A 115343-nucleotide genomic window follows, 5' to 3' on the forward strand; every position below is an offset into this window, starting at 1 on the left:
AGGTTGGCGGTGCCGGCGATGAGCGCGCCATTGATCAGGACGTCGAGCAGGGCGCCCCGGCGGGTGGGCGCGCCGCTGCCCGCGAGCGCGGCGGCGGCCAGGCCGACGACGCCGATGCCGAGGATCTTCACCGCGCCGGTGGTGACCTCGCCGCGGGCGAGCGCCGACAGGTGGCCCTTGAAGCCCCGGGAATCACCGGACCCGGCGAGGTCGTCGTAGCCGCCGAGGGCGCCGGTGGCGCCGCCCGCGAGGATCGCGGCGGCGCGCATCCGCGCCGGCACGCCCGGTGCCACGGCCACCGCCGTCACCGCGCCCACCACGAACGCGGGCCCTTCGAGGAGGGTCACCGGCTCACCGCGGTGGTTGGTCCGCACCCAGAGCTTCTCGTCGCGGGGCGGACGGCGGGTCAGCGCGACGTACGCCGCCCGTGCCGCCGTCGCGCCCAGCACGGCCCCCGCCACTGCCTTACGCATGCCGCCTCACTTCTTCGTCTTCGTCATCGTCGGCGTGGGCGTCGGCACCGGGGTCGGGAGCGGTCCGTCCACCTTCGACCCGATGCCGTAGTCACCGGCCTTGCCCTGCTTGGCGGCGGCCAGGGCGAGCACCGCCGTCAGCCGGCCGGGACGTCCGCCGTGTCGACCGTCGAGACGTGCCCGTCGGCAGCGTCGTCGTCGCGGAGCGCCTTGATCATGCCGCCCTGGGTCGCCGAGTCCGGGTCGCCCACCGCGACGGTGCCGCCACCGTACGTGTAGAGCGCGATGGGCAACGCGCCGAGCGCCTTGTTCTGGGCGTCGGCGTTCTTGTCGTTGCTCGCGGCGGCGGGCGCGATCACGATGGCGAGTGTCGCACGGGTCGCGGGCTGCCCGCTGAAAGTCAGGAAACCCGCCTCCTTGAAACCGGAGAGCACCTGCCCGGCCGCCGGGTCCTCCTGGCCGTTGCGCGACGCCTGCTTGGTCACCAGCACCGACGCGAGTTCGCTCGCCGTGCGGTCGTACGACGTCGCGTCGGCCGGGAAGGTCAGGCCGGCGGGCTTCAGCTGGTCGGTGAGCTCGTTCAGCGTGGCCTGCTGGTTCGGGTCGAGGTACTTACTCTGCAGCGTGATGTAACCGCTGATCCGCGCCCCGGCCTTCTGCACCATGTCGGCGGTCTGCGCCCGCATCTGGTCGTCCGCGCCGGGAGCCTCGACGAACACCACGCTCTGGTCCTTGACGCCGGCGACGACCTGCGCCGCGACCGCGTCGGTGACCTGACTGCCGTAGTCACGCACTTGCGCGGCCGCGTCCTTCTCCTTACGGAGCACCTCGTTGCTGTTCTTCAGCCGATTCGAGTTGTCCTTCAGCTGGTCGACCAGCGGCCCACGCAGCGCGGAGGCGCCGACCACGAGGCCGAGCGCCAGCGCGAGGAAGACCGCGATGATGGAGACGAGGTGGTAACGGAAATCGATCACGTGAAGAGTCCGTTTAGCCAGTAGACGAATTGGTGCCACCAGTCGGCGACGATGGGCTCGAAGGCATCGCCGGCCGGTGAGGAAACGATTGCGGCGACCATCGCGACGAGTGTGGCGGCGATCAGCATGAGCAGCGACGACAGCTTGATACGGCTCCGGTAGAGCCGGCTCACGCCCTTGGCGTCGACGAGTTTGCTGCCCACCCGCAGCCGCGTCAGGAACGTGCTGGACATTCCGGCGCGGCCCTTGTCGAGGAACTCCACGAGCGTCGCGTGGGTGCCGACCGCGACGATCAGGGTGGCCCCCTTGTCGTCGGCGAGCAACATCGCGATGTCCTCACTTGTCCCGGCGGCGGGGAAGACGACGCCCTCCCGGCCGAGGTCGTGGACGCGGTTGAGGCCGGGCGCCCGGCCGTCGCGGTAGGCGTGCACGACCAGCTCGGCGCCTGACGTCAGCGCCTCGTCGGAGACCGAGTCCATGTCCCCGACGATCATGTCCGGCCGGTAGCCGGCCTCCATCAGCGCGTCGGCCCCGCCGTCCACGCCGATGAGCACGGGCCGGTATTCGCGGATGTAGGGCCGGAGGGTCGCGATGTCCTCGCGGTAGTGGTAGCCGCGCACGACGATGAGGACGTGACGGCCATCGAGGTCGGTCTTGATGTCCGGGACGCCGACGCCGTCGAGCAGGAGATCCCGCTCCCGCTTGAGGAACTCCATCGTGTTGGCGGCGAACGCCTCGAGCTGGGCGGGCAGCTCGGCCCGCGCCTCGGTCATCGCCGCCTCGACCGACTCCTCGGTCTGCCGGATGCCCTTGGTGGCGACCTGCTCACCGAGGTAGACCGTCTCGCCGTCGATGCGGACGACGTCGCCCTCGTGAACCTTGGTGAAGACGTCCGGCCCCACGTCGTCGACCAGCGGGATGCCCGCCTCGACGAGGATGCGCGGCCCGAGGTTCGGATAGCGCCCGGAGATGCTGCGCGCCACGTTGACCACCGCGGCGACCTGGCACGCGGCCAGCGCCTCCGCGCTGACCCGGTCGAGGTCGACGTGATCGATGATCGCGATGTCGCCGGGCTGGAGGCGCTTGGTCAGCTTCTTGGTCTTACCGTCGAGGCGGGCGACGCCGGATATACCCGTCTCCCCCTCGCGCCGGTCACGGCGCAGCCCACGCCGCAGCGGCGCCCGGAGGCGGACGCCGCTCTTGATTCTCGGGGAGACGTCGTTCATCGTGGTGCCAATCCTGCCAGAGCCCGGACAGTGCCACCGGTATCGACGACCGTTATGGCGTGTTCGTTCGCCCACGCACGGTGTCCGCGCGCCCGACGCCCCCTCATCTCACCACTCGATCGCCCCTGCGACGGCCCTCCGCCCGGGCGTACGATCGTGCCCGCGGACCGGCCGTCGCGATGCTCGGTCGCCAGGACGACCGGCCGCCGCGCCGGCGTACGGCCGCCTGCGCGGATCTGCCCGTCGCGGGGCCCGGCCGTCCGGCTCAGCGCTCGGTGGCGGCGATGGCCAGCAGTTCTTCGGCGTGCGCCCGGCCCAGCTCCGAATCCTCCATTCCCGCGAGCATGCGGGACAGCTCGCGGACCCGCCCGTCGGTGTCCAGCGTGGTCACGCCACTGCGGGTGACACGGCCGTCGTTCGACTTCTCCACGAGCAGGTGCTGGTCGGCGAAGGCCGCGACCTGTGGAAGGTGGGTGACCACGATCACCTGGGCCGACTTGGCCAGCCGGGCGAGTCGGCGGCCGACCTCGACGGCCGCCTTGCCGCCCACGCCCGCGTCGACCTCGTCGAACACGAACGTCGGCACCGGGTCGGCACCGGCGAAGACGACCTCGATCGCCAGCATCACGCGCGACAGCTCACCGCCCGACGCGCCCTTGTGCAGCGGCAGCGGCGGCGCGCCCGGGTGGGAGGCCAGCCGCAGCTCGACCTCGTCCACGCCGTACGGACCGAACTCCTCCTGCGGCGTCACCGCCACGACCACGCGCGCGTGCGGCATGGCCAGCGCCGTCAGCTCCGCGGTGACGGCCTCGGACAGGCGCTCGGCGGCGGCCGTGCGGACGGTGGTCAGCTCCACGGACAGCTCGGTCAGCTGCCGGGTCAGATCGTCGTGCTCGGCGCGCAGCTCCTCGATGCGGTCGTCGTCGGAGTCGAGCTCGGTCAGGCGCAGGGCGGACTGCTCCGCCCACTCCAGGACCTCGGCGATGGTCGTGCCGTACTTGCGGGTCAGCCCGGCCAGGGCCGCCCGCCGCTCCTGCACGCTCGCCAGCAGGGCCGGGTCGGCCTCCACCGACTCGGCGTAGCCTGCGAGCTCGGCGGCGACGTCCGACACGAGGTAGACGGCCTCCGACAGGCGGTCGGCCTGCCCGGCGAGCGCCTCGTCGTGGGAGCGCACGGCCTCCAGGGCCTGGCGGGCGGAGCTGAGCAGCCCGATGGCGTCGACGACGCCCGTGGTGGCGGTCGGGTCGCCCTGGAGCGCCTCGTGCGCCGTGGTGGCGGCCGTACGGAGCGCGTCGGCGTGCGCGAGCCGCTGCTCCTCCGTCGCCAGGAGCTCGTCCTCTCCCGGCTTGGGATCGGCCCTCTCGATCTCCTCGAGGCCGAATCGCAGCAGGTCGGCCTCCTGCGCCCGCTCCCGGGAGCGTGTGGTCAGCTCCTCGAGGAGCGCCGACACCTCCCGGTGCCGCCGGTAGGCGGCGGTGTAGGCGCGCAGCGGCTTGGCCACGTCGTCGCCGGCGAAGCGGTCCAGCGCCGCGCGCTGACGTCCGGCCTGCAGCAGCCGCTGCTGGTCGGACTGGCCGTGCACGGCGACGAGGTCGTCGGCCAGGTTAATGAGGACGGAGACCGGCGCCTGCCGGCCGCCGACGTGGGCCCGTGACCGGCCCTCCGCCGACACAGACCTGGTCATGATCAGGGCGCCGTCGTCGAGCTCGCCGCCGGCCTCCTCGACCCGCGCGGCGACCTTGCCGTCCTCGGCGAGGACGAGGCGGCCCTCCACGGTCGCCCGGTCGGCGCCGGGCCGGACCCGCTGCGGATCGGCTCGTCCCCCGAACAGCAGGCCGAGGCTCGTGACGACCATCGTCTTACCGGCACCGGTCTCGCCGGTGACCACGTTGAAACCCGGCGACAGCTCGAGGACAGCCTCCTCGATCACCCCGAGGTTCTGGATCCGTACTTCCTCGACCATGGGCCGTACCCGGCTCACCGGACCTCCCCGCCCGGCGACTCGGCACTCCTCGACCCGAGCCGTCCTGTTGAATCGCCCACCGGGCTGTTGCCCGACGGTCGCACTCGCTCCGCGGCCGGCCTCGTCGTCCCTCGACCGACCATTCCGCTCGCTCGGCACCTTGTGTTTCCTGCCTGGCGGCTCGTCACGTCGGTCACGAAGGCCCTCCTGTCGCAGACACCCGGCGCGCCCGAGGCTACTCCGTCATGATGGCCCTATAGGCCCCGATGTGCGGGACCGTGACCGGACCTCCCCAGGCGAACACGTGTTCGGCTCAGCGTAGACGGCACGCCGCCGCAGAGGGAACCTCCGGGCGTGTCGCCCCCATCGCCGCGGAGGCCCTCGTGGGGCGGAATGTCCAGCTCAACGCGGGTGCCGCGGCGGCGAGTCACACTTCGGGGAGGCATGTCACACCTCGCGAGGACATCGCCCTCGCGAGGGCGATGTCTCGCTAAGACGTCCCACTTCGCGGAGGTGGATCAATCCTCGCGGACGCGGCCGCGCCAGCCGGCGACCGGCAGGCCGAACTTCGTGACCAGCCGGTCCGTGAACGGGGTCTGATGCAGATGCGCGAGCCGGACCGGCCGCTCGCCCCGGCGGACCTCCACCCGAGCGCCCGGAGGCAGGTCGATCGGGCGGCTGCCGTCGCACCACAGCACGCCGCCGGAGGTGTTCGGGAGCAGCTCGACCGCGACGACGGACCGTGGCGAGACCACCATGGGCCTGGCGAACAGCGCGTGCGCGCTGATCGGCACGACCAGCATCGCCTCGACCTCGGGCCACACGACGGGACCGCCGGCGGAGAACGCGTAGGCCGTCGAGCCGGTCGGAGTGGCGCAGACCACACCGTCGCACCCCCAGCGCGACAGCGGCCGTCCGTCGATCTCGGCGACGACCTCGAGCATCCGCTGCCGGGAGGCCTTCTCGACGGCCGCCTCGTTCAGCGCCCAACTGGCGTTGGTGACGGTGCCGTTCTGCCGGACGACGACGTCGATCGTCATGCGCTCTTCGACGTCATAGCGGCGTGCGGCGACCTTGTCGACCGTGGCGGCCAGGTCCTCCCGCTCGGCCTCCGCGAGGAAGCCGACGTGGCCGAGGTTCACGCCGAGCAGGGGGATGCCGGAGCGCCGGGCCAGATCCGCGGCCCGCAGGATCGTACCGTCGCCGCCGAGGACGATGACCATCTCGGCGCCCTCGGTGGCCGCTGCGGAGACGGGCATGACGTCGGCGCCGGCGCAGTGCAGGTCCTCGGCCTCGCTGTCCAGCACTCGCACCGCGATGCCGGCGTCACTCAGCCGGCTGATCACCAACTGGGCGCTGCGCACCGCCGCGCTGCGGCCCGTGTGGGTGACGACCAGGACGGATCTCTTCTCAGTCATGCGGGCCCTTCTGCCACGGCCTTGTCCACCTGGGCCTCGTCGAGAGGCGGGGCGCCCGCTCGCAGCCACAGGAAGTATTCGACGTTTCCGGAGGGCCCGGGCAACGGGCTCGCCGTCACGCCACGGACTCCCAGGCCCAGTGTCCCGGCATGCAAGGCGACGTCGCGCACGGCCTCCGCCCGGAGCGCGGCGTCGCGGACGACGCCGCCCGCGCCGACGCGCTCCTTGCCCACTTCGAACTGCGGTTTGACCATCATCACGAAGTCGGCGTCGGGCGCGACGCACCGCTGGATGGGCGCGAGGACGAGGCGCAGGGAGATGAACGACAGGTCCCCGACGACCAGGTCGGGCGGCTCACCGTCGGAGATCACCTGGTCCGGCTCGAGGTCGCGGATGTTGACCCGCTCCAGGACCGTCACGCGGTCGTCGGTGCGCAGGGACCAGGCGATCTGGCCGTATCCGACGTCGACCGCCGCCACGTGCGCCGCACCGGCGCGCAGGAGCACGTCGGTGAAACCGCCGGTCGACGCGCCGGCGTCCAGGCAGCGGCGGCCCTCGACCCGCAGGTCGGCGAACGCCTTGAGCGCCCCGGCCAGCTTGTGCCCGCCACGCGAGACGTACTCCGGCCCCGACTCCGCGGGCCGTACGACGATGGCGGCGGAGGTCTCCACCTGGGTGGCGGGCTTGGCAGCGGTCTGGCCGGCGACCGTGACGCGTCCCTCGGTGACGAGGTCCACGGCGTGCTCGCGCGACCGGGCCAGGCCTCGCCGGACGAGCTCGCTGTCCAGCCGACGACGCGCGCTCACGGTACGGCCACCGACAGGCCGGCGGCGCCGACGGGCCGACCCACGGCGCGGACGGGCCGACCGAGAGCACGGATACGGATACACCGACCGACAGCACGGACGGGCCCACCGACAACACGGGCAGGCCCGCCGACGGCATGGGCAGGCCGGCCGACGGCACGGACGGATCGGCCAGATCGGCCGACAGTGCGATCGGGTCGGTCATGACGCGCTCTCGTCGAGGCCCGTGAGCGCCTCCTGCAGCCGCCGGTGGACGTCGTCGAACACCGCCGGGTGCTCGGTCAGGGGCACCTGCTCGAGCTCGGTCAGACGCGCCAGCGCGGCGTCGACGCGCTCGTCCCCTGTGGTGTCCACTTCGGTGCCGTTCACCTGTACCCTTCCCTTCGCCGCCGGTCGTGTCCGGCTCAAGAAGAACGCTACCGTCCGTTCACGACAGCGGTGTCGAGTACGACGACGGGGGAACGGACCTGACGATGGCCACCGCTCAGGAAGCACGCTCGGCGCTCGAGCGCATCGCCACCCGGCTCACCGAGGTGGATGCCGACGACCTCGCCAGGCACGTCGTGGAACGAACGATCAGCTGCCGCGTGCCCGATCTCGGGCTGATCTTCCTCACCCGCATCCACGAGGACGGCCTGGACGACTTCCGGCTCGTGGACGACGCCGACAGCGCCCAGGTCAGGCTCACCGTGAAAAGCGACGATCTGGTGGCGCTGGCCGACGACGAGCTCCACGTGGCCAAGGCCTGGGCGACGGGCCGGCTCAAGATCGAGGCCAGCCTGGGCGACCTGCTGCGGCTCCGGAAGATCCTCTGACGCCGGATCGGAGCGACACACCCCGGCGAACGGCCGGACGTCGGCCTCCTCGGGCTCGCCTACTCGGCCCCATGGCGGACGATCAGGGCATCTGCGAGGCTTCTCCAGTTTCGGGGCTCGTGCGCGGTCGGGCACCCGCGCACGAGCCCGCCACGTCACTTCAGGCGGGTCAGGGCCTCCTCCGCCTTCGCGGGTTCGCCCGACTCCCAGGCGGCGACGCACAGCGCGCGCAGGGCGTCGACGCGGTCGCCCGACCCGCTCACCGTGAAGTCCGGGCCGATCGTCCAGCCGCCGCAGTGGTAGGAGCCGTCCTCGTGCCGCACCTCGGGATGCGGCACGAGGAGACCGGACAGGTCTTCGGCGAGGTACGTCGGCCGATGGGGCGGGGGCGCGCCCAGCAGTGCTCGGGCGTCGGTCACCCCGGTCAGCACGAGCAGGCTGTCGGCGCCACCGTTGTTGGCGCCCTCGATGTCGGTGTCGAGGCGATCCCCCACGATCAACGGCCGCTCGGCGCCGGTGCGCAGGATCGTCTCACGGTGCAGGGGCAGCTCCGGCTTGCCGGTGACGATGGGGTCGACGCCGGTCGCGGTGCGGATCACCTGGACCAGCGCCCCGTTACCCGGCCTGGGCAGCCCGCCCGGGCTCGGAATCGTGGTGTCGGCGTTGGACGCGACGAACAGCGCGCCCCCGGCGACGGCCCGGCCCCCTTCCGCGATCAGGTCGTACGAGAGACCAGGCGTGAACCCCTGCACGACGGCGGCGGGCCGCTCGGCGGCGGTGGAGACCGGACGCAGCCCGGCGGCGCGAAGCGCGTGCCGGAGGCCGGTGCCGCCGACGACGAGGACCTTCGAGCCGGCCGGAAGCCGCTCCGCCAGGAGCCGGGCCGCGGCCTGCGCGGACGTCACGACGTCCTCCGCCGCCGCGGGCACTCCCACCTCGGTGATGAGCGCGGCCGTCGCGCTCGGCGTCCGTGAGGCGTTGTTGGTCGCGAACGCCAGGCGCATCCCGCCCGCCCGCGCTTTGGCCAGCGCGTCGGCCGCGCCCGGCACCGGGTCGTGGCCGATGTAGATCACGCCGTCGAGGTCGAGTACGGCGACGTCGTAGATCTCGGCGAGGGGCCGGTCGCTGCCTCGCATGTCACCCCTTCCGGGCTCGCGCGTGCCGCAGTGCGGTCGCGTAGTGCTTGTTGTCCGGGCACATCGCGCAGGCGAGCGCGAGGTGCTCGACCGCCTCGGCCACGTCACCGGTGCGGGTCAGGGCCATGCCCAAGCCGAACAGCGCGTAGTCCTCGGCCGGATCGGCCTCCACGATGATACGGAAGCTGGCTGCGGCATCGGCGTACCGCTTCGCGCCGAACTGGGCGCGGGCGAGGGCCTCCCGCACGCTCCGGCTCGACGGCTCGGCGGCCGCGGCGTGTTCAAGGAGCTGGATCGCGGCGGCCGGGCTGCCGCCGTTGAGCAGTTCTAGACCTCGCTGGTACCACTCGTAGACGCCGCCTGCCGGGACACCTTGGGAATCATGACCGTGGTCCGCACCTTGAACCATGTGTGCCTCCGTTCGTCGACTCCACTTGTGTCCCAACAATGACGCGGTATCTAACATGCCCGATGTGACCAGTGATCCCGGACTTGCGCTGCGGCCATTCCGAGCCGTGCGGTACGACACCGCGAGGGTGAGCTCCCTCGCCGCGGTGACGTCGCCGCCGTACGACCTCATCGACGAGGAGTCGCTGGGGCGGTTCAAGGCCGAGGAGCCGCACAACGTGGTCCGGCTGATCCTCCCGCAGGACGACTACCAGGAGGCCGCCGAGACGCTGCGGTCGTGGCTGGCGTCCGGCATCCTCACCGTGGACGACGAGCCCGCGCTGTACGTCTATGAGGAGGTCTCCGGCGCCGTCGTCCAGCGCGGGCTGATCGGGGCGGTCGGCGTGCACGACGAGGGCTCACGGGTGATCCTCCCGCACGAGCACGTCTATCCCGGCCCGGTCCGGGATCGGCTGGCCCTGATGTCGGCGATGGAGGCGAACCTGGAGCCGATCTTCCTGCTGTACGAAGGTGGCTCCGACTCGGCCGCCGCCCGGGTGGTCGACGACGTCGCCTCGTCCCTCCCCCCGGTGCTGGAGACCGCCACGGGCGATGACGTACGGCATCGGCTGTGGGCGATCCGGGACCCGGCCGCCCAGGCGATGATCGCCGAGGATCTGCGCGGCCGTCAGGCTCTCATCGCCGACGGGCACCACCGTTACGCGACCTACCAGGCGCTGCGCGGGCGGTATGACGGACCGGGCCCCTGGGACTACGGGCTGGCGCTGCTCGTCGACTCCGTCGCCTACCCGCCACGGCTGGGCGCCATCCACCGGGTGCTCCCCGGCCTGCCCCTCTCCGAAGCCGTACGGCACGCGAAGGCGGCCTTCCGCGTGGAGGCGATCGGAGCGGATCTGGCGGCCGGGCTCGAGCGGCTCGCCGCGCACACCGACACGGCGTTCCTGCTCGGCGGCGAGGCGGGGTTCTTCCTGCTCACCGAGCCCGACCCCACCCAGGTGGATCGCTCCATGCCGGAGGACGCCTCCGACCGGTGGCGCGGCCTGGACACCTCCGTACTGCACCGCCTGCTCATCCCCCGGTTGTGGGGGCTCGAGGACGACGAGCGGACCGTGCGCATCGTCCACCACGACGCGGCCCGCGCGGTCGACAAGGCCCGACGGGCGGGCGGCACCGCGGTGATCCTCAACCCGCTCAAGGTCCCGGACGTCCTGGCGGTCGCGGCCAACGGCGAGAAGGTGCCCCGCAAGTCGACGTCGTTCGGTCCAAAGCCGCGCACCGGCCTGGTCATGCGCACCTTCGCCGCCGGATGACGACCCCCGGGTCGCGCTCCGGCCGGAGCGGCGTGCCCACCGGTCCGTCCAGGAGCTCAGGCGACCCGCGGTTTCTCAAACTGAATCCCTAGGGACGGGAGATCCACAACCAGTCCTGAGAACGATCAGGAGAGGCAGCCATACGGTTCGGTCATGATGAACGTCTGGGTCAAGACGCGACGAGACGGACTGGTCCGAGCCGCCGACATCATCCGGATCCAAGGTGACGGAAGGTCCGTTCGGCTATGGCATCGTGCCGCCAGCGACACGACGGCGTCGTCCGTCGCCGTCTGTGAGGTGCCACGGCGGACACCCAAGCTCCCCGGTGACTTCGCCGAACAGCTGACGCTCGTGATCGCGCAGTACCAGAAGGACTTCGCCGTGATCGAGGCGGTCCGTCAGCCTTCCGGATGGGGCTGGATGATCACGGACGCGCTCGCCGTGAGACCGCAGTACTACTGCCCCACCCCGATCCCTCCGAGCACCGGCGAGCCGTTCGGGCCAGAGCCGTCGGCCGGGCCCGTGGAGACGTTCGACTCGAGACGGTACCTGTCCGACGACGAGCGCTGAGCCCTCCAGCGCACGTTCGCTTCTCACGAGGGCGGCCTCGTACGGCATGCGCGCACAGCACGTCGATGCGGATCCGCCCGCCGCTCCGGCAGCCGTCGGCATCCATCGCGTACGCCCCGGCCGGTCGCCCCGGCCGGTCGCCCCGGCCGGTCGCCCCGGCCGGTCGCCGTGGCCGGTCGCCGTGGCCGGTCGCCGTGGCCGGTCGCCGTGGGCTCGGCATGGCCGAGCCCACGGATGCTTCATCCCTGGACCCGCCGGCGGGCACGCCGGTCACCGGATACTCCGATCAAGCGATCCGACCGCCGTGATCACCGGGTCCCGACGTCGCACGATCACGTCGGACCGCGATCGCGGCCTCCACCTCGTACAGCCCTCGAGGGCCGTCCGGAGCGCGCCAGAAGCGATGCCGCAGCGAACCGCGGACCTCGACGAGGTCCCCGTGCCGCCAGCCGCGGATGCCCTCCTGGACCGCGGAGTCGTAGGTGACGCAGCGGATGGTGTCGATGGCGTCCTGCGGCGACCGCGCGTTCTGATGCTCCACGATGAGCCGCCAGACGGCCACCTGCCGGCCTTCCGGTAACGTCTTCCACTCCGGCGCGCCGGAAAGCCGTCCGACCAGGACGATCTCGTTGACGTGGGTCACGCCGGCTGCGGCATCGGGCGTCTCCGCGGTCCCTGCGACGGTGTCACGAGGGCGTGTGTCGCGGCCGTCCGGCGGCCGTCCGCCGCCATCCCTCTCGCCGTGCCGCGCCTCGATGCCCTGCGTCGCCATGCCCTGCGCCTCGACGCCTCCCGCGGCCTGGTGCGCCGTCTCCTCGATGTGATCCACGGTCTACTCCCCTCGCGTCCCTCGTGACCGCCGCCGTGTGGCCCGGCGACGTTGTCTCTACGATGGGGCGGTCGGCCTGGACCTCGTAACCCTGCCCGGCGCATCTGTGGAAACCGGAGCGACACATGGATTCGATCACCGACCTGGGCAACGACGTCTTCGAGATCGACACCCGTATGGCCGGGTACACCGGCATCACGGCCGGCTATCTGATCCGCTCCGACCGGCCCTGCCTGGTGGAGACCGGCGCCGGCAACTCCGCCCCGGTCGTACGCGACGCGCTGGCCGCCGCGGGCATCGGCCCCGCCGACCTGGCGACCGTCGTCGTCACGCACATCCATCTCGACCACGCGGGCGGCGTCGGCGACATCGCGGAGATGTTCCCCAACGCCGAGATCGTCGTCCACGAGAAGGGCGCCCGCCACCTCGCGGACCCGAGTCGGCTGATGCGCAGCGCCCGCATGGTCTGGGGAGAGGCCCTCGATTCCCTGTTCGGCGACCTCAAGCCCACGGACGCCGTACGGATCCGGGCGGTGGAGGACGTCGGTGAGGTCGACCTCGGCGGCGGGAGGCGGCTGGAGAGCCATCACTCGCCCGGCCACGCCAGGCACCACGTCGGACTGCTCGACTCGCTGACCGGCGATCTGTACGTCGGGGACGCCGCCGGTGTGTACATCCCGGAGACGGCCGACCTGCGCCCCGCCACGCCGCCGCCCGACTTCGATCTGGACACGGCCCTGGCGTCGCTGGACCGCTTCCGCGCCCTACGGCCGTCCCGGCTGCTGTTCAGCCACTTCGGGCCGGTGGACCTGGTCGACGAGACGCTCGACCGGTCCACGGAAGAGCTCCGGCTGTGGGTCGAACTGGTCGCCGAGGCCCACGATCAGCGCCTCGACCTGGATCACGCCGTGGCCATGGTCCGCGAGCGCACCGACGACCGGTATCGCGCGCTCGCCCCGGACGCCGATCCGGAGATCGCGCAAAAGATCGAAATCATCAGCGCCGCCCGCAACAACGTCGCGGGCATCATGCACGCGCTCGAAAAGCGCTGAGGCCCGCCTCCGCGCTGTCCTGAAGGACGACATGGAGGCGGGCCCCGTACGTCTCACTCGTCCTCGGCGTCCGTCCGCCGGACGCCGCCGGTCTCGCCGTCGGCGTCCCCCTCGGGCCCCGCGTCGGCATGCGCCTCAGTGCCCGTAGCGGTGCCGGCGCTCGGCCCGGTGGCGACGCCTTCGCTCGGCTTGGCGGTGCGATCTCCGCTCCGCTCTGCGTCGATGTCCGCCTCGGACTGCGCATCGGCCTGCGGCGCAGAGCCCGCCTCGGTCTGGGGCACGGCCTCCGTCACGACGCCCGAGCCTGGCTCGACGTCGGCGAACTCCGTGTCGATGATCTCCAAGCCCTCGAGCTCGGCGTACCGCTCGGCGGCGTCCGTCTCGCCGTCGCGGTCGGCCGCGGCCGCCCGGGCGAACCAGTCGGAGGCCTCCTCCTCCCGATCCGCGTCGATCAGCGCGTCGGCGTACGCGTAGAAGAGCCGCGCCGACCACGGCCGCCACCGCTCGTCCTTCAGCTCCGGAACCTGCAACGCCAGGACGGCCGCGCCCGGCTGACCGAGGTCGCGGCGGACGCCCGACTCGACGATCCGCATCTCGATCGCCTCGGCCTGCGGGAGGCGGCGGGCCTCATCCGACTTGGCGAGGTCCAGGGCGCGCTCGGGCCTGCCGAGTCCGCGTTCGGCGTCGGCCATGATGGCGAGGTAGGCCTCCTGGCCGGTCAGACGGCGCGCCGCACGAAGCTCCGACAGGGCGACCGACCACAGGCCTGCGTGGTACGCCGCGATTCCGCACGCCTCACGGACGATACCGACCCGGGCCGCGCGGCCACGGGCCGCGAGGGCGTGCTGGTAGGCCAGTTCGGGATCGTCGTCGATCAGGCGGCCGGCCATCACGAGATGGCGGGCGACATCGGTCGCGAGATCCTTCGGCAGGGTCTTGAGCTCGGCGCGCGCCGTGGCATCGAGTTCGGCGCCGGTGACGTCCTCGGGGACCGGCGGGCCGGGGTCACGCCGGGGCCGTGGCGCGTCCGACGGCCGACCGTCCCGGCCGGAAGGCCGGCGCGTGCCGCGCTCGGCCGGCCGGCGACCTCCCTTGGCGTCGTCCCGCCGCCAGCGATCGCTTCTCTGGCCCTCGGCGCCGTCTCGAGGTCCCCGCTGACCGCCTCGGAAGTCGCGTCGGCCGCCATCCCGGCTCCCCGGGCCGCCGGTACGCTCCTGAGGAGGCCGAGAACCCTCCCTGCCGCCCTGACGGGACCGGTTGCCCTCCTCGCCCTTCTCCGGGGCGCGGAAGCCGCCTCTGCCGCCGCCAGGACGGTCGTCACGACGGGACGAGCCTGCAGGGCCCGTACGCGGCCGCCCACTGTCGTCGCGGGTGAAGCCTCCTCGGCCGGCACTCCGGCCGTCGTCGCGCCGTCCCGAGAAGTTCCGCGCGCCACGAGGTCCGTTGTTGTCGCGCGGACGGTAGCCGCGATCGTCACGCCGCTCGGTACGTTCGTCGTCGTACCGAGAGGAGCGATCGCTCGGCCGCCGCGGGGAGCCCCCCTCCTGCTCGCCCCGGTCGGCAGGACGCCCTCCCGGGCGGGGACCGCCACGCTCGTTCCGCCACTTACCGCTGCCGGTGGGGCGTCCGCCTCCGCCGGCCGCCCCGCGGCCGCGCGTGTCGTCTCGCCGCGGCGAGCGGCTCAAGCCGCTCGTACCCTCGTTGCCGCTGTCGCGGATGGGCTTGGACCGACGTGCCTGGGAGATCCCGGCGCCCTGATCGTCGCGGGCGTTGCCGTAACGCTTGCCCTGATCGTCACGGGCGTTGCCGTAACGCTGGCCGCTACCGGACCGCTGGGGGTTGCCTGGCTTCTGGAACCCTCCGGGGCGGCCGGCACTCGACCGGCCTCCGGCCGAGCCGGCGCGCCCGCCGCCGGAACCCTCGGTGGAGTCGTCGCGTCGGGGCCGCCCACCGGCGCGGTTGGTGGAGCCCTTGGAGGACCACCGAGCCCCGCCCTGACGGTCACGAGATCCGCCGGAGGCGCTGCCCGGTCGGTCTTGGCGGGCCGGCCGTGGACGCCGGTCGGGTCCGTCGCCGTCGCGTTGATCTCGTTCCGCGCTCATCACATCAAACCGTTCCCCTTGGGAGCACTGTCGTCTCCATTGTGCCCGAACATACAAAAAGGGCCGCCTGAAAAGGCGGCCCTTCCTGTGTATGTGTCCGGCGGTGTCCTACTCTCCCACACCGTCTCCAGTGCAGTACCATCGGCGCTGAAGGGCTTAACTTCCGGGTTCGGAATGGGACCGGGTGTTTCCCCTTCGCCAAAACCACCGAAACGCCTTACGGGATTCCGGGGGATGTTCCCGGCCGTGTCCCGGGAACCGCATAGTGAACGCGAACATCTCTTGCTTAACGCAGCTCTTGAACGAAAGTGTGTGTCAAGCCACTCGGCCTATTAGTACCGGTCAACTCCACACCTTGCGGTGCTTCCATCTCCGGCCTATCAACCCAGTCGTCTAGCTGGGGGCCTTACAACCACAAAGGGTTGGGAGACCTCATCTAGAGGAAGGCTTCCCGCTTAGATGCTTTCAGCGGTTATCCCGACCGAACGTAGCCAACCAGCCATGCACCTGGCGGTACAACTGGCACACCAGAGGTTCGTCCGTCCCGGTCCTCTCGTACTAGGGACAGACCCTCGCAAGTCTCCTGCGCGCACAGCGGATAGGGACCGAACTGTCTCGCGACGTTCTAAACCCAGCTCGCGTGCCGCTTTAATGGGCGAACAGCCCAACCCTTGGGACCTACTCCAGCCCCAGGATGCGACGAGCCGACATCGAGGTGCCAAACCTTGCCGTCGATATGGACTCTTGGGCAAGATCAGCCTGTTATCCCCGGGGTACCTTTTAGCCGTTGAGCGACACCCCATCCACACGGTGGTGCCGGATCACTAGGCCCTGCTTTCGCACCTGCTCGACATGTCTGTCTCACAGTCAAGCTCCCTTGTGCCCTTGCACTCGACACCTGATTGCCAACCAGGCTGAGGGAACCTTTGGGCGCCTCCGTTACTCTTTGGGAGGCAACCGCCCCAGTTAAACTACCCACCAGGCACTGTCCCCCACCCGGATACACGGGCGCGGGTTAGACGCTCGAAACGACCAGAGTGGTATTTCACCAACGACTCCACCACCACTGGCGTGATGGCTTCACAGTCTCCCACCTATCCTACACAAGACGCTCCAAACGCCAATGCCAAGCTATAGTGAAGGTCCCGGGGTCTTTCCGTCCTGCTGCGCGTAACGAGCATCTTTACTCGTAGTGCAATTTCACCGGGCCTGTGGTTGAGACAGTGGGGAAGTCGTTACGCCATTCGTGCAGGTCGGAACTTACCCGACAAGGAATTTCGCTACCTTAGGATGGTTATAGTTACCACCGCCGTTTACCGGCGCTTAGGTTCTCAGCTTCGCCCCGAAGGACTAACCGGTCCCCTTAACGTTCCGGCACCGGGCAGGCGTCAGTCCGTATACAGCGTCTTACGACTTCGCACGGACCTGTGTTTTTAGTAAACAGTCGCTTCCCCCTGGTATCTGCGACCCCCACCAGCTCACGAAGCCAGTTCGGTCACCAGCAGGGGCCCCCCTTCTCCCAAAGTTACGGGGGCAATTTGCCGAGTTCCTTAACCACAGTTCACCCGATCGCCTCGGTATTCTCTACCTGACCACCTGAGTCGGTTTAGGGTACGGGCCGCCGACACACTCGCTAGAGGCTTTTCTCGACAGCATGGGATCACTCACTTCGCCTAAATCGGCTCGGCATCACATCTCAGGCACATGTGCCACGGATTTACCTATGACACGCCCTACATGTTTACCCCAGGAACAACCATCGCCTGGGCTGAGCTACCCTCCTGCGTCACCCCATCACTTGCCTACTACCACCTCAGGTCCCGGCCGCCCGTCACAAGGTCCCCGAAGGAACCAAGCAACGATTGGAACGGTTAGTGTCAGTGGGTTCAGCATGGGCGCGTGTCAGCGGGTACGGGAATATCAACCCGTTGTCCATCGACTACGCCTCGCGGCCTCGCCTTAGGTCCCGACTTACCCTGGGCGGATTAGCCTGCCCCAGGAACCCTTGGTCATCCGGCGGAGGGGTTTCTCACCCCTCATTCGCTACTCATGCCTGCATTCTCACTCGTGTGGTCTCCACGACTAGCTCACGCTGCCGCTTCACAGCCCACACGACGCTCCCCTACCCATCCCAACCCCTGGACACCTTACGGTGCCTGGGTATCGTTGAGATGCCACGGCTTCGGCGGTGTGCTTGAGCCCCGCTACATTGTCGGCGCGGAATCACTTGACCAGTGAGCTATTACGCACTCTTTCAAGGGTGGCTGCTTCTAAGCCAACCTCCTGGTTGTCACGGCAACTCCACATCCTTTACCACTTAGCACACGCTTAGGGGCCTTAGCCGGTGATCTGGGCTGTTTCCCTCTCGACTACGAACCTTATCGCCCGCAGTCTCACTGCCACGCTTCACTTACCGGCATTCGGAGTTTGGCTGACTTCAGTAAGCTTGTCGGCCCCCTAGGCCATCCAGTAGCTCTACCTCCGGCAAGAAACACGCAACGCTGCACCTAAATGCATTTCGGGGAGAACCAGCTATCACGGAGTTTGATTGGCCTTTCACCCCTACCCACAGGTCATCCCCCAGGTTTTCAACCCTGGTGGGTTCGGTCCTCCACACGGTCTTACCCGCGCTTCAACCTGCCCATGGGTAGATCACTCCGCTTCGGGTCTACAGCATGCGACTAAAAACGCCCTATTCAGACTCGCTTTCGCTACGGCTCCCCCACACGGGTTAACCTCGCCACACACCATAACTCGCAGGCTCATTCTTCAAAAGGCACGCCATCACACCACACCCCCAAAGAGATGCGGGAGCTCTGACGGCTTGTAAGCACACGGTTTCAGGTACTCTTTCACGACCCCTCACCGGGGCACTTTTCACCTTTCCCTCACGGTACTAGTCCGCTATCGGTCACCAGGGAGTATTCAGGCTTACCAGGTGGTCCTGGCAGATTCACACGAGATTTCACGGGCCCCGTGCTACTCGGGAAACACCTAATGAAGACAACAAGATTTCGCCTACCGGACTCTCACCGACTACGGTCGACCATCCCAGATCATTCGACTATCCTGTTGTTTTTTGACTCCACGTCCCAGCGGCGGCCGGAACAAAGGCACTCCCACAACCCCACACACGCAACACCCGCCGGCTATCACACGCGCATGGTTTAGCCTCATCCCCTTTCGCTCACCACTACTCAGGGAATCACTATTGTTTTCTCTTCCTGCGGGTACTGAGATGTTTCACTTCCCCGCGTTACCACCAACCGCCCTATCAATTCAGACGGAGGCAACACCCCATGACAGGTGCTAGGTTTCCCCATTCGGAAATCCCCGGATCAACGCTCGGTTGCCAACTCCCCGGGGCATATCGCAGGCTCCCACGTCCTTCATCGGCTCCTGGTACCAAGGCATCCACCGTGTGCCCTAAAAAACTTGAACACACTCGACAAGAACAAAGATGCTCGCGTCCACTATGCAGTTCTCAAAACACGGACAGAACCAACCCCCAGCCACCACCAAACCACCGCTACCCCCAACCCGAAGACCAGGGAAAACAGTGTGGTATGGCGACCAGATCAGCCTGTAACGCGGCGAACCCCCACAACGAGGGGTTCAGCCTGAGAAGCCCGAGCGTGAACGCCCGTTCCCTCAGGACCCAACAGTGTGCCCAAACCAGACGACCCCAACCAGCTCGCGTTCCCACTCCCAGGAAACCTGGGCGGTACTAGCAGGCGGCCGTGACCGGCCGGTCTGAATAGCCAGTGCTCCACTAGTGAGCAGGCCCACCCACGAGACATTCGCTCGTGATAGTGAAAGCCGCCTGGACCGACACCCCCACCACAGTGGTGGATGCGGCCAGTTACTGCTCCTTAGAAAGGAGGTGATCCAGCCGCACCTTCCGGTACGGCTACCTTGTTACGACTTCGTCCCAATCGCCGGCCCCACCTTCGACCGCTCCCCCCACAAGGGTTGGGCCACGGGCTTCGGGTGTTGCCGACTTTCGTGACGTGACGGGCGGTGTGTACAAGGCCCGGGAACGTATTCACCGCAGCGTTGCTGATCTGCGATTACTAGCGACTCCGACTTCATGGGGTCGAGTTGCAGACCCCAATCCGAACTGAGACCGGCTTTTAGGGATTCGCTCCACCTCACGGTTTCGCAGCCCTCTGTACCGGCCATTGTAGCATGTTTGCAGCCCAAGACATAAGGGGCATGATGACTTGACGTCATCCCCACCTTCCTCCGAGTTGACCCCGGCAGTCTCCCATGAGTCCCCAACCACCCGAAGGTGTTGCTGGCAACATGGAACGAGGGTTGCGCTCGTTGCGGGACTTAACCCAACATCTCACGACACGAGCTGACGACAGCCATGCACCACCTGTCACCGGCCCAAAAGGACCCCGCATCTCTGCGAGTTTTCCGGTGATGTCAAACCTTGGTAAGGTTCTTCGCGTTGCGTCGAATTAAGCAACATGCTCCGCCGCTTGTGCGGGCCCCCGTCAATTCCTTTGAGTTTTAGCCTTGCGGCCGTACTCCCCAGGCGGGGCGCTTAATGCGTTAGCTACGGCACGGAATCCGTGGAAGGACCCCACACCTAGCGCCCAACGTTTACGGCGTGGACTACCAGGGTATCTAATCCTGTTCGCTCCCCACGCTTTCGCTCCTCAGCGTCAGGTAAGGCCCAGAGAACCGCCTTCGCCACCGGTGTTCCTCCCGATATCTGCGCATTTCACCGCTACACCGGGAATTCCATTCTCCCCTACCTACCTCTAGTCTGCCCGTATCCACCGCAGGCCCGAGGTTAAGCCTCGGGTTTTCACGGCAGACGTGACAGACCGCCTACGAGCTCTTTACGCCCAATAATTCCGGACAACGCTTGCGCCCTACGTATTACCGCGGCTGCTGGCACGTAGTTAGCCGGCGCTTCTTCCCCACCTACCGTCACGTTAGCTTCGTCGGTGGTGAAAGAGGTTTACAACCCGAAGGCCTTCATCCCCCACGCGGCGTCGCTGCGTCAGGCTTCCGCCCATTGCGCAATATTCCCCACTGCTGCCTCCCGTAGGAGTCTGGGCCGTGTCTCAGTCCCAGTGTGGCCGGTCGCCCTCTCAGGCCGGCTACCCGTCGTCGCCTTGGTAGGCCATCACCCCACCAACAAGCTGATAGGCCGCGAGCCCATCCCCAGCCGAAAAACTTTCAACACACCATCATGCAAAAGTGTGTGATATCCGGTATTAGACCCAGTTTCCCGGGCTTATCCCAGAGCTAGGGGCAGGTTACTCACGTGTTACTCACCCGTTCGCCGCTCGAGTACCCCGAAGGGCCTTTCCGCTCGACTTGCATGTGTTAAGCACGCCGCCAGCGTTCGTCCTGAGCCAGGATCAAACTCTCCGTTAAGGCCAAACGACAACCACCCTCACGAGCAGTCGCCAAACCTTGAAGAAAATCCCGGCAAGAATCATACTTGCCAAAGGAATCCAAACCCGACCAGACCAACCCCGAAAGATCAGCCCAGCCAAGCGAGGACCAAAAGGCACTGGCTTTTAGCACACTGTTGAGTTCTCAAGAAACGGACACACACCGTCCGGAACCCGACTCTCGTCCGGACCCCGTCTGGGGCAACCCTTCTATCTTACCGTTCCCGCCCCGCTTGTCAACCCCCAGATCCGAAGATCTTGAAATCAACCAGCAGAACCAGCACGGCCCCTCCAGACAAGCCTCACCCCGACCGGCGGAAACCGGCCGCAGCAGACCACATCCAGAAGTTCCCCCACAGGCCGACCACCGCTCTCAGCGATGTTCCGCATCCCGTCTCGGGGCGACCACACCATGCTACCCCGCTCGAACCGTGGTCCGAACCAGAAGCACTCGGTGTGGGTTTCCCCCCGGGCCGGCCACCTTCCGGTGTCCCGCTCCCCTGGGGGCGAAGAGAACATTACGACCACCGGGAAACACCGTCAAATCGGCGGGCTCGATCGCGTACCCGCAGATCGCAATCCAGGTCGATCTCTTCGTCGTCGGCTCAGAGGATCCGACGATTCTCAAAATGCGGGTCCCGGCTTGAGCCCGATCGGGAGGTGGCGCCCAGATTCCCTGTCCGTGCGGGTCGCGGACAGCGGTGTGGGCGGCACCCGATCTACCCGGGTGCCGCCCACACGTGTTCGTTACGAGTCGACCGTCACTCCGCCGATGTTGCGCTTGCCGCGCCGCAGGACGAGGAAGCGGCCGTGGAGCAGGTCGCTCTGGTCGGGTACCGCCGCCTCGTCGGTGACCTTGACGTTGTTGACGTAGGCTCCGCCCTGCGCGACCGTACGGCGCGCTTCGGACTTGCTGCCCACGAGGCCCGTCGCCGCGAGGAGGTCCACGACCGGCGGCATTGGCCCGGAGGCCGTCGTGGACGGCACCTCGGCGAGCGCGCTGGCCAGCGTGCGCTCGTCCAGCTCGCCGAGGTCGCCCTGGCCGAACAGCGCACGGGACGCGGCGATCACCCGCTGCGTCTCCTCCGCCCCGTGGACGAGCGTGGTGAGCTCCTCGGCGATGGCCCGCTGTGCAGCCCGGGCGGCGGGGCGTTCGCTCGTCGCCTTCTCGAGCTCCTCGATCTCCTCGTGGCTTCGGAAGCTGAAGTACTTCAGGTACGTCACGACGTCACGGTCGTCGGCGTTCAGCCAGAACTGGTAGAAGGCGTACGGTGAGGTCAGCTCGGGATCGAGCCAGTAGGTCTCGCCTCCGGCCGTCTTACCGAACTTCGTGCCGTCGGCCCGCGTCACGAGCGGGGTCGTGAGTGCGTGGGCGCTTCCGCCCTCCACCCGGCGGATGAGGTCGACGCCGGCGGTGAGGTTGCCCCACTGGTCGCTGCCGCCGGTCTGCAGACGGCAGCCGTACCTGCGGTACAGCTCGAGGAAGTCCAGGGACTGCAGCAGCACGTAGCTGAACTCGGTGTAGCTCATGCCGGTGGTGTCCAGCCGCGACTTGACCGTCTCCCGCGCGAGCATGCGGTTGACGGGGAAGTGCTTGCCGATGTCGCGCAGGAACTCGATGGCCGACATGGGGCCGGTCCAGTCGAGGTTGCTGACGATGAGGCCGCGGTCGTCGGCCAGGTCGACGAACCGGGAGACCTGCTTCCGGATGCGCTCGACCCAGCCGGCGACGACCTCCTCGGAGTTGAGCGTGCGCTCCGCGCTCTTGCCGCTGGGGTCGCCGATGAGGCCCGTGGCACCGCCGACCAGCCCGATCGTGCGGTGGCCCGCCTGCTGGAACCGGCGGAGCGTCAGGAGCTGCATCAGGCTCCCGACGTGCAGCGACGGCGCGGTCGGGTCGAAACCGCAATAGAGCGTGACCGGCCCTGAGGCGAGCGTGGCCCGCAGTTCGTCCAGGTCGGTGGACTGTGTGATCAGGCCTCGCCAGGCGAGATCGTCCAGTATGTCGGTCACGTTCTTCCTCGTCTCGTACGTACGTCCGGTCCCTTCCAAGGATGCCGGACCGGTTCGGCATCAAGGTAACGGGTCGTCCGGCGGGTCTCCCACCGATTTGCCGCCAGGCCTGGCCGACCCCTCAGGCCGGGAGGCCCTCGGCGGCCGCGACGGCGACGCGCAGACGAAGATCTACCGGACACGCCCTAGCGGCGCGTCTCCGGCGTCGGCCGGCGGCGAGGCGTGTGCAGGCGGTACGCGGAGACGCTCGGATCCCCGTCGATCCAGAACCGCCAGGGCACGTCCTTGGCGCTGGTCACCCCCGTACGGGGCCCGGTGCGCACCTCTGCCGACGACGTCCCGGGCAGCACGCGCAGGGGGCTCTCCGGGTCACAGACGTCGGTGCCGTAGAGAGCCCGGTCGATCGCCAGGGCCTCGCAGAGCCTCGCGGGGCCCCGCGCGAGATCGCGGACCGAAGAGCGCGGACGGCGGGCCATGGCCGGCTCCCGGCCCTCGATGATCTCCCCGGCGCGGATCAGGACGGCCGCCGCGGTGCCCTCTTCCAGGCACACGAGGTTCACGCAGTAGTGCATGCCGTACGTGAAGTACACGTACGCGTGGCCGGGCGGACCGAACATCACGGCGTTGCGGTCCGTCCGGCCCCGGAAGGCGTGCGAGGCCGGATCGAGGGGGCCGGCGTACGCCTCCACCTCGGTCAGGCGCACCGCGACCGTCCCCTCCGGCGACGAGCGTTCGAGGACGCAGCCGAGGAGGTCGGGGGCGACCTCCTCCGCCGGCCGGTCGAAGAACGCGCGCGGGAGCGGAGCGCTCATCAGATCCCCGAGGCCGCCCAGGAGGCGTGGCCGTCGACGAGCGAGCGCAGCGTCGTGAGTTGCTGGGCGACGCGCTCCGGAGAGGTGCCGCCGTACGCCTTGCGAGCGGCGAGCGCGCCCTGGACGGAGAAGACGTCGCGTACGTCCGGGGTCAGGTGTGGGGAGACCTTCGCCAGCTCGTCGTCGGTGAGATCGCCGAAGTCCTTGTCGTTGACCTGGCACCACACGACGAGGTGGCCGACGACCTCGTGCGCGTCGCGGAACGCCACCCCCCTGCGGACCAGCAGCTCGGCGATGTCGGTGGCCAGGGCGAAGCCCTCGGGCGCGAGGGACTCCAGGCGTTCGGTGTTGACGCGCATGGTGGCGATCAGGCCGGACACCGCGGGCAGGACGAGCAGCAGGGTGTCGACGGCGTCGAACACGCCCTCCTTGTCCTCCTGCAGGTCACGGTTGTAGGTGAGCGGCAGGCCCTTCAGCGTGGTCAGCAGCGCGGTGAGGTGCCCGATGAGCCGGCCGGACTTGCCGCGGGCCAGCTCGGCGACGTCCGGGTTCTTCTTCTGCGGCATGATCGACGACCCGGTCGCGTAGGTGTCGTCCATCTCGATCCAGCGGAACTCCTGGGACGCCCAGAGCACGACCTCCTCGCCCAGCCGCGACAGGTGGACGCCGATCAGCGCGGCCGCGGCGAGGAACTCGACGGCGAAGTCGCGGTCGCTCACGGCGTCCATCGAGTTGGGCGCGGCGGCGGCGAAGCCCAGCTCCTCCGCGACCGCCTCCGGGTCCAGCGGCAGCGAGGACCCGGCGAGCGCGCCGGAGCCCAGCGGGCTGATCGCGGCCCGTTTGTCCCAGTCGCGCAGCCGGTCGACGTCGCGGGCGAACGCGTGCACGTGCGCCAGCAGCTGGTGCGAGAACAGCACCGGCTGGGCGTGCTGCAGGTGGGTCATGCCCGGAGCGGCGACGCCGAGGTTGTGGTCGGCCTGGGCGATCAGCGCGGTCTCCAGCTCCACGAGCCGGGACACGATCTGCCGGACGTGGTCCCGCAGGTAGAGCCGCATGTCGGTGGCGACCTGGTCGTTACGGCTGCGGCCGGCGCGCAGCTTGCCGCCGAGGGCGCCGAGCCGCTCGAGCAGGCCGCGCTCCAGCGCGGTGTGGACGTCCTCGTCGGCGACCGTCGGGCGGAAGTCGCCGGCGCGGCAGGCGTTGTCCAGGTCGTCGAGCGCGTCGAGCATGCGGCGCAGCTCGTCCTCGGTGAGCAGGCCCGCGCGGTGCAGGACCCGGGCGTGGGCCCGCGACCCCAGCAGGTCGTACGGGGCGAGCCGCCAGTCGAACTGCACGCTGACCGAGAGACGGGCGAGGGCCTCGGACGGACCGCCCTCGAACCGGGCGCCCCACAGCCTGGTCGGCGTCTTGTGCTGCTGGTCGTCCGTCACGCTGTTCTTCTCCCCTGGAAACTGTCGGCAGGCGTCCGCGACCTGACCGGCCGCCGATGCGAAACTACTGCATGGCGGCCTGGCCGTGTCGGCGGGTGCCGCCCGGGCCGTCGGGCCCGGAGCATTGATGATGGACATGTGTCGGCCGGTCCCGCGTGGCCGACGGCGGCCGGGAGACCGGCCGCCCGAAGTGGTTCAGCCGAGCCGGCGGTCCCGCTCGGCCGCGATCTTGCTCGGCAGGCTCCACAGCTCGACGAAGCCCTTGGCGAGGCTCTGGTCGAACGTGTCGCCGGTGTCGTACGTGGCGAGGTCGTAGTCGTACAGGGAAGCGGCGCTGCGCCGTCCCGTGACGACCGCCCGGCCGCCGTGCAGGGTCATCCGGACGTCGCCGGACACGTGCTTCTGGGCCTCTTCGATGAAGACGTCGAGCGCGTCCATCAGCGGCGAGAACCACAGGCCGTCGTAGGCCAGCTCGCTCCAGCGCTGGTCCACGCCGCGCTTGAAGCGGGCGAGGTCGCGTTCGACCGTGACGTTCTCCAGCTCCTGGTGGGCGGCGATCAGCGTGATCGCGGCCGGTGCCTCGTAGACCTCGCGGCTCTTGATGCCGACCAGGCGGTCCTCGACCATGTCGAGGCGGCCGACGCCCTGGGCGCCGGCCCGCTGGTTGAGCTCGGCGACGAGCCGGTACGGGCTGAGTGCCCGGCCGTCCAGCGCGACGGGGACGCCTTCCTCGAAGGTGATGATCACCTCGTCGGCCTCGCGCGGCTGCGCCGGGTCCGACGTGTAGGCGTAGACGTCCTCGATCGGAGCGTTCCAGATGTCCTCGAGGAAGCCGGTCTCGATCGCGCGGCCCCAGAGGTTCTGGTCGATGGAGTACGGCGACTTGGACGTGACGTCGATCGGCAGGCCCTTCTCCTCGGCGAAGGCGATGGCCTTGTCCCGCGTCCAGGCGAAGTCACGGGCGGGCGCGATCACCTTGAGCTCGGGGGCGAGGGCCGACAGGCCGGCTTCGAAGCGGACCTGGTCGTTGCCCTTGCCGGTGCAGCCGTGCGACACCGTCGTCCCGCCGTACTCCTTCGCGGCGGCGACCAGGTGCTTGACGATCAGCGGCCGGGACAGCGCGGACACCAGGGGGTACCGGTCCATATAGAGGGCGTTGGCCTTGAGGGCGGGGAAGCAGAAGTCCGCCGCGAACTCCTCCCTGGCGTCGACGACGACCGCTTCGACGGCGCCGCAGGCCAGCGCCCGCTTCCGGACGGCCTCGAGGTCTTCTCCGCCCTGCCCGAGGTCCACGGCTACGGCGACGACCTCACCACCGGTCTGCTCGGCGAGGTACGGGATGGCGACGGAGGTGTCGAGACCTCCGGAATACGCGAGTACGACGCGTTCGGTCATGACGATGGCTCCAGTTTTCGAAAGTCTGACGCTGACGGCGGGCGCCCAAGGGGGTGCCCGGTGGATCTCCGACCGGCTGCGCGCCGCTCACTGCGAACAAGATCCACCGGCCACCCCTAGGCTCGTCGCTCGGCCTTCTCGGGCTCCGCCGAGATCGGGGCGGTGCCTCGGGGCACGTGAACGGTGTTGCCGTCGGGGTCGGCCGCGTCCTGCTCCGGAGCCCAGGAGGAGTCGGTGGGCGCGCCGCCCACGCCGCCGCGCGCGGCTCGCGGGGCCCGGTCGTCCGGGCGCCGCTCGGTCAGCGCCAGCAGCGCGGCCGCGAGGTCGTCGCCGCCCGCGGGGTCCCGGGCGATGACGAGGATCGTGTCATCGCCGGCCACGGTGCCGAGCACGGTGGGCCAGTCGGCGTGGTCGATGGCCGAGGCGAGGAACTGCGCGCCGCCGGCCGGGGTGCGCACGATCACCAGGTTGGCGGAGGCCTCGGCGGAGACCAGCAGCTCCTGGGCGAGCCGGGCCAGCCGGCCGCCGAACGTCTCGGCGGCGCCGGCCCGGGCCCGGCGGATGCGCTCGCCGCCCTCCCCCGGCACCGCGTAGATCAGCGAACCGTCCGCGGCCCGCAGCTTGACCGCGCCGATGTCGACGAGGTCACGCGACAGGGTGGCCTGGGTGACGTCGACGCCGGCGTCGGCGAGCAGCCGGGCCAGCTCGCTCTGGGAGTGCACGGCGTTGCGGCCGAGCAGCTCGATGATCCGCGACTGCCGCGCCGTCTTCGTCAGAGGTGTGGTCATGACGTCGCCCCCAGGATTCCCGGCAGGGCCGTGACGAAGGAGGCGGCCTCGTCCGGCGTGATGATCAGCGGCGGGGCGAGCCGGACCGCCTGGGGGGCGACCGCGTTGACGAGGAAGCCCGCGTCGCGGGCGGCGGCCTCGACGGCGGCGGACTTGGGCTCGGTGAGGACGATCGCCCGCCACAGCCCCCGGCCGCGTACGCCCGCCAGGAGCGGATGGTCGATCGCCTCGATGCCGGCGGCGAGCTGGTCGCCGACCTTGGTGACGTGCTCGAGGAGGCCGTCGCGCTCGATGGTGCCCAGCACGGCCAGCGCGGCGGCGCAGGCGACCGGGTTGCCGCCGAACGTCGAGCCGTGGTCGCCCTTGCCGAACGCCGTGGCGTACGGGCCGAAGCCGACACAGGCGCCGATCGGCAGCCCGCCGCCCAGCCCCTTCGCCAGAGTGATCACGTCGGGCCGTACGCCCTCGTGCTGGTGCTGGAACCAGGTGCCGGTGCGGCCGATGCCGCTCTGGATCTCGTCGAGGACGAGCGCCGCTCCGGTCTCGTCGCAGATCGCCCGCGCGGCCGCGAGGTATCCCTCCGGCGCGGGGATCACGCCCGCCTCGCCCTGGGTCGGCTCGAGGAAGACGGCCGCGCAGTCGCCGGTGACGGCGGCCCGCAGCTCGTCGACCGAGCCGTACGTCACGAACCGTACGTCGGCGGCGAACGGGCCGAACGGCTCGCGGATCGACGCCTTGCCGGTCAGCGCCAGCGCGCCCATCGTCCGGCCGTGGAAGCTGCTGTCCGCCGCGACGACGTACGCCCGGTCGGGGCCTGCGTGGCGCCGGACGAGCTTGTAGGCGGCCTCGTTGGCCTCGGTGCCGGAGTTGGTGAAGAAGACGCGTCCGGCGCCGCCCAGCAGCCCGAGGAGGCGCTCGGCGAGCAGCACCTCCGGCTCGTGCAGGAACAGGTTGGAGGTGTGCGCGAGGGTGGCGACCTGCGCGGAGACCGCCTGGACCAGCGCCGGATGGCCGTGCCCGAGCGCGGAGACCGCGATGCCGCCGATGAGGTCGAGGTAGGCGTTGCCGTCGGTGTCCCAGACCCGGCAGCCCTCGCCGCGGGCGAGCGCGAGCGGCGGGACGCCGTAGTTGGGCATCAACGCGGCCTCGAACCGTGTCCGCAAGTCACTCATGCCGGCACCACCATGGTTCCGATTCCCTCGTCGGTGAAGATCTCCAGCAGCAGCGCGTGCGGCACCCGGCCGTCGAGCACGTGGGCCTGCGGGACCCCGCCGAGCACCGCGCGCAGGCAGGCCTCCATCTTGGGCACCATGCCCGCTGACAGTTCGGGCAAAAGTTTCTCTAGCTTGTCGGCGGTGATCTGGTCGATGACCTCCGAGGCGTCCCCGTTACCGTCGGCCGGCCAGTCGGAGTACAGACCCTCCACGTCGGTCAGCACGATCAGCTTGGTGGCCTGGAGGGCGACGGCCAGTGCGCCCGCCGCGGTGTCGGCGTTGACGTTGTAGACCTCGCCGTCCTCGCCGCGGGCGATGCTGGAGATCACCGGGATGCGCCCGTCGTCGAGGAGGCTGCGGACCGCTCCGGCGTCGACGTCGACGATCTCGCCGACCTGGCCGATGTCGATCTGCTCGCCGTCCACCACGGCGGTCTTGCGCTCGGCGGTGAACAGCCGGGCGTCCTCCCCCGACATGCCGACGCCGAACGCGCCGTGCTGGTTGAGCAGGCCGACGACGTCGGGGCCGACCTGGCCGACCAGGACCATGCGGACGACGTCCATGGTCTCCGGCGTGGTCACCCGGAGGCCGGCCTTGAACGTGCTCTTCAGGCCCAGCCGGTCGAGGTGCGCGTTGATCTGCGGGCCGCCGCCGTGCACCACCACCGGGCGCAGCCCTGCGTACCGGAGGAAGGCGACGTCACGGGCGAAGGCCAGCCGCAGATCGTCGTCGACCATGGCGTTCCCGCCGTACTTGATCACGACGGTCCTGCCGTGGAACTCCTCCAGCCAGGGCAGCGCCTCGATGAGCGTGGCGGCCTTCTGCAGGGCGGCCTCGCTCGTGGCCGTACGGATCCGTGGTTCGGGGCTCATGAGGAGTACGCCGAGTTCTCGTGGACGTAGTCGGCGGTGAGGTCGGTGGTGTGCACGGTCGCGGTGTGGGGGCCGGCGCTGAGGTCGACGGTGATGGTCACGTCGCGGGGCCGCATGTCGACCTTGGACCGGTCGTCACCGAAGGATCCGTTGCGGCACACCCAGACGCCGTTGATCGCGACGTTGAGGCGGTCGGGGTCGAAGACGGCCTCGGTGGTGCCGACGGCGGACAGCACGCGCCCCCAGTTGGGGTCCTCGCCGTGGATCGCGCACTTGAGCAGGTTGCTGCGGGACACCGCGCGCCCGACCAGGACCGCGTCGTGGTCGTTGGCCGCGCCGACGACCTCGATCGCGATCGCCTTGGTGGCGCCCTCGGCGTCGAGCAGCAGCTGCCGGGCGAGGTCGGCGCAGATGTCGGTGACGGTCTCGGCGAGCTCGTCCTCGGACGGGCTGACGCCGCTCGCCCCGTTGGCCAGCAGCAGGACGGTGTCGTTGGTGGACATGCAGCCGTCGGTGTCGAGCCGCTCGAAGGTCACCTCGCAGGCCCGCCGCAGCACCCGGTCGAGGGTCGCCGGGTCGACGTCGGCGTCGGTCGTGATCACGCAGAGCATGGTGGCGAGGGCCGGCGCGAGCATGCCCGCGCCCTTGGCCATGCCGCCGACCGTGTAGCCGCTGGTGGCCCGGCGGAAGGCGATCTTGGCGACGGTGTCCGTCGTCCGGATCGCGTCGGCCGCCGGCAGGCCGCCGTCGCGCGACAGCTCGCGGGCGGCCGCGTCGACGCCGCCGAGCAGCGCGTCCATCGGCAGCCGCTCGCCGATGAGACCGGTGGAGCAGACCGCGACCTCGCCGGCCGAGTCGCCGAGGACGTCCGCGACCTTCTCGGCCGTCTGGTGCGTGTCCTGGAAGCCCGCCGGGCCGGTGCAGGCGTTGGCGCCGCCGGAGTTGAGGATGACGGCGCGCACGCGGCCGCCGCGCAGCACCTGCTCCGACCACAGCACCGGCGCGGCCTTCACGCGGTTGCGGGTGAAGACGCCGGCCGCCGCGCGGGACGGACCGTCGTTGACGACGAGGGCGAGGTCGCGCTCACCGCCCTTCTTGATGCCTGCGGCAAGCCCGGCCGCTCTGAATCCAAGGGGGGCGGTGACGCTCACGGGGCGACTCCGATCGTGGTTAGACCCATTGCTTCTGGCAGATCGAGGGCGAGGTTCGCGCTCTGCACGGCCCCGCCGGCGGTGCCCTTGGTCAGGTTGTCGATGGCGGCCACCGCGACGACGCGCCCGGCGCGCTCGTCGAGGGCGACCTGGACGACGGCGGTGTTCGCGCCGAGCGTCATCGCGGTCGCGGGCCACTGTCCTTCGGGCAGGAGGCGGACGAACGGCTCGTCGGCGTAGGCGGCCGCGTACGCCTCCCGCAGGCCCTGGGCGGTGACGCCGGGCGCGGCCTTGGCCGAGCAGGTGGCGAGGATGCCACGGCTCATCGGCGCGAGGGTCGGCGTGAACGACACGGTGACCGGGTGACCCGCCACCGCGGACAGCTGCTGGGTGATCTCCGGGGTGTGGCGGTGGACGCCGCCGACGCCGTACGCGCCCATCGAGCCCATGACCTCGCTGCCGAGCAGGTTGGGCTTGGGCGCCCGGCCCGCTCCGGAGGTGCCGGACGCCGCGACGATCACAGCGTCGGGCTCGGCCAGCCCGGCGGCATACGCGGGGAAGAGTGCGAGCAGCGACACGGTCGGATAGCACCCCGGCACCGCGATGCGCCGCGTGGTGCGGAGCCGCGCGCGGTTGCCAGGCAGCTCCGGCAGGCCGTACGGCCAGGTGCCCGCGTGCGCGCCGCCGTAGTAGTGCTCCCAGTCGGCGGCGTCGGAGAGCCGGAAGTCGGCGCCGCAGTCGACGACGAGCACGTCGCCGCCCAGCCGCTCCGCGATCGGTCCGGACTGGCCGTGGGGCAGGGCGAGGAAGACGATGTCGTGACCGGCCAGGGTCCCGGGTGTCGTCTCGGCGAGGATCCGGTCCGCCAGCGGGTGGAGGTGCGGCTGGTGGGCGCCGAGCGGTGTGCCCGCGCTCGAGTTCGCGGTCAGCGCGCCGATCTCGAACTCGGGGTGCCCGGCCAGCACACGCAGCAGCTCACCTCCCGCGTAACCGCTCGCTCCGGCGATCGCCGCACGCGTGCCCATCGTCTCCTCCTCGGTGCCGCTGTGTTAAGTATGCATTTCGTTGCATCATCATGCAAGCGCCTTTCCGGCTCCCGGGAAACCGCTAAGGTCCCCTCCATGCGCCGGATCGCCCTCCTCTCCCTGCCCCTGGCCGCTCTGCTCGCCGTCACCGGGTGCGGCTCCGGTTCCAAGCCGAAGACCGCCAAGACGACGGCGGCCGGCCAGGCCGACTGCGGGAAGGTCGACGCCGCCGGCGGAGCCCCGGCGTACCTCAAGGTGACCAAGGGATCGGCGTCCTGCGCCGAGGCCGTCTCGGTGTACAAGGCGTTCTTCGCCGCGATCGCCGAAGGCAAGGCGCCGGGCCAGGGCAGCGGCGGCGAGCTCTCGGTCCAGGGCTGGTCGTGCGTCATCTACCCGCCCGACCAGATCCAGCAGAACGGCCGCGGCGCCGACTGCACGAAGAGCGGCGCCACCGTCACCGCGTTCCAGAAGGCGAGCTGACCCGCGTCGGACCCCGGCCCCTGGGGAAGACTTCCCGGCGAATCTTCAACGGCGTATATCTGGGTATGCCGTTTTGCCCGATATATACATGTTTTGAGGGAGATTCGCCGTGGCTCATCACACGGAACTCGAGCGCAAGTACGACGCCGACGCCGACTTCGTGCTTCCCGACCTGCGGGCGGCCCGCGTAGAGGTCGGCGAACCCGCCACGCACACCCTCCAGGCCCGGTACTTCGACACCGAGGACCTGCGGCTCGCCGCCCACGGGATCACACTGCGCCGCCGGCGCGGCGGCGATGACGCCGGATGGCACCTCAAGCTGCCGGCGGGCAAGAACACCAAGCGAGAGATCCAGCTGCCACTCGGCGACGGCGGTGAGCAGGCCGTGCCGGCGGAACTCGCCACGCTCGTCACCGCCCGCACGCGCGGGAGGCCGCTCGTGCCCGTGGCCGAGGTGGAGACCCGCCGGATCGAACGCCCCCTCCTGGGCAAGAAAGGCCGGGTGCTGGCGAAACTCGCCGACGACACGGTGCACGCGCACCCCTTCGGCCGGGGCGGCGGCGAGGTCAGCCTGATGGCGTGGCGCGAGATCGAGATCGAGGCCGTCACCGCGTCCGACGACTTCCTGTCGGCCGTCGGCGACCATCTGCTCGGCGCCGGCGCCCGGGAGTCGGCGGCCCGGTCCAAGCTGGCCCGCACTCTCGAGGCGGTCCCCTCCTCCGACCGGCGCGTGGACACCGGCACCGCCGGAGGGGTCCTCGTGACCTATCTCGCCAAGCACTTCGACAAGATGCTGGCGTACGACCCGCTCGTCCGCCTGGCCGACCACGACGACGACACGGTGCACAAGATGCGCGTGAGCGTACGGCGGATGCGCAGCCTCCTCCGCACCCATCGGCGCATGGTCGATCCGGCCCGCGCCGCCGGCCTCGACGCCGAGCTGAAGTGGCTGGCCGACGCGCTGGGCGAGGTCCGTGACCTGGAGGTCCTCCGCGCGCGGTTCGAGCGGCGCCTGGCGGACCTGCCCGACGCCGATCAGCGGCCGACGTGGCTGGCCGCGATGGCATCGGAGGAGCTCCACGCTCGCGACCGGCTGCGCGCGAGCCTGTCGGCGCCGCGGTACCTCGCTCTCCTCGACGCGGTCGACGCCTTCCTGGCCTCCCCGCCCCTCATCGGCGGACACGCCCGCCGGCCGACCCGGCGGGAGACGGCCAAGGCCGTCGACAAGGCCTGGCGGACGATGCTGCGCCGCCATGCCCGTTCCGCCGAACTGCCCCCGAGCACGGCCCACGACGTCGCCCTCCACAGCACCCGTAAGGCCGCCAAGCGGGCCCGCTACACCGCCGAGGCCGCCGTGCCCGCCCTGGGCTCCCCCGCGAAGAAGCTGGCCCGCCGCGCGGAGCGGCTGCAGGAGGTGCTCGGCGCCTACCAGGACGGCGTGGTCGCCGCCGAGCGGCTCGGTGATTTCGCCCGCCGGCCCGGGACACCGGCCGCCGAGGCATTCGCCGCCGGCCGGCTCGCCGAGCGGGAGGAACGCGATCGGGAACGCGAGCTGCGGAATCTGCCCGCCGCCGTGAAGAAGGCCGCCAAGCGCGGGCCGCGCCGCGCCCTCCGGAAGAAGTGACCCGCGCGGGGGCCCACCTCCGTCTTCAGGGTCGCGACCGTCCCCGGGCGTGTCCGGTGGATCCACGTCCGGCTGCGCGGCGTCCAGAACGCACCTCGCCGACGACGCCGTGCCCGGCGACTCGGGTTGGCCAAGGCTTCTCCCCGATTTCCCCCATGCGCCGTGGAGAGTTGCTGATCGCTTGAGAACACTGTCCTGCCCCGCTGATCCGACCCCGAGGCAGGCCATACATGACCGACATCAACCGTCGACGATTCATGCAACTCGCTGGTGGGACGGCCGCGATGACCGCGCTGTCCACGAGCATCGCCCGCGCCGCGGAGGTCCCCGCGGCCCGTCGCACCGGCACTCTGCGGGACATCGAGCACATCGTGGTCCTCATGCAGGAGAACCGGTCCTTCGACCACTACTTCGGCACGCTGCGCGGTGTGCGCGGATTCGGCGATCCGCACCCCGTGACGCTGCCGAACGGCAAGCCGGTCTGGAACCAGTCCGACGGGACCAAGGACGTCCTCCCGTTCCACCCGGACGCGACCGACCTCGGCCTGCGGTTCCTCCAGGACCTCGACCACAGCTGGAACGGCGGGCACACCGCCTGGAACAACGGCGCGTACGACAAGTCGGTGCCGGCCAAGACCGCCACCACGATGGCGTACCTCACGCGCAAGGACATCCCGTTCCACTACGCGCTGGCCGACGCCTTTACGATCTGCGACGCCTACCACTGCTCGATGATCGGCCCCACCGACCCTAACCGCTACTACATGTGGACCGGTTACACCGGCAACGACGGCACCGGCGGCGGCCCCGTCCTCGGCAACGACGAGGTGGGCTACTCCTGGACGACCTATCCCGAGCGTCTGGAGAAGGCCGGGGTCTCCTGGAAGATCTACCAGGACGCCGGCGACGGCCTCGACGGCCCGGGCTCCTGGGGATGGACGAACGACGCCTACATCGGCAACTACGGCGACAACTCGCTGCTCTACTTCAACCAGTACCGGAACGCCAAGCCCGGCGATCCGCTCTACGACAAGGCGCGGACCGGCACCGACGCCAAGCACGGCCAGGGATTCTTCGACATCCTCAAGGCCGACGTCAAGGCCGGCTGCCGCAGATCTCGTGGATCGCCGCGCCCGAGGCCTTCACCGAGCACCCGAACTGGCCCGTCAACTACGGCGCCTGGTACATCTCCCAGGTCCTGAACGCGCTGACGGCCAACCCGGACGTGTGGAGCAAGACGGCGCTGTTCGTCACCTACGACGAGAACGACGGCTTCTTCGACCACGCCGTGCCGCCGTACCCGCCGTCGTCTCCGGCGCAGGGCCGTTCGACGGTCGACGTCGCCGGCGAGATCTTCCCGGGCTCCGGCCAGAGCGTCGCCGGTCCATACGGCCTGGGCCAGCGCGTCCCGATGTTCGTCGTGTCGCCCTGGAGCAAGGGCGGCTGGGTGTGCTCCGAGGTCTTCGACCACACCTCGATCATCCGGTTCATGGAGCAGCGCTTCGGCGTTCACGAGCCGAACATCTCGGGCTGGCGCAGGGCCGTCTGCGGCGACCTGACCTCGGCGTTCGACTTCGGCCACACCGCCGCCCGGATGCCCGCGCTCCCCGACACCAGCGGCTACGTCCCGCCGGACCGTGACCGGCACCCGGACTACATTCCGACGCCACCGGCGAACCCGGCGCTGCCGAAGCAGGAACGCGGCCTGCGGCCCGCCCGGCCGCTGCCGTACGACCTTGTCGCCGACGGCCGCGTGGGAGCCGACGGTCTGGCGATCGACTTCGCCGACCACGGCGCGGCGGCCGCGACCTTCCACGTGACCTCCACGACCCACGCGAACGGGCCCTGGACCTACACCGTGGGCGCGGGCCGGCGGCTCTCCGCGACGTGGAGCGGGAAGGGCGCGTACGACGTCCGGGTGCACGGTCCGAACGGCTTCTTCCGGCGGCTCGCCGGTCACGGCGGCGGCGCCGGCCCCGAGGTGGCGGCGAGCGACGACGGTGCCCGCGAGGAGGTCCGGCTGGTGCTGACCAACGGCGGCAAGGACCCCGTACGGCTCACCGTCAAGGACGCCTACGGCAACGGGCGCACGGCCACGTACCGGGTCCAGCCCGGCGGACGCGCCGTCCACGTGGCATCGGCGGGTCGCAGCCACGGCTGGTACGACCTGTCGGTCGTCTCCGACCACGACGACACGTTCCTGCGACGGCTGGCCGGCCACGTCGAGACCGGACGCCCGAGCACGAGCGACCCCGCGATCATCACGAGCTGAGCACGGGGACACCCGGCCAAGTGCCCGGCTGCGCCTCGCCGCGTTGTCGTCAAGGGTCGTGGACGAAGCCGGCCGGGCCCGCTGAACCCTTGGCGACCGACATGGCCGCCTCCAGATGTGACACGACCGCGCCGTGATCACGCTTGCGTGATCACGGCGCGGTGTTAGGGCGTGTCCGGTGGATCTCCGTCCGGATAGCTCCTAGGTCAGGCTCCGCGGAGGACGGCGCCGACCCGCTCGGCCGCGGCGGCGACGGCGGCGTCCCGGACGGCGGTGGTCTCCTCGGCCGTGAGCGTACGGTCGGACGCGCGGAACCGGAGCGTGTAGGCGAGCGACTTGTTCCCCTCGCCGACCTGCTCACCGGTGTACACGTCGAAGAGCCGGACCGACTCGAGGAGGTCTCCGGCGCCCTGTGCCTCGACGCCGGCCCGGAGAGCGGCCTCCACCTCGGCGGCGGGCACGTGCCCGGCCACCGTCAGGGCGATGTCCTGGGTGGCCACCGGGTACGTCGCGATGTGCGGCGCGACCACGGTGCCGGACGCCTTCGGCTCCAGCAGGCTCAGGTCGAGCTCCATCGCGCAGGCGCGGGCCGGCAGGTCGTACGCCTTGGTCACCCGGGGGTGCAGCTCCCCCGCGTGGCCGACGAGGGTCCCGTCGGCGAACAACGCGGCGCAGCGGCCGGGGTGCCAGGGCGCGTGCTGGTCGGCCTTGACCTCCAGCTCGACGCCCGCCTCGGCCGCGACGACGCGGGCGGCCTCGATGGCGTCGGCCCAGGTCGCCTGGCGGTCCTCGCCCCACCAGCCGGCTCGCGGGCCCCGGCCAGGACCGCGGCGACGCGCATCGGCTGGTCGGGCAGCGCCGCCTGGATGGCGGCGAGCTCCTCTGCTGTGGGCGCGCGATCGACCGGCGGCCGCGGCGGGGTCGGGGCGTCCGGACGTGGCCGGTAGACGAGGCCCGTCTCGAACAGGGCGACGTCGGCGAAGCCGCGCCCGACGTTGCGGCCCAGCGTGCGCAGCAGCGCCGGGAGCAGCGTCGTGCGCAGGAACGGCTCGTCCTCGGTGAGCGGGTTGGCCAGCCGCAGCGCGCGCCGGCGGGCGTCGTCGGCGGGCAGCTGCAGGGCGTCCCAGTCGCCCGCGGACACGAACGGGTAGTTGATCACCTCGTCGTATCCGGCCGCGGCCAGGGCCCTGCCGGCGCGGCGGCGCAGCCGCTGCGCCGGGGTGAGACCCCGCCCGGCGACCGAACGCGGGGCGCGTGCGGGGATGTTCTCGTAGCCCTCGAGCCGGATGACCTCTTCGGCGAGGTCGTTCGGGTCGCGCAGGTCGGGCCGCCAGGGCGGCGGCGTCACGGTGAGGACGTCGTCGCCGGTGACCTCGCAGCCGACGTCGCGCAGCCGCTTGACCACCGTGTCGCGGCCGTACGCGACGCCCGCGACGCGGTCCGGGTGGCCGGCCGGGATGGTGATCGTGACGTTCTCCGCCGGCGCCTCGGCGTGCGTCACGCCGGGAAGCACCTCGGCGCCGCCGAGCTCGGCCAGCATCCGTACGGCCTTGTACGTCGCCACCAAGGGCAGGTCACGGTCGACGCCGCGCTCGAAGCGGTACAGCGCCTCGCTCTTGAGCTTGTGGCGGCGGCCCTGCCGCGCCAGGTCGCTCGCCGAGAAGTGCGCGCCCTCGATCACCATGTCGGTCGACTTCTCGTCGATCTCGGTGTGCAGGCCGCCCATCGTCCCGGCCATCGAGATCGGGCCTGACCCGTCGGTGATCAGAACGTCGTCCGGGTGCAGGTCCCGTACGACGTGGTCGAGGGTCTCCAGCCGCTCGCCCGGCTCGGCCCGGCGGACGACGATCGGGCCGGTCAGCTTCGCCCGGTCGAACGCGTGCAGCGGCTGGCCCAGCTCGAGCATCAGGTAGTTGGTGACGTCGACGGCCAGGGACACCGAGCGCATCCCGGCGCGGGCCAGCCGGACCCGCATCCACAGCGGCGACGGCGCGTCCGGCGCGAAGCCGCGCACCTCCCGGAGGACAAAGCGGTCGCAGCCGGTCGGGTCCGCGATGCTCGCCGGGTACGACTCGCCGGTCTCGGCCGGGAGCTCGACGTCGGCGGGGTCACGGAACGGCACGTCGTACGCCGTCGCGACCTCGCGGGCGACGCCGCGGATCGAGGCGGTGTAGCCGCGGTCCGGCGTGATCGCGAGGTCGAGCACCTCGTCGCGGAGCCCGGTCAGCTCGACGAAGTCGGCTCCGAGGGGCGTGTCCGCCGGCAGGATGAGGATGCCGGGGCTGCTCTCGGCCAGGCCGAGCTCGGCCTCGGAGCAGATCATGCCGTCGGACACCCGCCCGTACGTCTTGCGCGCGGCGATCGCGAACCCGCCGGGCAGCACGGCGCCCGGGAGCGCGACCGGCACACGGTCGCCGGCGACGAAGTTCGTGGCGCCGCAGACGATGCCGCGCGGCTCGCCTTCGCCGACGTCGACCTGGCAGAAGCGGATCGGCTTCTTGAAACCGCTGAGCTCCTCGATCTCCAGGACCTGCCCGGTGATCACGCCGGTCACGTCGTGCCCGACGGCCTCGACGGACTCGACCTCCATGCCGGCCGCGATCAGTTTCTGGGCGATGTCACGCGCGGTGACCTCGGCGGGCAGCTCGGCGTACTCCCGCAGCCACGAAACAGGGGCGCGCATCAGATCTCCATCCCGAATGCCTGGGTGAAGCGCACGTCACCCTCGAACATGTCGTGCATGTCCTCGACCCCGTGCCGGAACATCAGCGTGCGCTCGACGCCCAGGCCGAACGCCCAGCCGCTGTAGCGCTCCGGGTCGACCCCGGCGGCGACCAGCACGCGCGGGTTGACCATGCCGCAGCCGCCCAGCTCGATCCAGCCCTCCGACCGGCAGGTGCGGCAGGGCTCGCCGCCCGGCTCGGCCGAGGCGCCGCGGCAGACGAAGCACTGCATGTCGACCTCGGCGGACGGCTCGGTGAACGGGAAGTAGTACGGGCGGAAGCGGGTCTTGAGCCCTTCGCCGAACATCCCCGTGACGAACGCGCCGATGGCCCCGCGCAGGTCGGCCATGGTGATGCCCTCGTCGACGACGAGGCCCTCCATCTGGTGGAAGACGGGGCTGTGCGTCGCGTCGAGCTCGTCGGTGCGGAAGGTGCGGCCGGTGCAGACGACGTAGACCGGCAGCTCACGGGTCAGCAGGGCGCGGATCTGGACCGGCGAGGTGTGCGTCCGCAGGACCAGGCCGGAGTCCTCCGACTCGACGAAGAACGTGTCCTGCATCTCCCGCGCCGGGTGGGCGGGCGGGAAGTTCAGCGCGTCGAAGTTGAACCACTCGGCCTCGACCTCCGGCCCCTCGGCCAGTTCGAAGCCCATGGAGACGAAGACGTCGGCCATGCGCTCGGCGATGGTCGTCACCGGGTGCCGGGCGCCGCGCGGCGTGCGGTCCCACGGCAGGGTGACGTCGACGGCCTCCTCGACGAGGACGCGCTGGTCGCGCTCCTCCTCCAGCTCGGCCTGACGCGCCTTGAGCGCGTCGGAGACCTCGCGGCGGGCGGTGCCGACGCGCTTGCCGGCCTCGGCCTTGGCCTGCGGCGGCAGGGCGCCGATCTCCCGGTTGGCGAGCGCGAGCGGCGAGCGGTCGCCGGCGTGGGCCAGGCGGACCTGCTTCAGCTCGTCGAGGCTCGCGGCCGCCGCGATCGCGGCGAGCGCCTCGTCGCGCGTGCGGGCCACCTCGTCCGGATGGAGCGCGGTGACCTCGACGGGGTCATATGACTTATTCGGTGCGGACATGGTTCGGATTACTCCAGCAGTGGCGGAACGGCGATCGAGTCTAGTCGGCGCACGGCCTCCGGCCCGGGATCCGGGCCATAACACGATCATGGCGGACCCGTGCCGGTCGGGAAGCCCGCGGCGCTCTCAAGCGAAGTCTGGAGCCCCGGCGGGCAGGCTAAATCGGAACTCGGCGCCGCCACTGGGGGCGCGCCGCACGGCGATCGTGCCGCCGTGCGCCTCGATGAGGCCCTTCACGATGTAGAGGCCGAGGCCGGTGCCCCCGCGGGGCTGGCCATGGCCGCGCCAGAACTGGCGGAAGACGCGCTGGGCCGCCTCGGGCGGAATGCCCTCGCCCTCGTCGCGTACGGCGACGACGACTCCCCGCGTGCCCGCGTCCGGCTCCACCACGATCGTCACAGTACCAGCACCGTGCCGGACGGCGTTCTCCACGAGGTTGCCGAGGATCTGGTCGATCTTGTCGGGATCGAGCCACATCTCCGGCAACTCGCCCGGCACTTCGAGTACGAACCGATCCGGCGACTCACCCGCGGCCACCCGGCCGGCGATGATCTTGCGGGTCTCCTCGACCACGTCGACGACCTGGCGACGCATCTCCACCGGCCCGCCTCGATGCGGGAGACGTCCAGCAGCTCGGTGATCAGCCGGGTCACCCGGTCGGCGTCGGAGTTGACCGTCTCGAGCATGACGCGCTTCTGATCGTCGTTGAACCGGTGCCACTTGGCCAGCAGGGTGGCGGTGAAGCCCTTGACGCTGGTCAGCGGCGACCGCAGCTCGTGCGCGACGGTGGAGACCAGGTCCGCCCGCCCGCGCTCGTGGCGGGCGCGCTCGGCCGCGTCGCGCAGGGCGACGCTGAACGAGCGCACCGTGCCGTCCCGCTCGCGGTCGTAGGAGGCGGTGACGAGCAGCTCGGGCCCGTCGCCGAGGTAGAGCGGCCGCTCCGGGTGACGGGTGCGGGTCGCCAGACCGCCGTACGGGTCGAGGCACTTCCACCAGTCCCGGCCGTCGGCGTCGCGCAGCGGCAGGACGTCGGCGAAGTCGCGGCCGAGCGCCGCGGCCTTCGGCGTGCCGGTCAACCGCACCGCGGCGCGGTTGAACACGACGACCCTCCGGTCGGCGCCGGCCACGAGCAGACCGTCGGGCAGCGAATCAGGGCAGACCCCGTCCGACGCCGCCCGCCCGGAGGAGGGCTCAGAGCCACGCGGAACCGGTCCGCCCACGACCCCGCCACCTCCCGGCTCCCTATTGACTGCGACAGCCTGACTCTAGTGCGGACGGCGGAAATCCCGCCACGCCAGAGTCGTTAACGTCCGGTGTTCCCGGCATGTCGCCTAGGACGAATCAGTGCTGAAACGCCTCGTCGACGGTGTCATATGTGGGGAACAGCGCGTCGAGCCGGGTGATTCGCAGAATCCTCCGCTGAGCGGGCCGCACACCCGCGAGGCAGAGCGAGCCGCCCTTCTCCCGGAGCCGGTTGCCCACCGCGACCAGCGCGCCGAGACCGGCGGCGTCGCAGAAGCTCACGGCCTCGAAGTCGACGACGAGGTGGATGTGGCCGCTGTCGGCCAGCCGCAGGAGATCCGCGCGCAGCCGCCCCGCCGTCTGCACATCGATCTCACCGCCGATCGCCACGACCGCGACGGCACCGGCGCGTCGCACCACCGTGGCGGCCATCGCGCGGTCGGCCATCTGGCACCGGTGCGCGCCCCCGCGCGCCATCGGAGACCTGCTCGAGAGCCGCTCACAGCCCATCGCCGCTCGTCGGCGAGGCAGTGGAATGCCCCTTATATTCGTATTCAACCGTTTTGCCCCGTTCATCGGAATCCTCGTTGATACCGTGACGGCCGCCCCGAAGCGCGAACCGCCGTCCGTCCGGTTCACCGATCCGGCACGGCGGAATCAACAGCATCGATCATGTCGGCTTTTGTTCGATTGAACGAATCGGGTCGCCGATTTGTTACAGCGAGAAGACATCCTTGTTGCGTTCGGTATCGGACGCCCCGGGTCGTTCTCACCCTGACGCTCCGCTGAGAGCGGCGTCAGGAGGGCGTGCCGGACCGCTGGGAGCGCGTCAGGCGGGCGTGCCGGACCGCTGTGCCCGGGCCGAGGCGTAGAGGCACACGGCGGCCGCGGTGGCGAGGTTGAGGCTCTCGGCCCCTCCGTAGATGGGGACGCGCACGACCTCGTCGACCGCGTCCAGGATCTCCGCCGGCAGACCCCACGCCTCGTTGCCGAACACCCAGGCCGTCGGGCCGGCGAGCGTTCCCGCGTCGAGCGCGGCGTCCAGGGAGCACGTTCCGGCCCCGTCGGCCGCCAGGACCGTCAGCCCGGACTCCTTGAGCGCCGGGATCAGGGTGTCGAAGCGCGGCCCGACCACGACCGGCAGATGGAACAGGCTGCCGGCCGAGGCGCGCACGCACTTGCCGTTGTACGGGTCGACGGAGGCGTCCGTGAAGATCACCGAGTCGGAGCCGGCCGCGTCGGCGGTGCGCAGGACGGTGCCGGCGTTCCCGGGGTCGCGAACGTGCGCCAGCACGGTCACCAGACGCGGGGGCGGCGCGAGCACGCCCTCGAGGTCGACGTCGACGAACGCGCAGACGGCCAGCAGGCCCTGCGGGGTGACGGTCTGGGCGAGCTCGGCCATGACCTCGCCGCTCACCCGGAAGATCGGGACGCCGGAGCGCTCCGCCTGGACGATCAGGTCGTGGTGGCGGTTCTCCGCCTCGGCGGTGGCGAACAGCTCGACGAGGACGCCGTCGAGCGCCAGGGCCTCCCGTACCGCCTGGGGGCCCTCGGCGAGAAACTGCCGCTCACGGCGGCGGAACGCGCGTTTGGCGAGCCGACGAGCCGCCTTCACCCGCGGTGATCGAGTGGAGGTCAGGTCGCGGCCCGCCATCAGCGTGATTATCTATGCCGTCAGGCGGCCGCGCTGCCCTCGGCGGGCAGCGCCTTCTTGGCCGTCTCGACGAGAACCGTGAACGCCGCGGCGTCGTTGACCGCGAGCTCGGCGAGCATGCGACGGTCGACCTCGACGCCCGCCTCGCGCAGGCCCTGGATGAACCGGTTGTAGGTCATGCCGTTCGCGCGGGCCGCCGCGTTGATCCGCTGGATCCACAGACGGCGGAACTGGCCCTTGCGGTCCTTCCGGTCACGGAAGGCGTACGTCATCGAGTGGAGCTGCTGCTCCTTGGCCTTGCGGTACAGCCTGGACCGCTGGCCACGGTAGCCACTCGCCCGCTCGAGGACGACCCGGCGCTTCTTGGCGGCGTTGACCGCCCGCTTCACGCGTGCCACGTCTTGAACTCCTTCGTGGAGGCCGTGCCTTGTGGGCTCCGGCCGGTCGTTCGACTAACGGGTCTGCCGACACCGAAGGGGTGCCGGAGCCCGGCGATCAGGTGGTGCCGGGCTTACTCGCCGAGCAGCTTCTTGATCTTGGTCTCGTCGTTCTTGGACACCACGACCGCTCCGTCGAGCCGACGCGTGCGCTTGGTCGGCTTGTGCTCGAGCAGGTGGTTGCGGTTGGCGCGGCGGCGCATGACCTTGCCGGTGCCCGTCAGCTTGAACCTCTTCTTGGCACCACTGTGCGTCTTCATCTTCGGCATGGTCGCCGACGTCTCCCTAAGTCCGAGCGCCTCGATCCGGGCATACAGCGACTCCGCGCGGAGTGCTGTACGCCTGAGAGGCGCATGTTTACCTCTTCGCGAGACGACCCCGCTCGGTGAGCAGGGTCGTGGCGGAGCGGGCCCGGTCAGGCCGGGGAACCGTGCTCCTCCTGCTGCCGTCGCGCACGACTTCCCGTCGCGGTGCGCGTTTCGGCCTTTGCCTCGCTCTTCTTCTTGTGCGGTCCAAGGACCATGATCATGTTGCGGCCGTCCTGCTTGGGACGGGACTCGACGAAGCCGAGCTCCTCGACGTCCTCCGCCAGCCGCTGCAACAGCCGGAACCCCAGCTCCGGCCGGGACTGCTCGCGGCCACGGAACATGATCGTGACCTTGACCTTGTCACCTGCCTTGAGGAACCGCTCGACGTGGCCCTTCTTGGTGCCGTAGTCGTGCGGATCGATCTTCGGCCGGAGTTTGATCTCCTTGATGACCGTGTGCGCCTGGTTACGTCGCGCATCGCGGGCCTTCATCGCGGACTCGTACTTGAACTTGCCGTAGTCCATGAGCTTGGCCACGGGCGGCCTCGCGGTCGGGGCGACCTCGACGAGATCGAGGTCGGACTCCCGGGCGAGGTCGAGTGCCTTGGCGATCGGCACGATACCGACCTGTTCGCCGTTCGGACCGACGAGCCGGACCTCGGGCACGCGAATGCGCTCGTTGATACGCGGTTCGGCGCTGATGGGACCTCCTTGGGACTTCCGAGCTGTCGCGACCGGCCATGCCCTGGGCCCTTCATGCGAAAAGCCCCGCATGACTCGCATGCGGGGCCATCACCATTACCGGACGCCCCGACGGCCGGAGCCGACGAGGCGGGCACGCTGGAAGCGTGCCTGACCGGAACCCATCAGCTTCTCGTCTCCCGAAGGAGCGCAGCCGATCAGGTGGGAGATGACCTCCGCTTGCGCGCCCGGCGCGTACACGCCAGGCCAGTCAAAGGTCAAAGATATCAGCTTTCCTGCCGTACGTCGAAAGCGCGCACCTCGAACGCCGCGGTGACCTTCACCGGCTCCGCGAGCGCGGCGATGCGCGCCCGCAGGATCTCCGGTTCGGTGTGCCGGGCACTGGGGCCCATCGTCACGAGCGACACGGCGTCGGCATGCGTGAGCGACAGCGGGAGGTCCAGGGACCAGACGCCCGCAGGGGCGAAGCGCTCGCCGACCGAGTCGGCCACGCGGTCGGCCTTCCGCTCGTCCACGGACAGCAGCCCGAGCCGTTCGATCAGCTCGCCCAGGTGGTGTGGGGCCGGAGTGACGACGATCAGCGCGCCGTCCGGCCTGAGCACCCGGTGGAACTCCGCCCCGCTCCGCGGGGCGAACACGTCGATGAGGACCGCGACCGCGCCGGTGCGCACGGGCAGCGGCCGCCATACGTCCCACGCCAGGGCGCCGATCCGGGGGTGCGCCCGCGCGGCGCGGCGCAACGCGTGCTTGGAGATGTCAAGGGCGATCCCGGGCCGTCCGGGCAGCCGGTCGAGCACGCCCGCGAGGTAGTGGCCCGTGCCCGCGCCGGCGTCCAGCACGCAGCCCTCCCCCGGGTCGAGGGCCGCCGCGCGCTCCGCGACCAGGTCGGCGAGCGGGGCGAAGTGCCCGCCGCCGAGGAAGTCCGCGCGGGCCGCGACCATCTCCGGGGTGTCGGCGGTGCCGAGATGCGCCTTGCCGGTCAGCAGGTTGGCGTAGCCCTGCTTGGCGATGTCGAACGTGTGCCCGGCCGGGCAGCGCAGGGCCGTCCCTTCGATGGCGAGGTCACCGGCGCAGAGGGGACAGCGGAGGTACGGAACGACGTCGGCGAGCACCCTCCCATGATGGTGCAGGCGAACAGCCGCTTCGTCCCGTCCGGTGGCGATGTATCGATCATCGGTATATAAAGATCACATGAAGCACAGGTCGCTCCAGGAACCCACGTTCCTCATCCTCACGGCATTGGCGGCCGGGCCCCAGCACGGCTACGGCATCATCGGCGACGTCGAGCGGATCTCCGACGGGCGCGTGCGCCTCCGGGCCGGAACGCTCTACGCCGCCCTCGACCGGCTGACCGCCGACGGCCTCGCGGAGATCGACCGCGAGGACGTCGTCGACGGCCGGCTGCGCCGCTACTACCGGCTCACGGACACGGGCGCGTCACGCCTGGCCGCCGAAGCCGAACACCTGCGCCGCAACGCCGAGACCGCCACCGCCCGCCTGCGCCTGGCCGGAGGATCCGCATGAGCCCCATCGAGCACCGGCTGCGCCATTGGCTGCGGCTCTACCCGATCGACCAGCGCGAGGAGATGCTCGGCGTCCTGCTCGCCACCGCCGGCCCCGGCCAGGAACGGCCGAGCCCCAGGGACGCCGCCGACCTCGTCGGAGGAGCCGTTCGCATCCGCCTTCGACGCGAGTTCCGGTCCCTCGGCGGACCGGTGTGGAGCGACGCGTTCGCGGTGCTCGGCCTGGGGACGATCCTGGCCCTCTTCACCTGCCTGATCGCCTCCTTGCGAGACCTCATCGGCGTCTACGTCCTCGTTCAGTCGGCGCCCGCGGCCATCTGGCCGATGTGGGCGCCGTGGCCGCTCGTCGCCGTGTTGAGCCTGCTGGGCCTGCGGCGGACCTCGATCGGCCTGGCATGGGCCGCGGCGCTCGCGCAGGTACCCTGGCTCGCCGTCGGCGAGGTGGACGCCTTCTCTGGTCGGCTGGGTCAGAACCTCTACTGGTTCGTTTTGGCGATCACAGCTGCCGCTGCCTTGTCCGTCTCGGGTGGCCTCCGCCGGGCACTGTCGCTCCTCGGCCGGTGGCGGGTCGTCGTCCTCCTGGTCGGCCTCGGAGCCCTCGCCTACACGCTGACCAGCCCCGCCGAGGAAGCCGCCGGGTGGCCGAGAATGATGCCCTCGGCGGCATGGTCGTTCCACGATTCCCGATGGTGGCTGGGCACGGCGTCATTGGCGTTGATCGCCGTCGCATGCACCCGGCTGGGCACGGCCACCGGCCGTAGATGGATGCCGATGCTGATACTGAGCCTGGCGCCGACCGTCTTTGTCATCGGACTCCAGATCGCGATCGACAACACGCTCGAGCCCGTGGTCGACGCCATCCGTCTCATCGGCTCTCTGGCGGTCGTGACCGTACTCATGGCCGCTGCGGCGTCCCGTCTGCGCGGACGGAGGCGCAGCACGTCATGACCCCACGACCCACATCACTCGAACACCGGCTGCGCCGCTGGCTGCGGCTCTACCCGATCGACCAGCGAGAGGAGATGCTCGGCGTCCTGCTCGCCACCGCCGGCCCCGGCCAGGAGCGGCCGAGCGCCCGAGACGCCGCCGACCTCGCCGCGGGAGCCGTCCGCGTCCGCCTGCAACGCGAGATCCGGGCCCTCGGCGGCCCCGTATGGCGAGACGCCTTCGCGGTCCTCAGCCTGGTGACGACCGCACTCCTGGCCACCGGCTTGATCGCCTATTTCCGGGACGGCGACGTACTGGCGGCCAACGGCTTCGTCACCTTCTCCTTCGATCCGAACGGCTCCTTCATGGTGCTGATCCCGGAGCCGGCGCAGGTGTGGCCGATGTGGGTCCTGTGGCCGGTCGTGGCCGGGGTGAGTCTCCTGCGCCTGCGCCGTACGGCGGCGATCCTGGCCTGGGCGGCGGCGCTGTCTCAGATACCGTGGCTGGCCGTCGCCCAGGGCCGCGACGCCGTCTCCACGGGCGCGGCGGAGGGCAACCTGCTCTGGTTCGGCCTGGCGATCCTGGCCGCAGCGGGGCTGTCGCTGTCCGACGGCCTTCGTCCCGGCCTGTCGCTCCTCGGCCGGTGGCGAGGCGTCATCCTCCTCGTGGGCGTCATCGCGTTCGCCTATACGTTGGCCGGCCTTCCCACCCCGGGCACCACGATGCTGGGCGAGAACGTCGTGCTGCTGACGCCGGCCACGATCCACGATCCGGCGTGGCTACTGGGCGTCGAATCGCTGTTGCTGATCACCGTCGCCTGCGCCTGGCCGCGGTCGGCGTCCGGCCGCCGATCGATCGCCGTCGTGCTCCTGGCCTTGTCGCCATTCTTGTGGTCGATCGCCCGATGGCTCATGCCGACCGGACTCCCCACGGCGGCCGTCGGCGTCGCCGGCCCCCTGATCCTCAGCGCCCTCATGGCCGGGGCCCTGGCGTCACGTCTGCGCGAGCGACGGCGCAGCACGTCATGACACGGCGGCGCGCATCGCCTCGACCGGGGCCGGTGCGCGCCCCGTCATGAGCTCGACCTGGCGGGCGGCCTGGTGCACCAGCATGGGCAGGCCGCCCAGCACGATGCCGCCGTGCTCGGCCACGGCCTCGGCGGCGGCGGTCGGCCAGGGCGCGTACACGACGTCGAAGAGCGCACCCGTCGCCCGTCCGATCGCCTCGGCGTACGGGTCCGCGGCATGGGCCGGGAGCGTCGAGATGATCAGGTCGGCGGACGGCATCGTGTCGGCGAAGGTCTGCACCGACACCGACACGCCCAGCCGGTCGGCCGCCGACACCGCCTCGGCGGCCCGGGCCGGGCTCCGTACGACGACCACGGCCTTCGGCAGCCCCATGTCGCGCAGCGCGGCCAGGGCCGAGCACGCGGTCGCCCCGCCGCCGAGTACGACGGCGGAGCCCGGTGAGCGTACGCCGGCCTCGGTCAGGGCGGTGACCATGCCGTACACGTCGGTGTTGTGACCGAGCCGCCGCCCGCCGTCGTAGACGACCGTGTTGGCGCCGCCGACCGCCCGCGCGAGCCCGGAGACCTCGTCGAGCAGCGGCAGCACCGCGCGCTTCAGCGGCATGGTCAGGGACAGGCCCGCCCATGGCCGCCCGAGCACCTCGGGAAGATCCTCCTCACGGCACTCGACCGCCTCGTACGTCCAGTCGAGCCCCAGGGCGGCGTACGCGGCGCGGTGCAGCGCCGGCGACAGCGAGTGCGCGATCGGTGATCCGAGGACGGCGGCCCGCGTCATCCGTGCCCCGTGTTGCGTGCGAGCTCCTGCTTGAACTTCTCGAACTCGCTGTTGCTGGACGTGAACTTGGTGACATGGCTCTTCGGGTCGGTGGTCACGAAGTAGAGCCAGTTGCCCTGCGCGGGATTGAGCGCGGCCTTGAGCGCCACCTCACCGGGGTTGTCGATCGCTCCAGGCGGCAGACCGTAGACGCTGTAGGTGTTGTACGGACTCTTGGTCTTGGTCTCCGCGTAGGTGGCCACGATGTTGTACTTGCCCAGGGCGTACATCACGGTGCTGTCGAGCTGCAGTTTGCGCATCCATGGCTGCGTGTTCTTGATCCGGTTGTCGATGACCCGGGCGATCTTCGGCATGTCCTCATCCCGGCCGCTCTCGGCCTGGACCAGGCTGGCGATCGTCACCACGTCGCCCGGCGACATGCCCAGGTCGCGGGCCTTACCTTCCAGGTCGATGGAGGTCGCGACCGTCTTGAACTGGGCGACCATCGAACGGAGCACCTGCGTGGCGGTGGCCTTCGGGTCCGGGTCGTACGTGAAGGGATAGAGGTATCCCTCGAGCTTGCCCTTGGCATACGAGGGCAGGCCCAGGTTGCCGGGGTGTCTGGCGGCCTTCTCGAAGTCCTTGAGCGGGATCTTGGTCTTCTTGGCCAGCATCTGCAGGACCTGGACGACCCGCTTGCCTTCAGGAATGGTGACGCGGCCGGCGCGTGAGGCGTCGCTGAGCAGCAGCGTGAGCGCGGACTTCACCGACATCTGGCTGCGCAGGTGGTAGTAGCCGGGCTGGATGCTCATCGCCCTCGGGTCCTTGCCCGCGAGTTTGACGTACGCGTCCACGGACTTGACGACGCCGGCCTGCTTCAGCCGCAGGGCCATCTGGCTGACCGAGTCGCCCTCGTGGATCCAGACGGTGACCGAGCCGGTGCCGTCGCCCTTGTAGTCGGGCGGGTTGAGCATGCCGTTCAACGCGGTGAAACCGACGTATCCGCCGCCGCACACGACCACGAGGAGGAAGGCGAGCGCGATGAGCGGCGCGAGCTTGCGGCCCTTGCGGCTCTTCTTGCGACGCCGCCCGCGTCCGCCCCGGGCGGCGCGCGGAGGAACGCCTGGAGACTCCGAGCGGTGCTGACGCTCGGACAGTTGTCTCAGAAAGTCGAGATCTGCGTCGCTCATGAGCCCCCCTGGACAGTCTCCCCCGGAGGGCGACCCGTCAAGCGCTCGGCATCGAGCGCAGCCTGCAGGAGCACGGCCGCCGCCGCTTGGTCGACGACCTTGCGCCGCGCCTGTCCGCGTACGCCTTGTGCCCGAAGCCCGGTTTCGGCTGTCACGGTGGTGAGTCTCTCATCGAACAGTCGAACCGTCTCGGGATCCATGCGTCGTGCGATCCTCACGGCCAGCCGGCGGGCCGCCTCGGCCGCCGGCCCCTCCCTGCCGGAGAGAGAGGTCGGCAGGCCCACGACCACCTCGACGGCGTCGTTCTCAGCGACCAGCTGGACGATCCGGTCGACATCGCCCTTCCCGGCACGCACCGTCTCCAGCGGAGACGCCAGGATGCCGCCGGGATCACTACGCGCGACGCCGATGCGGACACTGCCCGCGTCGACGCCGATGCGCACGCCTTGTCTCACGCGGCCGCCACGGCTCGGCGGACGGCGCCCAGGGCGTCGTCGATGGCGCCCGCGTTCGCGCCACCGCCCTGCGCCAGGTCGTCCTTGCCGCCGCCACCGCCGCCGAGGACCTTGGCTGCGACGCCGACGAGCGCGCCCGCGCGGAGCCCGCGGGCGCGGGCCTCCTCGCTGGTCGCGACGACGATCACCGGACGGTCCTTGGGGACCCCGGCGATGATGACCACGGCTGGGCGCCCCGACAGGCGCCCGCGCACGTCCATGGCGAGCCGGCGCAGGTCGTCGGCGCTGGTGCCGTCGGGCACGCGGTGGGCGACGAACGCGCTGCCGCCGACGTCCTCGGCGCCGCCCGCCAGCTCGCCGGCGACCTCGAGGACCTGCTGCGAACGCACGCGCTCGAGCTCCTTCTCGGCCTCGCGGAGCCGGGTGACGACTCCGGAGATCCGCTCCGGGAGCTCCTCGCGGCGGGTCTTCAGCTGCTCGGACAGCTGCGCGACCAGGACGCTCTCCTTGGCGAGGTACCGGAAGGCGTCGATGCCGACCAGGGCCTCGACCCGGCGCACGCCGGCGCCGATCGACTGCTCGCCGAGGACCTTGATCAGGCCGAGCTGGCCGGACCGGGCCACGTGGGTGCCGCCGCACAGCTCGCGGGAGTACTCGCCGATCTCGACGACGCGGACCTCGTCGCCGTACTTCTCACCGAAGAGCGCCAGCGCGCCCATCTTGCGCGCCTCGTCGATCGGGTGGACCGAGGCGTGCACGCCGAGGTCGTCGATGAGGATGGCGTTGACCTCGTCCTCGACGTCGCGCAGCACGTTCAGGGGCACGGCGCCGGAGGCGGTGAAGTCGAACCGGAACCGGCCCGGGGCGTTCTCCGAACCGGCCTGCGCCGCCGACTCGCCGAGCGCGTTGCGGAACCCGCGGTGCACCATGTGCGTCGCGGTGTGGGACCGGGAGATCGCCCGGCGCCGCTCGACGTCGATCTCGGCGTAGGCGGTGTCCCCGGCCTGCGCCTCGCCGCTGCGGACCCGGCCCCGGTGCACGATCAGGCCGGCCAGCGGCGTCTGCACGTCGAGGACCTCGATCTCCGCGCCGTTGCCGAGCCGGATGACGCCCTGGTCGGCGAGCTGGCCGCCGCCCTCGGCGTAGAACGGCGTGCGGTCGAGCACGACCTCGACCTCGCTGCCCTCCCCCGCCGACGGCACGCTGGCGCCGCCGACCAGGAGGCCGACCACGCGGGCCTCGCCGACGACCGCGTCGTACCCGGTGAACCGCACCACGCCGGTCTGCTCCAGCAGGCTGCCCAGCACGGACACGTCGAGGTTGCCGGTCTTCTTCGCGGCGGCGTCGGCCTTGGCGCGCTGCCGCTGCTCGTCCATGAGGCGCCGGAACTCGCCCTCATCGACGGCCAGGCCCTGCTCGGCCGCCATCTCGAGGGTGAGGTCGATCGGGAAGCCGTAGGTGTCGTGCAGAGTGAACGCCTGGACGCCGGACAGCGTCGACTCCTTGCGGCGCTTGCTCTCCTCGACCGAGGCGTCGAAGATCGCGGTGCCGGTGCGGAGCGTCGCCAGGAAGGACTGCTCCTCCGCGTCGATGACCGTGTGGATGTGGGCGGCGTCGGAGCGCAGCTCCGGGTAGGTCTCGCCCATGCCCTCGATCGCGGCGGCGGTCAGCTCGTGCAGGTAGCGGTCGTCGCCGGCACCGAGCAGGCGCAGGTGGCGGATGCTGCGGCGCAGGATCCGGCGCAGGACGTAGCCGCGGCCCTCGTTGGAGGGGACGACGCCGTCGGCGACCATCATCGTGCCGCTGCGGACGTGGTCGGTGACCACGCGCAGGGACACGTCGGCGCGCGCGTCACGGCCGTACTTGGTCTTGGTGAGGTCGGCGGCGCGGTCGAGGATCCGCCACATGGTGTCGATCTCGTAGATGTTGTCGACGCCCTGGAGGATCGCGGCCATGCGCTCCAGGCCCATGCCGGTGTCGATGTTCTTGGCGGGCAGCTCGCCGAGGATCGGCCAGCCCTCCTTGCCCGCGCCCGGGCCCCGCTCGAACTGCATGAAGACGAGGTTCCAGACCTCGAGGTAGCGGTCCTCGTCGGCGATCGGGCCGCCCTCGCGGCCGTACTCGGCACCCCGGTCGTAGTAGATCTCCGAGCAGGGGCCGCAGGGGCCGGGAACGCCCATCGACCAGAAGTTGTCGGCCATCCCGCGGCGCTGGATGCGCTCCTCCGGCAGGCCGACCTTGTCACGCCAGATCGAGAAGGCCTCGTCGTCGTCGTGGTAGACGGTCGCCCAGAGCCGGTCCTCGGGGAACCCGAACCCGCCGTCGGCCTCCGACCGGGTCAGCAGGTCCCAGGCGAAAGGAATCGCCTGCTCCTTGAAATAGTCCCCGAAGGAGAAGTTGCCCAGCATCTGGAAGAACGTGCCGTGCCGGGTGGTCTTGCCGACCTCGTCGATGTCGGGCGTGCGGATGCACTTCTGCACGCTGGTCGCCCGACGGTACGGAGGCGTCCGCTGGCCGAGGAAATACGGCTTGAACGGCACCATGCCCGCGTTGACCAGCAACAGCGTGGGGTCCTCGGCGATCAGGCTCGCCGAGGGCACCACCGTGTGGCCGCGTTCCTCGTAGAAGCGGAGGAAACGGCGGGCGATCTCTGCCGACTCCATCAGTGCAGGTCCTTGTCTATGTCGGCTTGTGCGTCGAGGCGCATGGCGTCGCGCAGCTCTTCCTCTCGGTGGTTCATCGCGACACGGACGTCGCCGGCGAACCCCCGTACGGTCCGGCCGAGTCCGGTGGCCTGGTGGGCGATGTTGCCCGGCAGGGCGGCGCGCACGGCGCGCTTGAGCCGGAAGGCCGACCAGGCGCCGAACGCGGTGCCCAGGGACAGCCAGAACAACCGCCGGATCATCGCTTGCCGTCCTGGTTGCCGTGGCCGCGGGAACCGATGGCCTTACGGACACCATAAGAGAACGCCGCGGCCTTCACGAGAGGGCCGCCGACGATCGAGGTGACGGTGGTGCTGACCGCGGCGGCGTTCTGACTCACGCTGCCCATGTTCTTCGTGATCACGTCGATCCGGGCCAGCTGCTCGTTGGCCCGCGCGACCGTGCCGGCCATGTCGTCGAGCAGCGGGGCGGTCCGATCGCCCAGCTCGGCGACCGTCTTGGTGGCCTCGGTCACCAACCGGGCGAGCTTCAGGAGCACGTAGGCGAGGAAGGAGACCAGAATCGCCCAGAACATGGCCACGATCAGGCCGGCGAGCTGTTCACCCGTAAGCATCCGGCTTCCTCCTCCTCGTCGCGAAACTCGGTCGGACCGACCTTACCGTCCCGGGCCTCCGGAAACGCGCCGAGTCGGCCACGTCGGACGCGGGTGGCGGCGTCCCCGCGCGCCCGCCGCGTCCGGCTCGGTCCGCGGCGCTCGTCCGGGTCAGTCGGCGCGTCTGCCGCGCAGGACGGCGCGGAGCCGCTCCACGACGTCGGAGAAGCGGGCCTCCATCCCGTGCCGGGTCGGGTGGTAGTACTCGCGCCCGGCGACGGCGTCCGGAGCGTACTGCTGTTCGACCACGCCGCCCGGGAAGTCGTGGGCGTAGCGGTAGTCCTTCCCGTGGTCGAGCTTGGCCGCGCCCTTGTAGTGCGCGTCGCGCAGGTGCGCCGGCACGGGCCCGACGAGCCCTCGCCGTACGTCGGCGGCGGCCTCTCCGATCGCGCGGATGACGGCGTTGGACTTCGGCGCCAGGGAGAGGTGGATGACGGCCTGCGCGAGGTTGATGCGCGCCTCCGGGAGGCCGACGAACTCGACGGCGTGCGCCGCGGCCGTCGCCGTCTGCAGCGCCGTCGGGTCGGCCATGCCGACGTCCTCGCTGGCGTGGACGATGAGCCGCCGGGCGATGAAGCGCGGGTCCTCGCCGGCCTCGATCATGCGGGCGAGGTAGTGGAGCGCCGCGTCGACGTCGGACCCGCGGATGCTCTTGATGAACGCGCTGATCACGTCGTAGTGCTGGTCGCCCTCGCGGTCGTAGCGGACCGCGGCCCGGTCGACGGCCTTCTCCAGGACGTCGACGTCGATCGGCGCGCCGTTCGGGACGACGTACGACGCGGCCTCCAGGTAGGTCAGCGTCCGGCGCGCGTCGCCGCCCGCGAGGCGTACGAGGTGGTCCTCGGCGGGCTCCGTGAGCTCGACCGCGCCGCGGAGGCCGCGCTCGTCGGCGAGGGCACGGCGGATCACCTCGCGGAGCTGGTCGTCGCCGAGCGGCTCGAGCGTCAGCAGGAGGGAACGGGACAGCAGCGGGCTGATCACGGAGAAGAACGGGTTCTCCGTGGTGGCGCCGATGAAGGACACCCAGCGGTTCTCGACGGCGGGCAGCAAGGCGTCCTGCTGGGCCTTGTTGAACCGGTGAACCTCGTCGACGAACAGCACGGTCTGCCGGCCGCCCATGCCGAGCTCCCGCTTGGCGACGTCGATCGCGGCGCGGACCTGCTTGACGCCGTCGGACACCGCCGAGATCTCCACGAACCGGCGCTCGGTCGCCTGACTGACGACGTACGCGAGGGTGGTCTTGCCGGTGCCGGGCGGCCCCCACAGCAGCAGGGACATCGCGACGTCCCGCTCGACGAGCTGGCGCAGCGGCGTCCCGGGGCCGAGCAGGTGCTCCTGGCCGACGACCTCGTCCAGCCCGCGGGGGCGCATCCGGACCGCCAGCGGGGCGTTCGCCTGCTGTGCCTCCTCGGCCGTCGTGTCGAAGAGGCTGTCGGCCTGCTCATGTTCCCTGCGCACCACGCCTTGACACTATCCGTTCCACACGGCCGCTCAGCGCGACGGAGACGATCACCACGACGCCGCCGACGACGCCGTCGAGCCAGTAGTGGTTGGCGGTGAGAACGACCACGGAGGTGGTCGCGACCGGGTAGGCCACCGCCGCCCACCGCGCCCGGCCTGTGCCGTACCGGCTGATCCCCCAGGCGACGAGCAGCGCCCAGCCGACGTGCAGCGACGGCATCGCGGCGAACTGGTTCGACGGCCCGCTCCCGGGCGCCTCCCCGTACGCCGACGGCCCATAGACGTTCATCAGGTCGACGAGCCCGGTGCCGGGCAGGAACCGCGGCGGCGCGAGCGGGTAGGCGAAGTGCCCGATGAGGGCCAGTGCCGTGGACAGGATGATGGCGGCCCGTACGCGCGGCCAGTGATCCTGATGCCGCCACCAGATCCACGCCAGGAACACCACCGTCGCCGGGAAGTGCACGCTGACGTAGTACACGTCGGCCACGCGTACCCAGCCGTCCCAGTGCAGCGCCGCGTGCTGCAGGGAGGCCTCGCTCGGCAGGTGGAGCAGGCGTTCGGCGTGCCAGACGGACCGCGCGTGCCGCAGGGCCGCGGCGGTGTGCCCGTCGGCGAGATGCCGGCGCCCGGTAGGCGTAGAACAGCAAGACCATCAGCGCGGCCTGACCCACGGCCGCGATCAGACGCGACCGACGCCACGGAGCCGCCCGCTGCGACCGGTCGCCGGGACGCTCCGCCGCCCTCGAGCCCGCCGTGCCCATCCCTACGCCCCCGCCCTTTCGCCGCGTCCCGGGCAGTACCCGGAATATCGTCAGCGTCTCCCGAAGATCGGCACCAGATTCCCGTACGCACTCCGCGTCCCCGGATCCGGGGCAGTGATCAGCTCGCCGGGGTGCGCGGTTACCCTGTGCGGCGTGATCCCCTCCTCCATCGACGACATCCTGGCGATGACGGAAGGCCACCCCCTGATCCGGAGCGTGGATCCGGCACGACGCGGTACGGCCTGGCGCGGCGACGAGGCCGTCGCCTTCCTCAACCTGAACCGGGACCGTACGATCTGGCGCGTCGTGGGGCTCGGCCCGCCCAGCGCGGTCGCCGGCCTGCTGACCTCACTGCGCGGCGAACTACCGCCGGACGTGTACGCGAACGTGCCGCACGGCACCCCGCTGCCGCTCGCGGACCCCGTCGACTGGGTCTACCGGGTGGCGTACGAGACGCCGCCGCCCCAGCCGGCGGAGGACCTGGTCGAATGGTCGGCCGACGACGACGCGATCACGGGGGTGCTGAAGCGCACGAGCTCCGACTGGTCGGTGTGGCCGCGTGACGGCCACGCCCGCCGCTGGGCCGGCGTACGGGACGGCGACGGCGGGCTCTCGGCCTGCCTCGCCGACATGACGAGCTCCCCGGAGATCGGCCAGGTGGCGGCGATCGCCGTACGGCCCGAGGCCCGCCGGCGGGCACTGGGCGCGTCGATCACGGCGTGGGCGATGCGACGGCTGTTCGCCGAGGGGTGCGACGGCGTGGGCCTGGGCGTGTACGCCGAGAACACTGCGGCCATGCGGCTGTACGACCGGCTCGGCTTCACCCGGAACGAGGTCCGCACCAGCGGCCGTCTCCCGGCCCGGTGAAGCAGACTCAGCTCCGGACGAGTCGCTCGGCCTGTTCGTGCTCGTCGTCCCGAACGGGGCTGAGCCGCTCGCTCAGGAGCCGCCAGCGTGTGGTGACGCCGTCCGGGCCGTCAAGCCGCGACCGGGACAGGGCCTCCACGATCCGGTCCCGGACCTCGGTCTCGGCCGCGGGCTCGGTCGCGAAGAGGACCCGCAGCCGCACCTGATCACCCGCCCGCTCGGCCGCGGTCTGATGCGGCGCCAGCGGACACGGCGGCTCGTGCTCCCAGTGCCCGCACAAGGCCACCGTGATCGCCGCTCCCGGCGCGCGGACATCGCCACCCGCCTCCATGACCACGACCGCGTCGTGCGCGAATGCTCGGCGCATCGGTCGGCGACCTCCTCTGGGCGCTGCCCCGGGCCGGCCCAGTGCCGCGCCTTCGGTGTGGCTGAAATTCTTTCAGCCACACCGAAAGTGCGGAGAGCGCATGTCCAGGCCGGAGGGACCCGCCGTTCCGGCGGAAACCTGGACGCGAGCCGACGCCTGGACGGGCGCGACAACCGCTCAGACATCCACGCCGATGCGCCGGGCCATCTCCGGATCGAGCGGATAAACCCGCTCACACGGAATCAGCGCCTTGGCCTTTCCGGTCTCCCCGTCGTGGACCAAGCGGTGGATCTTGCGGACGAGTGGGGTCAAATCCTGGATGTCCAGGACCCACTCGTCGGCGTACCGGTCGATGACGTGCCGACTGAGACCGACCTGGATGCTGCGGGCGTCCAGCGGCTGCCCGCGCAGCGTCCGCTCCGGATCCCACTGGACGTGGACGCGGGCGTGCTTGAACGCGGTCCGCCACTCCAGACTGTCCCGATAGACCCGCCGGTCGGCGTGCGTCAGGACCGCCTGCGACAGGGCCTCCTCCCAGCCCTCACGACTGATGCGGACGGCGAGGATCACCTCCTGGCCCGGCTTGCGCGCCCAGCCGCTGCGCGCCATCAGCCACAGGAACGACGGTTTGATCCACGTCATCCGCGTCCGCGAGAACGGCGGCACGAACCGCCCTTGCTCGGCCGCAGGCCGCCCGATCTCCGGCCGGTACGCCTGGTAGACGACGATCGACGTACGGTCGTGATCGGCCCTGATCTCGTGCGTTCGCATGGGATCTCACGATCTCGGCCGCCCCCGACTCGATCAACCGATTTTCGCTTCGATCAGAAGGTGACCTCGAACCACACGATCCGACCCGTCGCATCACCGCTGACGCCCGAGTCCGCGGCGAGCATCCGGACGATGTGCAGGCCGCGCCCGCCCTCGGCGAGATCCACGGGCCCGTCACTATCAGATGATCCGGATCCTCGAAGCCGCCGAACTACCGAACCTCACCATGCAGGTAATTCCATTCGATGCAGGCGCGCACCCGGGGATGCTGGGCTCGTTCGTTCTCCTCCGATTCGGACAGGAGGACCTTCCGGACGTCGTGTACGTCGATTCCATGGCAGGTGACCTGTTTCTGGACCAAGCCGCAGACGTGGAACGCTGCGCCTCGACATTCGAGCATCTGCGTGCGGTGGCGCTGAGCCCGGAAGCATCGGCCGAGTTCGTCGCTAAGCTGACGGAACGGACGTAAAGAAAGGATCGCAGGCCATGACCGAGCGAGACTTGTCCCGCGCCGAATGGCGTACGAGCAGCCACAGCAGCGCGAACGGTGAGTGTGTCGAGGTCGCCGTGGCCGTCAGCGCGACCTGAGTCCTCCACTCTGAAGCAAAGCTCTCGGTGAACGTCGCCCAGGCACGCGGGCTCGCCCCTCAGGTCCTGCTTCGGCGGCGCCTTTGCCGAGCATTCGGTACGGCCGGTCTGTCACCGACGGCTCCTACAGTCGGCCGCGTGACTGAAAGATCCTTTGCGGATGCCTTCGCCCGTCTGCCCGCGGACCTGCCCCGAGGGCGCCTTGTCTCTGCGACCGACTGCAACTCGTCCGACGAGTACAGTGATCTTCCCGCGCTCTGGTGCAGTGATGAACCGTTGCAGGACGCCGCGGCCTGGTGGCGACGTCTTGAAGCGCAGCGAGCAGAAACCGGCTTGTTTCCGGCGTTCCTGCTGTTCTATGACGACATCTGGTACCCGGGCGAAGGGCCTTTGGACGACGCCGCGCTCGACGTGACGACCTACTTCCGAGAGGAGTGGGAGCGCTACTCGCGGCAGAAGGCGGAATGGGACGCTGCTCCCCCACTCGAGGTCCCCGAGGGCGTGGTGCCCTGGCCCGATGATCCCGGCCCGCCGTTCGACGTGTGGCCGGGTCTGGCCGCGGGGTCCACGCCGACCCGCGACGTGGACGAACACGCCGCCGCCATGGCGGCCGAGCTGGCGCAGGACGGCCAACCGCGCCGCCTCGCTCTCGTCCCGGTGGAGCGGAGCGCGGACGTCCTGCTGACCCTCTGCTTTCGTGGATCCAGCAACCACGTGGGATCTGGAGCACCTCTGGGCGGTGATCAGGTCGTGGGAGGACCGCTTCGGCGCACGGCTGATCGGCGTCGACGGGGGCACCGTCCATGTCTCGGTCGCCGCTCCCCCGCGACTGGAGGAGGCGAACCGGCTGGCGCTGGAGCACTATCTGGTCTGCCCGGACAACATCGAACAGGACTTCTTCGTCGTCTTCGCCACGTACGCCGAGAGGCTGGTCAGCGCGCCGAGGTGGAGCTTCTGGTGGGACTGACATGACGACGGAGATCCCGTGCCGGGATTCCCGTCAGGTGACGTACAGCGACAGGGTCTCCGCGACGCAGGCGGGGCGTTTCTCGCCCTCGATCTCGACGGTGACCCGTACCGTCGACAGCTTGCCCGCCGGGGAGTTCTTCAGGTCGACCAGTTCCGCGCCACCGCGTACCCGAGAGCCGACCTTGACCGGGGCGGGGAAGCGCACCTTGTTCAGCCCGATGTTGACGCCCATCTTCGGCCCGTCGATCCAGAAGATCTCCGGCATGAACGCGTTCACCAGCGACAGCGTGAGGTAGCCGTGCGCGATGGTGGCTCCGAACGGGCCGTCGGCCGCACGCTCGGGGTCCACGTGGATCCACTGATGGTCGCCGGTCGCCTCCGCGAACAGGTCGATCTGCTGCTGCGACACCTCTCGCCAAGGGCTGTGGCCCAGATGCTCACCCTTGGCGGCGGCGAACTCGGCAATGCTCGCGAAACGTCTCATGTCGATCATCGTCCCGATCCGATCACCGGCGGGACAACGCCGCGCACCGACAAGACACACACCGCCCGTTTGTCCGTGCGCTTCTGGTGATGCCGACGCGAACGGCGGGGACCCCGAACTGGGATCCCCGCCGTCGAGGACGTCAGTACTTCTCGGTGGAGGAGCGGACGATGTGGCCGGGCTCGTTGGGCTCCATCGGCTTCTCGTCCTCCGGGCGGACGTCGATGCCCGCCTCCTTGCGCTGCTCCTCGGTGATCGGCGTGGGCGCGCCGGTCAGCGGGTCGTAGCCGGAGGCCGCCTTCGGGAAGGCGATGACGTCGCGGATCGTGTCGCGGCCGGCCAGCAGCATGACGATCCGGTCCCAGCCGAACGCGATGCCGCCGTGCGGCGGCGGGCCGTACTTGAACGCCTCGAGGAGGAAGCCGAACTTCTCCTGGGCCTCCTCGCGGGTCAGGCCGAGGGTCTCGAAGACCCGCTCCTGCACGTCGCCGCGGTGGATACGGATCGAGCCGCCGCCGATCTCGTTGCCGTTGCAGACGATGTCGTATGCGTTGGCGAGCGCCTCGCCCGGCTTGTCCTGGAAGGAGTCGACCCACTCGGGCTTGGGCGACGTGAACGGGTGGTGCACGGCCGTCCAGCCGCCCTCGTCGGTCTCCTCGAACATGGGCGCGTCGACGACCCAGGTGAACGCCCACTTGGACTCGTCGATCAGGCCGCAGCGGCGGCCGATCTCCAGGCGGGCCGCGCCGAGCAGCTCCCGGGTGGCGTGCGGCTTGCCCGCGCCGAAGAAGACGGCGTCGCCGGGCCTGGCGCCGGCCTCGGTGGCCAGGCCCTCCCGCTCCTTCTCGGAGAGGTTCTTGGCGACCGGGCCGCCGAGCGTGCCGTCCTCCTGCACGAGGACGTACGCGAGGCCGCGCGCGCCGCGCGACTTGGCCCAGTCCTGCCAGCCGTCCAGCTCCTTGCGGGTCTGGGAGGCGCCGCCCGGCATGACGACCGCGCCGACGTACGGGGCCTGGAAGACCCGGAACGGGGTGTCGGCGAAATACGTGGTCAGGTCGACGAGCTCGTTGCCGAAGCGCAGGTCCGGCTTGTCCGAGCCGTACCGGCTGAGGGCGTCGGCGTAGGTCATCCGCGGGATCGGACGCTGGATCTCGTAGCCGACGATCTCCTTCCAGAGCCGTTCGACGAGGTCCTCGGCGACCTGGAGGACGTCCTCCTGCTCGACGAAGCTCATCTCGATGTCGATCTGGGTGAACTCCGGCTGCCGGTCGGCGCGGAAGTCCTCGTCGCGGTAGCAGCGGGCGAGCTGGTAGTAACGCTCCAGGCCCGAGACCATGAGCAGCTGTTTGAACAGCTGCGGGGACTGCGGCAGGGCGTACCAGTGACCGGGCTTGAGGCGTACGGGCACAAGGAAGTCACGGGCGCCCTCCGGCGTGGACCGGGTGAGCGTCGGCGTCTCGACGTTGACGAACCGGTGCTCGCGCAGGACGTCGTGGACGAGGTAGGACGCCTGGGAGCGGATCCGCAGTGCCCTCGAGAGGGCCTCGCGGCGGATGTCGAGGTAGCGGTGCTTGAGGCGCACCTCCTCGTTGACGTTCGCGTCCGTCTCGATCGGGAACGGCAGCGGGGCGGCCTCGCTCAGCACCTCGATGTCGGAGGCGACGACCTCGATGTCGCCGGTCGGCAGCTCGGGGTTCTCGTTGCCCTCGGGCCGTACGCGGACCTCGCCGGTGACCTTGACGCAGAACTCCGAGCGCAGGTCGTGCGCGGTGTCCTCCTCACGGAAGACGACCTGGGCGATCCCGGAGGCGTCGCGCAGGTCGATGAAGGTGACGCCCCCGTGGTCACGGCGGCGCGCCACCCAGCCGGCCAGCACGACCTGCTGCCCGGCGTGCTCCCGGCGCAGCGAGCCCGCCTCGTGTGTGCGGATCATCTTTGAGCAAGCCTTTCTTTCAACGTCGTCACGAGCTCGGCGAGCGGAACGGCGACCTGGTCGCCGCTTGCCAGGTCCTTCACCTGTGCGGACCCGGCGGCGATATCTCGCTCGCCGAGGATCACGGCGTACGCCGCGCCGGACCGCCCGGCGCCCCGCATGGCGCCCTTGAGCTTCTTGCCGTCGTAGGACATGTCGGCGGCGACGCCCGCGCGGCGAAACTCGGCGATCAGGTTGAAGATCTTACGCTCGGCCTCCTCGCCCAGCGGCACGCCGTACACGTCGACCGTCGGCTGGGTCACGGCTGCGACCTCCTCGGCCTCCATGGCCAGGACCGTACGGTCGAGGCCGAGGCCGAAGCCGATGCCGGGCAGCGACGGGCCGCCGATGTCCTCCGAGAGGCCGTCGTAGCGGCCACCGCCGCCGATGCCGGACTGGGCGCCGAGCAGCGGGTGGTCGAACTCGTACGTCGTGCGCGTGTAGTAGTCGAGGCCGCGTACGAGGCGCGGGTCGTCGACCCACGGGACGGACAGGTCGGCCAGCAACTCGCGGACCTGGTCGTGGTGCGCCTTGCACGCGCCGCACAGGTGGTCGGTGACGAGCGGGGCGTCCCCGAGCTGGGCCTGGACCTCCGGCCGCTTGTCGTCCAGCACCCGCAGCGGATTGATCTCCACGCGGGCCCGGGTGTCCTCGTCGAGGTCGAGGCCGCGCAGGAACTCCTGCAGCGCGGCCCGGTAGACCGGACGGCACTCCCGGCAGCCCAGGGAGTTCAGCTTCAGGGAGATGCGCGTGAGGCCGAGGTCGCGATAGAAGTCCCAGGCGAGAGCGATCGTCTCGACGTCGACCGCCGGGTCCTCGGAGCCGATCGCCTCGAGGTCTACCTGGTAGAACTGGCGGTACCGGCCCTTCTGCGCGCGCTCGTAGCGGAACGCCGGTCCGGTGGCCCAGACCTTGACCGGCAGCTCGCCCCTGTTCAGGCCGTGCTGGAGCACCGACCGCAACACCCCGACGGTGAACTCCGGCCGCAGCGTGATCGAACGCTCGCCGCGGTCCTCGAAGGTGTACATCTCCTTGGACACGACGTCGGTCGACTCGCCGACGCCCCGCGCGAACAGGCCGGTGTCCTCGAAGACCGGGAGTTCGAGGTAGGAGTAGCCGGCCCGCGTCGCGGCGGCCGCGAACGCGTCACGAGCGGCGAGGAAGGTCGCCGACTGCGGCGGAAAATACTCTTTGACCCCCTTGGGGGCCTGGAAGTTCGAGCTCATGGTGTCGTTTTCTAGAGTCCCCTGTGCGGGCCGTCGACCGGAGCGATGTCCTTGAGGAACGGATTGGTCGCCCGTTCGCGGCCGATCGTGGTCTGCGTGCCGTGGCCGGGCAGCACGGTGGTCTCGTCCAGGAGCGGCAGGCATACGCGGGCCAGGCTCTCCAGGATCGCCGCGTAGTCACCGCCCGGCAGGTCGGTGCGGCCGATCGAGCCGGCGAACAGCAGGTCTCCGGAGAACATCACCTGCGCGTCCGCGAGCCGGAAGGTCACCGACCCGGTCGTATGGCCCGGGGCGTGATCGACGATCAGCTCCAGGCCGGCGAGCGTCAGCGCCGCGCCGTCGGCGAGCTCGCGCACGTCGTCCGGCTCGCCGAACGTCAGCCCGCCCAGCAGCTGCTGTCCGACGCCGAGCGGGAAGCCCTTGGCCGGATCGGACAGCAGGTCCCGGTCGGCCGGGTGGATGTACGCGGGGACGTCGCGCGCGCCGCAGACCGGGGCCACCGACCAGATGTGGTCGATATGGCCGTGCGTGAGCACGACGGCGACCGGCTTGAGCCGGTGCTCGCGGAGCAGCTCCTCGACCCCGGATTCGGCGTCCTGGCCAGGGTCGATGATCACGCATTCCTCCCCCGCGGCCGGTGCCACGACGTAACAGTTCGTGGCGAAGGATCCGGCGGGGAACCCGGCGATGAGCACGATCGTCCTCTCTGAAGGCGCCTGCTTCCGGCAGCTTGAGCGTACCGGCGGCACGCGGCCGACCGCGAACGACATACGCGGGACCGCCGCAGGGTGTCCGGTCTTGGCGGGATTTGCGAGCCTCTGAGGGCCACGCAGAAAAATACCGGCCAGGACCGCTACGATGCGCAGCACGTTTCCCTGTTCATGACGCGAATCAATGAGGTGCGACACCGGTGGCGGGTAAAGACCGCAAGAAGCAGCTGGCCCGGCAGCGCTACGAGCGCCAGATGCAGCGCCGTGCGGCCCGGCAGGCGCAAGCGCGCAGGGTAAAGATCATCGGTACGGTGGCGGCCGTCGCCGTGATCGCCGGCGGCGGCGGTGCCATCGCGTTCGCCATGAACAAGCCGGAGAAGAAGAAGTCGACGGCGACCGCGTCGGCGTCCAAAACGCCCAGTGCGCAGCCGAGCGTCACGGCGAAGCCCGGCGAATGCGCCTACCAGCCGCTGACGGATTCGCAGAACGCCAAGGACGTCGGCACTCCGCCGGTCAAGCCGGTCAAGGGCACGTACGAGATGACGCTCGACACCAGCCAGGGCAAGATCGTCGCGAAGCTCGACGGCACGAAGGCCTCGTGCACCGTCAACTCCTTCAAATACCTCGCGTCGAAGCAGTTCTTCGACAACACCAAGTGCCACCGGCTCGACACGGGCATCAAGGTGCTGCAGTGCGGCGACCCGACGGCCACCGGCAGCGGCGGCCCGAAGTACGGCTTCGGCAACGAGAACGTCCCCAAGGCCAACGCCTCCGGGCAGGCGACCTACAAGCGGGGCATGATCGCCATGGCGCACAGTAGTCAGCCGAACAGCAACGGCAGCCAGTTCTTCATCATGTACGGCGATTCGCCGTTGCCCGCCGACTACACGGTCTTCGGCGAGATCACCCAGGGCCTGGACGTCGTCGACTCGGTCGCCAAGGCCGGAGCGACCGCTCCCGACCCCCAGTCCGGGATGACCGCGCCAAAGAAGAAAATTGAAATAAAACACCTCACCGTCACGAAGATGGGGTAATGCGGAAGGTTAGGGTGGCCTGCGGGAGCGAAGCTCCCGAGGTCGTCACGGTGGGCCCGGCGCCCGACGAGCGGCCCGGGCCTTGATACAGGAGGCAACGGTGTCCAGCGCCACCGATCCTTGGGGAATCCGGCGCCGGGGAGGCGGAGACGGATCCGTCCGGGCCGTCCGGCCGCTCATGGCGGGCCCGCTCCACGACCGGGAGGCCGACGGTGACCACTGATCCCTGGGGCCGCGTCGACGAGAACGGGACCGTCTACGTCAAGACCGCCGAGGGCGAACGTACCGTCGGCTCCTGGCAGGCCGGTGCTCCGGAAGAGGCGCTCGCCTACTTCCGGCGCAAGTACGACGCGCTGGTCACCGAGGTCGATCTGCTGGAGCAGCGGATCAAGACGACGGACCTGGCCCCCTCGCAGGCCGAGCACAGCATCGCCCGGATCCGGGAATCCGTGACCGAGGCGCACGCGGTCGGCGATCTCGACAGCCTGGCACGGCGGCTGGACTCCCTCACGGGGCTGCTCGGCCGCCGCCGGGAGGAGATGAAGGTCGCCCGCGACCAGGCCCGCGGCCACGCGCGGGAGGTCAAGGAGCGCATCGTCACCGAGGCCGAGCGGATCGCGACCGAGGAGACGCACTGGAAGAACGGCGGTGAGCGCCTCCGCCAGCTCGTCGACGAGTGGAAGGCCGCCGAGCGCGTCGACCGGCCCACCGAGACGGCGCTGTGGAAGCGGCTGTCGTCCGCGCGCAACGCCTTCACCAAGCGCCGCAAGGCGTACTTCTCCAACCTGGAGGAGGAGCGCGAGCACTCCCGTGCGGAGAAGGACCGCCTGGTCGTCGAGGCCGAGGCGCTGAGTAACTCGACCGACTGGGGGCCCACGGCCGCCGCCTACCGCGACCTGATGCGTCGCTGGAAGATGGCCGGACGCGCGTCCCGTGAGGTCGAGGACGAGCTGTGGGCGCGGTTCAAGGGCGCGCAGGACGTCTTCTTCGCCGCCCGCTCCGCGGCCTTCGCCGAGCGCGACGCCGAGTTCCGGGGGAACGCCGAGCTCAAGGAGAAGGTCCTCGCGGACGCCGAGCGGCTGCTCCCCATCCGGGACGTGCGCGCCGCCCGCCAGGCTCTGCGGACGATCCAGGAGCGCTGGGAGTCCATCGGGATGGTGCCGCGCGACTCCCGGGAGCAGCTCGAAGGCCGGCTGCGCCGGATCGAGGAGGCGGTGCGCTCCGCCGAGGAGTCGGAGTGGCGGCGCACCAACCCGGAGGCCCGGGCGCGCGCCGAGGCGACGGTGACGCAGCTACGCGCCTCGATCCAGCAGCTCGAGGCGCGTCTGGAGAAGGCCCGCCGCGGCGGACGCGACAAGGACGTCAACGACGCCGAAGAGGCCCTGACGGCTCGCCGGGCGTGGCTGGAAGAGGCCGAGCGCACGCTGACCGAGTTCTCCTGACCATGATCGTCGGCCCGGTCCCCGTTGGGGCCGGGCCGACGATCATGTGACGGGTCAGTTAGTGACGCGGTAGACGTCGTAGACGCCGTCGACGTTGCGGACCGCCTTGAGCACGTGGCCCAGGTGCTTCGGATCGCCCATCTCGAAACTGAACCTGCTGATGGCGACCCGGTCGCGATTGGTGGCGACGGACGCCGACAGGATGTTCACGTGCTGGTCGGACAGCACCCGGGTGATGTCCGACAGCAGGCGGGTGCGGTCGAGCGCCTCGACCTGGATGGCCACCAGGAAGACCGAGTCCTCCCCCGGCGACCACTTGACGTCGACCATGCGGTCCGGCTGGGTGCGGAGGTTCGCCACGTTGACGCAGTCGGCCCGGTGCACCGAGACGCCGTTGCCGCGCGTGACGAACCCGACGATCTCATCGCCCGGCACCGGCGTACAGCACCGGGACAGGCGCACCCACACGTCGGGGTCGCCGGCGACGACCACGCCCGGGTCGCCCGCGGGCCGCGACCGCCGCTTCTTGCTGGGGATGACGGTCTCGTCGAGGTCCTCGGCCGCGCTCTCGACCCCGCCGAGGGAGTCGACGAGCTTCTGCACGACGCTCTGCGCGGAGACGTGGCTCTCGCCGATCGCGGCGTACAGCGCCGAGACGTCGGAATAGCGCAGGTCGTGGGCCAGCGCGACGAGGGCCTCGCCGGAGAGCATGCGCTGCAGCGGGAGGTTCTGCTTGCGCATCGCGCGAGCGAGGGCCTCCTTGCCCTGCTCGATGGCGGTCTCGCGGCGCTCCTTGGAGAACCAGTGCTTGATCTTGTTGCGGGCCCGGGCGCTCTTGACGAAGTTCAGCCAGTCGCGGCTGGGCCCGGCCTCGGGCGACTTGGAGGTGAAGATCTCCACCGTGTCGCCGTTGTCGAGCGTCGACTCCAGCGGCACGAGCCGGCCGTTGACCCGGGCGCCGATCGTACGGTGCCCGACCTCGGTGTGGATGGCGTAGGCGAAGTCGACCGGGGTGGCGCCCTGCGGGAGGGCCAGGACCTGGCCCTTCGGGGTGAAGACGAAGACCTCCGAGACCGACAGGTCGAAGCGCAGCGACTCGAGGAACTCCGCCGGGTCGGTGGTCTCCTTCTGCCAGTCGAGGAGCTGCCGGAGCCAGGCCATGTCGTTCGCCTTGCCGGGCGACCCGGCGCCGACCGTCTCCTCCTTGTACTTCCAGTGCGCGGCGATGCCGTACTCCGCGCGGTTGTGCATCGCGCGGGTGCGGATCTGCAGCTCGACCGGCTTGCCCTCCGGGCCGATCACCGTCGTGTGCAGCGACTGGTACATGTTGAACTTCGGCATCGCGATGTAGTCCTTGAACCGGCCGGGGACCGGGTTCCATCGCGCGTGGATCGTGCCGAGGGCGGCGTAGCAGTCGCGGACGGTGTCGACGAGGACGCGGATGCCGACGAGGTCGTAGATCTCCTCGAAGCCGACCTCGCGGGCGATCATCTTCTGGTAGATCGAGTAGTAGTGCTTCGGGCGTCCCTTGACCGTCGCCTTGATCTTGGCCTCGCGCAGGTCGCCCGCGACGTTCTCGATCACTTCCTGGAGGTAGACGTCGCGCCGGGGCGCGCGCTCGGACACCAGGCGGGCGATCTCGTCGAACCGCTTGGGATACAGCGTCTGGAAGGCGAGGTCCTCCAGCTCCCACTTCAGCGTGTTCATGCCGAGGCGGTGCGCGAGCGGCGCGAAGATCTCCAGCGTCTCGCGGGCCTTGCGCTCCTGCTTCGGCCGGGGCAGGTAGCGCAGCGTGCGCATGTTGTGGAGCCGGTCCGACAGCTTGATGACCAGCACCCGGATGTCGCGGGACATGGCCACGACCATCTTGCGGACGGTCTCGGCCTCCGCAGCCTCGCCGTACTTGACCTTGTCGAGCTTGGTGACGCCGTCCACCAGGGCGGCGATCACGTCGCCGAAGTCGGCGCGGAGCTGGTCGAGGGTGTAGGTGGTGTCCTCGACGGTGTCGTGCAGCAGCGCCGCGCACAGCGTCTCGGTGTTCATCCCGAGCTCGGCGAGGATCGTCGCCACGGCGAGTGGATGGGTGATGTAGGGGTCGCCGCTCTTGCGCTTCTGATCACGATGATGGTGGGCGGCGACGTCGTAGGCGCGCTCGACGAGACGCACATCCGCCTTGGGATGCGTGTTCCGGAGCGTCTTGATCAGCGGTTCGAGTACGGGATTCATCGTTGGACCACGCTGGGCGCCAAGCCGGGCGAGCCTTCTGCGGACCCGGGCGGCGGACGGCGCGGTCGCGCCCGACGGCGTAGCGTCGCCGTCATCCGGCACCGGCTCGGGGGCACCCACCGGCGCCGCCGGCGAAGAGGCCTCTGCCTGGGCCTGCGGGGTCAGCGCGGCATCGGCCACCGCGTCGGACGAGACCACCTCACCGGGCACCCAGCCTCCCCATTCATGCGTCGGAACCACAGTTTATCCGTAGTCGTTTTCCAGTCGGTGCCCCATCACCCATTCCGGTCATGGCTCTAGGAGGGGGGACGGGGGAAGGGGAGGATGCTGGAAGGGCACCGGCGAAGGTTGGGGGCCGATGAACAAGACACTCCGCAGAGTGACGATCTTCTCGCTGCTGATGATCCTCGCGCTCATGGTGAACGCCACCTACATCCAGGGCTCACAGGAGCAGAAGCTCCGCGACGACCCGCTGAACGTCCGGCACTTCCTCGCGCAGTTCAACCGGAACCGCGGGCTGATCATGGCGGGCGGCACGGTCATCGCCCGGTCCCGCGACACCGGCAACAAGGACTTCAAGTACCAGCGCGTGTATCCGGAGTCGGAGGTCTTCGCTCCGGTCACCGGCTACTTCGCGCCGAGCGGCTCCGTGACCGGCGTCGAGTCCGCGGCCGACGGCCTGCTGGCCGGGACCGACCCGAGGCTGACCGTCCAGCACTGGTTCGACGCGATCGTCGGCAAGACGCCGCAGGGCGCCACCGTGCAGACGACCATCGACCCGGACGCCCAGCGCACCACCTATGACGCCCTGCGGTCGAGCACCTCGCGCCGCGCCGCCGCGATCGCCATCGACGTACGGACGGGCGCGATCAAGGTGATGGCGTCCTATCCGTCGTTCGACGCCAACACGGTCGCGGTGCACGACACCGCCGCGTCGACGCGGGCGTACAACCGGCTGCTGAAGGCGTCCGGCAGCCCCCTCATCGACAAGGCGATCGGTGAAAGTTTCGCGCCGGGCTCGACGTTCAAGATCATCACGTCGGCCGCGGGGATGGACAAGCAGGGCCTGAACAAGGACAGCCCCGTCGACACCCCCGGCGTGCTCACCCTCCCCTCCGGGAACCCGCTGCACAACGACGCCGACTCCGGGCCGTGCAACGGCGGGCAGCTCCCGCTCGTCGAGGCCTTCGCGCAGTCGTGCAACAGCACGTTCGGCAAGCTCGCCCTGGACATGGGCCAGCGAAGGCTCGGCGCCGAGGCCACCGGATTCGGCTTCGGGCGGCGCATTCCGATCGAGAACGCCCTGAGCAGCGCCGCGAGCGTCTACCCGAAGAACATGGGCGGCGACGACGTCGGGCGCAGCGGCATCGGCCAGGGCAGCGTCTCGGCGACGCCGCTGCAGATGGCCCTCGCGGCCGCCGCCGTCGCCCACGGCGGCGTCGTGATGAAGCCGTACCTCATCCAGCGGGTCGTCTCGCCCGACCAGTCCGAGGTCGAGGCCGCCTCTCCCAAGGAGTTGCTCCGGGCGACGAGCTCGCAGACGGCGGGCCAGCTGCAGGACATGATGCGGGAGGTCGTCCAGACCGGCACCGCGCGCGGCAAGGTGCCGACCGACATCGCCGGCAAGACCGGCACCGCGGAGACCGGCCTGTCGTACAACGAACGGTGGTTCGCCGGGTTCGCGCCGGCCGACGACCCGAAGATCGCGTTCGCGGTGGTCACCGAGGGCAGCGGCTTCGGCGCCGACGCCGCCGGGCCGATCGCCACCAGCATGGTCCAGGCCCTCAAGGTGCTCTGAGGCCCGCTGGAGCCCTGGACGTCGCTCGGCAGCCGTGCGAGCCCCGTACGACGCCTGGGGCGCCGTACGGGCTCGAGAGAGCAGGTCAGCCCTGGATGAGGGCGTGGAGGTCCAGGCCGGTCAGCCGGTCCCGGCCCTTGAGGAAGCCGAGCTCGATGAGCACGGACAGGCCCGCGACCTCGGCCCCCGAACGGCGGACGAGCTCGGCGGCCGCCGCGGCCGTGCCGCCCGTGGCCAGCACGTCGTCGACGATCAGCACCTGCTCGCCCGGTGCGAGGGCGTCCTGGTGGACCTCGATGGTCTCGCTGCCGTACTCGAGGTCGTAGCTCTCGCTGTACGTCGCGGCCGGCAGCTTGCCCTTCTTGCGGACCGGAACGAACCCGGCGCCGAAGTGGTAGGCGACCGGGGCCGCCAGGATGAAGCCACGGGCCTCGATCCCGACGACCTTGTCGATGGTGCCCCGCCCGTAGTAGGCCACGATGGCGTCGACGACGGCCGCGAACGCGGTGTGATCGGCCAGGAGCGGGCTGATGTCCTTGAACACCACCCCGGGCTTGGGGTAGTCGGGAACCTCGCGGATCCGCTCGTTGATCAGTTTCGTCAGGTCGACCGGTCGCGAGGTCACGTTTCTCCTAAAAGACGCCATCCCGCGGCGGATCACGCGATCCGCCGCGGGATGGGCTCAGCGCTTCTTCTTACCGCTGGGCCGACCCTTCGAGCCGCCCCGGCGGGGCTGTTGCCGCGGACCATTCTGCACGACCCGGACACCGGCCCCGACAGAGGATGCCTCGGCCTCGGCCTCGCCGTCGTCGTCGGGCAGCTCGGCGACCTCGACGTCCGGCTTGGCCTTGCGCTTCGGGCTGCTGGCCTTGGCCGCCACCCGCTTGGCCAGCGTCTTGTACTTCTCCTGCCGCTCCTGCAGGTCGGCGACGATCGGCGTCGCGATGCAGATGGAGGAGTACGCGCCGGCCATCATGCCGACGAACAGGACGAGGGCCAGGTCCTTCAGCGTGCCGGCGCCGAGGACGCCCGCGCCGATGAACAGCAGGCCCGCCACCGGCAGCAGCGCGATGACCGAGGTGTTGATCGACCGGACCAGGGTCTGGTTGACCGCGAGGTTAGCCGCCTGGCTGTAGGTCATGGTGTTCGAGGTGGTCAGCGACCGGGTGTTCTCCCGGACCTTGTCGAACACGACGACCGTGTCGTACAGGGAGTAACCGAGGATCGTCAGCAGACCGACGACCGAGGAGGGCGTGACCTCGAACTGCACGAGCGAGTAGACGCCGACCGTGATGAGGATGTCGTGCGCCAGCGCGATGATCGCCGCGACCGCCATCCGCCATTCGAACGCGACCGACAGGTAGATGATGATCGCGACCAGGAAGATCAGCAGGCCCTGCAGCGCCTTCTGGGAGATGTCCTTACCCCAGCTCGCGCCGACGCTCTGCGGGCTGACGTCGTCGGCCTTGGCCAGGTGCAGCTTCTGCTGCACCGACACCTGCACCTTGGCGATGTCCTCCGAGCCCAGGCTCTCCGTCTGGACCCGCCAGCCGGTGCCGGTCTTCTGGACGATGGGGTCTTCCTTGACGACCCCGGAGTCCTTGACCGCCGCGCGGGCGTCCGAGGTCGTCACGCCGGACTTCGTCGGGAACTGGAAGACCGTGCCGCCCTTGAACTCCACGCCGAAGTTCAGGCCGAGCGTGAGCAGCGAGACGACGCTGACGACCAGGATGAGCCCGGAGATGGCGTACCAGGTCTTCTGCCGCCCGACGAAGTCGAGCGAGACCTCACCGCGGTGAAGGCGGCCGCCGATGTTGCCCAGCCGTGACATCAGGCCTCCTTTGTGCTGGCAGGACGGGCGGTGACGCGCTTCTTCACGCCCAGCGTCGTCGGATCGAGGCCGGACCATCGATGGCCGCGACCGAAGAACTTCGTGCGGGCCAGCAGCGTGACGAGCGGCTTGGTGAAGAAGAACACCACGACCACGTCGATCAGAGTAGTGAGCCCGAGCGTGAACGCGAAGCCCTTCACCCCGCCGATGGCGAACCAGTACAGCAGCAGGGCCGCGATGAACGACACCGCGTCGGCGACGATGATCGTGCGCCGGGCGCGCACCCAGCCGCGTTCGACGGCGGTCCGGAGGGTCCGGCCCTCACGGACCTCGTCTCTCAGGCGTTCGAAGAACACGACGAAGGAGTCCGCGGTGATACCGACCGCCACGATCGCACCGGCGATGCCGGCCAGGGACATTCGGAAGTCGATGAACTTGCCGAGCAGGACGATGGACTCGTAGGTGATGATGCCCGCGATCGCGAGGCTGGAGATCGCGACGAACCCGAGGCCGCGGTAGTACATGAGGCAGTAGAGCACGACCAGGCCCAGGCCGATCGCGCCGGCGATGAGACCGGCGGTCAGCTGGTCCTTGCCCAGCGTCGCGGAGACCGACTCGAGCGAGCCCTGCTTGAACTTCAGCGGCAGCGCGCCGAACTTCAGCACGTTGGCCAGGTCGGTGGCGTCCTCCTGGTTGAACTGGCCCTCGATCTGCGCGTTGCCCGAGTTGATCGCCTCCTTGACGCCCGGCCAGGAGTAGACCGTGCCGTCGAGGACGATCGCGAAGTGGTTGCGGGTGTTGTTCTCCCCGAGCGCGGCGGCCTGCTGCGTGAACTTGGCGAACGAGTTGGTCGCCTGGCCGTTGAGGTCGAGGTTGACGGTCCACTGCATCCGGCCGTTCTGCGGGTCCGGCGGCAGCGCCTGCGCCTTGGTGACCTGGTCACCGGAGATCTTGGCCGGGCTCAGGATGAACTTGGTGTCGACCTTGTGGGTCTTGGGGTCGGGCCGGGCGCAGATCGCCGCCTGCTTGTTCGCGTCGAGCGTCTGCCCCTGGCCCACGTCGGCGCCGGTGCAGGTCAGCTTGTCGAACTGCGCCTTGACGGCCGGGTCGACGCCGGAGAAGTCCGCGCCCGTCTGCCCTTGTTGCTGCTGCTGTTGCTGCTGGAGCTGTTGCTGCAACTGCTGGAGCTGCTGCGGGGTGAGCGACTGGGTGGCCTTCGGGCTCGCGCCGGCCTTCCCCGACGTCGACGGCTTCGGCGTCTCCTTGGTGAGGGCCTGGGCGAGCGCGCGGCCCTTGGGCGTGGCGCTGGCCGAACCCGACGGGCTCGCGCTGCCGGAGGGCTTCGCGCTCCCGGACGGCTTGGCGCCGCCCTTGGTCTTGCCCGTGCTCGTCGGGGACGGGGTCGGCGTCGCCTTCGGCTGCGGGACGCCCACCTGCTCAGCCACGAGCACCTGGCGGAACTCCAGCTTGGCCGTGGTGCCGACGAGCTTGGCGACACGCTCCTGGCCCTTGCCGGGGACCTGGACGACGATGACGTTACTGCCCTGCTTGGTGACCTCCGCCTCGGAGACACCCAGGCTGTTCACGCGCTCACGCATGATGTTGAGCGCCTGACCCATCTCACCCTCGCCGATCTTGGCACCGGGCTTCGTAGGCTCCGCCGTCAGTGTCACGGTGGTGCCACCGGCGAGGTCAAGAGCCAGTTTGGGCGTCTTTTGGCCCTGCCAGAACATCACGCCCACCAGGGCCGCGACGATCACGAACAGCGCGAGAAGAGTGCGCCCAGGTCTTGGAACGTTTCTGCTAGGCGGAGCCACGGTCGTCTTTCGTCCTTTTTCTGCGGGTCAGGTGTAGGTCAAGCCGACGGCTTCTTGTCGGCCTTCTGCTCGTCGTCCTTCACCGTTTCTGCGGGCTTGGTGTCATCGACGACGGTCTTCGCCTCGGTCTTCGGCTCGATGTCGTCCTGCGCGACCTCGGCGTCGGCACCGTCCTTCGCTTCCTCGGCGACCGCCTCGGTCTCCTCGACCTCGTCGGTCTCCTCCTCCTCTTCTTCCTCATCGGAGGGGTCGTCGATCACCTGTCCGACGGCCTGCTTGACGAAGCGGGCCTCGACGCCCGGGGCGATCTCCAGGACGATCGCGTCGTCCTCCACGGCGGCGACCGTCGCGATCATGCCGGCGGTCGTCATGACCCGCTGGCCCGGCTCGATCTGGTTCTGCAGCTGGGCCTGCTGCTGCTGCCGCTTGCGCTGCGGGCGGATCAGCAGGAAATAGAAGACCACGACGATGAGGATCAGGGGCAGCAGCGACACCAATGGATTGCTGCCGCTCTTCGCCGCGGTGACATGAGTAAGCGCTGTGAGTGTTGTGTTGCCCTGCACCGGGGCGTCCTTCCGATGTGATGTGTTGAGCTCGCCGCCGACTATTTCGCGCCGCGAAGGCGTGTCATCTACTGACGGCGACCAAGCTCCGGAGTGTAAAGGAGTACCTGAAACCCCGGCAACGACGTGACGAACCCGTGTGCCGAGAAGTTCCCGTCACTCCTCCTCCACTTCGAAAAGCGTACCTGCCGCCGTGGGCGGTGGGGCGAGTCCGAGGTGCCGCCAGGCGGCCGGTGTCGCGATCCGCCCCCGCGGAGTCCGGGCGATGAGGCCTTTCCGTACGAGGAAGGGCTCGGCGACGACCTCGACCGTCTCCGGCTCTTCGCCGACCGCCACGGCGAGGGTCGACAGGCCGACGGGGCCACCGCCGAACTTCGTCAGCAGCGCGTCCAGCACCGATCGGTCGAGCCGGTCCAGCCCGTCGGCGTCCACCTCGTACAGCGTGAGCGCCTGCCGCGCGACCTCCACGGTGATCACACCGTCGGCGCGCACCTCGGCGTAGTCACGGACGCGACGCAGCAGCCGGTTGGCGATCCGGGGCGTGCCCCGCGCCCGCCGGGCGATCTCGGCAGCGCCGTCGTCGTCCATCCGCACGTCGAGCAGCCGGGCCGACCGGTGGATGATCCGCTCCAGGTCGGCCGGCTCGTAGAAGTCCATGTGGGCGACGAAGCCGAACCGGTCGCGCAGCGGCGCGGGCAGCAGCCCGGCCCGGGTCGTCGCGCCCACGAGGGTGAACGGGGCGATGTCGAGCGGGATCGCGGTCGCGCCCGGCCCCTTGCCGACGACGACGTCGACCCGGAAGTCCTCCATCGCGACGTACAGCATCTCCTCGGCGGGGCGGGCCATCCGGTGGATCTCGTCGAGGAACAGCACCTCGCCCTCGGAGAGGGTGGACAGCACGGCCGCGAGGTCGCCGGCCCGCTCGATCGCCGGGCCGGAGGAGATCCGCAACGGCATGCCGAGCTCGCTCGAGATGATCATGGCGAGGGTGGTCTTGCCGAGGCCGGGCGGCCCGGACATCAGCAGGTGGTCCGGCGGGCGGCCGCGCCGCAGGGCGCTGTGCAGGACGAGGGAGAGCTGCTCCCGGACCCGTGCCTGGCCGATGAACTCGTCCAGGCGCTTGGGCCGCAGCGCCGCCTCGATCACCTTCTCCTCGCCGTCGGCGATCGGCGAGACGAAACGCTCGTCGTCGCTCACGCGACCCCCCTGAGGCTCATCGGCTCAGCCTCCGCATGGCCATCTTGAGCAGGGCGGCGATGTCGGGGGTGTCCTGCCCGTCGATCTCGGCGGCCACCGCGTCGACGGCGGCGTCGGCGTCCTTGCCGGTCCAGCCGAGGTTGGTGAGCCCCGCGTGGACCTGGTCGCGCCAGGGCAGGGCACGGGTCACGAAAACGGGCGCGCCCGAGTCGTCGTCGACGGGCGCGCCGAGGCGGTCCTTGAGCTCGAGCACGATGCGCTGGGCGCCTTTCTTGCCGATGCCCGGCACCTTGGTCAGCGCGTTCACGTCCTCGGTGGCGACGGCGCGGCGCAGGGCGTTCGGCGGGTGGACGGCGAGCATGGCCAGCGCCAGCCGGGGCCCGACGCCGCTGGCGGTCTGCAGCAGCTCGAAGATCGCGCGTTCGTCGTCGTCGGCGAAGCCGTACAGCGTGAGGGAGTCCTCGCGGACGATGAGCGAGGTGGGGACGTGAGCCTGGTCGCCCACCCGCAGGCCGGCGAGCGTGGCCGGGGTGCACTGCACCGACAGGCCGACGCCGCCGACGTCGATGACGGCGCCGTCCGGCCCCGCACCGGCCACCTTCCCGCTGACGAATGCGATCACTGCCCTGTCCCTCCGCGCACCGTGGAGCCGCCGGCCCTCACCTGTCGACTCCGTACTGTCTCATCCTGGCCGCCTGGATGCGCGCCTGAGCGCCGCCACGCCAGACGTGGCAGATCGCGAGCGCCAGCGCGTCGGCGGCGTCGGCGGGCTTGGGCGGCGTGTCCAGCCGCAGCAGCCGGGTCACCATGCTGGTCACCTGGGCCTTGTCGGCCCGGCCGTTGCCGGTGACGGCGGCCTTGGCCTCGCTCGGCGTGTGCAGCGCGACCGGCAGTCCGCGCCGTGCCCCGCAGACGATGGCGATGGCCCCGGCCTGTGCCGTCCCCATGACCGTGGAGACGTTGTGCTGGCTGAACACGCGCTCGACGGCCACCGCGTCGGGCCGGTAGTCGTCCAGCAGCTTCTCCAGGCCGCGCTCGAGGCCGATCAGGCGGGTCCCGATGTCGTCGCCGGGGCTGGTGCGGATGACGTCGACGGTCACGAGCCGCAGCTGCGTGCCCGGCGCGCCGTCCACCACGCCCACCCCGCACCGGGTCAGGCCGGGATCGACGCCGAGTACCCGCACGGCGACTCCTCTCCGTTCCGAACATCAGTTCGCAGCGAGGCTACTCGCCGCGTACGACTTCGGGCCGCCCGGGCCCCGGCGTGTCGCACGGGAATCAGAAGTAGTCGAGCATGTACGGCGTCCCGCCGAAGGCCGCGTCGAGGATCGCGTCGGCGGACGCGTCGCCCTCGACCAGGCCGGAGCGGCGCAGCCGGCGCAGCGGGACGCCCGCGTAGAGGGCCGCCAGCGCCCGGGCGGACAGCAGGAGGGCGTCCGGTTCGCCGTCCGTACGCGTGAGGGTGCCGCGGCCTCCGTCGACGCTCAGCCGCCAGGCCCCGGCGTTGCCCGGCCGCGCCTCGTCCGTGATCGTCAAGGGGACCTCCGCCGACAGGCCGACAGGGAAGCCTCGGGCGGCGACGGCCGCCGGCGCGTCGAGCACCCGCAGCATCCACGAGACGCGCTTGACGTCTTCGGTGGAGCGGTCACGCAGCAGCCAGAAGAGAGGGTCGTCCGGGGCGACGCAGGCGTGGACGCTCCGGGCGATCGACGAGCCGGATCCGACCAGTGCCCACAGGGCCCGGGCGGTCTCCGGGGACGCGGCCGCGCAGCGCTGCACGCTGAGCTCTTGGCCGTCCGCGCTCCAGCCGTAGATGAGGAGGCCGTCCTCGGCCAGGTAGCCGAATATGTCGTCTCGGTCGAGGAGGTCATGGAAGAAGTCCTCGCCCCGGTCGATGGGCCCGCGGTCGCGCGCCTCGGCGTGCAGCCGGCGCAGCGTCGCGGCGACGTCGGCGGCATCGTCGGGTCCGACCCGCCGTACCTTCACCGGACCGGCGTCGAGCGTGCGCAGCGCCTCGGCCGCGACCGTGACGAAGTGCTGCGCGCCCGCGTGCTCGTACCCGACGGAGCGGTACACCGGCGCGGTGGCCGGGTACAGCGCCGAGATCGGCAGGCCGTCCATGAACTCCAGGAGGGCACGCGCGAGGCGGCGCCCGACGCCGCGGCCGCGTTCCTCAGGGGCGACGGCCACGCCCGCCACGCCGCCCATCGGAACCGCGCGGCCGTGCCACCACTGGTCGAACAGGTGGTAGCGGGCCGAGGCGACGAGCCGGTCGCCGTCGTAGATCCCGAGGACACGGCCCTGCCGCACGGCGGGGCGCGCGTGACGCAGGAACTGGGCCTGGTCACGCGGCCCGAAGGCACGCACCATCAGGTCGTATTCGGCACCCAGGTCCTCGGGTGCGAGCGCGCGGATGTCCACGTGGGTACGCTACGGCACCCGCGCTGTCGCCCGGTCGCTTCCCCCCGCCGCGCGGGATCAGGCCTCGATCTTCTCCATGATCTCGTCGGAGACGTCGAAGTTGGCGAAGACGTTCTGGACGTCGTCGCTGTCCTCCAGCGCCTCGAGGAGACGGAAGACCTTCTTGGCGGCGTCCTCGTCGACGGGGACGCTGACGCTCGGGAGGAAGTTGGCCTCCGCGGACTCGTAGTCGACGCCGGCGTCCTGCAGGGCCTTGCGGACCGTGATGAGGTCACCGGCCTCGCTGATCACCTCGAACGACTCGCCGAGGTCGTTGACCTCCTCGGCGCCCGCGTCGAGGACGGCCAGCATGACGTCGTCCTCGGAGGTGCCCTCCTTGGGGACGATGATGACGCCCTTGCGGGTGAACAGGTACGACACCGAGTTCGGGTCGGCCAGCGAGCCGCCGTTGCGGGTGAGGGCCGTGCGCACGTCGGAGGCGGCGCGGTTGCGGTTGTCGGTGAGGCACTCGATCAGCACGGCGACACCGCCGGGGGCATAGCCCTCGTACATGATCGTCTGCCACTCGGCGCCGCCGGCCTCCTCGCCCGCGCCGCGCTTGCGGGCCCGCTCGATGTTGTCGAGCGGCACGGAGTTCTTCCGGGCCTTCTGGATCGCGTCGTAGAGCGTCGGGTTGCCGTCCGGGTCGCCTCCACCGGTCCGGGCGGCCACCTCGATGTTCTTGATGAGCTTGGCGAAAAGCTTGCCCCGCTTAGCGTCGACGGCGGCCTTCTTGTGCTTCGTCGTCGCCCACTTGGAGTGGCCGCTCATTACGTTCCCTTCACCATGTCGAGGAAGAGCCGGTGGATCCGCGCGTCGCCGGTGAGCTCCGGATGGAATGACGTCGCGAGCAAGTGTCCCTGCCGGACCGCCACGATCCTACCGGCGGCGTCGCCGGACTCGGCACGACCGAGGACCTCGGCGTCACCGCCGACCGATTCGACCCACGGCGCCCGGATGAACACGGCGTGGAACGGCGTGTCGAGCCCGGCGACGTGGACATCGCCCTCGAAGGAGTCGACCTGGCGGCCGAACGCGTTGCGGCGGACGAGCATGTCGATGCCGCCGATCGTCTCCTGCCCCTTGGCGCCGTCGGCGATCCGGTCGGCCAGCATGATCATGCCGGCGCACGAGCCGTAGGCCGGCATGCCCTGTTCGATCCGCTTGCGCAGCGGCTCCAACAGCTCGAACGAGCGCGCGAGGCGCCACATCGTGGTGGACTCCCCACCGGGGATCACGAGCGCGTCGACCCGCTCGAGCTCCTCCGGGCGCCGCACGGCCTCCGTCGACGCTCCGCAGGACTCCAGCGCGCGCCGGTGCTCAAGGACGTCTCCCTGCAGCGCGAGCACGCCGATCGTCGGGACAGCAGCCACGAATCAGCCCTTCAGAAATGAGATGTACGGACAATGAGCCTAGTGCCTGTCATAACACCGGCAGCGTGCGACGATCTTCCCGCCCGTGTATCCCGTTCCTGGCCACGGCCGGAGCGCGCCCCCCTGCGCCCGCCGTTCCTGGCCACGGCCGGAGCGCACCCCCTGCGCCCGCCGTTTCTACGCCTCGACCGCGACGGCCCGCGCCATGTGCCGCAGCTCCGGTGTCAGGTCCCCGACGTCGATCACCACGTCGGTGACGACGGAACACGCCGGCCCACCGGGCCGGAACGACCCCGCGCACAGGCTCTCGGCCGCGCGGAGGGTCTCCACCGCGGCCCGCAGGTCCCGGATCTCCGCCTGCGCCCGTGCCACGTCGATCAGGTGGCGGCCGTGCGCCGTGCTCGACAGCTCGTCGGCACGCACCTCACCGGCCGACCGCAGCGCCAGGCCCGGCTCGTGCAGCGTCGCGTACGCGCGCGTCGCCTCGGTCGCGACCCGGGAGGGGCCGAACCCCACGTGATGATCGACCTGGTCGTGCTCGAACCGGCGTGCGGCCGATCCGGCGAGTCCGAGGTACTCCGTCGCGGGGGCGCAGCGATCCGCCGCGCAGGCCGCCGCCATGGCGGCCATCATCAGGTCGCCCCACACCGTCAGGTCGCGGAGGGCGGCCTCGCCCATCGACGGTTCGGTCCGCTGGGCGATCCACACCGCGTGGTCCTCCGACGCGCGGATGTGGCCCTCGCGGAGCAGGGTCCACGAGTAGGCGCCGTGCAGCATCTCCCACTCCAGCTCGTCGCCGCCGCCCTCCGCCGCTCGGATCGCGCGTTCGGCGGCGATCTCCGCGAGGTCGTACCGGCCGTAGTGCGCGAACACGCGGGCGGCGAGCTGGTGGGCCTCGGCGAGCGGCCCGGCCGCCATGGCCCCGATCTCGCCGGCCGCGAGGCGGGCCTCGCCGATCAGGCCTGGGAGTTTCCCGGCGAGACACGGCATGTCGCCGGACCGGCAGTCGTGCCAGGCGGCGTCGACGGCGGCGTCCAGCTCGGCGAGGTCGGGCGTCTCGCCGGCGTCATCGGCGTCCACGCCGGGCATCGAGTCGGCCGGCATGACCGCGTCGCCGACCTTCCGGACATGGTCGTCGGCGCGCTCCTCAGGCCGGCCGCCGAGCAGCCGCGCGACGCCGGCGCCCAGCGCGTCGGCCAGCCTCGTGAGCGAGGTGAGGCGCGCGGTCTCGCGCCGGCCGTGCTCGAGCTTCTCGATCAGGTCGACGTTCACTCCGGAGTCGTCGGCCAGCTCGTGTCTGGTCATGGAGCGCTCATCGCGAAGCGACCTCAGCCGGTCGCCGATGTTGTCGGGCTCGGTCACTGTTCCGCACCCCCCGGTGCCGCGGCGCTTTCCTTGCGAAGCCGATTTCAGCCTAAGACCGAATTTCCGCGCCGGACATCCTTAAACCCGAAATATGGCACTGCGCGCCGCTCAGTGCGCGTTTCCGCCCATCCGGGTCAGTGAACGGATCTTGAACCGCCGGAGCGACAGCTCAAGAGGCAGGAACCCGTCCCGGCCGCGCTCGCTGAGACCCCGGCCGAACAGCTGCTCACGGGCCAGCGCCAAGCCGTACTCCTCGTAGTCGAACGGCAGGGGCACGTCGGACGCGCCCTCGTCGATCGCCTTCCAGAAGGGCTGCTCCGCCGGAAGCCGCTCGCCGAGGTCGACGACGACGCCGTCCTCAGCGGTGACGAAGACGTCCCGCTTGGGCTGGTTGCGCTCGTACCAGCGGAACCAGCATCCGGACACCACGCTGTGCAGGACCAGCACGCCGCAGTGGGCGCCGGGCAGCGCCGCCGCGATCTGGTCGGCGAGGGTGCGGGCGGCGTCGTCGACGTCGTACAGCCGGCGGTCGCAGACGATCAGCGCGTCGCCGTACGCTCCGACGAACAGCTCGTCCTCGTAGGGCCAGAGCGCGAAGTCCAGGACCGTGTCGCCGCTCTCGACGACGGCCGAGTCCGGGTAGAGGCGCCGCGCCAGGTCCGCCGCGGCGTCCGGGTCCGGGATCAGACCCTGCCGAAAGGCGTTGACCGGATCGTCAACGCTCGCGCACGCCAGCGCGATAGACCACGCCATGGGTTTCGTCCCCTCCTGCGGCCACTGCACCGGTCCGCCCGCGGAAGCGCCACGCCGCCGGGCCCCCGACAGGGTAGCCCGCCCGCGCCGGGCTGGGGAGGCCCGAGGCGACCCGGATCCTCCCCCGGCCGCCCGGCGGACGGACGGCGCGGCGTACTCCTGTGCCCCTACCAGCCGCGCCCGGCAAGACGGTCCGACTCCGACAGCGTCGAGACGTTGATGCCCACCATCGCCTCACCGAGTCCCCGGGAGACCTTGGCGATGACATCGGGGTCGTCGTAGAAGGTGGTGGCCTTGACGATCGCCTCGGCGCGCTTGGCCGGGTCACCGGACTTGAAGATGCCCGAGCCGACGAACACGCCCTCGGCGCCGAGCTGCATCATCATCGCGGCGTCCGCCGGGGTGGCGATGCCGCCCGCGGTGAACATCACGACGGGCAGCTTGCCGGCCGTGGCGACCTCCTTGACCAGCTCGTAGGGCGCCTGCAGCTCCTTGGCCGCGACGAAGAGCTCGTCCTCGGGCAGGGAGCCGAGCCGCCGGATGTCCTGACGCAGCCGGCGCATGTGCGTCGTGGCGTTGGAGACGTCACCGGTGCCCGCCTCGCCCTTGGAGCGGATCATGGCCGCGCCCTCGGTGATGCGGCGGAGCGCCTCGCCGAGGTTGGTGGCACCGCAGACGAACGGAACGGTGAACGCCCACTTGTCGATGTGGTTCTCATAGTCGGCCGGGGTCAGGACCTCGGACTCGTCGATGTAGTCGACACCGAGCGCCTGCAGGACCTGGGCCTCGACGAAATGCCCGATGCGCGCCTTGGCCATCACGGGGATCGACACCGCGCTGATGATGCCCTCGATCATGTCCGGGTCGCTCATCCGCGAGACGCCGCCCTCGGCCCGGATGTCGGCGGGCACGCGCTCCAGCGCCATGACCGCGACCGCGCCGGCGTCTTCGGCGATCTTGGCCTGTTCCGGAGTGACGACATCCATGATCACGCCGCCCTTGAGCATCTCCGCCATCCCCCGCTTGACGCGGCCGGTGCCGGTCTCCGGAGTGGCGGTGGGCTGAGCGGGAGTGGCAGTGGACACGGGCTACCTCTTCGGAGAATCGATCACGCTTGTCGCTCTCCATGGTAGTTCGAGGTAGGACGGGTTTCGCCCCCGATGTCCGCTCCCCCAGCAGGTCCGCTCACGGGACCACGGGACGGCCCGCGTTGACGATGACGATCCACACCTGGCCCTGAGCGAATGTCATCGGCTGCCCCGACAGGGTGGTGAAGGTGGTGCCCTTGGTCTCGGAGGGGCGGGACCAGCGGGCGTCGTACGCCTTACCGTCGCGCAGCACCGTCGCGGTGCCGGTGCCGACCGTCTGGATCAGCGGGGTGTAGTTGCCGAGGAAGTCGTGGAACGGCGACCTCGTGGTGCGGGCCCGCTGGACGACGATCGTCTGACCGCCGAGCTGCCCGCCCTCGGCCGCGCGGTCCGGGCGGCCGTCCTGGGACGCGAGCCAGCGCCGTTCCTTCGCCGACCAGCGGAAGACGAACGACGTCGAGGGGAAGCGCGCGGTGAAGGACGTCGCCGGGGTGCCGCCGGACGGGGCGGGGCCGAAACGGAAGCCGATGTCGCGGGCCTTGGCGGCCGACGTCGCCTTGGCGAGCAGCTGCTTCGGCGACGCGTACAGGTTGTACGGCGCCGGGTTGGGCCCGCGCCGGGTGTACGCGCCGCCCGTCGTGTCCGGGGAGACGTCGATCAGCGGGGCCCGGGCGAGGTAGGGCTTCATCTTGCCCTGGACGCCGGAGTACGCGAAGGCCGGACGGCCGAACTGCGGCAGGATGTGCAGGTCGGAGATCCGGGCGCTGCGGACCGGCCCGACCAGCGGCGGAAGGGTCGAGGAGAAGACCGCCATGACGCGGGAAAGGCCGCCTTCGACCTGCTCGACGTAGACGATGTCGGCCGACCGCAGGCCGCGCTGCGGCTTGGCCGACCGCGTGTTGTCGACCTTCACGGCCAGGACCGGCCCGTTCTGGGCGCCGGGGCGCCCGGTGAAGGGGTGGCCCGTCGTCGGGTTCGGGGAGGACGTCGCCGACGCCACCGGAGTGTCCGCGGTCCTCGGCGGGGCAGCGGCGTCGTTCTTCTCGCCCGAGCACGCGGAAAGCGCAAGGGCGCCGAGCGCGGCGGCGCTCAGAACGGCGGTGTACGGCCTGCTATGCAACTGGAGATCGGACATAAGGCGTCCTCTCCCACCAAATCGGAAGGTGTCCCTAACTGGCGAGCGTAGCGGGTCAGCCCGACCGGACGGTGTCGGCGGACGTCTCGGGCGGGGCGTCGTCGATCTCGAAGAACTCCGGGAGCGGCGCCCGGCCCGCCAGGTGCAACGCGCGGGGCAGGAGCTTGCGCCGAGCGGCGCGGGTCGCGGTCACCGCGTTGTTGTAGAAGCTGCGAGCGTACGCCACCTTCCGTACGGCCTCGTCGAGCTCCTCGAGCAGCGCCGCGCCGTCCCCGCGGCCGACGAGGGTGTCGCGGAATCCCGGCTGCCCGACGACGGCCCGCAGGGCGCGGGACAAGTCGCTCTCGGCGAACTCCCGGTTGTCGGGGTCGGCGATGCGGGCCTCGTGCGCGGCGGCGGCCAGCAGCAGGCTGGTGGCCGGGTCGAGCAAGCGGGAGGCGGCGAGCTCGAGGGCGACCGCGGCGCGCCGGACCAGCGCGACGTCGAGCCCGGCCCGTGCGGTCTCCAGGCGGACGTGCAGCCGGTCGATGCGGGTGGCGCGCCAGGACACGTACACGCCGAGCAGGACGACGACCGCGGAGATGAGCGCGATGTTCAGCAGCGTCTGGTACATCGTCAGATCACGGATGTCTCGACGACGGTGGAGTCCCCGGCCACGGTCTCGTACACCCGCACGACGTCGCGGGCGACCGTCGACCAGTCGTAGGCGCGCACGGCGGCCTTGGCCTCCGCGGACAGCTGCTTGCGGCGGGGCGCGTCGTCCAGCAGCTCGCCCGCCGCGACGGCCAGCGCCTCGGCGTCACCGACGGGGAACAGGGCCCCGGCCCGGCCGTCGAGCAGCACGCGCCGGAAGGCCTCGATGTCGCTGGCGAGGATCGGCGCGCCGGCCGACATCGCCTCGGCGAGCACGATCCCGAAGCTCTCCCCGCCGGTGTTCGGCGCCACGAACACGTCCACGGAGTGCAGCGCCCGCACCTTCTCGGCCTCGCTGACCATGCCGAGGAGGACGACCCGGTCGCGCAGCTCCGGCGACACCCGGGCCAGGATCTCCTCGGTGTCGCCGGGACCGGCGAGCAGCAGCCGCAGGCCAGGACGCCGCCGCCCGAGGATCTCGAAGGCGGACAGCAGGATCGGCAGGCCCTTGCGCTGCTCGTCCATGCGGCCGAGGAAGCCGAGCGCGCCGTCGTCCCCGGGCCAGCCGGGCAGCGGCTCGGCCATGGCGTAGCGCTCGGTGGTCACGCCGTTCGGGATGAGCACGGCGTCGCCGCCGAGGTACTCGACGAGCGTCTTGCGCGCCTTCTCCGACACCGCGATCCGCGCGGTGATCTTCTCCATGGCGCTCTGCAGGATCGGGCGGCCGCCGACAGCGCCCGGGACCGCTCGAACGACGCGTGGAAGGTGCCGACGATGGGCCCGTCGGCGGCCCAGCAGGCCAGCAGCCCGAGCGACGGCGCGGCCGGCTCGTGGACGTGGAGGACGTCGAACCCGCCCTCCCGGATCCACCGGCGCACGCGGCTCGCGGACAGGAACCCGAACGCCAGCCGCGCCACCGAGCCGTTGAAGGGCACCGGGACGGCCCGCCCGGCGGGTACGACGTACCAGGGCAGCGGGGTGTCGTCGTCGGCGGGCGCGATCACCGACACCTCGTGGCCGAGGGCGAACAGCGCCTCGGCGAGATCACGGACGTGCTGCTGCACGCCGCCGGGAACGTCCCAGGTGTACGGGCAGACGATGCCGACCTTCACCGATCGCCCGTCCTTTCCGGCGCCTCGGTCGTCACCTCAGGTCACCCGAGGTCCTCGACCCAGACGCGCTGGAGCATGTGCCAGTCCTCGGGGTGGGCGGCGATGCCGTCGGCGAACACGTGCGCGAGGGACTGCGTCATCGCCTGGACCTTGTCCAGGCGCTCCCCCTCGTCGGGCACGCGGATCTCCTCGTGGACGCGAACACCCCACTCGCGTCCTTCGTACCACAAGGTGACCGGCCGGAGCGCGGCGCCCGTCTCGATCGCCAGAGCGGCGGGCCCGGCGGGCATCTTCGCGGTCCGGCCGAAGAACTCGACCTCGACGCCGCTCGCGGTGAGGTCGCGGTCGGCGACCAGGCAGACCAGCCGGGCGTCGCGCAGCCGCGCGGCGAGGGTGCGGAAGACGTCACCGTCGCCGCCGGTGGCGGGCAGCACCTCCATGCCGAGATCCGCCCGGTAGGCGACGAACCGGTCGTACAGCGACTCGGGCCGCAGGCGCTCCATCACCGTCGTGAACGGCACCCCGGACAGCGCGATCCAGGCGCCCGCGTGGTCGTAGTTGCCCATGTGCGGAAGCGCCACGACGACGCCGCGTCCCTCGTCGAGATCCGCCCGCAGGTGCTCGATCCCGGTGATGCGCATGCCCGAGTCGATGCGCTCTCGGCTCATCGCGGGCAGCCGGAACGCCTCCATCCAGTAGCGCATGTACGAGCGCATGGCCTGGCGGCTCAGGTCGCGCAGGGCCTGCTCGGAGACCTCCGGGCCGACGACGCGTCGGAGGTTCTTCTCCAGTTGCCGCACGCCGCGGCCGTGCTTTCGCCACGTGCGCTCGGCGATCAGCATGAAGATCTCGTGCGCGACCGGCTCGGGCATCCGCCGTACGGCCGCCCAGCCGAGCGCGTACGCGGCGTCCGCCGCCTCGTCCCTCACGGCTGCTCGCTGACCTCGAGCTGCTTGCGCACCGCGACGAACCGCTGGACGACCGTGATCGCGCTGGCCAGCGCCAGCAGCCACAGACCGATCACCAGGACGTACGGGACGCCGAGCCCGTCGAGGCCGATCGCGACCAGGCTGACGATGAGCCGCTCGCCGCGCTCGGCGATGCCGACGGTGGCGCCGACGCCGATCCCCTCGGCGCGCGCCCGCGCGTACGACACGAGCGCGCCGGACACCAGGCAGAACAGGGCGAGGCCGACGATCAGCAGGTCCTGGTGGTCCTGCCGGGCGAACCGGAGGATCAGCCCCGAGAAGATCGCCGCGTCGGACAGCCGGTCCATGTTGGAGTCGAGGAAGGCCCCGAACCGGCTCGTCTTCCCCGTGACCCGGGCGACGGCGCCGTCGAACATGTCGAAGAACACGAAGATCGTGATCACGACCGTTCCCCAGAAGAACTCGCCGCGCGGGTAGAAGCCGAGCGCCCCGCCGACGACCCCGAACGTTCCGATGATGGTGATCGCGTTCGGGGTGAGACCCGTACGGGCCAGCGCCCGGCCCACCGGCGTGATCACACGCGAGAGCGCCGGCCGCAACTGGTTGAGCATTGCCATCCTCTGATCGTGTTTGGCCGCGATTTCATCGCCCCGTGGCCATAGCCGCGCCATCCCCCGGGCGGGCCAATCGTAGTGCGTGACGTCGGCGCAGGTGGGAACGGCAGATATCAGACAGGCCTCAACCCGTTGGCGGTCACCCCTTGAGATATGAGGCCATGGCGGTAATGGTGGTGACCACGGGTGTGGCACCCGTCACACCCATTGTCCTTTGGAGGTGGGCACGTGGCGGACAAGTCAGCTCCCCAAGCCGCCGGCAGGGCACCGGCGGTCGACCAGCCCCAGAGCGTTCGCAACATCGCGCTGGTCGGCCACTCCGGAGCGGGCAAGACGACGCTCGTCGAGGCGCTGCTCGCTGCGACCGGTACGATCCAGCGCCCCGGTCGCGTCGAGGACGGCTCGACGGTCAGTGACTACGACGAGGTGGAGATTCGCCAGCAACGCTCGGTGAACCTCTCGCTCGCCTCGTTCCTCCACGCCGGGATCAAGGTCAACCTGCTCGACACCCCGGGCTACGCCGACTTCGTCGGCGACCTGCGGGCGGGCCTGCGGGCCGCCGACGCGGCCCTGTTCGTGATCTCGGCCGTGGACGGCGTCGACGGCCTCACCCGGATGCTCTGGGAGGAGTGCGCGCTGGTCGGCATGCCGCGCGCCGTCGTCATCACCAAGATCGACCAGCAGCGCGGCGACTTCGACGAAGTCCTCACCGCCTGCCAGGACGCCTTCGGCGAGGCCGTCCTGCCGTGCTACTTCCCGTGCGAGGCCGGGCTGATCGGCCTGCTCACCGGCAAGTGTTTCGACTACTCCTCCGGCGAGCGCGTCGAGCGCGACCCGGACCGGGAGTTCCTGGACCGCCTCGCGGAGCAGCGCGGCGCCCTCATCGAGGGGATCATCCAGGAGAGCGAGGACGAGACGCTCATGGAGCGCTACCTCTCCGGGGAGCAGATCGACGTGAAGGTCCTGATCGAGGACCTGGAGAAGGCGGTGGCGCGCGGCAGCTTCTACCCGGTCCTGGCCACGTCGGTCCCGCACGGAGACCATCCCGGGCCGGTGATCGGCATGCGGGAGCTGCTCGAGGTGATGACCCAGGCGTTCCCGTCGCCTCTCGAGCACGGCATCCCGGCGGTCACGAAGGTCGACGGCTCCTCGGCGGGCGACCTGGCCTGCGACCCGGGCGGGCCGCTGGTGGCCGAGGTCGTCAAGACCACGTCCGATCCGTACGTCGGCCGGATCTCGCTCGTCCGGGTGTTCAGCGGGACGCTCCAGCCGGACGACACCGTGCACGTCTCCGGGCACGGCCTGGAGGATCGCGGCCACGAGGACCACGACATCGACGAGCGGGTCGGCGCGATCACCGCTCCGCTGGGCAAGGCCCAGCGCACGATGTCGTCCTGCATCGCCGGGGACATCTGCGCGGTCGCCAAGCTGACCCACGCCGAGACCGGTGACACGATCTCCGCGAAGGACGCCCCGCTGCTGATGGCGCCCTGGTCGATGCCGGATCCGCTGCTGCCGACGGCGATCCGCGCCAAGTCCAAGGCCGACGAGGACAAGCTGTCCCAGGCGCTGGCCCGGCTCGTGGCCGAGGACCCGACGCTGCGGCTGGAGAACAACTCCGAGACCCGCCAGCTGGTGCTGTGGAACATGGGCGAGGCCCACGCCGACGTGCTGCTGGACCGGCTGCACAGCCGGTACGGCGTCGAGGTGGAGACCGTGCCGCTGCGGGTCCCGCTGCGCGAGACGTTCGGCGGTCCCGCGCCGGGCCTCGGCCGGCACGTCAAGCAGAGCGGCGGGCACGGGCAGTACGGCATCTGCCACGTCGAGGTGGAGCCGCTGCCGTCGGGCGAGGGCTTCGAGTTCGTCGACAAGATCGTCGGTGGCGTGGTCCCGCGGCAGTTCATCCCGTCGGTGGAGAAGGGCCTGCGGCAGCAGATGGAGCGGGGGGTCCTGGCCGGCTACCCGCTCGTCGACATCCGGGTCACCCTCCACGACGGCAAGGCGCACTCGGTGGACTCCTCCGACATGGCCTTCCAGACGGCCGGGCAGTTGGCGCTCAAGGACGCCGCGACCAAGACGCAGGTCCTGCTGCTCGAACCCGTCGACGAGGTGTCGGTGCTCGTGGCCGACGACTACGTCGGCGCGGTGATGTCGGATCTGTCGTCGCGGCGCGGGCGGGTCCTGGGCACCGAGACCGTCGCGGGCGGTCGCTCGCTGATCAAGGCGGAGGTCCCGCAGCTGGAGATCACGCGGTACGCCATCGATCTGCGGTCGATGTCGCACGGCACGGGGACGTTCAGCCGCTCGTTCCTGCGCTACGAGCCGCTGCCGTCGCACCTGGCCGAGAAGGTCGCCGCAGAGGCGAAGGAGTAGCGGTCCGCGCCGTGTCACCCGGGCGCCGGGCGTCCGGGTGACACGACCATGCTCAAGGCGGAGAAGCAATCCTTCCCCGGGATGACGCTTCGTTAACCCGCTGTTTGGGATGATCTCTACATGGATGAACCGGGGGCGGACGGCAAGGGAAGACGTGCGCTTCTACGCGCGCTGACGGTCGGCGGGGCGAGCGCCGTCGCCGGCGTCGCCATGGGAGCGGCCATCGACGACGCGGACGCGTCCACGCGGATCCCGGCGTCGGCGCCGGGTACCCCGCCCGGTGCCCACTGGCGGCCCCCGGAGGGCCACGTGGACGTCTTCTGGGCGGTCAACACGCAGCAGAAGCTCGTCGCGCTGACATTCGACGACGGGCCGCTGCCGAACTACACCCCGCTCGTGCACGACGCCCTGGACGAGGCGAAGATCCCCGCGACGTTCTTCCTGGTGGGCAAGCGCGTCGAGCAGCACGCCCGTCTCCTGCACGGGCGGATGGACCGGCACGAGGTCGGCAACCACACGTGGGCGCACACCAACCTGTCGCCGCTGAGCCTGCGCACCGCCTATCGCTCGGTCAAACGCACCCATGAAATGATCGTGCGCGTGACCGGCAAGGAACCCCGCCTCCTGCGCCCGCCGTGGGGCCAGCTGGGGGGCACCACCCTCCAGGTGGCCGGGCAGCTGGGGTACGACGTGGCGCTGTGGTCCCTGCTGATCACCGACCGCTCCCATCCGCACGACCCGAAAGGCCTCATCGACTTCGTCGTGGACTCCACACTGCCCGGCTCGATCGTCCTCGGCCATGACGCCGGAGGCGGCCGGTCGCGGTTGACCCTCGCCCGTGCGCTCCCGGAGATGATCAAGCGCCTGAAGAGCAAGGGCTTCGAGTTCGTCACGGTCTCGGATCTCATCGCCGCCAAGGCCGCGCCGGCGTCGCGCGGGACCTGACGAACGGGTGGGCGGTCCACGGCGACCCGCTGGAGAACCCATAACACCACAGGAAAATGGCGACGATCAGAACGAACACGTCACCTGGGCCAGGAGGGCGCACCATGTCCGCCCAGGCGACCCGGCTCTCCCGGCCCGGCCGGTTCTGGCGGTCCCTCAGCGCGGCGGGTGTCATCGCGCTGCTGCTGATCGCCAGCGCGTACGGGAACGACGACGACTTCCCGGTCGGGCCCATGGTGCAGTTCGCCTTCTCCATCCCGCCGGCGGGTGAGATCCGCTCGCACTGGCTGGAGGCCGACACGACGACCGGTGCGCACATCAAGCTGTCGATGTCCGCACTCGGCGCCGGCCTCAAGCGCGCGGAGGTCGAAGGGCAGATGGGCCGGTTCGTCCGCGACCCGTCGCTGCTTCAGGGCATCGCCGACGCCCAGCGGCGGCTGCATCCCGGGCAACCGGCCTTCTCGAAGCTCTACGTGATCATGAAGGTGACCAAATTGGACCACGGCCGGCGGGCGACACCGTACAGACGGTCGTCACCTGGAACGTCCGGTGAGCGAGATCGCCGGCACGGCGGCCACTCCTTGGGGACGCTGGTGGTACGCCCCCATGCCGACGGCCCGCATCGCCGTGATGCGGGCGATCGTCTACGTGTTCGTGCCGATCGACGTGCTGTTCCTCACCAGCAGCGCCGTCGTCCACGCGTACCTGCCCGCGGACCTCTACCGGCCGGTGCTCATGGCCAGGATGCTGCACATTCCGGCGCCGGTGCCCTGGGCGATGGAGACGCTGCGCGTCGTCCTCATCGTCGGCAGCCTGATCGCGGCCACCGGCCGCCTTCCGCGGCTCGCCGGCGGCGTCGTCGCCGTGGGCTACCTGCCCTGGGTGCTGATCAGCATGTCCTACGGCAAGGTCGACCACGATCACCTCGCCCTGGTGGTGGCGCTCATCGTCCTGCCCACGGCCGGCCGGGCGCGGTTCCGCGACACCGACCGGTCCGAGGCCGCCGGATGGACGATCCAGGCCATCCGGATCGCGGTCGTCTCGGCGTACTTCCTGTCCGCGTGGGCCAAGATGCGATGGGGCGGCTGGGGCTGGGCCAACGGCGAGACCCTCGAATGGGCGCTGGTCCGGCGCGGCACGGTGATCGGCCGGGCTGTCGCCGACCAGCGGTGGCTGCTGCACGCGAGCCAGTGGGCGACGCTGGTCGCCGAGACCGCCTCACCGCTGCTGCTGTTCACGCGAGGCCGGCTGCAGCTGGCCGGGATCGTGTTCTTCCTGGGGTTCCACCTGACGACCGAGATCCTGATGTCGATCCACTTCCTGCCGCAGGTGATCTGCCTCGTGGCGGCGTTCACCCCGTGGGAACGACTCATCGAGGCGGCGCGGAGCCGTACCGTGTCTGCTGAACCGGTCACACCGGCTGCCCCCTCAACCGATTCGGCGACCTGACCCATGAACACACCCCCGGATCCACCGGGCGCATGGCACGAACGCCTGCGCCCCGGCTCACGCGCCGCCCGCCTCCTGGTCACCGCGGCCGCCGTGACGCTGCTGCTGACCGGCACCGCCTTCGGCGACGACGACGCCTTCCCCTTCGGTCCGTTCCGGATGTACTCGACGAGCACGCCCATCAACGGCGACGTCCACGTCCTCGCGCTCGCCGCCCGGCTGCCGGACGGCACCTGGAAACCGGCGAGGCTGGACGCCCCGGTCGTCGGCCTCACCCGCGCCGAGGCCGAGGGGCAGGCGCCGAGGTTCCAGGCCCATCCGGAGCTGCTGCAGCAGCTGCTCGACGCGCACGACCGCCTGCGGCCCCGCGAACCGCGCTGGACCGGCGTCCGGCTGATCCAGCAGTACTACATGCTCCGGAACCGCCTGTACGTCGGCAAGCGGGAGTTCACGATCGCCGAATGGACCCGCTCATGACCGCCCTGCAGGGCGCCGGGCAAGGGGGCGGCGAACGCCTTCCTGGGCTGGTGGTTCAGTCCCGTCCCGAAGGCCCGTATCGCGGTCTTCCGCACGGCGGCCTACCTGTTCATCCCACTCGACGTGCTCCTGCTCCGCCCGGTCAGCAGCTCGCACGCCTCGGCCACGTCGCTGTACCAGCCGTTGATCGTGGGCAAACTCCTGCACCTGCCGCACCCGACGGCGGCGCTCATCGAGGTGCTCCGGTGGGCGCTGCTGATCCTCTCGGTCGCGGCGGCGACCGGCCGGCTGCCCCGGCTGCTCGGCACGATCGTGGCGCTGCTGTACTTCGAGTGGATCATCATCGCCTTCTCCTTCGGGAAGGTGGACCACGACCGGTTCGCCTACCTGGTCGCGCTCGCGGTGCTGCCCACGGTCGGCAAGGCGGCGTTCCGGGACCGTACGCCGTCGGAGGCGGCGGGCTGGGCGATGCGCTGCGTGCAGATCGGGGTGGTGGTCACCTACTTCCTCGCCGCGTGGGCCAAGGTACGGTTCGGCGGCTGGGGGTGGGTGAACAGCGCGACGCTCGTCCGCGCCGTGCTGCGGCGCGGGACGTTCATCGCCGATCCGCTCCTGCACCACGCCGAGCTGCTGCACTGGGCGCAGTGGGGCATCATGGCGTTCGAGTTCGCCTCACCGGTGATCCTCTTCGTCAGGCCCCGCTACCAGTACCCGATGGTCGTGGGCTTCGTGCTGTTCCACCTGTCGGTGCTCGCCACCATCACGATCATGTTCTGGCCGCACGTGCTCTGCCTGATCTTCTGCTTCCTGCCCACCGAGCGCCTGGTGCGCGGCGGTGGACACGTCGCGACGCCCGACGGGCGGGCGCCGTCGCCCGACCCCGCCGCCGTCTCATCCGGCTAGGGCGCGGCCCGCGCGTCGCCGCTCGGGGTGCTGCGCGGCTCGGGATCAGCCGGACGCGGCCTGCGCGCCGGGCCGCTCGGCCGCAGGCAGCGCGCAGGCCGGGGTGCCGCCGGGCAGCCGGTGCCGGTTATTGGCGATGAGGCGGTACATCCCGTGCGCGATCCACCGGAACGGCGGGACCCTCGTGATGAGGCCCAGCGGCCGCCAGAACCCGCCGGCGTCGATCAGCAGCCTGGCCACCGCCTGTGCTCCGCCGTAGACCCGCCCGTCCTCGACCCACAGCAGCTCGTATTCGGCGCGTTCGGCGGTGGTGCCGAGCGCCGCCAGGTCCGCGAACTGGAAGGCGACGACCTCGGCGTCCGTCGGGACCCGCAGGCGGCCCTCGGCCTTGTCCCCTATGAGGCGTACGGCCTTCGTGCAGATGCCGCAGTCCCCGTCGTACACCAGAGTCGGTCGCTTCATGATCTCATCCTCCCGCATGGCACAACCGCGCCCGCGCCCGCGTGCTTCCCCCATGCGATGAAGATCACGGGCGAACCGTCACCAGGCAAGGTCATAAGTCTCCTCGCCTCCGCTGGAAACGGGGATCGCGTGGAAGCGTCCGTCGTCGATACGGCCGTATCCACCCAGGTCCGGTGGCGCGTCGGCGATGCTCGCGTCGTGATAGAGCAGGTGACGCCCTGAGGCGTCGCTTCGCAGGGCGACGCCGGGACCCAGGCCGGGCACGGCGGAGATCGCCTCGCTGTCGGACCCCTCCCGGTGCAGCATCCGCAGCACGCGCCCGTCGGCGAGGGAGACCTGACAGACCGCCAGCGCACCACCCGCCCGGGAGTACTCCGCGACGACGGCCACCCGTGTCCCGTCGCCGTTGATCACGGCCGCCCAGAGGTTCGTGAGCTCCCGGGACCTGCGCAGCAGGACCTTGCTCGCGCTCAGGTCCGTGGACCGCTTCGATCCGATGTCCAGGAGCCGGACGACGCCGTTCTTCGACGGCAGGACCGGGCCGTCCGCCGGTGCGTGGACCGGCTCGCGGAGCAGGAAGGCGACCTGGCGGGCGTCGGACGTCCACGAGAGGCTGGAGACGATGCTCTCCCCCGGGTCCGTCCACTCGCGCTGCGCGCCCGTCACCGTGTCGGCCACGCCGAGTTTGTAGTACGTCCGGTCCGCGGGACCGCCGCAGCGACGGATCGCGTACGCGACCTTGGCGCCGTCCGGTGAGGCCGCCAGCCCTCCGGGCGCCCCCTCCGTGCCGGCCGTCGCGCCCTGGATGCGCGCGCCGAGCGCGGAGAAGGCCGTGATCCGCCCCTTGCCGGACACCTTCATGCGGTAGATCCGCAGGGTGTCGCAGTCCGTCTTGTGGGCCGGCGCCGCCATGACGAAGAACATCCGGTCCGCGGCGGCGGCGACGTACTGGAAGGCCAGACCGCGCGACGCGGCTCTCGTGTCGTACACCCGGCCGGTCCTCGGGTCGCGGACCTCCACCCGCGACTCGCCCGCCGAAGACCCTCCGAATCCCGTCGTCGCCACGACGAACGCCGGGGCTCCGCCCGTGGTCGGCGGCCCCGAAGACGGGCTCCCGCCGACCAGCGCCGTCAGGGTGACCGAGACGGCCACCGCGGCCGCGGCGATCACCGGCAGCAGCCAGCGCACGCGTCTGGCGCGTGCCGGAAGGATCAGCGGGCGCTCCGGAAGGGTCAACGGGCGCACCGACTCGAGCCGTACCGTGCGGGCTCCTTCGGCGAACGCGTCCCGGAGGCGCCGTTCGGTCCCGGTCATGAGTCCTCCCCCAGCTTGCCGGCGAGCGCGGCGAGCGCCCGGGAGGTGGTCGACTTGACCGTGCCGCGGCTGACGCCCATCACCTCGGCGATCTCGGCCTCGGACAGGTCGAGGTAGTAGCGCAGCACCAGGGCCTCGCGCTGTCGGCGCGGCAGCGAGCGGAGGGCGAGAAAGACCTCACGGCGGTCCTCGCCGAGGAGCGCCGCCGATTCGGCGGACCAGATGGGCGGCTCGTACGCGCCGCCGAAGCGCCGCGCGACCGCGCGCCTGCGCAGCACGCCCCGGCAACCGTTGATCACCACGGTGCGGATGTACGGCAGCGCGTTGCGGGGGTCGCGGAGCCGGTCGATCCGGCGGTGCACCGCCGCGAAGGCGTCCTGGACGACGTCCTCGGCGGTGGGCTGGTCGCCGACGATGAACATCGCCATCCGGATGAGCTCGAGATGGTGCTCGCGGAAGATCATGGTCAAGATCACGGCCGAGCCGTGGTCCGCGGCATCCACGGTGCCCCCCGAGTCAGCAGCCGACGCGACGTCCTCCGCCATGCCGCCGGAACCGCCGGGCGGCCCGTACCAGGCCGGCGAGACGCCGAGCTCCTCCGCGATCTTTGATCCCATATCTTTTACATGTCATGGGCGCCGGTTTGGTTGCCCGCCACCCGAAAACTTATCCGGTACCGGAGGCCTCGGGGACCGTAGGACGGGCCGCCGAGGCAACCGATCGGCCGCTCGCGCATTCAAAGAGCGTGGAAACCAACATCGTGAGCGTCCTGAGCGGCCGGTCGGCCGACCCTCCGGAACCCGCCCATCCACCGGCGGACCTCACCGCGCTCTTCCGGGAACACCACGCGGGGTTGGTGCGTCTCGCCGTGCTCATGGTCGGCGACCGGCCCACGGCCGAGGACGTCGTCCAGGACGCCTTCACGGCCCTGCACCGCCGGTTGCCGAGGCTCGGCGCGGACGTCCGTCTCCTGCCCTACGTCCGCGCGTCCGTGCTGAACGGCTGCCGGATGGTGCTCCGGCGGCGGAAGCTGGCGAGCCGGTTCCGCCCCGAGCCGGAGCCCGCGGTCTGGTCCGCGGAGGCCGCCGTCCTGCTCAGCGAGGACCGGCGTGAGGTGTTCGCGGCGCTGTGCACACTGCCGCGCCGCCAGCGGGAGGCCCTCGCGCTGCGCTACTTCCTCGACCTGTCCGAGGCCGAGACCGCCGAGGTGATGGGCGTCAGCCGCGGCACCGTCAAGTCGACCACCTCGCGGGCGCTCGCCGCGCTCGCCGGGAAACTCGGAGGCACCGAATGACGGAGATCGAGAACCGGCTCCGCGACGCGTACGAGGCCGCGACGAGCACCGTACGGCCCGAAGCCCTCCGTCCCCTCACCGCTCCCCCGGCCCGGCGCCGGAGGCGGACCTGGGCGGCCCCGCTGGCCGTGGCCGCCGCCCTTGTCCTCGTCGCCGTCGGCGTGGCGGCCCTAACCCGGGGCACGGACCCTTGGCGCCCCGACCCCGCGCTCGTGGCCCAGGGACCCAGGTATGTCGTCGCCGTCACGGAGGGGCGCGCCGAGGTCATCGATGCCGTCACCGGCCGGAAGGCCGGTGACGTCGTCGCCGCCGGCGGCGGAAAGTATCTCGCCGTCGCCGCCGGCGACGACGAGACCTTCTTCCTCGCCGCCGACAAGCCCGAGCAGGACGGCCGCTCCGGACGGGTCTACCGCGTCTCCGTCCGCCAGGACGGGACGACGACGTCACCTACGCTGGTCCCGGGGGGACCGTACCGAAGAATCCGCCATCTCGCCGTGAGCCCGCACGGGACCCGGCTGGCCGTGGCTCAGGACTGGGACGACGACGTCAACCTCACCGTCGTCGATCTCGGCAGGCACGCGAAGAAGACGTGGACGACGAGAGGGCCGGGTGCGATCGGGAGTATGACCTGGGCTCCGGACGAGCGCACGCTCGGTTACGTCTCGAACCGGGGGAAGATCGTGATGCTTGACACGCGGAGGGGAGGCGGGAACGTCTGGACGCAACGTGAGGTCCGCAACGTGGACATCGATCATGGCCGCTTCAAAGATGGCGCGGTCAACGCGTTCCTCATCGATCCGGACGGCCGGACGCTGACAGCCACCGTCCAGGGCGCCAAGCACGGATCGGACGACCACGCCGACTACGTTCTGGCCAAGTTCTCCGCCGATACGGGTGAACCCACCGGCCGATCCCATGCCCTGCCGATGGACAGCTTCCGGATCACGGCCGATGCCACCGGCCGGCACATCCTCGTGCTGATCGACGGGCGGCCTGGCCGGGTCGACGACGGCCACTTCTCATGGATCTCCCGGCGCGAGGACGTCACCGACCTCGCCTGGTAGCGGCCCAGGCCACGGCGGGTCGTCCCTGGAAGGCGGTCGGCCTGCCGCGGCCTGACGGCTCAGTCCTGGGGCCAGGCGTCGGCGATGATCTGACGGGTCTCGCGCAGGAGCTGGGGCAGCACCTTGGTCTGGCCGATGACCGGCATGAAGTTGGTGTCCCCGCCCCAGCGTGGGACGACGTGCTGGTGGAGGTGCGCGGCGATGCCCGCGCCGGCGACCGTGCCGAGGTTCATGCCGACGTTGAACCCGTGGGCGCCGCTCGCCTTGCGCAGCGCGGTGATGGCGCACTGGGTGAGCCGGGCCAGCTCGGCGGTCTCCGCCTCGTCCAGCTCGGTGTAGTCCGCGACGTGCCGGTAGGGGCACACCATGAGGTGACCGGAGTTGTACGGGTAGAGGTTCAGGACGACGAAGACGCTCTCCCCGCGCCGGACGACCAGGCCGTCCTCATCGCTCATCTTCGGGATCTCGCAGAACGGGCACCCGTCCTCCGCTCCGGCGCCGGTGGGCTTGCTCTCACCCTTGATGTAGGCCATCCGGTGAGGCGTCCACAGGCGCTGGAACTGGTCGGGATCCCCGACCCCGTACTGTTCCTCATGGTCGGACTCGGTCATGCCAGCAGCATAGGGCCGGAGCCCCCGCAGGACCGCGCGCGGGTGCCGAACGAGCGCTCGGTTGCCGATGGCCGCCGTTAGGCTCACCGGGATGAATCTTGACGAGGCGGTACGGCTCTGGGACCCGGAGCCGGGATGGCTGAACACCGCGAGCTATGGCATACCGCCGGCGCTGGCGTTCGAGGCCCTGCAGAGCGCGCTGGCCGAGTGGCGTCGCGGGGCCAACGGCTGGGACAAGTGGGACCGATCCACCGATCGCGCGCGCGGCGCGTTCGCGCGTCTGGTCGGCGTCGCGGCCGACGACGTGGCCGTGGGCGCCTCCGCCTCGCAGGTGCTCGCCCCGGTCGCGGCCTCGCTGCCGCCCGGCTCGCGCGTGGTCGTCCCCGACATCGAGCAGACGTCGAACCTGTTCCCCTGGCTCGTGCACGATCTCGACGTGCGCACAGTGCCGCCCGCCGACCTGCCCGGCGCGATCGACGAGCGCACGGACGCGGTCGCCTTCAGCCTGGTCCAGTCCGCGACGGGTGAGGTCGCCGCCGTGGACGAGGTCGTCACGGCGGCGCGGGCGCACGGCGCGCTCGTCGTCGCCGACGCCACTCAGGCGGTCGGCTGGCTACCGGTCGACGCGACGTCCTTCGACGTCCTCGCCGTCTCGGCGTACAAGTGGCTGATGTGCCCGCGCGGCACCGCCTTCTGCTACGTGAGCCCGGCCGTGCGCGACCGCATCCGGCCGATCGCCGCCAACTGGTACGCCGGTGACGGCGACGCCTCGTACGGCCCGCCGCTGCGGCTGGCGAAGGACGCCCGGCGATTCGACATCGCCGCCCCCTGGTTCTCCTATGTCGCGGCCGCCCCCACGCTGGAGCTGCTCCTGGAGATCGGCATCGGCCCGATCCACGACCATGACGTACGGCTGGCCAACCGGTTCCGGACCGGCCTCGGCCTGCCACCCGGCGACAGCGCGATCGTCGGCGTCACCCGGCCCGGCGCGGCCGAGCGGCTCGCGGCGGCCGGCATCCGCGCGTCCGTCCGCAACGGCGCGGCACGCCTCGCCTTCCACCTCTACACGACGGAAGCCGACGTCGACACCGCCGTCGCGGCGCTGTCCCGGCAAAGATGATCATCTGTCGGCGGACGCTGTGAGCCTCCCCGGCATCTCATTCGATCGTGCGGTGGAGGCGGTTCGTGGAGCGCGACCGTGACAACGAGCGCGCCGAGGAGATCTGGGACGACGTGGACGCCGTCATCGAGGAGAACGACAGGACGGCCGACCGTAGACGTGATCCCCGGCGCCTGCGCAGCACGCGCCGGGGATCACTGACGGCCTCAGACCTGGATGCGGCTCTCGACGGCCTTGACGATCTCCTCGACGGCCTCGTCGATGGGGATGCCGTTCTTCTGCTCGCCGTTGCGGTAGCGGAACGAGACGGCGTCCTTGGCGACGTCGTCGTCGCCGGCCAGCAGCATGTACGGCACCTTCTGCTTCTGCGCGTTGCGGATCTTCTTCTGCATCCGGTCGCTGGAGGTGTCGACCTCCACCCGGATGCCCCGGTCGCGCAGCTTGGAAGCGATCTTCTGCAGGTGCGGGACGTGGTCGTCGGAGATGGGGATGCCGACCGCCTGTACCGGGGCCAGCCACGGCGGGAGCGCCCCCGCGTAGTGCTCCAGGAGCACGCCGAAGAACCGCTCGATCGATCCGAACAGCGCCCGGTGGATCATCACCGGGGTCTGCCGGGTGCCGTCGGCCGCCTGGTACTCCAGGCCGAAGCGCTTGGGCTGGTTGAAGTCGAGCTGGATGGTCGACAGCTGCCAGGTCCGGCCGATGGCGTCCTTGGCCTGTACGGAGATCTTCGGGCCGTAGAACGCGGCCCCGCCCGGGTCGTCCACCAGCTCCAGCCCGGACTCCTCGGCCGCCTGGCGCAGTGCCTCGGTCGCCTCCGCCCAGTCTGCGTCGTCGCCGATGAACTTGTCGGAGTCATCCCTGGTGGACAGCTCCAGGAAGAACTCGGAGAGACCGAAGTCGCGCAGCACGCTGAGCACGAAGGACAACAGCGACTTGATCTCGTCGCCCATCTGCTCCTTGGTGGTGTAGATGTGCGAGTCATCCTGGGTCATGCCGCGCACGCGAGTAAGGCCGTGCACCACGCCCGACTTCTCATACCGGTACACCGAGCCGAACTCGCACATCCGCAGCGGCAACTCGCGGTAGGACCGCCCGCGCGCCCGGAAGATCAGGTTGTGCATCGGGCAGTTCATCGGCTTGACGCGGTACTCGACCTCGTCCACCTCGAAGGGCGGGAAGATGTCGTCGCCGTAGTACGGCAGGTGGCCGGAGGTCTCGAAGAGCGACGACTTGGTGATGTGGGGGGTGTTGACGAACTCGTAGCCCGCCTCCTGCTGCCGCCGCCGCATGTAGTCCTCCATCTCCTTACGGACGATCCCGCCCTTGGGGTGGAAGACGGGCAATCCGCTGCCCAACTCGGGCGGGAAGGAGAACAGGTCCAGCTCGGCGCCGAGCTTGCGGTGGTCGCGCTTCTCGGCCTCCTCCAGCAATTTCAGGTACTCGTCCTGCTTCTCCCTGGACTCCCACGCGGTGCCGTAGATGCGCTGGAGCTGAGGGTTCTTCTCGCTGCCGCGCCAGTACGCCCCGCCGGAGCGCATGAGCTTGAACGCGGGGATCACGCGGGTGGACGGCACGTGCGGGCCGCGGCACAGGTCCTTCCAGCGCAGGTCGCCGCTCTTGGCGTCGAGGTTGTCGTAGATGGTCAGCTCGCCGCCGCCGACCTCCACGCTCTCCTCGTCCGCGGCGGAGCCCTTGAGGCCGATGAGCTCCAGCTTGTACGGCTCGGCGGCGAGCTCCTCACGGGCGTCGTCGTCGGCGACGACCCGGCGTGAGAACCGCTGCCCCTGCTTGACGATCTCCCGCATCTTCTTCTCGATGCGCTTGAGGTCGTCGGGCTGGAAGGGGTGCTCGACGTCGAAGTCGTAGTAGAAGCCGTTCTCGACGGGCGGGCCGATACCGAGCTTGGCCTCGGGGAACAGGTCCTGCACCGCCTGCGCCATGACGTGCGCGGCGGAGTGACGCATGATGGCCCGGCCCTCGGGCGAGTCGATCTGGATCGGCTCGACGACGTCGCCGTCACGCAGGGCGTACGCCAGGTCGCGGGCCTGGCCTCCGACGCGGGCGGCGATCACGGTGCGGCCGTCGGCGTCGAGCGCTTCTCCGGCGGTGGTGCCGGCCGCCACCACACGCTCGCTTCCGTCGAGGGTGATGCGCAGCTCAGACACGGAAACTCCTTGATGGTCAGGGATATCAGCTTCGAATGCTATCGACTGTGCGGGTCCTCCGGACGCCATCGGCGCCATGATCGCTCCTCTCGTGCGGCGGGAGCGAGCCGGGAAGCAGCGAGGCCCCGGGATCGCTCCCGGGGCCTCGGCCGTCAAGTCAGTGCTGGCAGCCTTCGCGCCGGGGCTCGCCCGGCGTCGTCGTCTGGAATATGGCCGCCATGCGCTCAGGGTATATCAGCGGCCGATGGCCCGCCACGCGGCTTTCTCGCCGTGAGCGCGCGCGGCGACGTGCAGGCGCCCGTCGGCGCCCAGAGCGCACAGCTCCCCGCCGGCCGGCAGTGGGGCGGGTACCCCGACCAGCTGCATCCGGGGCGGCCGCCCGATGACGGGCGGCTCGCCGTCGAGGCCCCGCGCGGCGCCCACGACCGCCGGGCTGTCCCAGAGCTTCGCCGCCACCTGGCGGGAGATCGTCATCGTCCGCGCGGTCCACGGCTCGCGGAACAGCACCTTGATCCGGCCGCCGGCCAGCTCGGCGCCGAGCGGCGCGATCGCCCCGGCCACCGGGAGGGTGCCCGCGAAGACGAGGGGCTTGCCCTGCGCGTGCTGGCGCCACCACAGGACCTGCGAGCGGGTCGCGGCGAACAGCTCGATCAGCCCGCCGTCGGTGACGACCGCCGCCAGGCCGTCCTGGACGTCGCCGTACCGCAGGTGCTTCTTCTTCGGCTGCGGGGAGAGGACCTGCCGCAGGTCGATGCCCGGCAGGTCCGTCCACTTGTGGCTCCAGCCCCCCGCGCCGAGGAACCGCGCGCTGACGCCCCCGCGCCCGTTGCGGACGAACACCGCGACCATCCCCGAGCCGTCGACCACGGCCACCGGGGCGCCGGCCTGGTTGCGGATCTTCGCCGGGTCCGGGCGGCCGAGGGACTGCCAGCCCCCCTGGTCGTACGCGACGACCTCCCCGGTGTCGGACTGCAGGCCGAGCACCACCGGCCCGGCGGCGGCCACCGCCGGCGCCAGGGCGCCACCCGGATCGCCGATGACCCGGGGGGCCGACCAGCGGCCGCCCGTGCGCCGCCAGGCGACCAGGCGGCCCCCAGCCACCGCGTACACGGTGTCCATCGCGGTGAAGCCGGTGCCGCGCGGCCACCGGTAGACCATCCGCGCCTCGTAGGCGTCCCAGTGGGGGTTCTCGGCGCTGATGCGGTAGTCGTGCGCGGAGTACGCCGCGAACACGCGCTGCTTGAACTTGTTGTCGGCCTCGCTGAGGTTCACCGCCAGGTTGCGGATGTTGTAGTCGCGGTAGTTGACCTGGAGCACGAGCCGGTCGGGGTGGCGTGTGGCGTAGCGGCGCACGGCCTCGCCGGCGAAGTGGGCGGCGGCGATGTGATCGGGGTGGTCCGCGCTGTACCGCTCGTCGGGCGCGATGTCCTGGGAGCGTACGACGGTCGGCCGGAAGCTCTGCATCAGGTCGGTGAGCGCGGTGAGGACGTCCTCCCGGGTCAGGCAGCGCCGGTACGGCGAGCCCTCGGGCGCCTGGGTCCAGCCGCACAGCTTCGGATGGTCGGCGGCGCTCCAGAGCTTTCCGAGGGTGTGCCAGCTCAGGCTGGCGCGCGGGTCGCGCCCGTCCGGCACGAGCATGAACACCAGGCGGATGTCGGGCCGGTCGACGAGGGTGTACGACTGCAGCCGCAGCGAGCCGGTCGTGAGGGTCTCCTGCCGCCACCGGTCGCGGACGCCGAGCATGAGGGCGTACGCCGTCCGCAGGCCGGTCTCGCGGTCGGCCACGTAGGCGTTCACGTCATGGGTGTCGGGCGGGACGCCGGCCTTGCTCTCCCCCGCGCTGAGGTAGACGGTCAGGTGCGGCGATCCGGCGCGCAGCGACTCCGACAGGTCCGGCGTCATGAACAGCAGGTCGTCGTCCTCGTGCGCGACGATCTGCAGGTAGCGGGAGCGGGCCGCGGGCGTTCCCGGCGCCGCCGCGCCGTGGCGGTTCACCGACGCGCGCGTGTTGCTCTCGGAGAGCAGGCCGATGCCCGTGCCCAGCCCGGCCGCGGCGACCGCACCGACCAGGAAGAACCGCCGCCGATCGGGTCCGAATAGCGGAGCTCCGGATGCGGACGGTTCGTTGGACATGCGGCGGACACTCCCATGAACGGCGCGGATGTGCGGGAACCAAATGAGTATCGCGGAACGCCGGACCTGTCCGTGCGCGGAAACGAGACGTCGGACCCGTCCGGGGGTGCGGAAACGGCAGGCCGGACCGTCGAGTAAGCTGGGCGCGGCGAAGGGGAGTAGTCCCGCCGGCCGGTCGTCGACATACTGGAGTGCTCAGCGCTCCCGGTGCCCGGGCCCCACAGGGGTGGACGAGACCTTCGGCTGTCGGTGACCGCTGTTCACCGTGAGCCGAGGTCTCTTTTCTTGTCTCACGGTGCCCGATCGATGAGGAACACATGCTGCACGTCGTGATCCTGCTGGCATGCGCCGTAGCGATCTACCTGTCCTGCGAGTGGTTCGTCAACGCCGTGGAATGGCTGGGCGTCCGGTTGAAGGTCGGCCCGCTCGCCGTCGGGACCCTGCTCGCCGCGTTCGGCACGGCGCTGCCGGAGAGTGTCGTGACGTTCGTCGCCGTGGTGTTCGGCTCCGGCGAGGCGCAGAAGGACATCGGTGTCGGAGCCGCGATGGGCGGCCCCCTCGCCCTGGCCACCGTCGCGTACGGCGTGACCGGCTTCATGATGCTGACCAGCCGCCGGAAGGTCCAGGCCGCCGCCCGTACGGCCGCCCCCGTCGGCGGCGGAACCGGCGGGGCGGCCGGGGACACGACGGGCGGCTCGCCGGGCGACGACCTGGGCGACACCGGCAAACTCGCGCGCGACCAGCGGTGGTTCCTCGCCATCTTCGTCGTGAAGGTGGCGCTGGGCCTGGTGGCCTTCGCGTACAAGCCCTGGCTCGGCCTGCTCTTCTTTACCACGTACGCGGTCTACTTCTGGCGGGAGCTGCGCGACGGCGGGGAGCACGGCGACGGCGCGGACCTGGAGCCGCTGCTCCTGCAGCGCCGCCGCGAGACGCCGGCGACGTGGGCCGTCGTCACGCAGAGCGTCGTCACCCTTGTGATCATCTTCTTCGCGTCGCAGCTGTTCGTGCACCAGCTCGACGCGATCGGCCCCATGATCGGCCTGCCCGCGGCGGTCACCGCGCTGCTGCTCTCCCCCATCGCCACCGAGCTGCCCGAGATCATGAACGCCGTGATCTGGGTCCGCCAGGGCAAGACTCCGCTTGCCCTGGCCAACATCAGCGGCGCGATGATGATCCAGGCGACCGTGCCGTCCGGGCTGGGCATCCTGTTCACGCCGTGGCGTTTCGACGGCGCCCTGCTCCTGTCCGGAGTGGTCACGATGGCGGCCATGGTGTTCCTGCTGGCGATGCTCAGGACGGGCCGCTTCAACGCCCGGACCCTGACCCTGGCGGCCGGCTTCTACGCCGTCTTCGGGCTCTGCCTGATCCCGATCCTGACCTGATCACGACGGACCGGCGGTGACGCCGGTCCGCGGTCGGCGGCGGTGCCGGGCGGGACCGGCGGGGGCGGTCAGGCCTTCTTGGCCAGGCGGCTGCGCACGTCGTCCATGTCGAGGGCGCGGACCTGCTCGATGAGGCTCTCGAGGGACTCGGCGGGGAGCGCGCCGGGCTGGGAGAACACGATCACGCCGTCGCGGACCGCCATGATCGTCGGGATGGACCGGATGTCGAAGCGCATCGCCAGGTCCTGTTCGGCCTCGGTGTCGACCTTGCCGAAGACGATGTCCTCGTGCTTGGCGGACGCCTCGTCGTAGATGGGCGCGAACATCTTGCACGGCCCGCACCAGCTGGCCCAGAAGTCGACCAGCACGATGCCGTCGCCGCTCGCGGCCTTGTCGAAATTCTCGGAGGTCAGCGTCGTCGTCGCCATGTCACAGCTCCTCGGTGTCGGGGTCAACGGGTCCTATCAGGCCACCCGCCCCCAGCACAACAGAGGAGCCACCCCGGTAATTCCGGTGGCACACCGTCGCACGGCCCGGCGATGTGGCCACGACCCTCGGCACCGCAGCCCGGCTCCCGGTCATGCCGGGGCACCCGGGATGTGGGGCTCCTCGAGGGTCATCGCCGGACCGGCCGCGGAACGCGCCTGTCATGGCGCGCCGCGGAGTCGGAGCGGGTCGGTCAGCAGCACCTGATCGTCGTGTCGCTGTCCGACGCCGTCGAGGAGACCGACGCGGAGGCGGAGACAACGCCGACCGTCTGCACGCTGACGAGTGAAGTGACTATAGCCAACAGGAACAGGGCGATGACCCTGCGAAGATGTGACATTGTTTTCTATCCTTTCGCATGGTTCTGTCATTTTCTTGTAGAGGCGGGCGGGATGCCAGGTCAAGAATCGCTCGGGGAACGGGTTCGTAACTTGCGGCTGCGCAAGCAGCTTTCCCAGGCTCAGCTGGCCTGGCCGGAACTCTCCGACAGCTACGTGTCACTCATCGAAAGCGGCAAGCGCACACCCGCACCGAGCATGGTGGCACTTCTGGCCCGCAAGCTCGGCTGCTCGGAGTCGTACCTGCTCACCGGGGTCACGGAGGAGACCATCAGCGGGCTCCGGGAGACGCTGGAGTACGCGCAGATCGCCCTGCAGAACGGTGGCGCCGCCGAGGCCCGCGTCCGTTTTTCGGAGGTCCTCACCGACCCAGCCCTCGCCGACCTGCCCGCGCTCGCGCACGAGGCCCGCTGGGGTCACGCCCTGGCCCTCGAGGCGACCGGAGCGCTCGAGGAGGCGATCAGCGACCTCGAGCTCGCGACCGAGACGCTCTCCCCACTGTCGGAACCCGAGCGATGGGCCGAGGTCCACACCGCGCTGAGCCGGTGCCACCGCGAGCGCGGGGATCTTGCTCGCAGCATCCAGGTCGGCGAGGACGCCCTCGATCGGCTGACCGCGGCCGGCGGGCCGTGGACCGACACGATGGTGATGCTCGGCTCCACCATCCTGGCCGGCTACGAACAGCGCGGCGACCTGGCGTACGCGCGGCAGCTCGCCGAGGTCCTCATCGAGCGCGCGGAGGCCATCGGCAGCCCCCGCGCGCTGATGGCCGCGTACTGGAACGCCGCCTGGGTGGCGGACCTGCGCAGCGAAACGCGCGAAGCGCTCAGGCTGTCCGAACGCGCGATCGCCCTCCTCGGCGAGGAGGACGATCCGCGCAACCTCCCCCGGCTGCGAGCCGTGTACGCGCACTTCCTGCTGCGCGTGCACCCCGACCAGGCCGAGCGCGCTCTCGAGCTGATGCACCAGGCCGAACGTGAGATGGACTCCAGCTCCGCCAGTACGGTCGACTTCGCGTACTGCCTCATGTACCAGGCCCGTGCCGAGATCGTACTCGGGCGGCCGATCGAGGCCGCGGCACTGGCGCGGCGGGCGACCGACATTCTCAGCGAGACCGCCGGAATGGCCATCGCCGAGGCCTACACCGTCCTGGGCGACGCGCAGGTGCGCCTCGGGCTCCGAGAGGAAGGGGTAGCCGCGTTCTCCCAGGCAGTGGAGTACCTGGAGAAGATGGAGGCGCACCGGCCCGCCGCCCGCGCGTGGTTCGACCTGGCGGAGCTCCTCGGGGCCGCGGGGCAGGCCGACGGGCAGAAGGCCGCCTTCCAGCGGGCTCTCGCCTGCATGGGGCTCTGAGCCGAAGTTCGGGGGAACCGATCTCGGGGGAACCGATCCGCCCCGCCTCGCGTCTACCTTGTCGTTCATGGAAGGCTTCGTCCGGAAAAGCTGGATGAAGCCTGAAGTACGACCCTCGGAGGAATGACGTGATGGTTCGGCGGATTCGACTGGCATCGGTGGCGGTCGTGGCGCTCACCCCCGCGTTGCTGACGCTGTCGGCCTGCGGTCACTCTCATCACCACGTGGTGCATCACCACGTCGTCCACCACGTCGTGGTGCACCACCGCCACCACTGACCGGGATGCCGCCGGCCGGACGCCCCGGCCGGCCCCTTCCCCCTCGCGACGGATTCGCCGACCGCTCTTGACGCGCGCGCGAAGCGGGCTCATCCTCGGAGCTTGTTAGGAAACCTTCCTAACATCCGCCGGATGTCGGCGTGCCGACCCGGCGGCGCAGTCCCCCGCCGAGGAGGCCCGCATGTTCCACAGAAGGGGCCGGTCGACTGCCCTCGCGACCGCGGTCGCCGTCGTCTCACTCCCTCTCGTGGCCGCTACCGGCCAGGCCGGCGCCGCTCCGGCGGCCGTGGCCCGGCAGGCCGGTACGGCCGCAGCCCCCGCCCACCCGTTCCCGACGCATGTGACGTACAAGACGGGCGTCATGCCGTCCGCGAGCCAGTCCGCGCGCGACGCCGCCGTCACGAAGCAGTACGACTCCTGGAAGAGCAAGTACCTGCGCGCCGCCTGCGGCGGCTACCTCGTCTACGCCACCGGGGACGCCCCGAACAAGGGCACCGTCTCCGAGGCGCAGGGCTACGGCATGAACATCGTGCCGCTCATGGCCGGCTACGACGCCGACGCCAAGGCGGAGTTCGACGGGCTGTGGCACGTGGTGTCCACCCACCGCGACTCCCAGGGCATGATGCAGTGGAAGATCGACGGCAGTTCGTGCAAGTACGCCGACTCCGGGACGCCCGACGGCGCCACGGACGGCGACCTGGACGTCGGGTATGGCCTGGTCCTCGCCGACAAGCAGTGGGGCGGCTACACGAGCGCGGCCAAGGACTGGCTGGCCAAGTTCTACGCCGCCGACGTCGCCTCCGACGGGCACCTCAAGTGCGAGGACGACGGGCCGAGCACCGACACCCGCCCATCCGACCACATGCTCGACCACCTGCGCGCCTTCGCCGCCTACGACACCGCCCACGACTGGAACAAGGTCGTCACGCGCACCGAGGCGGTCATCAAGGCGTTCACCGCGAAGTACTCCCCCACCGCGAACCTCCTGTCGGACTTCGTGGTGAACGCGAACACCAGCAGCCCGAAGCCGGCGCCCGCCGACTACCAGGAGAGCCAGCCGGACAACATCGTCGGCTACAACTCCGTGCGCGTGCCGTGGCACATGGGAACCGACGCCCTGCTGTACGGCTCGTCGGTGACCGTCGGCGTCGCCACGAAGGAGTCGGCGAGCTACAAGAGCCACGCGGGCGGTGACCCGGCGAAGATCTACCCGCACACCAAGCTCGACGGCACCCCCACCCAGACCGACGACCAGTCCGAGGCCGCCAACGACCCGGTCGGCGTGGCCGCCATGGCCGCCGGCGACCAGGCCTGGACGGACAAGCTGTGGAACTTCCTGGCCACCAACCCGTACGGCGACACGTACTACGGCGAGACGATCAAGATGCTCGTCTACATCGTCATGGCGGGCGACTACTGGTCCCCCGCGAGCTGACCTCGGCGGATCAATGACTCGTATCCGAGCACGTGGGCCCGCCGGGCACTCGCACCGGCAGGCCCGCGCGCTCAGCGGGGGTGAAGTCGCGGTAACCGATGATCCGGCACAGCTGCCGGGCCCACGCCCCGGGATCGAGAACGAGCGGTCCGGCGTCGTCGCCATCGGCGAACACCACCGTCCTGCCGTTCCTCGACGCGTCGAGGAACTGGTAATGCGTGGCCGAGATGGTGTCCGACGCGTCGCCGAAGTCGTACGACTGCTGGTAGGCGCGGGCACCGACCCGGTAGACGCGCACGGCCTCGTTGGAGGCAAGCAGGAAGTGGCCGTGCGCGTCGAGGAACTTGGCGACGAAGGTGTCATTGCCCAGGCTGGGCAGTGGACCGAGTTCCCTGCGGAGGGGATGGCGCCGCCACAGTTCGACCACACTGCCGTGGCGGAGCAGAGCGAAGTAGTGTCCGCTGGGGTCGTAGAAGAGCGCGATCGTGTCGGTGCCGGTCGTCATGTCGGGCCTGAGCCGACCGGTCCGCAGGTCAAGGACGCGGACGACCCGGTCACCACCGGCGAGGACGATCACCTCGTCGCCGGTCGTGTACTCGCTGACGTAGAGCTGCGGAACGCCCGCGGCGACCGTCGGGTGCAGCGCCGTGGCATCGAACTCGGCCAGTCGCCGCCCGTCCCGGGGGTCCCACAGCTGGATCCGGGTGCCGGACACCGTGACCAGGTGATCCGCTCGGTCGAAGAAGTACGTCAGGATGCTCGAGGACGTGGTGTCGACCGGCGGTGGCGGGACGGTGATCTGCGCCGTCGGCCGCAGCGAGGCGGCGTCGCGTACGGCGATGAGGGATTCACCCTCACGCTCCGCCAGCAGCCTTCCGGTCCGGTCGAACCTCGGGACGTCGGCCTTGTCGGGGACAAGGTACGGCTTCGGCCGCGCGGCTTCGGCCAGCGGCCTTCCGGTTCCGTCGGTGGTGCGCAGTTGCAGGCGGGACCCGTCCTTGGCGACGTAGACGACGCGGCCGCCGTCGGGCGTGAGCGCGGCGCCGCCGACGTCGATGTTCCCCGGCCCGGAGGACAGGCGCGTGTAGGTGATCTGTGTGTCGGCGGTGCCGATGAGCACGGGCCCGCCGCCGGTCGCCGCCAGGCGCGGGTAGTAGGAGGAGACCACCCCGTCGGGCAGGTGGGTCTGTGAGACCTGCCTGCCCTGGTCCAGGTCGATGAGACTCATCGAGGATGCCCCGCCGACCGCGACGTGGTGCCCGGTCACGTCGGTGGCGGCCAACTGGCAGACGTTCTCGCCCTTCTGTGTGTACGGCCGGCCCACCGGTGCTCCGTCAGCGACGCGCCGTGCGGCCACCGCCGCCCCGCCGCCCTCGGTCCGGCAGAACGACACCACGTTCCCGTCGCCGGACACCCCGAAGCCGCTGACATCGGTCGCAACGGTGCGCTTCGCGCCTGTCGCCAGGTCGACGGCGACGACGTCCTCGGTGTGCGACGGACCGGAGCGGTACACGCCGGTCAGCACCGTCCGGTCGTCGGGACCGAACCACATCGTGCCGTCGTTGTCCTTCGGGGCGGGCACGCGCCGGGGCGCGCCGCCCGTCCGCAGGTTCCACCAGACGACGTGGGCGCTGGACTCCGAGGCGAGCAGCACGCCGTCTTCTGACATGTCCGCCCGGTTGTCGGCGAACGAGTTCTCAGCGACCTCGGGCGCCGCGGGCAGCCGATGCGGCGCGCCGACCAGGCCGCGGTCGGCGTCGCGCACGTCGTACCACTCCACGGAGCCGTCGATGTTGACGAACGCGACCCGCTCACCGTCGGGGGCGACCACCGGGAAGTCCACCTGAGTGTCGGAGTCCAGCCGCCGCTGCCGCATGCGGCCGTCGGCGGCGTGGGTGAACAGCGTCGCCGTGCCCTGTACCGTGCGCGCCAGCAGGACGTCGCCGTTGCGGCTCGCCTGGATCCTGGCGACCTGTCCGAGCAGCCCGGAAAGGGTGCGGTCCGACCAGGAGTACTTGAGGTACGCGCGCAGCAGCGCGTTGCGCGCCTCCTGCGTGGGTGCGGCCCGGTAGGCGGCGAGGGCGAGCATCACCGACTGCGCCGGGTCCAGGTAGGCCTCGTCGGCCGAGGACTGCACCAGCGCCCGCGAGTCGGCCAACGCGTCGAGTCCGGCGCTGACGTGCCGCTGGTAGGCGAACAGCGACCCCAGGACCAGGGCCAGCGCGACCAGGCCCGCCAGCCCGGACAGCAGCACCCGGCGCCTGCGGGCGCGCGTACGGTGGTGCAGCCGGCCCTGGCGCAGATAGTCGCGTTCGGCGTCGCTCAGGTAGGCCGAGCGTTCGGCCGGCCAGCGATCGGCGAGTTCGACGGTGGACGATGCCGGCAGCAGGTCCGGGGTCCGGCCGGCGTCGTTCCAACGGTCCAGGTCATGCTGGAGCGATCCACGCCACGCGAGGAACGAGCGGTCGTCGGCGACCCAGGCGCTCAGCCGGTCCCAGCCGCCGATCAGCGCCTCGTGGGCGAGCTCCACGGTCTCGACGCCCTCACCGTCTCGGTCGGTCACGAGAAGCCGGGTCGCGGCGAGCCGCCGGGCGATGTCCCATTCCTCCGCGCTCAGCTCGGAGCGCTGGGCGGTCCTGCGCGTCGCGGTGGTGGAGCCGACCGGAAGGCTGATGAGCCGAGTCAATAAACGCTTGGCGTCGGGCTCCTCCGACGCGGGAGCGCTCTCGGCCCATACCCGCTCGGCATACGCGCTCAAGGCTCCGGGGACTCCGCCGAGCCCCTCGTAGGCGGCGTGGGTGAGCAGGCCACCGCTCTGCTGCCGCCACAGCAGATCCAGCGTGAAGCCGAGCAGGGAAAGGGCTCCGGGTTCGGCACCGGTGTCGGCGAGGATGCGGTCGACGAGGCGGTCCTCGTAGCCGACTCCGGGGATCGCCGCGACCGGTGCGGTGACGACCCGCCGAAGATCCTCCTCGGACATCGCGCCGAGGACGTAGACCGGGCTCCGTACGACGGGGGCGATCCGGGGATGGGCCAGCGCGGTCTCCAGGAAGTCGGCGCGCAGGGTGGTGAGCACGCGGACGGCGTCCGGCAGCGCGTCGGTGAACAGCACGTCGGCCAGCGCGTCCACCGCCTCGGTCTCCTGGGCGAGCAGCTCCTCGAACTGGTCGACCACGATCAGCAGCCGGTGCCGTCCCTCGTCCCGCAGCACCTGCGGCACCAGATCACCCAGGCCGCCGTGGGCCAGCGCGTCCCTGAGCCCCGGGAGCCGCAGGAGACGTTCGGTGGCGTCCAGGTCGGGCTCCAGCAAGGCCAGGAGCGCGGACGCCAGCGCGGACAGCGGACTGCTGCCGGAACTCGGCCGCAGCACGGCGACCGCGAAGCCCTCCGCTTTGACGCGCGGGACGACGCCCGCCAGCGCCAGCGAGGACTTGCCGGAGCCGGACGGACCGACCAGGCACACCCGGCGTTCGGCGCGCACCATGGCCGCGAGCTCGTCGCTCTCCTTCTCGCGGCCGTGGAACACCCCGGCGTCGGCCTCCTGGAACGCCGCCAGGCCCCGGAACGGCGACGGGGGGAGGACGAGCGGGCGAAGCGGCGGCCAGGCCGCCATCAGGGCCTCGGTCGGGATGAGGTAGCTCACCGGCGGCTCACCCGCTTCGGCTACCGCCATCATGCCGACCGCGCCGGCGAGGTTCTCGTCCCACACCGGGCCGCCGCTGAAGCCACCGGACACCCGGTAGCCGGCGCCGGTGAGGTCGACCTGCACCCAGCCGTCGGCCTGCCGCGACCGCAGTACGCCCGAGTGCCACACCCCGCCGGAACGCCCCAGCGGGAAGCCGAAGGCACGCGCCGGATGCCCCCACGTGTCGCGGGCCTCCACCAGGCGGATCGGCCGGGCGCCGGGCGGGGATTCGTGGAGCCGGAGCACGGCGACGTCCCCGAGGGTCTCCGCGCCGGCCGCCGGCGGCACCCAGTGCTCGACGCTCGCCTCGGCCGACGGCGCGGACGGCAGCAGCGGCAGGTCCAGCCGGAGACGGGCGGACGCGTCGGGCCGCGCCCCCTGGTCGGTGCCGAGGGCGGCCGACACGACATGGGCGCAGGTCAGCGCGAGCTCGGGGGTGACCAGGAAGCCGCCACCGACCGGCTCACCGCTCGCGTCGTGGATCCGGAGCATCGCCGCGTCCAGGGCCGCGGGCCCCAGCCCGGCCTCCGGCCCCGCGGAGGTCATGAGGAGACGGCGGCCGGGTCACCCTGGTCGTCGGCTGCGGGTCTCCACTTCAGCGACACCGAGAAGGCAGCCTCCGCCGCCGTACTGGTGATCACCACGTCGGCCTCCGCGGACAGAGACAGGCCGAACTCGACGCCGATCTCATCCGGGGCGTCGACCATGTCCCGGAAGCTGCTGACGAAGTTCTCCGCGACGGGCCGGATGCCGGCGAGCATCTCGCCGAGCGAGCGCGTGGCCCGCGCGACGACCTGACCCGGCCGGGCCGCCTTGACCAGGCCGTCGGCGGACTCCTCTATCTGGACCTTGATCACTTCTGCCGGCTCGCCGTTCACCGTCACGGGCAGCTCGACCAGATACGCCATGTTCCTCTTCCGCTCGTCACCGCTCTTCGCGGCGTCCCCGCGCTTCTGGGACATCCGCCCCGAACCGCCGTACACGGCACGCGATGCCGAACGTACAACAGGAGTGGCCGCTCCAGAAGGTGATCGCGGAATGACCCCGACGGTGGGGCGGCCGCCTCCCGACGGCGAACGCCCCACCATGAGCTCAGGCGACGTTGAAGTGGTCGAAGACGGCACGGGTCGTCTCGCCCGGATAGTTGGTGTTGACGGCGCTGGCGACGAGGCCGGCGTCGCATGCCGCGCGCGCCGACGGCACTGTGGCGGCGGCGACCTGGCTCCACCAACTGCCGTCGGGACTGGAATAGGCGGTGTACGTCGTGCCCGACCGCACCAGCTTGAGCCAGGCGGGGTGGAAGCTGTTCCCGCCCCCGGCCCAGGTGTCGAGGTGCCCGTCGCCGTCGGAGTCGGTCATGAACTCCAGCCCGTACTTCACCGACATCGTCAGAACGGCGTAGCCGCCCTTCTCCGGGGCGGTCAGGTCATTGGCGATGGCGAGCCCGGACTTGGCGACCGGGCTCTGGCCGCCCTGCTGGTCGACGAGCCGTACCTTGAGGGTGGCCGAGTCGGCGGCCGCCCCGGGCAGGTAGATGACGCCCTTCTCATCGGTCCCGCCCGACAGGTCCCGGCCACCCGCCCAGATCACCAGCTGATTCCTCGACTGGCCGTACCGGGCGTCGGTCGTGGCGTACGTCTTGTACGGCGCCCGCACGCCGTTCGCGACGTAGGGCAGGTCGAGCCGCTTCGCCACGCGGGCGAAGTCCGCGCTGCGCGCGCTGACGTCGAACACCGCGTGTGCGGTGAACGACACGGTGCCCATGACGTCCGCGGGCACCGTACCGCGCCAGGTCCGGGTCACCTTGGCGCCCCGGCGGACGTTGCCCAGGGCGATCGACTGCGCCGCGCCGGTCTCTCCGGGGTTCGTCAGGTACAGCACGGTGTTGCGCAGGGCGAACGGACAGTCGTTGGTGAGTACCACGATCGCGGTCACGGTATCCCCGGCCTTCGGCTCCGCCGGTGAGGTCGTGAGCGTGATCGTCGGGCCGAGCGTGTCCTCTTCCGGGCGGTACGCCGCGGTGGTGGTCGATGTGGTCATTTTCTCTCCCGTCCGCTGCGCCCGGTCAGCGCGGCCACTCGAAGGACAGCGTGTAGGCGTGCTTGCTCGGCGTGGAGGCTGGGCCCTCCGCCGGCATCGTGATCATGACCTTGCCGTCCTTGCGGGTCCAGCGCAGCGGGGCGCCTCGGTGGCCGAGCAGCGTGATCCTCGTGTCGTGGGCGAGCGGGAGGTCTCCCGGCAGCACCAGCTCACCACCCGGCCAGCCGAACACGATGACGTGGAACCGCCCGGGGGTCACGGTGTAGCGGACGCCCGGATCGGCGTCGTCCTCCTGCGCCCGCTGCCACGGCGCGGACCCGTAGATCGCCGAACCGTTGATCGCGAGCCAGTCGCCGATGTCGCGCAGCCGTCCCTCCAGGATGTCGGGGATGGTGCCGTCGGGCTTCGGCCCGATGTTCAACAGCAGGTTGCCGTTCTTGCTGACCACGTCGGCGAGGAGACGGATGAGGTACTCGGAGGTCTTGAAATCCTCCGGCAGCTCGTGCTTGTTGTAGCCCCACGAGTAGCCGATCGTGATGCAGGACTCCCACTTCTGCGGGTCCGTGTCGGGGTTGGTGCGCTGCTCGTAGGTGGCGTAGTCCAGATGGGTGTCGAACCGGTCGTTGACGACGACGCCCTTGGGCGTCCGCCGGTCCTTGGCCCGGTTGTAGTAGTACGAGATCGGCTCCTCGCTGCGCCACGGCGGGTCGCCCGGCGGGCGGAACCACTGGCCGTCGGCCCACAGCACGTCCGGGTCGTACCGGTCGATGATCTCCCGCAGCTGTTTCAGCTCGTAGTCGCCGACGTAGTCCTTCACCGGCTTGTACCCGACGAGCGGGATCTCCTGGTCGGTGTAGAAGTTCCGCATCGGGCGGCCGAGCGCCGGGTTGAAGAACTCCCCGAGCGAGTAGTACAGGCCCGGGTGGATCCGGCCGCGCCGCCGGGCGGCCGTGACGAGCTCGCCGACGAGGTCGCGCTTCGGCCCCATCGTCACGGCGTTCCGGTCCGTCACAGCGCTGGGGAACAGCGCGAACCCCTCATGGTGCTTGCTGGTGAGGACGAAGTACTCCGCGCCGGCGGCCTCGAAGAGACGCACCCAGGCGTCCGGGTCGTAGTGCTCGGCCGTGAACCGCGGGATGAAGTCGTCGTAGACGACGTTCTCGCCGTAAGTGTCGCGGTGGTACTTCCACTCCGCGGAGTCCTTGGTGCTCTGGTACCACAGGTACCACTCCGACGCCGACTGACGGACGGCCCCGCCGATCGCGGAGTAGACGCCCCAATGGATGAAGATGCCGAACTTCGCGTCCTTGTACCAGCGCGGTACCGGATGGGTGTCGAGGGATGCCTTGGTCGGCTGGTAGTCGGGGGTACGGGCGGTGGCCGTCGCGGCGAGCGCCTCGCCGACGCCCGGCGGTGCCAGCAGCACCGCGCCGCCCAGCGCAGCCGCACCGCCGAGAAAGCGGCGACGGGCGACGCCATGGTCTCCGGTCATGGACCTGCCTTTCACTCGGTCACGTCGAAGTGGTCGAAGATCGCTTGAGTGGTCTGGCCCGGGTAGTTCAGGTTCACCGCGCCGGCCGTCATCCC

At 70.5% G+C, this 115343-nt stretch carries 104 protein-coding genes, 3 rRNA genes and 4 pseudogenes (2 of these 111 only partly in view); 30 read left to right on the plus strand and 81 right to left on the minus strand.

All coding sequences use genetic code 11. The features are described 5' to 3' along the window. The 8 genes from ACYVF7_RS35855 to ACYVF7_RS35890 form a co-directional block, all read right to left on the minus strand. On the minus strand, positions 1-473 hold the 5' portion of the coding sequence (locus tag ACYVF7_RS35855; protein WP_460349465.1) for a hypothetical protein. 424 nt of this gene lie to the left of the window's left edge; the window shows 473 of its 897 coding nt (coding positions 1-473); it begins with the start codon at positions 471-473; its stop codon lies beyond the left edge, outside the window. 6 nt (positions 474-479) lie between these two features. Continuing rightward, positions 480-605: a hypothetical protein gene (locus ACYVF7_RS35860; protein WP_460349467.1), complete on the minus strand. Its 126-nt coding sequence runs from the start codon at positions 603-605 to the stop codon at positions 480-482. Between the two features lie 5 nt (positions 606-610). After that, a complete protein-coding gene (locus tag ACYVF7_RS35865; RefSeq protein ID WP_460349469.1) occupies positions 611-1447 on the minus strand; it encodes a copper transporter in 837 nt (278 codons plus the stop codon). Further along, positions 1444-2673, minus strand: coding sequence for a putative cytokinetic ring protein SteA (gene steA / locus ACYVF7_RS35870; protein WP_460349471.1), 1230 nt, complete (start codon positions 2671-2673; stop codon positions 1444-1446). The genes ACYVF7_RS35865 and steA overlap by 4 nt, the downstream gene beginning before the upstream one ends. A gap of 265 nt (positions 2674-2938) precedes the next feature. Next, positions 2939-4636 (minus strand): DNA repair protein RecN, encoded by a 1698-nt coding sequence (gene recN, locus ACYVF7_RS35875; RefSeq protein ID WP_460358305.1) that lies wholly within the window; start codon positions 4634-4636, stop codon positions 2939-2941. A gap of 518 nt (positions 4637-5154) precedes the next feature. Next, positions 5155-6054 carry an NAD kinase gene (locus ACYVF7_RS35880; RefSeq protein ID WP_360878873.1) on the minus strand — a complete coding sequence of 300 codons (900 nt, stop codon included), beginning with the start codon at positions 6052-6054 and terminating at the stop codon, positions 5155-5157. Beyond that, positions 6051-6860, minus strand: a complete 810-nt coding sequence (locus tag ACYVF7_RS35885) for a TlyA family RNA methyltransferase (protein ID WP_460349473.1) — start codon at positions 6858-6860, stop codon at positions 6051-6053. Before ACYVF7_RS35885 ends, ACYVF7_RS35880 begins: the two co-directional genes overlap by 4 nt. A 201-nt stretch (positions 6861-7061) precedes the next feature. Next, a complete protein-coding gene (locus tag ACYVF7_RS35890) occupies positions 7062-7229 on the minus strand; it encodes a hypothetical protein (protein WP_460349475.1) in 168 nt (55 codons plus the stop codon). A gap of 104 nt (positions 7230-7333) precedes the next feature. Here ACYVF7_RS35890 and ACYVF7_RS35895 point away from each other — a divergent pair, with 104 nt between their 5' ends. Continuing rightward, the gene (locus ACYVF7_RS35895) at positions 7334-7675 is read left to right on the plus strand and encodes an SCP2 sterol-binding domain-containing protein (protein WP_460349477.1); all 342 of its coding nucleotides are present in this window, start codon (positions 7334-7336) and stop codon (positions 7673-7675) included. Positions 7676-7830: 155 nt separating this feature from the next. On the opposite strand, the gene ACYVF7_RS35900 is transcribed toward ACYVF7_RS35895, so the two are convergent. Next, positions 7831-8811 (minus strand): HAD-IIA family hydrolase, encoded by a 981-nt coding sequence (locus ACYVF7_RS35900; RefSeq protein ID WP_460349479.1) that lies wholly within the window; start codon positions 8809-8811, stop codon positions 7831-7833. A 1-nt stretch (position 8812) separates the two neighbouring features. Next, the gene (locus ACYVF7_RS35905) at positions 8813-9220 is read right to left on the minus strand and encodes a tetratricopeptide repeat protein (RefSeq protein ID WP_460349481.1); all 408 of its coding nucleotides are present in this window, start codon (positions 9218-9220) and stop codon (positions 8813-8815) included. A 55-nt stretch (positions 9221-9275) separates the two neighbouring features. Between ACYVF7_RS35905 and ACYVF7_RS35910 the strand changes: the two genes are divergently transcribed. Next, positions 9276-10529: a DUF1015 family protein gene (locus ACYVF7_RS35910; RefSeq protein ID WP_460349483.1), complete on the plus strand. Its 1254-nt coding sequence runs from the start codon at positions 9276-9278 to the stop codon at positions 10527-10529. Between the two features lie 153 nt (positions 10530-10682). Next, a complete protein-coding gene (locus ACYVF7_RS35915) occupies positions 10683-11099 on the plus strand; it encodes a hypothetical protein (protein WP_460349485.1) in 417 nt (138 codons plus the stop codon). Positions 11100-11385: 286 nt separating this feature from the next. Here ACYVF7_RS35915 and ACYVF7_RS35920 read toward each other — a convergent pair whose 3' ends face one another. Continuing rightward, a complete protein-coding gene (locus ACYVF7_RS35920; RefSeq protein WP_460349488.1) occupies positions 11386-11928 on the minus strand; it encodes a single-stranded DNA-binding protein in 543 nt (180 codons plus the stop codon). A 125-nt stretch (positions 11929-12053) separates the two neighbouring features. Here ACYVF7_RS35920 and ACYVF7_RS35925 point away from each other — a divergent pair, with 125 nt between their 5' ends. Then, positions 12054-12980 carry an MBL fold metallo-hydrolase gene (locus tag ACYVF7_RS35925; protein WP_460349490.1) on the plus strand — a complete coding sequence of 309 codons (927 nt, stop codon included), beginning with the start codon at positions 12054-12056 and terminating at the stop codon, positions 12978-12980. Between the two features lie 53 nt (positions 12981-13033). On the opposite strand, the gene ACYVF7_RS35930 is transcribed toward ACYVF7_RS35925, so the two are convergent. From ACYVF7_RS35930 to argC, 13 genes and pseudogenes are all read right to left on the minus strand, one after another. Then, positions 13034-13870, minus strand: coding sequence for a hypothetical protein (locus tag ACYVF7_RS35930; protein WP_460349492.1), 837 nt, complete (start codon positions 13868-13870; stop codon positions 13034-13036). 1307 nt (positions 13871-15177) lie between these two features. Then, positions 15178-15294 (minus strand): 5S ribosomal RNA (gene rrf / locus ACYVF7_RS35935). 99 nt (positions 15295-15393) lie between these two features. Beyond that, positions 15394-18523, minus strand: a 23S ribosomal RNA gene (locus tag ACYVF7_RS35940). A 435-nt stretch (positions 18524-18958) separates the two neighbouring features. Beyond that, positions 18959-20479: ribosomal RNA gene (locus tag ACYVF7_RS35945) — 16S ribosomal RNA — on the minus strand. Together the 16S, 23S and 5S rRNA genes form the textbook arrangement of a ribosomal RNA operon. Positions 20480-21246: 767 nt before the next feature. Continuing rightward, a complete protein-coding gene (tyrS, locus tag ACYVF7_RS35950) occupies positions 21247-22512 on the minus strand; it encodes a tyrosine--tRNA ligase (RefSeq protein ID WP_460349494.1) in 1266 nt (421 codons plus the stop codon). A 185-nt stretch (positions 22513-22697) separates the two neighbouring features. Continuing rightward, entirely contained in the window at positions 22698-23324 is a 627-nt protein-coding gene (locus tag ACYVF7_RS35955) for a DNA-3-methyladenine glycosylase (protein ID WP_460349496.1), read from the minus strand. Continuing rightward, complete coding sequence (gene argH, locus ACYVF7_RS35960; protein WP_460349499.1) at positions 23324-24754, minus strand: argininosuccinate lyase; 1431 nt, start codon at positions 24752-24754, stop codon at positions 23324-23326. Before argH ends, ACYVF7_RS35955 begins: the two co-directional genes overlap by 1 nt. 195 nt (positions 24755-24949) lie before the next feature. Beyond that, positions 24950-26149 (minus strand): argininosuccinate synthase, encoded by a 1200-nt coding sequence (locus ACYVF7_RS35965; RefSeq protein ID WP_460349500.1) that lies wholly within the window; start codon positions 26147-26149, stop codon positions 24950-24952. A gap of 287 nt (positions 26150-26436) precedes the next feature. Further along, positions 26437-26937: pseudogene (locus tag ACYVF7_RS35970) on the minus strand (arginine repressor); the annotation flags it as partial. Then, on the minus strand, positions 26934-28109 hold the full coding sequence (locus ACYVF7_RS35975; protein ID WP_460349502.1) for an acetylornithine transaminase: 1176 nt from the start codon (positions 28107-28109) through the stop codon (positions 26934-26936). The gene ACYVF7_RS35975 and the pseudogene ACYVF7_RS35970, both read right to left, overlap by 4 nt. Beyond that, positions 28106-29023, minus strand: coding sequence for an acetylglutamate kinase (argB, locus tag ACYVF7_RS35980; protein WP_460349504.1), 918 nt, complete (start codon positions 29021-29023; stop codon positions 28106-28108). Before argB ends, ACYVF7_RS35975 begins: the two co-directional genes overlap by 4 nt. Continuing rightward, positions 29020-30174 (minus strand): bifunctional glutamate N-acetyltransferase/amino-acid acetyltransferase ArgJ, encoded by a 1155-nt coding sequence (gene argJ / locus ACYVF7_RS35985; protein ID WP_460349506.1) that lies wholly within the window; start codon positions 30172-30174, stop codon positions 29020-29022. Before argJ ends, argB begins: the two co-directional genes overlap by 4 nt. Then, positions 30171-31199: an N-acetyl-gamma-glutamyl-phosphate reductase gene (gene argC, locus ACYVF7_RS35990; RefSeq protein ID WP_460349508.1), complete on the minus strand. Its 1029-nt coding sequence runs from the start codon at positions 31197-31199 to the stop codon at positions 30171-30173. Before argC ends, argJ begins: the two co-directional genes overlap by 4 nt. Before the next feature lie 96 nt (positions 31200-31295). Here argC and ACYVF7_RS35995 point away from each other — a divergent pair, with 96 nt between their 5' ends. The 4 genes and pseudogenes from ACYVF7_RS35995 (at position 31296) to ACYVF7_RS36010 (ending at position 35575) form a co-directional block, all read left to right on the plus strand. After that, positions 31296-31679, plus strand: coding sequence for a hypothetical protein (locus ACYVF7_RS35995; RefSeq protein WP_460349510.1), 384 nt, complete (start codon positions 31296-31298; stop codon positions 31677-31679). Positions 31680-31788: 109 nt separating this feature from the next. Further along, positions 31789-33303, plus strand: a complete 1515-nt coding sequence (locus ACYVF7_RS36000; RefSeq protein ID WP_460349512.1) for a CYTH and CHAD domain-containing protein — start codon at positions 31789-31791, stop codon at positions 33301-33303. A gap of 380 nt (positions 33304-33683) precedes the next feature. Beyond that, a pseudogene (locus ACYVF7_RS36005) lies at positions 33684-34753 on the plus strand (alkaline phosphatase family protein); the annotation flags it as partial. 144 nt (positions 34754-34897) lie between these two features. After that, complete coding sequence (locus tag ACYVF7_RS36010) at positions 34898-35575, plus strand: phospholipase domain-containing protein (RefSeq protein ID WP_460358308.1); 678 nt, start codon at positions 34898-34900, stop codon at positions 35573-35575. 206 nt (positions 35576-35781) lie between these two features. Here ACYVF7_RS36010 and pheT read toward each other — a convergent pair. From pheT to ACYVF7_RS36055, 9 genes and pseudogenes are all read right to left on the minus strand, one after another. Beyond that, positions 35782-38258: pseudogene (gene pheT, locus ACYVF7_RS36015) on the minus strand (phenylalanine--tRNA ligase subunit beta). Further along, a complete protein-coding gene (pheS, locus tag ACYVF7_RS36020; RefSeq protein ID WP_460349514.1) occupies positions 38258-39367 on the minus strand; it encodes a phenylalanine--tRNA ligase subunit alpha in 1110 nt (369 codons plus the stop codon). Before pheS ends, pheT begins: the two are co-directional and overlap by 1 nt. 126 nt (positions 39368-39493) lie before the next feature. Beyond that, positions 39494-40512: pseudogene (locus tag ACYVF7_RS36025) on the minus strand (sensor histidine kinase). 196 nt (positions 40513-40708) lie between these two features. After that, on the minus strand, positions 40709-41086 hold the full coding sequence (locus ACYVF7_RS36030) for an STAS domain-containing protein (protein WP_460349517.1): 378 nt from the start codon (positions 41084-41086) through the stop codon (positions 40709-40711). Positions 41087-41438: 352 nt separating this feature from the next. After that, positions 41439-42263, minus strand: coding sequence for a TrmH family RNA methyltransferase (locus ACYVF7_RS36035; protein ID WP_460349519.1), 825 nt, complete (start codon positions 42261-42263; stop codon positions 41439-41441). 20 nt (positions 42264-42283) lie between these two features. Beyond that, positions 42284-42661 carry a 50S ribosomal protein L20 gene (gene rplT / locus ACYVF7_RS36040; RefSeq protein WP_345356301.1) on the minus strand — a complete coding sequence of 126 codons (378 nt, stop codon included), beginning with the start codon at positions 42659-42661 and terminating at the stop codon, positions 42284-42286. 113 nt (positions 42662-42774) lie between these two features. Further along, the gene (gene rpmI, locus ACYVF7_RS36045) at positions 42775-42969 is read right to left on the minus strand and encodes a 50S ribosomal protein L35 (protein WP_345438553.1); all 195 of its coding nucleotides are present in this window, start codon (positions 42967-42969) and stop codon (positions 42775-42777) included. A 146-nt stretch (positions 42970-43115) separates the two neighbouring features. Further along, positions 43116-43781 (minus strand): translation initiation factor IF-3, encoded by a 666-nt coding sequence (infC, locus tag ACYVF7_RS36050; protein ID WP_460358311.1) that lies wholly within the window; start codon positions 43779-43781, stop codon positions 43116-43118. A gap of 194 nt (positions 43782-43975) precedes the next feature. After that, positions 43976-44821 carry a putative RNA methyltransferase gene (locus tag ACYVF7_RS36055; RefSeq protein WP_460349522.1) on the minus strand — a complete coding sequence of 282 codons (846 nt, stop codon included), beginning with the start codon at positions 44819-44821 and terminating at the stop codon, positions 43976-43978. Positions 44822-44900: 79 nt separating this feature from the next. Between ACYVF7_RS36055 and ACYVF7_RS36060 the strand changes: the two genes are divergently transcribed. From ACYVF7_RS36060 to ACYVF7_RS36070, 3 genes are read left to right on the plus strand one after another with little or no spacing between them, the layout of a single operon-like run. Further along, the gene (locus ACYVF7_RS36060; protein WP_460349525.1) at positions 44901-45233 is read left to right on the plus strand and encodes a PadR family transcriptional regulator; all 333 of its coding nucleotides are present in this window, start codon (positions 44901-44903) and stop codon (positions 45231-45233) included. Then, on the plus strand, positions 45230-46180 hold the full coding sequence (locus ACYVF7_RS36065) for a hypothetical protein (protein ID WP_460349527.1): 951 nt from the start codon (positions 45230-45232) through the stop codon (positions 46178-46180). The genes ACYVF7_RS36060 and ACYVF7_RS36065 overlap by 4 nt, the downstream gene beginning before the upstream one ends. After that, entirely contained in the window at positions 46177-47187 is a 1011-nt protein-coding gene (locus tag ACYVF7_RS36070; protein ID WP_460349529.1) for a hypothetical protein, read from the plus strand. The genes ACYVF7_RS36065 and ACYVF7_RS36070 overlap by 4 nt, the downstream gene beginning before the upstream one ends. Here ACYVF7_RS36070 and ACYVF7_RS36075 read toward each other — a convergent pair. The 8 genes from ACYVF7_RS36075 to ACYVF7_RS36110 all read right to left on the minus strand — a co-directional run bounded on the left by ACYVF7_RS36075 (position 47182) and on the right by ACYVF7_RS36110 (position 54950). After that, complete coding sequence (locus ACYVF7_RS36075) at positions 47182-47961, minus strand: shikimate dehydrogenase (RefSeq protein ID WP_460349531.1); 780 nt, start codon at positions 47959-47961, stop codon at positions 47182-47184. The genes ACYVF7_RS36070 and ACYVF7_RS36075 overlap by 6 nt on opposite strands. Beyond that, positions 47958-49130 (minus strand): endolytic transglycosylase MltG, encoded by a 1173-nt coding sequence (gene mltG, locus ACYVF7_RS36080; protein WP_460349533.1) that lies wholly within the window; start codon positions 49128-49130, stop codon positions 47958-47960. The genes ACYVF7_RS36075 and mltG overlap by 4 nt, the downstream gene beginning before the upstream one ends. Further along, positions 49127-49585: a Holliday junction resolvase RuvX gene (gene ruvX, locus ACYVF7_RS36085; protein WP_460349535.1), complete on the minus strand. Its 459-nt coding sequence runs from the start codon at positions 49583-49585 to the stop codon at positions 49127-49129. The genes mltG and ruvX overlap by 4 nt, the downstream gene beginning before the upstream one ends. Beyond that, entirely contained in the window at positions 49582-52248 is a 2667-nt protein-coding gene (gene alaS, locus ACYVF7_RS36090) for an alanine--tRNA ligase (protein ID WP_460349537.1), read from the minus strand. The genes ruvX and alaS overlap by 4 nt, the downstream gene beginning before the upstream one ends. Next, entirely contained in the window at positions 52248-52490 is a 243-nt protein-coding gene (locus ACYVF7_RS36095) for a hypothetical protein (protein ID WP_460349539.1), read from the minus strand. Before ACYVF7_RS36095 ends, alaS begins: the two co-directional genes overlap by 1 nt. Then, positions 52487-52861, minus strand: a complete 375-nt coding sequence (locus ACYVF7_RS36100) for a DUF948 domain-containing protein (RefSeq protein ID WP_345438529.1) — start codon at positions 52859-52861, stop codon at positions 52487-52489. The genes ACYVF7_RS36095 and ACYVF7_RS36100 overlap by 4 nt, the downstream gene beginning before the upstream one ends. Before the next feature lie 150 nt (positions 52862-53011). Next, positions 53012-54361 carry a replication-associated recombination protein A gene (locus ACYVF7_RS36105; protein ID WP_460349541.1) on the minus strand — a complete coding sequence of 450 codons (1350 nt, stop codon included), beginning with the start codon at positions 54359-54361 and terminating at the stop codon, positions 53012-53014. Further along, positions 54342-54950, minus strand: a complete 609-nt coding sequence (locus ACYVF7_RS36110) for a phosphatase PAP2 family protein (RefSeq protein WP_460358314.1) — start codon at positions 54948-54950, stop codon at positions 54342-54344. The genes ACYVF7_RS36105 and ACYVF7_RS36110 overlap by 20 nt, the downstream gene beginning before the upstream one ends. A 325-nt stretch (positions 54951-55275) precedes the next feature. Between ACYVF7_RS36110 and ACYVF7_RS36115 the strand changes: the two genes are divergently transcribed. Next, positions 55276-55989: a GNAT family N-acetyltransferase gene (locus ACYVF7_RS36115; protein WP_460349543.1), complete on the plus strand. Its 714-nt coding sequence runs from the start codon at positions 55276-55278 to the stop codon at positions 55987-55989. 7 nt (positions 55990-55996) lie between these two features. Here the strand turns inward: ACYVF7_RS36115 and ACYVF7_RS36120 are convergent, their stop codons facing one another. The 3 genes from ACYVF7_RS36120 to ACYVF7_RS36130 form a co-directional block, all read right to left on the minus strand. Further along, the gene (locus ACYVF7_RS36120) at positions 55997-56356 is read right to left on the minus strand and encodes a hypothetical protein (protein ID WP_460349545.1); all 360 of its coding nucleotides are present in this window, start codon (positions 56354-56356) and stop codon (positions 55997-55999) included. A gap of 177 nt (positions 56357-56533) precedes the next feature. Beyond that, positions 56534-57127 (minus strand): DUF4291 domain-containing protein, encoded by a 594-nt coding sequence (locus tag ACYVF7_RS36125; RefSeq protein WP_460349547.1) that lies wholly within the window; start codon positions 57125-57127, stop codon positions 56534-56536. Between the two features lie 53 nt (positions 57128-57180). Further along, positions 57181-57294, minus strand: coding sequence for an ATP-binding protein (locus ACYVF7_RS36130; RefSeq protein WP_460349549.1), 114 nt, complete (start codon positions 57292-57294; stop codon positions 57181-57183). Positions 57295-57311: 17 nt separating this feature from the next. Here ACYVF7_RS36130 and ACYVF7_RS36135 point away from each other — a divergent pair, with 17 nt between their 5' ends. From ACYVF7_RS36135 to ACYVF7_RS36145, 3 genes are all read left to right on the plus strand, one after another. Further along, positions 57312-57596 carry a Scr1 family TA system antitoxin-like transcriptional regulator gene (locus ACYVF7_RS36135; RefSeq protein WP_460349551.1) on the plus strand — a complete coding sequence of 95 codons (285 nt, stop codon included), beginning with the start codon at positions 57312-57314 and terminating at the stop codon, positions 57594-57596. Between the two features lie 17 nt (positions 57597-57613). Continuing rightward, positions 57614-57715: a DUF397 domain-containing protein gene (locus tag ACYVF7_RS36140; RefSeq protein WP_460349553.1), complete on the plus strand. Its 102-nt coding sequence runs from the start codon at positions 57614-57616 to the stop codon at positions 57713-57715. A 697-nt stretch (positions 57716-58412) separates the two neighbouring features. Then, on the plus strand, positions 58413-58682 hold the full coding sequence (locus ACYVF7_RS36145) for a DUF4253 domain-containing protein (protein WP_460349555.1): 270 nt from the start codon (positions 58413-58415) through the stop codon (positions 58680-58682). Between the two features lie 33 nt (positions 58683-58715). Here ACYVF7_RS36145 and ACYVF7_RS36150 read toward each other — a convergent pair whose 3' ends face one another. The 4 genes from ACYVF7_RS36150 to ACYVF7_RS36165 form a co-directional block, all read right to left on the minus strand. After that, on the minus strand, positions 58716-59168 hold the full coding sequence (locus ACYVF7_RS36150) for a MaoC family dehydratase (RefSeq protein WP_460349557.1): 453 nt from the start codon (positions 59166-59168) through the stop codon (positions 58716-58718). 142 nt (positions 59169-59310) lie between these two features. After that, positions 59311-61101: an aspartate--tRNA ligase gene (gene aspS, locus ACYVF7_RS36155; RefSeq protein WP_460349559.1), complete on the minus strand. Its 1791-nt coding sequence runs from the start codon at positions 61099-61101 to the stop codon at positions 59311-59313. Then, positions 61098-62366 carry a histidine--tRNA ligase gene (hisS, locus tag ACYVF7_RS36160; protein ID WP_460349561.1) on the minus strand — a complete coding sequence of 423 codons (1269 nt, stop codon included), beginning with the start codon at positions 62364-62366 and terminating at the stop codon, positions 61098-61100. Before hisS ends, aspS begins: the two co-directional genes overlap by 4 nt. Before the next feature lie 11 nt (positions 62367-62377). Beyond that, entirely contained in the window at positions 62378-63061 is a 684-nt protein-coding gene (locus ACYVF7_RS36165) for an MBL fold metallo-hydrolase (RefSeq protein ID WP_460349563.1), read from the minus strand. Between the two features lie 215 nt (positions 63062-63276). Between ACYVF7_RS36165 and ACYVF7_RS36170 the strand changes: the two genes are divergently transcribed. Further along, the gene (locus tag ACYVF7_RS36170; RefSeq protein WP_460349565.1) at positions 63277-64110 is read left to right on the plus strand and encodes a peptidylprolyl isomerase; all 834 of its coding nucleotides are present in this window, start codon (positions 63277-63279) and stop codon (positions 64108-64110) included. 212 nt (positions 64111-64322) lie between these two features. Continuing rightward, entirely contained in the window at positions 64323-65552 is a 1230-nt protein-coding gene (locus ACYVF7_RS36175; RefSeq protein ID WP_460349567.1) for a DUF349 domain-containing protein, read from the plus strand. Between the two features lie 54 nt (positions 65553-65606). Here the strand turns inward: ACYVF7_RS36175 and ACYVF7_RS36180 are convergent, their stop codons facing one another. Continuing rightward, entirely contained in the window at positions 65607-67778 is a 2172-nt protein-coding gene (locus ACYVF7_RS36180; RefSeq protein WP_460358317.1) for a RelA/SpoT family protein, read from the minus strand. Positions 67779-68136: 358 nt separating this feature from the next. Between ACYVF7_RS36180 and ACYVF7_RS36185 the strand changes: the two genes are divergently transcribed. Then, positions 68137-69576 (plus strand): peptidoglycan D,D-transpeptidase FtsI family protein, encoded by a 1440-nt coding sequence (locus ACYVF7_RS36185; RefSeq protein ID WP_460349570.1) that lies wholly within the window; start codon positions 68137-68139, stop codon positions 69574-69576. Positions 69577-69661: 85 nt separating this feature from the next. Here ACYVF7_RS36185 and ACYVF7_RS36190 read toward each other — a convergent pair whose 3' ends face one another. From ACYVF7_RS36190 to pgsA, 19 genes are all read right to left on the minus strand, one after another. Beyond that, on the minus strand, positions 69662-70201 hold the full coding sequence (locus ACYVF7_RS36190) for an adenine phosphoribosyltransferase (protein WP_460349572.1): 540 nt from the start codon (positions 70199-70201) through the stop codon (positions 69662-69664). A 57-nt stretch (positions 70202-70258) separates the two neighbouring features. Next, the gene (secF, locus tag ACYVF7_RS36195; RefSeq protein ID WP_460349574.1) at positions 70259-71407 is read right to left on the minus strand and encodes a protein translocase subunit SecF; all 1149 of its coding nucleotides are present in this window, start codon (positions 71405-71407) and stop codon (positions 70259-70261) included. Then, the gene (gene secD, locus ACYVF7_RS36200; RefSeq protein ID WP_460349576.1) at positions 71407-73167 is read right to left on the minus strand and encodes a protein translocase subunit SecD; all 1761 of its coding nucleotides are present in this window, start codon (positions 73165-73167) and stop codon (positions 71407-71409) included. The genes secF and secD overlap by 1 nt, the downstream gene beginning before the upstream one ends. A gap of 95 nt (positions 73168-73262) precedes the next feature. Further along, positions 73263-73787: a preprotein translocase subunit YajC gene (yajC, locus tag ACYVF7_RS36205; RefSeq protein WP_460349578.1), complete on the minus strand. Its 525-nt coding sequence runs from the start codon at positions 73785-73787 to the stop codon at positions 73263-73265. 156 nt (positions 73788-73943) lie between these two features. Then, positions 73944-74984, minus strand: coding sequence for a Holliday junction branch migration DNA helicase RuvB (gene ruvB, locus ACYVF7_RS36210; RefSeq protein ID WP_460349579.1), 1041 nt, complete (start codon positions 74982-74984; stop codon positions 73944-73946). Positions 74985-75000: 16 nt separating this feature from the next. Beyond that, on the minus strand, positions 75001-75606 hold the full coding sequence (ruvA, locus tag ACYVF7_RS36215; protein WP_460349581.1) for a Holliday junction branch migration protein RuvA: 606 nt from the start codon (positions 75604-75606) through the stop codon (positions 75001-75003). 37 nt (positions 75607-75643) lie between these two features. Next, positions 75644-76168, minus strand: a complete 525-nt coding sequence (ruvC, locus tag ACYVF7_RS36220) for a crossover junction endodeoxyribonuclease RuvC (protein ID WP_460349583.1) — start codon at positions 76166-76168, stop codon at positions 75644-75646. 94 nt (positions 76169-76262) lie between these two features. Further along, positions 76263-77405 (minus strand): GNAT family N-acetyltransferase, encoded by a 1143-nt coding sequence (locus ACYVF7_RS36225; protein ID WP_460349585.1) that lies wholly within the window; start codon positions 77403-77405, stop codon positions 76263-76265. Positions 77406-77462: 57 nt separating this feature from the next. Then, complete coding sequence (locus tag ACYVF7_RS36230) at positions 77463-78215, minus strand: YebC/PmpR family DNA-binding transcriptional regulator (RefSeq protein ID WP_460349587.1); 753 nt, start codon at positions 78213-78215, stop codon at positions 77463-77465. Further along, a complete protein-coding gene (pdxT, locus tag ACYVF7_RS36235; RefSeq protein ID WP_460349589.1) occupies positions 78215-78817 on the minus strand; it encodes a pyridoxal 5'-phosphate synthase glutaminase subunit PdxT in 603 nt (200 codons plus the stop codon). The genes ACYVF7_RS36230 and pdxT overlap by 1 nt, the downstream gene beginning before the upstream one ends. A 177-nt stretch (positions 78818-78994) precedes the next feature. Then, complete coding sequence (locus ACYVF7_RS36240) at positions 78995-80179, minus strand: helix-turn-helix domain-containing protein (protein ID WP_460349591.1); 1185 nt, start codon at positions 80177-80179, stop codon at positions 78995-78997. Positions 80180-80290: 111 nt separating this feature from the next. Next, complete coding sequence (locus ACYVF7_RS36245) at positions 80291-80935, minus strand: DUF6928 family protein (RefSeq protein ID WP_460349593.1); 645 nt, start codon at positions 80933-80935, stop codon at positions 80291-80293. A gap of 167 nt (positions 80936-81102) precedes the next feature. Continuing rightward, positions 81103-82020 carry a pyridoxal 5'-phosphate synthase lyase subunit PdxS gene (gene pdxS, locus ACYVF7_RS36250; protein WP_460349595.1) on the minus strand — a complete coding sequence of 306 codons (918 nt, stop codon included), beginning with the start codon at positions 82018-82020 and terminating at the stop codon, positions 81103-81105. 100 nt (positions 82021-82120) lie between these two features. Further along, the gene (locus tag ACYVF7_RS36255; protein WP_460349597.1) at positions 82121-83158 is read right to left on the minus strand and encodes a DUF3048 domain-containing protein; all 1038 of its coding nucleotides are present in this window, start codon (positions 83156-83158) and stop codon (positions 82121-82123) included. 55 nt (positions 83159-83213) lie between these two features. Next, positions 83214-83771, minus strand: a complete 558-nt coding sequence (locus ACYVF7_RS36260) for a hypothetical protein (RefSeq protein WP_460349599.1) — start codon at positions 83769-83771, stop codon at positions 83214-83216. A gap of 2 nt (positions 83772-83773) precedes the next feature. Further along, a complete protein-coding gene (locus ACYVF7_RS36265) occupies positions 83774-84493 on the minus strand; it encodes a glycosyltransferase family 4 protein (protein WP_460349601.1) in 720 nt (239 codons plus the stop codon). After that, positions 84394-84903 carry a glycosyltransferase family 4 protein gene (locus ACYVF7_RS36270; RefSeq protein ID WP_460349603.1) on the minus strand — a complete coding sequence of 170 codons (510 nt, stop codon included), beginning with the start codon at positions 84901-84903 and terminating at the stop codon, positions 84394-84396. The genes ACYVF7_RS36265 and ACYVF7_RS36270 overlap by 100 nt, the downstream gene beginning before the upstream one ends. A gap of 41 nt (positions 84904-84944) precedes the next feature. Further along, entirely contained in the window at positions 84945-85832 is an 888-nt protein-coding gene (locus ACYVF7_RS36275) for a phosphatidylinositol mannoside acyltransferase (protein WP_460349605.1), read from the minus strand. Beyond that, positions 85829-86443 carry a phosphatidylinositol phosphate synthase gene (gene pgsA / locus ACYVF7_RS36280; protein WP_460358319.1) on the minus strand — a complete coding sequence of 205 codons (615 nt, stop codon included), beginning with the start codon at positions 86441-86443 and terminating at the stop codon, positions 85829-85831. Before pgsA ends, ACYVF7_RS36275 begins: the two co-directional genes overlap by 4 nt. Positions 86444-86674: 231 nt before the next feature. Between pgsA and ACYVF7_RS36285 the strand changes: the two genes are divergently transcribed. Continuing rightward, positions 86675-88819, plus strand: coding sequence for an elongation factor G-like protein EF-G2 (locus ACYVF7_RS36285; RefSeq protein ID WP_460349608.1), 2145 nt, complete (start codon positions 86675-86677; stop codon positions 88817-88819). A 120-nt stretch (positions 88820-88939) separates the two neighbouring features. Continuing rightward, a complete protein-coding gene (locus ACYVF7_RS36290) occupies positions 88940-89764 on the plus strand; it encodes a polysaccharide deacetylase family protein (protein WP_460349610.1) in 825 nt (274 codons plus the stop codon). Here ACYVF7_RS36290 and ACYVF7_RS36295 read toward each other — a convergent pair. Further along, entirely contained in the window at positions 89724-90083 is a 360-nt protein-coding gene (locus ACYVF7_RS36295; RefSeq protein WP_460349612.1) for a hypothetical protein, read from the minus strand. The two genes, ACYVF7_RS36290 and ACYVF7_RS36295, sit on opposite strands and share 41 nt — an antisense overlap. 230 nt (positions 90084-90313) lie before the next feature. Here ACYVF7_RS36295 and ACYVF7_RS36300 point away from each other — a divergent pair, with 230 nt between their 5' ends. The 3 genes from ACYVF7_RS36300 (at position 90314) to ACYVF7_RS36310 (ending at position 92593) form a co-directional block, all read left to right on the plus strand. After that, positions 90314-91213, plus strand: a complete 900-nt coding sequence (locus tag ACYVF7_RS36300; RefSeq protein ID WP_460349614.1) for an HTTM domain-containing protein — start codon at positions 90314-90316, stop codon at positions 91211-91213. A 3-nt stretch (positions 91214-91216) separates the two neighbouring features. After that, positions 91217-91690 carry a hypothetical protein gene (locus tag ACYVF7_RS36305; RefSeq protein ID WP_460349616.1) on the plus strand — a complete coding sequence of 158 codons (474 nt, stop codon included), beginning with the start codon at positions 91217-91219 and terminating at the stop codon, positions 91688-91690. 123 nt (positions 91691-91813) lie between these two features. Further along, positions 91814-92593 carry a hypothetical protein gene (locus tag ACYVF7_RS36310; RefSeq protein ID WP_460349618.1) on the plus strand — a complete coding sequence of 260 codons (780 nt, stop codon included), beginning with the start codon at positions 91814-91816 and terminating at the stop codon, positions 92591-92593. Positions 92594-92638: 45 nt separating this feature from the next. Here the strand turns inward: ACYVF7_RS36310 and ACYVF7_RS36315 are convergent, their stop codons facing one another. The 3 genes from ACYVF7_RS36315 to ACYVF7_RS36325 all read right to left on the minus strand — a co-directional run bounded on the left by ACYVF7_RS36315 (position 92639) and on the right by ACYVF7_RS36325 (position 94833). Continuing rightward, positions 92639-93055 carry a thiol-disulfide oxidoreductase DCC family protein gene (locus ACYVF7_RS36315; RefSeq protein WP_460349620.1) on the minus strand — a complete coding sequence of 139 codons (417 nt, stop codon included), beginning with the start codon at positions 93053-93055 and terminating at the stop codon, positions 92639-92641. 78 nt (positions 93056-93133) lie between these two features. Next, a complete protein-coding gene (locus ACYVF7_RS36320; RefSeq protein WP_460349622.1) occupies positions 93134-94369 on the minus strand; it encodes a hypothetical protein in 1236 nt (411 codons plus the stop codon). Then, positions 94366-94833, minus strand: coding sequence for a SigE family RNA polymerase sigma factor (locus ACYVF7_RS36325; RefSeq protein ID WP_460358322.1), 468 nt, complete (start codon positions 94831-94833; stop codon positions 94366-94368). The genes ACYVF7_RS36320 and ACYVF7_RS36325 overlap by 4 nt, the downstream gene beginning before the upstream one ends. A 281-nt stretch (positions 94834-95114) precedes the next feature. Between ACYVF7_RS36325 and ACYVF7_RS36330 the strand changes: the two genes are divergently transcribed. Both ACYVF7_RS36330 and ACYVF7_RS36335 read left to right on the plus strand, forming a co-directional pair. Then, positions 95115-95663 carry an RNA polymerase sigma factor gene (locus ACYVF7_RS36330; protein WP_460349624.1) on the plus strand — a complete coding sequence of 183 codons (549 nt, stop codon included), beginning with the start codon at positions 95115-95117 and terminating at the stop codon, positions 95661-95663. Next, entirely contained in the window at positions 95660-96727 is a 1068-nt protein-coding gene (locus ACYVF7_RS36335) for a hypothetical protein (protein ID WP_460349626.1), read from the plus strand. Before ACYVF7_RS36330 ends, ACYVF7_RS36335 begins: the two co-directional genes overlap by 4 nt. A gap of 59 nt (positions 96728-96786) precedes the next feature. Here ACYVF7_RS36335 and ACYVF7_RS36340 read toward each other — a convergent pair whose 3' ends face one another. Beyond that, positions 96787-97338 carry an HIT family protein gene (locus ACYVF7_RS36340; protein WP_460349628.1) on the minus strand — a complete coding sequence of 184 codons (552 nt, stop codon included), beginning with the start codon at positions 97336-97338 and terminating at the stop codon, positions 96787-96789. Positions 97339-97429: 91 nt separating this feature from the next. Here ACYVF7_RS36340 and ACYVF7_RS36345 point away from each other — a divergent pair, with 91 nt between their 5' ends. Next, complete coding sequence (locus tag ACYVF7_RS36345; protein ID WP_460349630.1) at positions 97430-98458, plus strand: aminotransferase class V-fold PLP-dependent enzyme; 1029 nt, start codon at positions 97430-97432, stop codon at positions 98456-98458. A 206-nt stretch (positions 98459-98664) separates the two neighbouring features. Here the strand turns inward: ACYVF7_RS36345 and thrS are convergent, their stop codons facing one another. Together thrS and ACYVF7_RS36355 are read right to left on the minus strand one after the other, a co-directional pair. Beyond that, positions 98665-100626 (minus strand): threonine--tRNA ligase, encoded by a 1962-nt coding sequence (thrS, locus tag ACYVF7_RS36350; RefSeq protein WP_460349632.1) that lies wholly within the window; start codon positions 100624-100626, stop codon positions 98665-98667. Between the two features lie 234 nt (positions 100627-100860). Continuing rightward, a complete protein-coding gene (locus ACYVF7_RS36355) occupies positions 100861-102759 on the minus strand; it encodes a PIG-L family deacetylase (RefSeq protein WP_460349634.1) in 1899 nt (632 codons plus the stop codon). Positions 102760-103076: 317 nt separating this feature from the next. Here ACYVF7_RS36355 and ACYVF7_RS36360 point away from each other — a divergent pair, with 317 nt between their 5' ends. Further along, the gene (locus ACYVF7_RS36360; protein WP_460349636.1) at positions 103077-104141 is read left to right on the plus strand and encodes a sodium:calcium antiporter; all 1065 of its coding nucleotides are present in this window, start codon (positions 103077-103079) and stop codon (positions 104139-104141) included. Positions 104142-104209: 68 nt separating this feature from the next. Here ACYVF7_RS36360 and trxA read toward each other — a convergent pair whose 3' ends face one another. Then, positions 104210-104569, minus strand: a complete 360-nt coding sequence (trxA, locus tag ACYVF7_RS36365) for a thioredoxin (RefSeq protein ID WP_360886327.1) — start codon at positions 104567-104569, stop codon at positions 104210-104212. Positions 104570-105019: 450 nt separating this feature from the next. Between trxA and ACYVF7_RS36370 the strand changes: the two genes are divergently transcribed. From ACYVF7_RS36370 to ACYVF7_RS36380, 3 genes are all read left to right on the plus strand, one after another. Continuing rightward, positions 105020-106318: a helix-turn-helix domain-containing protein gene (locus ACYVF7_RS36370; protein WP_460349639.1), complete on the plus strand. Its 1299-nt coding sequence runs from the start codon at positions 105020-105022 to the stop codon at positions 106316-106318. Positions 106319-106449: 131 nt separating this feature from the next. Next, on the plus strand, positions 106450-106596 hold the full coding sequence (locus ACYVF7_RS36375) for a hypothetical protein (protein WP_460349641.1): 147 nt from the start codon (positions 106450-106452) through the stop codon (positions 106594-106596). A gap of 181 nt (positions 106597-106777) precedes the next feature. Then, positions 106778-108031: a glycosyl hydrolase family 8 gene (locus ACYVF7_RS36380; protein WP_460349643.1), complete on the plus strand. Its 1254-nt coding sequence runs from the start codon at positions 106778-106780 to the stop codon at positions 108029-108031. A 10-nt stretch (positions 108032-108041) separates the two neighbouring features. Here the strand turns inward: ACYVF7_RS36380 and ACYVF7_RS36385 are convergent, their stop codons facing one another. The 5 genes from ACYVF7_RS36385 to ACYVF7_RS36405 form a co-directional block, all read right to left on the minus strand. Next, entirely contained in the window at positions 108042-112262 is a 4221-nt protein-coding gene (locus tag ACYVF7_RS36385) for an nSTAND1 domain-containing NTPase (protein ID WP_460349645.1), read from the minus strand. Next, positions 112259-112678 (minus strand): CU044_2847 family protein, encoded by a 420-nt coding sequence (locus ACYVF7_RS36390; protein ID WP_460349647.1) that lies wholly within the window; start codon positions 112676-112678, stop codon positions 112259-112261. Before ACYVF7_RS36390 ends, ACYVF7_RS36385 begins: the two co-directional genes overlap by 4 nt. Positions 112679-112808: 130 nt before the next feature. Beyond that, entirely contained in the window at positions 112809-113756 is a 948-nt protein-coding gene (locus ACYVF7_RS36395) for a DUF1349 domain-containing protein (RefSeq protein WP_460349649.1), read from the minus strand. Positions 113757-113781: 25 nt separating this feature from the next. After that, entirely contained in the window at positions 113782-115248 is a 1467-nt protein-coding gene (locus tag ACYVF7_RS36400; protein WP_460349651.1) for an alpha-L-fucosidase, read from the minus strand. Positions 115249-115259: 11 nt separating this feature from the next. Further along, a protein-coding gene (locus ACYVF7_RS36405; RefSeq protein WP_460358325.1) for an NEW3 domain-containing protein crosses the window boundary here: on the minus strand, positions 115260-115343 show its end. 873 nt of this gene lie beyond the right edge of the window; the window shows 84 of its 957 coding nt (coding positions 874-957); the start codon falls outside the window, past its right edge; it ends in the stop codon at positions 115260-115262.

The sequence above is a fragment of the Actinoallomurus acanthiterrae genome, assembly GCF_054775715.1.

Bases quoted from the DNA above. Each gene is read 5' to 3' on its own strand.
- rpmI (WP_345438553.1), bottom strand. From the start codon at position 42,969: ATGCCGAAGATGAAGACGCACAGTGGTGCCAAGAAGAGGTTCAAGCTG.
- ACYVF7_RS35900 (WP_460349479.1), bottom strand. From the start codon at position 8,811: ATGCGAGGCAGCGACCGGCCCCTCGCCGAGATCTACGACGTCGCCGTA.
- alaS (WP_460349537.1), bottom strand. From the start codon at position 52,248: ATGGAGTCGGCAGAGATCGCCCGCCGTTTCCTCCGCTTCTACGAGGAA.
- ACYVF7_RS36360 (WP_460349636.1), top strand. From the start codon at position 103,077: ATGCTGCACGTCGTGATCCTGCTGGCATGCGCCGTAGCGATCTACCTG.
- ACYVF7_RS35915 (WP_460349485.1), top strand. From the start codon at position 10,683: ATGATGAACGTCTGGGTCAAGACGCGACGAGACGGACTGGTCCGAGCC.
- ACYVF7_RS36125 (WP_460349547.1), bottom strand. From the start codon at position 57,127: ATGCGAACGCACGAGATCAGGGCCGATCACGACCGTACGTCGATCGTC.
- secF (WP_460349574.1), bottom strand. From the start codon at position 71,407: ATGTCACGGCTGGGCAACATCGGCGGCCGCCTTCACCGCGGTGAGGTC.
- ACYVF7_RS36320 (WP_460349622.1), bottom strand. From the start codon at position 94,369: ATGACCGGGACCGAACGGCGCCTCCGGGACGCGTTCGCCGAAGGAGCC.
- aspS (WP_460349559.1), bottom strand. From the start codon at position 61,101: ATGATCCGCACACACGAGGCGGGCTCGCTGCGCCGGGAGCACGCCGGG.
- steA (WP_460349471.1), bottom strand. From the start codon at position 2,673: ATGAACGACGTCTCCCCGAGAATCAAGAGCGGCGTCCGCCTCCGGGCG.
- hisS (WP_460349561.1), bottom strand. From the start codon at position 62,366: ATGAGCTCGAACTTCCAGGCCCCCAAGGGGGTCAAAGAGTATTTTCCG.
- argC (WP_460349508.1), bottom strand. From the start codon at position 31,199: ATGGGCACGCGTGCGGCGATCGCCGGAGCGAGCGGTTACGCGGGAGGT.
- ACYVF7_RS36135 (WP_460349551.1), top strand. From the start codon at position 57,312: ATGATCCGGATCCTCGAAGCCGCCGAACTACCGAACCTCACCATGCAG.
- ACYVF7_RS36295 (WP_460349612.1), bottom strand. From the start codon at position 90,083: ATGTGCGCACCGGTCGTCGTGTCGGCCTCCAGCCAGTGCGAGCGGATC.
- trxA (WP_360886327.1), bottom strand. From the start codon at position 104,569: ATGGCGACGACGACGCTGACCTCCGAGAATTTCGACAAGGCCGCGAGC.
- ACYVF7_RS35925 (WP_460349490.1), top strand. From the start codon at position 12,054: ATGGATTCGATCACCGACCTGGGCAACGACGTCTTCGAGATCGACACC.
- infC (WP_460358311.1), bottom strand. From the start codon at position 43,781: ATGCGGGGCTTTTCGCATGAAGGGCCCAGGGCATGGCCGGTCGCGACA.
- ACYVF7_RS36340 (WP_460349628.1), bottom strand. From the start codon at position 97,338: ATGACCGAGTCCGACCATGAGGAACAGTACGGGGTCGGGGATCCCGAC.
- ACYVF7_RS36070 (WP_460349529.1), top strand. From the start codon at position 46,177: ATGACCCCACGACCCACATCACTCGAACACCGGCTGCGCCGCTGGCTG.
- ACYVF7_RS36100 (WP_345438529.1), bottom strand. From the start codon at position 52,861: ATGCTTACGGGTGAACAGCTCGCCGGCCTGATCGTGGCCATGTTCTGG.
- ACYVF7_RS36230 (WP_460349587.1), bottom strand. From the start codon at position 78,215: ATGAGCGGCCACTCCAAGTGGGCGACGACGAAGCACAAGAAGGCCGCC.
- ACYVF7_RS36335 (WP_460349626.1), top strand. From the start codon at position 95,660: ATGACGGAGATCGAGAACCGGCTCCGCGACGCGTACGAGGCCGCGACG.
- ACYVF7_RS36395 (WP_460349649.1), bottom strand. From the start codon at position 113,756: ATGACCACATCGACCACCACCGCGGCGTACCGCCCGGAAGAGGACACG.
- ACYVF7_RS36030 (WP_460349517.1), bottom strand. From the start codon at position 41,086: ATGGCGCGCGGGGGCGCGCACCGGTGCCAGATGGCCGACCGCGCGATG.
- ACYVF7_RS35930 (WP_460349492.1), bottom strand. From the start codon at position 13,870: ATGGCCGGCCGCCTGATCGACGACGATCCCGAACTGGCCTACCAGCAC.
- ACYVF7_RS36060 (WP_460349525.1), top strand. From the start codon at position 44,901: ATGAAGCACAGGTCGCTCCAGGAACCCACGTTCCTCATCCTCACGGCA.
- ACYVF7_RS36150 (WP_460349557.1), bottom strand. From the start codon at position 59,168: ATGAGACGTTTCGCGAGCATTGCCGAGTTCGCCGCCGCCAAGGGTGAG.
- ACYVF7_RS35880 (WP_360878873.1), bottom strand. From the start codon at position 6,054: ATGACTGAGAAGAGATCCGTCCTGGTCGTCACCCACACGGGCCGCAGC.
- ACYVF7_RS36180 (WP_460358317.1), bottom strand. From the start codon at position 67,778: ATGAATCCCGTACTCGAACCGCTGATCAAGACGCTCCGGAACACGCAT.
- ACYVF7_RS36385 (WP_460349645.1), bottom strand. From the start codon at position 112,262: ATGACCTCCGCGGGGCCGGAGGCCGGGCTGGGGCCCGCGGCCCTGGAC.
- ACYVF7_RS36315 (WP_460349620.1), bottom strand. From the start codon at position 93,055: ATGAAGCGACCGACTCTGGTGTACGACGGGGACTGCGGCATCTGCACG.
- ACYVF7_RS36370 (WP_460349639.1), top strand. From the start codon at position 105,020: ATGCCAGGTCAAGAATCGCTCGGGGAACGGGTTCGTAACTTGCGGCTG.
- mltG (WP_460349533.1), bottom strand. From the start codon at position 49,130: ATGAGCGACGCAGATCTCGACTTTCTGAGACAACTGTCCGAGCGTCAG.
- ACYVF7_RS35910 (WP_460349483.1), top strand. From the start codon at position 9,276: ATGCCCGATGTGACCAGTGATCCCGGACTTGCGCTGCGGCCATTCCGA.
- ACYVF7_RS36245 (WP_460349593.1), bottom strand. From the start codon at position 80,935: ATGGCGTGGTCTATCGCGCTGGCGTGCGCGAGCGTTGACGATCCGGTC.
- pheS (WP_460349514.1), bottom strand. From the start codon at position 39,367: ATGTCCGCACCGAATAAGTCATATGACCCCGTCGAGGTCACCGCGCTC.
- ACYVF7_RS35965 (WP_460349500.1), bottom strand. From the start codon at position 26,149: ATGACCGAACGCGTCGTACTCGCGTATTCCGGAGGTCTCGACACCTCC.
- ACYVF7_RS36400 (WP_460349651.1), bottom strand. From the start codon at position 115,248: ATGACCGGAGACCATGGCGTCGCCCGTCGCCGCTTTCTCGGCGGTGCG.
- ACYVF7_RS36260 (WP_460349599.1), bottom strand. From the start codon at position 83,771: ATGTACCAGACGCTGCTGAACATCGCGCTCATCTCCGCGGTCGTCGTC.
- pgsA (WP_460358319.1), bottom strand. From the start codon at position 86,443: ATGCTCAACCAGTTGCGGCCGGCGCTCTCGCGTGTGATCACGCCGGTG.
- ACYVF7_RS36390 (WP_460349647.1), bottom strand. From the start codon at position 112,678: ATGTCCCAGAAGCGCGGGGACGCCGCGAAGAGCGGTGACGAGCGGAAG.
- ACYVF7_RS36380 (WP_460349643.1), top strand. From the start codon at position 106,778: ATGTTCCACAGAAGGGGCCGGTCGACTGCCCTCGCGACCGCGGTCGCC.
- ACYVF7_RS35995 (WP_460349510.1), top strand. From the start codon at position 31,296: ATGCGCCGGATCGCCCTCCTCTCCCTGCCCCTGGCCGCTCTGCTCGCC.
- ACYVF7_RS36010 (WP_460358308.1), top strand. From the start codon at position 34,898: ATGCCCGCGCTCCCCGACACCAGCGGCTACGTCCCGCCGGACCGTGAC.
- ACYVF7_RS36035 (WP_460349519.1), bottom strand. From the start codon at position 42,263: ATGGCGGGCCGCGACCTGACCTCCACTCGATCACCGCGGGTGAAGGCG.
- ACYVF7_RS36185 (WP_460349570.1), top strand. From the start codon at position 68,137: ATGAACAAGACACTCCGCAGAGTGACGATCTTCTCGCTGCTGATGATC.
- ACYVF7_RS36290 (WP_460349610.1), top strand. From the start codon at position 88,940: ATGGATGAACCGGGGGCGGACGGCAAGGGAAGACGTGCGCTTCTACGC.
- ACYVF7_RS36120 (WP_460349545.1), bottom strand. From the start codon at position 56,356: ATGCGCCGAGCATTCGCGCACGACGCGGTCGTGGTCATGGAGGCGGGT.
- ACYVF7_RS36305 (WP_460349616.1), top strand. From the start codon at position 91,217: ATGAACACACCCCCGGATCCACCGGGCGCATGGCACGAACGCCTGCGC.
- argB (WP_460349504.1), bottom strand. From the start codon at position 29,023: ATGAGCCCCGAACCACGGATCCGTACGGCCACGAGCGAGGCCGCCCTG.
- ACYVF7_RS36075 (WP_460349531.1), bottom strand. From the start codon at position 47,961: ATGACGCGGGCCGCCGTCCTCGGATCACCGATCGCGCACTCGCTGTCG.
- ACYVF7_RS35905 (WP_460349481.1), bottom strand. From the start codon at position 9,220: ATGGTTCAAGGTGCGGACCACGGTCATGATTCCCAAGGTGTCCCGGCA.
- ACYVF7_RS35955 (WP_460349496.1), bottom strand. From the start codon at position 23,324: ATGAGCGCTCCGCTCCCGCGCGCGTTCTTCGACCGGCCGGCGGAGGAG.
- ACYVF7_RS36265 (WP_460349601.1), bottom strand. From the start codon at position 84,493: ATGGAGAAGATCACCGCGCGGATCGCGGTGTCGGAGAAGGCGCGCAAG.
- ACYVF7_RS36375 (WP_460349641.1), top strand. From the start codon at position 106,450: ATGGTTCGGCGGATTCGACTGGCATCGGTGGCGGTCGTGGCGCTCACC.
- ACYVF7_RS36355 (WP_460349634.1), bottom strand. From the start codon at position 102,759: ATGTCCAACGAACCGTCCGCATCCGGAGCTCCGCTATTCGGACCCGAT.
- ACYVF7_RS36140 (WP_460349553.1), top strand. From the start codon at position 57,614: ATGACCGAGCGAGACTTGTCCCGCGCCGAATGGCGTACGAGCAGCCAC.
- ACYVF7_RS36065 (WP_460349527.1), top strand. From the start codon at position 45,230: ATGAGCCCCATCGAGCACCGGCTGCGCCATTGGCTGCGGCTCTACCCG.
- ACYVF7_RS36345 (WP_460349630.1), top strand. From the start codon at position 97,430: ATGAATCTTGACGAGGCGGTACGGCTCTGGGACCCGGAGCCGGGATGG.
- ACYVF7_RS36095 (WP_460349539.1), bottom strand. From the start codon at position 52,490: ATGATCCGGCGGTTGTTCTGGCTGTCCCTGGGCACCGCGTTCGGCGCC.
- ACYVF7_RS35895 (WP_460349477.1), top strand. From the start codon at position 7,334: ATGGCCACCGCTCAGGAAGCACGCTCGGCGCTCGAGCGCATCGCCACC.
- ACYVF7_RS36255 (WP_460349597.1), bottom strand. From the start codon at position 83,158: ATGTCCGATCTCCAGTTGCATAGCAGGCCGTACACCGCCGTTCTGAGC.
- recN (WP_460358305.1), bottom strand. From the start codon at position 4,636: ATGGTCGAGGAAGTACGGATCCAGAACCTCGGGGTGATCGAGGAGGCT.
- ACYVF7_RS36325 (WP_460358322.1), bottom strand. From the start codon at position 94,833: ATGATCTTCCGCGAGCACCATCTCGAGCTCATCCGGATGGCGATGTTC.
- ACYVF7_RS35975 (WP_460349502.1), bottom strand. From the start codon at position 28,109: ATGAGTGACTTGCGGACACGGTTCGAGGCCGCGTTGATGCCCAACTAC.